This is a genomic window from Paracoccus maritimus, assembly GCF_025195095.1.
GTDB classification, from domain to species: domain Bacteria; phylum Pseudomonadota; class Alphaproteobacteria; order Rhodobacterales; family Rhodobacteraceae; genus Paracoccus; species Paracoccus maritimus.
The window spans coordinates 281,426-392,731 of the sequence record NZ_JANAVZ010000004.1 but is presented as its reverse complement, the minus strand read 5'-3'; the positions used below and the strand labels follow the sequence as shown (position 1 = coordinate 392,731).

The 111,306-nt window shown below is 64.1% G+C and carries 119 protein-coding genes, 1 tRNA gene and 1 riboswitch (1 of these 121 running past the window's edge); of the genes, 75 read left to right on the top strand and 45 right to left on the bottom strand.

All coding sequences use genetic code 11. The features are described from left to right. The 20 genes from rplC to MU516_RS09555 form a co-directional block, all read left to right on the top strand. Positions 1-608, top strand: partial view of a 50S ribosomal protein L3 gene (rplC, locus tag MU516_RS09650; protein WP_209055628.1) — the 3' portion only. The gene continues 259 nt to the left of window position 1, outside the view; only the last 608 of its 867 coding nucleotides appear in the window; its start codon lies beyond the left edge, outside the window; it ends in the stop codon at positions 606-608. Then, positions 605-1,225: a 50S ribosomal protein L4 gene (gene rplD / locus MU516_RS09645; RefSeq protein ID WP_209055627.1), complete on the top strand. Its 621-nt coding sequence runs from the start codon at positions 605-607 to the stop codon at positions 1,223-1,225. Before rplC ends, rplD begins: the two co-directional genes overlap by 4 nt. Beyond that, positions 1,222-1,518, top strand: coding sequence for a 50S ribosomal protein L23 (locus MU516_RS09640; RefSeq protein ID WP_209055626.1), 297 nt, complete (start codon positions 1,222-1,224; stop codon positions 1,516-1,518). The genes rplD and MU516_RS09640 overlap by 4 nt, the downstream gene beginning before the upstream one ends. Before the next feature lie 98 nt (positions 1,519-1,616). Beyond that, on the top strand, positions 1,617-2,453 hold the full coding sequence (rplB, locus tag MU516_RS09635; protein ID WP_260276999.1) for a 50S ribosomal protein L2: 837 nt from the start codon (positions 1,617-1,619) through the stop codon (positions 2,451-2,453). 3 nt (positions 2,454-2,456) lie between these two features. After that, positions 2,457-2,735: a 30S ribosomal protein S19 gene (rpsS, locus tag MU516_RS09630; RefSeq protein ID WP_147095517.1), complete on the top strand. Its 279-nt coding sequence runs from the start codon at positions 2,457-2,459 to the stop codon at positions 2,733-2,735. Between the two features lie 5 nt (positions 2,736-2,740). Further along, complete coding sequence (gene rplV, locus MU516_RS09625; protein WP_209055624.1) at positions 2,741-3,121, top strand: 50S ribosomal protein L22; 381 nt, start codon at positions 2,741-2,743, stop codon at positions 3,119-3,121. After that, on the top strand, positions 3,121-3,831 hold the full coding sequence (rpsC, locus tag MU516_RS09620; RefSeq protein ID WP_209055623.1) for a 30S ribosomal protein S3: 711 nt from the start codon (positions 3,121-3,123) through the stop codon (positions 3,829-3,831). The genes rplV and rpsC overlap by 1 nt, the downstream gene beginning before the upstream one ends. Before the next feature lie 12 nt (positions 3,832-3,843). Beyond that, positions 3,844-4,257 (top strand): 50S ribosomal protein L16, encoded by a 414-nt coding sequence (rplP, locus tag MU516_RS09615; protein ID WP_209055622.1) that lies wholly within the window; start codon positions 3,844-3,846, stop codon positions 4,255-4,257. A 202-nt stretch (positions 4,258-4,459) separates the two neighbouring features. Next, positions 4,460-4,666 carry a 50S ribosomal protein L29 gene (rpmC, locus tag MU516_RS09610; RefSeq protein ID WP_209055621.1) on the top strand — a complete coding sequence of 69 codons (207 nt, stop codon included), beginning with the start codon at positions 4,460-4,462 and terminating at the stop codon, positions 4,664-4,666. Between the two features lie 12 nt (positions 4,667-4,678). Then, positions 4,679-4,924, top strand: a complete 246-nt coding sequence (gene rpsQ, locus MU516_RS09605; RefSeq protein WP_209055620.1) for a 30S ribosomal protein S17 — start codon at positions 4,679-4,681, stop codon at positions 4,922-4,924. 88 nt (positions 4,925-5,012) lie between these two features. Then, a complete protein-coding gene (gene rplN / locus MU516_RS09600) occupies positions 5,013-5,381 on the top strand; it encodes a 50S ribosomal protein L14 (RefSeq protein ID WP_010400243.1) in 369 nt (122 codons plus the stop codon). Beyond that, positions 5,381-5,686: a 50S ribosomal protein L24 gene (gene rplX, locus MU516_RS09595; RefSeq protein ID WP_260276998.1), complete on the top strand. Its 306-nt coding sequence runs from the start codon at positions 5,381-5,383 to the stop codon at positions 5,684-5,686. The genes rplN and rplX overlap by 1 nt, the downstream gene beginning before the upstream one ends. Continuing rightward, positions 5,686-6,246, top strand: coding sequence for a 50S ribosomal protein L5 (gene rplE / locus MU516_RS09590; protein ID WP_209055618.1), 561 nt, complete (start codon positions 5,686-5,688; stop codon positions 6,244-6,246). Before rplX ends, rplE begins: the two co-directional genes overlap by 1 nt. A gap of 19 nt (positions 6,247-6,265) precedes the next feature. Beyond that, entirely contained in the window at positions 6,266-6,571 is a 306-nt protein-coding gene (rpsN, locus tag MU516_RS09585; protein ID WP_209055617.1) for a 30S ribosomal protein S14, read from the top strand. Positions 6,572-6,586: 15 nt separating this feature from the next. Next, positions 6,587-6,979, top strand: coding sequence for a 30S ribosomal protein S8 (gene rpsH, locus MU516_RS09580; protein WP_209055660.1), 393 nt, complete (start codon positions 6,587-6,589; stop codon positions 6,977-6,979). 12 nt (positions 6,980-6,991) lie between these two features. Next, on the top strand, positions 6,992-7,525 hold the full coding sequence (rplF, locus tag MU516_RS09575; protein WP_260276996.1) for a 50S ribosomal protein L6: 534 nt from the start codon (positions 6,992-6,994) through the stop codon (positions 7,523-7,525). 12 nt (positions 7,526-7,537) lie between these two features. After that, positions 7,538-7,897, top strand: coding sequence for a 50S ribosomal protein L18 (rplR, locus tag MU516_RS09570; protein ID WP_209055615.1), 360 nt, complete (start codon positions 7,538-7,540; stop codon positions 7,895-7,897). Between the two features lie 131 nt (positions 7,898-8,028). Beyond that, complete coding sequence (gene rpsE, locus MU516_RS09565; RefSeq protein ID WP_209055614.1) at positions 8,029-8,625, top strand: 30S ribosomal protein S5; 597 nt, start codon at positions 8,029-8,031, stop codon at positions 8,623-8,625. 10 nt (positions 8,626-8,635) lie between these two features. Continuing rightward, positions 8,636-8,824 (top strand): 50S ribosomal protein L30, encoded by a 189-nt coding sequence (rpmD, locus tag MU516_RS09560; protein WP_209055613.1) that lies wholly within the window; start codon positions 8,636-8,638, stop codon positions 8,822-8,824. A gap of 154 nt (positions 8,825-8,978) precedes the next feature. Then, on the top strand, positions 8,979-9,737 hold the full coding sequence (locus MU516_RS09555) for a hypothetical protein (RefSeq protein WP_260276995.1): 759 nt from the start codon (positions 8,979-8,981) through the stop codon (positions 9,735-9,737). A gap of 59 nt (positions 9,738-9,796) precedes the next feature. On the opposite strand, the gene MU516_RS09550 is transcribed toward MU516_RS09555, so the two are convergent. Continuing rightward, positions 9,797-10,924 carry an aminotransferase class V-fold PLP-dependent enzyme gene (locus MU516_RS09550; RefSeq protein ID WP_260276994.1) on the bottom strand — a complete coding sequence of 376 codons (1,128 nt, stop codon included), beginning with the start codon at positions 10,922-10,924 and terminating at the stop codon, positions 9,797-9,799. Positions 10,925-11,062: 138 nt separating this feature from the next. Here MU516_RS09550 and MU516_RS09545 point away from each other — a divergent pair, with 138 nt between their 5' ends. Genes MU516_RS09545 through MU516_RS09535 form a run of 3 tightly spaced genes read left to right on the top strand, consistent with a single transcriptional unit; the run spans position 11,063 to position 14,423 of the window. Next, a complete protein-coding gene (locus MU516_RS09545) occupies positions 11,063-11,761 on the top strand; it encodes a type 1 glutamine amidotransferase (RefSeq protein ID WP_260276993.1) in 699 nt (232 codons plus the stop codon). After that, positions 11,758-13,116 (top strand): glutamine synthetase family protein, encoded by a 1,359-nt coding sequence (locus tag MU516_RS09540; RefSeq protein ID WP_260276992.1) that lies wholly within the window; start codon positions 11,758-11,760, stop codon positions 13,114-13,116. The genes MU516_RS09545 and MU516_RS09540 overlap by 4 nt, the downstream gene beginning before the upstream one ends. Next, a complete protein-coding gene (locus MU516_RS09535; RefSeq protein ID WP_260276990.1) occupies positions 13,113-14,423 on the top strand; it encodes an NAD(P)/FAD-dependent oxidoreductase in 1,311 nt (436 codons plus the stop codon). Before MU516_RS09540 ends, MU516_RS09535 begins: the two co-directional genes overlap by 4 nt. A gap of 5 nt (positions 14,424-14,428) precedes the next feature. Here the strand turns inward: MU516_RS09535 and MU516_RS09530 are convergent, their stop codons facing one another. The 8 genes from MU516_RS09530 to cobD all read right to left on the bottom strand — a co-directional run bounded on the left by MU516_RS09530 (position 14,429) and on the right by cobD (position 25,169). Then, positions 14,429-14,890 (bottom strand): tellurite resistance TerB family protein, encoded by a 462-nt coding sequence (locus MU516_RS09530; RefSeq protein WP_260276989.1) that lies wholly within the window; start codon positions 14,888-14,890, stop codon positions 14,429-14,431. Positions 14,891-14,968: 78 nt separating this feature from the next. Continuing rightward, positions 14,969-15,850 (bottom strand): PhzF family phenazine biosynthesis protein, encoded by an 882-nt coding sequence (locus tag MU516_RS09525; RefSeq protein ID WP_260276988.1) that lies wholly within the window; start codon positions 15,848-15,850, stop codon positions 14,969-14,971. A gap of 24 nt (positions 15,851-15,874) precedes the next feature. After that, positions 15,875-16,780, bottom strand: coding sequence for a polyphosphate kinase 2 (ppk2, locus tag MU516_RS09520; RefSeq protein WP_260276987.1), 906 nt, complete (start codon positions 16,778-16,780; stop codon positions 15,875-15,877). 70 nt (positions 16,781-16,850) lie between these two features. Continuing rightward, positions 16,851-17,330 carry a hypothetical protein gene (locus MU516_RS09515; RefSeq protein WP_260276986.1) on the bottom strand — a complete coding sequence of 160 codons (480 nt, stop codon included), beginning with the start codon at positions 17,328-17,330 and terminating at the stop codon, positions 16,851-16,853. Positions 17,331-17,411: 81 nt separating this feature from the next. Then, positions 17,412-18,293 (bottom strand): transglutaminase family protein, encoded by an 882-nt coding sequence (locus MU516_RS09510; protein WP_260276985.1) that lies wholly within the window; start codon positions 18,291-18,293, stop codon positions 17,412-17,414. Beyond that, positions 18,293-20,692 carry a circularly permuted type 2 ATP-grasp protein gene (locus MU516_RS09505; RefSeq protein ID WP_260276984.1) on the bottom strand — a complete coding sequence of 800 codons (2,400 nt, stop codon included), beginning with the start codon at positions 20,690-20,692 and terminating at the stop codon, positions 18,293-18,295. Before MU516_RS09505 ends, MU516_RS09510 begins: the two co-directional genes overlap by 1 nt. A 6-nt stretch (positions 20,693-20,698) precedes the next feature. After that, entirely contained in the window at positions 20,699-24,037 is a 3,339-nt protein-coding gene (locus MU516_RS09500; protein WP_260276983.1) for a transglutaminase family protein, read from the bottom strand. Between the two features lie 154 nt (positions 24,038-24,191). Then, positions 24,192-25,169 (bottom strand): threonine-phosphate decarboxylase CobD, encoded by a 978-nt coding sequence (cobD, locus tag MU516_RS09495; RefSeq protein WP_260276982.1) that lies wholly within the window; start codon positions 25,167-25,169, stop codon positions 24,192-24,194. Positions 25,170-25,364: 195 nt separating this feature from the next. Here cobD and MU516_RS09490 point away from each other — a divergent pair, with 195 nt between their 5' ends. The 7 genes from MU516_RS09490 to MU516_RS09460 all read left to right on the top strand — a co-directional run bounded on the left by MU516_RS09490 (position 25,365) and on the right by MU516_RS09460 (position 29,961). After that, positions 25,365-25,868, top strand: coding sequence for a type III secretion system chaperone family protein (locus tag MU516_RS09490; RefSeq protein WP_260276981.1), 504 nt, complete (start codon positions 25,365-25,367; stop codon positions 25,866-25,868). 43 nt (positions 25,869-25,911) lie between these two features. Continuing rightward, a complete protein-coding gene (gene proC / locus MU516_RS09485; protein ID WP_260276980.1) occupies positions 25,912-26,727 on the top strand; it encodes a pyrroline-5-carboxylate reductase in 816 nt (271 codons plus the stop codon). Then, positions 26,724-27,056, top strand: a complete 333-nt coding sequence (locus MU516_RS09480) for a tRNA-binding protein (RefSeq protein WP_260276979.1) — start codon at positions 26,724-26,726, stop codon at positions 27,054-27,056. Before proC ends, MU516_RS09480 begins: the two co-directional genes overlap by 4 nt. Beyond that, a complete protein-coding gene (locus MU516_RS09475) occupies positions 27,056-28,006 on the top strand; it encodes a 2-hydroxyacid dehydrogenase (RefSeq protein WP_260276978.1) in 951 nt (316 codons plus the stop codon). The genes MU516_RS09480 and MU516_RS09475 overlap by 1 nt, the downstream gene beginning before the upstream one ends. A gap of 79 nt (positions 28,007-28,085) precedes the next feature. Continuing rightward, positions 28,086-28,286, top strand: coding sequence for a CsbD family protein (locus MU516_RS09470; protein WP_260276977.1), 201 nt, complete (start codon positions 28,086-28,088; stop codon positions 28,284-28,286). A 172-nt stretch (positions 28,287-28,458) separates the two neighbouring features. Next, positions 28,459-29,442, top strand: coding sequence for a magnesium transporter CorA family protein (locus tag MU516_RS09465; RefSeq protein ID WP_260276976.1), 984 nt, complete (start codon positions 28,459-28,461; stop codon positions 29,440-29,442). A gap of 66 nt (positions 29,443-29,508) precedes the next feature. Next, entirely contained in the window at positions 29,509-29,961 is a 453-nt protein-coding gene (locus MU516_RS09460; RefSeq protein WP_260276975.1) for an acyl-CoA thioesterase, read from the top strand. On the opposite strand, the gene MU516_RS09455 is transcribed toward MU516_RS09460, so the two are convergent. Continuing rightward, positions 29,952-30,272, bottom strand: a complete 321-nt coding sequence (locus tag MU516_RS09455; protein ID WP_209055592.1) for a TM2 domain-containing protein — start codon at positions 30,270-30,272, stop codon at positions 29,952-29,954. The two genes, MU516_RS09460 and MU516_RS09455, sit on opposite strands and share 10 nt — an antisense overlap. 222 nt (positions 30,273-30,494) lie before the next feature. On the opposite strand from MU516_RS09455, the gene pheT reads away from it, so the two are divergent. The 5 genes from pheT to MU516_RS09430 all read left to right on the top strand — a co-directional run bounded on the left by pheT (position 30,495) and on the right by MU516_RS09430 (position 36,580). Continuing rightward, complete coding sequence (gene pheT, locus MU516_RS09450) at positions 30,495-32,882, top strand: phenylalanine--tRNA ligase subunit beta (protein WP_260276974.1); 2,388 nt, start codon at positions 30,495-30,497, stop codon at positions 32,880-32,882. A gap of 141 nt (positions 32,883-33,023) precedes the next feature. Further along, complete coding sequence (locus tag MU516_RS09445) at positions 33,024-33,923, top strand: siderophore ABC transporter substrate-binding protein (RefSeq protein WP_260276973.1); 900 nt, start codon at positions 33,024-33,026, stop codon at positions 33,921-33,923. A gap of 1 nt (position 33,924) precedes the next feature. After that, on the top strand, positions 33,925-34,881 hold the full coding sequence (locus MU516_RS09440; protein ID WP_260276972.1) for an iron chelate uptake ABC transporter family permease subunit: 957 nt from the start codon (positions 33,925-33,927) through the stop codon (positions 34,879-34,881). Further along, positions 34,878-35,822 carry an iron chelate uptake ABC transporter family permease subunit gene (locus MU516_RS09435; RefSeq protein ID WP_260277026.1) on the top strand — a complete coding sequence of 315 codons (945 nt, stop codon included), beginning with the start codon at positions 34,878-34,880 and terminating at the stop codon, positions 35,820-35,822. The genes MU516_RS09440 and MU516_RS09435 overlap by 4 nt, the downstream gene beginning before the upstream one ends. Then, a complete protein-coding gene (locus MU516_RS09430) occupies positions 35,819-36,580 on the top strand; it encodes an ATP-binding cassette domain-containing protein (RefSeq protein WP_260276971.1) in 762 nt (253 codons plus the stop codon). The genes MU516_RS09435 and MU516_RS09430 overlap by 4 nt, the downstream gene beginning before the upstream one ends. A gap of 114 nt (positions 36,581-36,694) precedes the next feature. Here MU516_RS09430 and ftsH read toward each other — a convergent pair whose 3' ends face one another. The 13 genes from ftsH to MU516_RS09365 form a co-directional block, all read right to left on the bottom strand. Further along, a complete protein-coding gene (ftsH, locus tag MU516_RS09425; RefSeq protein WP_260276970.1) occupies positions 36,695-38,587 on the bottom strand; it encodes an ATP-dependent zinc metalloprotease FtsH in 1,893 nt (630 codons plus the stop codon). A gap of 57 nt (positions 38,588-38,644) precedes the next feature. Continuing rightward, positions 38,645-39,880 carry a tRNA lysidine(34) synthetase TilS gene (gene tilS / locus MU516_RS09420; protein ID WP_260276969.1) on the bottom strand — a complete coding sequence of 412 codons (1,236 nt, stop codon included), beginning with the start codon at positions 39,878-39,880 and terminating at the stop codon, positions 38,645-38,647. Positions 39,881-39,890: 10 nt separating this feature from the next. Beyond that, on the bottom strand, positions 39,891-40,835 hold the full coding sequence (locus MU516_RS09415; protein WP_260276968.1) for a tetratricopeptide repeat protein: 945 nt from the start codon (positions 40,833-40,835) through the stop codon (positions 39,891-39,893). Continuing rightward, positions 40,832-41,365 (bottom strand): peptidoglycan-associated lipoprotein Pal, encoded by a 534-nt coding sequence (gene pal / locus MU516_RS09410; RefSeq protein WP_260276967.1) that lies wholly within the window; start codon positions 41,363-41,365, stop codon positions 40,832-40,834. Before pal ends, MU516_RS09415 begins: the two co-directional genes overlap by 4 nt. A 40-nt stretch (positions 41,366-41,405) precedes the next feature. Further along, positions 41,406-42,725: a Tol-Pal system beta propeller repeat protein TolB gene (gene tolB, locus MU516_RS09405; RefSeq protein ID WP_260276966.1), complete on the bottom strand. Its 1,320-nt coding sequence runs from the start codon at positions 42,723-42,725 to the stop codon at positions 41,406-41,408. Positions 42,726-42,785: 60 nt separating this feature from the next. Next, entirely contained in the window at positions 42,786-44,582 is a 1,797-nt protein-coding gene (locus tag MU516_RS09400; RefSeq protein ID WP_260276965.1) for a protein TolA, read from the bottom strand. 3 nt (positions 44,583-44,585) lie between these two features. Next, entirely contained in the window at positions 44,586-45,038 is a 453-nt protein-coding gene (locus MU516_RS09395) for an ExbD/TolR family protein (RefSeq protein WP_260276964.1), read from the bottom strand. Between the two features lie 4 nt (positions 45,039-45,042). Beyond that, positions 45,043-45,738 (bottom strand): protein TolQ, encoded by a 696-nt coding sequence (gene tolQ / locus MU516_RS09390; RefSeq protein ID WP_209055581.1) that lies wholly within the window; start codon positions 45,736-45,738, stop codon positions 45,043-45,045. 113 nt (positions 45,739-45,851) lie between these two features. Continuing rightward, positions 45,852-46,583 (bottom strand): sulfotransferase-like domain-containing protein, encoded by a 732-nt coding sequence (locus tag MU516_RS09385; protein WP_260276963.1) that lies wholly within the window; start codon positions 46,581-46,583, stop codon positions 45,852-45,854. Then, positions 46,580-46,981, bottom strand: coding sequence for a tol-pal system-associated acyl-CoA thioesterase (ybgC, locus tag MU516_RS09380; protein ID WP_260277025.1), 402 nt, complete (start codon positions 46,979-46,981; stop codon positions 46,580-46,582). The genes MU516_RS09385 and ybgC overlap by 4 nt, the downstream gene beginning before the upstream one ends. 159 nt (positions 46,982-47,140) lie before the next feature. After that, on the bottom strand, positions 47,141-47,716 hold the full coding sequence (locus MU516_RS09375; RefSeq protein WP_311319101.1) for a hypothetical protein: 576 nt from the start codon (positions 47,714-47,716) through the stop codon (positions 47,141-47,143). Between the two features lie 111 nt (positions 47,717-47,827). Beyond that, entirely contained in the window at positions 47,828-48,469 is a 642-nt protein-coding gene (locus MU516_RS09370; RefSeq protein WP_209055577.1) for a CoA transferase subunit B, read from the bottom strand. 1 nt (position 48,470) lies between these two features. Continuing rightward, the gene (locus MU516_RS09365) at positions 48,471-49,175 is read right to left on the bottom strand and encodes a CoA transferase subunit A (protein ID WP_260276961.1); all 705 of its coding nucleotides are present in this window, start codon (positions 49,173-49,175) and stop codon (positions 48,471-48,473) included. A gap of 265 nt (positions 49,176-49,440) precedes the next feature. Between MU516_RS09365 and MU516_RS09360 the strand changes: the two genes are divergently transcribed. Continuing rightward, positions 49,441-50,166, top strand: a complete 726-nt coding sequence (locus tag MU516_RS09360; protein ID WP_260276960.1) for a prephenate dehydrogenase — start codon at positions 49,441-49,443, stop codon at positions 50,164-50,166. Positions 50,167-50,178: 12 nt separating this feature from the next. Here MU516_RS09360 and topA read toward each other — a convergent pair whose 3' ends face one another. From topA to tldD, 3 genes are all read right to left on the bottom strand, one after another. After that, the gene (topA, locus tag MU516_RS09355) at positions 50,179-52,854 is read right to left on the bottom strand and encodes a type I DNA topoisomerase (protein WP_260277024.1); all 2,676 of its coding nucleotides are present in this window, start codon (positions 52,852-52,854) and stop codon (positions 50,179-50,181) included. An 82-nt stretch (positions 52,855-52,936) separates the two neighbouring features. Then, the gene (gene dprA, locus MU516_RS09350) at positions 52,937-54,115 is read right to left on the bottom strand and encodes a DNA-processing protein DprA (RefSeq protein ID WP_260276959.1); all 1,179 of its coding nucleotides are present in this window, start codon (positions 54,113-54,115) and stop codon (positions 52,937-52,939) included. Positions 54,116-54,188: 73 nt separating this feature from the next. Next, a complete protein-coding gene (tldD, locus tag MU516_RS09345; RefSeq protein ID WP_260276958.1) occupies positions 54,189-55,610 on the bottom strand; it encodes a metalloprotease TldD in 1,422 nt (473 codons plus the stop codon). Positions 55,611-55,822: 212 nt separating this feature from the next. Between tldD and coxB the strand changes: the two genes are divergently transcribed. From coxB to MU516_RS09290, 11 genes are all read left to right on the top strand, one after another. After that, complete coding sequence (coxB, locus tag MU516_RS09340; protein WP_425606840.1) at positions 55,823-56,713, top strand: cytochrome c oxidase subunit II; 891 nt, start codon at positions 55,823-55,825, stop codon at positions 56,711-56,713. Positions 56,714-56,740: 27 nt separating this feature from the next. Further along, complete coding sequence (gene cyoE, locus MU516_RS09335) at positions 56,741-57,661, top strand: heme o synthase (protein ID WP_260276955.1); 921 nt, start codon at positions 56,741-56,743, stop codon at positions 57,659-57,661. 5 nt (positions 57,662-57,666) lie between these two features. Next, complete coding sequence (locus MU516_RS09330; protein WP_260276954.1) at positions 57,667-57,894, top strand: hypothetical protein; 228 nt, start codon at positions 57,667-57,669, stop codon at positions 57,892-57,894. After that, complete coding sequence (locus tag MU516_RS09325; protein WP_260276953.1) at positions 57,891-58,454, top strand: cytochrome c oxidase assembly protein; 564 nt, start codon at positions 57,891-57,893, stop codon at positions 58,452-58,454. The genes MU516_RS09330 and MU516_RS09325 overlap by 4 nt, the downstream gene beginning before the upstream one ends. Positions 58,455-58,491: 37 nt before the next feature. Continuing rightward, positions 58,492-59,322, top strand: coding sequence for a cytochrome c oxidase subunit 3 (locus MU516_RS09320; RefSeq protein WP_260276952.1), 831 nt, complete (start codon positions 58,492-58,494; stop codon positions 59,320-59,322). Between the two features lie 72 nt (positions 59,323-59,394). Then, complete coding sequence (locus MU516_RS09315; protein ID WP_260276951.1) at positions 59,395-60,066, top strand: SURF1 family protein; 672 nt, start codon at positions 59,395-59,397, stop codon at positions 60,064-60,066. A gap of 10 nt (positions 60,067-60,076) precedes the next feature. Further along, positions 60,077-61,453 carry a threonine synthase gene (gene thrC, locus MU516_RS09310; RefSeq protein WP_260276950.1) on the top strand — a complete coding sequence of 459 codons (1,377 nt, stop codon included), beginning with the start codon at positions 60,077-60,079 and terminating at the stop codon, positions 61,451-61,453. Continuing rightward, positions 61,450-62,727, top strand: a complete 1,278-nt coding sequence (locus MU516_RS09305; protein ID WP_260276949.1) for a M16 family metallopeptidase — start codon at positions 61,450-61,452, stop codon at positions 62,725-62,727. Before thrC ends, MU516_RS09305 begins: the two co-directional genes overlap by 4 nt. Beyond that, positions 62,727-63,308, top strand: a complete 582-nt coding sequence (locus MU516_RS09300) for a GNAT family N-acetyltransferase (RefSeq protein WP_260276948.1) — start codon at positions 62,727-62,729, stop codon at positions 63,306-63,308. The genes MU516_RS09305 and MU516_RS09300 overlap by 1 nt, the downstream gene beginning before the upstream one ends. A 66-nt stretch (positions 63,309-63,374) precedes the next feature. Further along, entirely contained in the window at positions 63,375-64,784 is a 1,410-nt protein-coding gene (locus tag MU516_RS09295) for an FAD-binding oxidoreductase (protein WP_260276947.1), read from the top strand. A gap of 72 nt (positions 64,785-64,856) precedes the next feature. Then, on the top strand, positions 64,857-66,497 hold the full coding sequence (locus MU516_RS09290; RefSeq protein WP_260276946.1) for an FMN-binding glutamate synthase family protein: 1,641 nt from the start codon (positions 64,857-64,859) through the stop codon (positions 66,495-66,497). Between the two features lie 17 nt (positions 66,498-66,514). On the opposite strand, the gene MU516_RS09285 is transcribed toward MU516_RS09290, so the two are convergent. The 10 genes from MU516_RS09285 to iolG form a co-directional block, all read right to left on the bottom strand. After that, positions 66,515-67,294, bottom strand: coding sequence for a TIM barrel protein (locus MU516_RS09285; protein WP_260276945.1), 780 nt, complete (start codon positions 67,292-67,294; stop codon positions 66,515-66,517). Positions 67,295-67,328: 34 nt separating this feature from the next. Then, a complete protein-coding gene (gene iolB, locus MU516_RS09280; RefSeq protein WP_260276944.1) occupies positions 67,329-68,123 on the bottom strand; it encodes a 5-deoxy-glucuronate isomerase in 795 nt (264 codons plus the stop codon). A gap of 11 nt (positions 68,124-68,134) precedes the next feature. Continuing rightward, positions 68,135-69,031, bottom strand: coding sequence for a myo-inosose-2 dehydratase (gene iolE / locus MU516_RS09275; RefSeq protein ID WP_260276943.1), 897 nt, complete (start codon positions 69,029-69,031; stop codon positions 68,135-68,137). Positions 69,032-69,038: 7 nt separating this feature from the next. Next, a complete protein-coding gene (iolD, locus tag MU516_RS09270; RefSeq protein ID WP_260276942.1) occupies positions 69,039-70,877 on the bottom strand; it encodes a 3D-(3,5/4)-trihydroxycyclohexane-1,2-dione acylhydrolase (decyclizing) in 1,839 nt (612 codons plus the stop codon). Positions 70,878-70,933: 56 nt separating this feature from the next. Next, the gene (locus tag MU516_RS09265) at positions 70,934-72,853 is read right to left on the bottom strand and encodes a bifunctional 5-dehydro-2-deoxygluconokinase/5-dehydro-2-deoxyphosphogluconate aldolase (protein WP_260276941.1); all 1,920 of its coding nucleotides are present in this window, start codon (positions 72,851-72,853) and stop codon (positions 70,934-70,936) included. Further along, a complete protein-coding gene (locus tag MU516_RS09260; RefSeq protein WP_260276940.1) occupies positions 72,840-73,970 on the bottom strand; it encodes a Gfo/Idh/MocA family protein in 1,131 nt (376 codons plus the stop codon). Before MU516_RS09260 ends, MU516_RS09265 begins: the two co-directional genes overlap by 14 nt. A gap of 68 nt (positions 73,971-74,038) precedes the next feature. Next, positions 74,039-74,818: an ATP-binding cassette domain-containing protein gene (locus MU516_RS09255; protein WP_209055557.1), complete on the bottom strand. Its 780-nt coding sequence runs from the start codon at positions 74,816-74,818 to the stop codon at positions 74,039-74,041. A gap of 1 nt (position 74,819) precedes the next feature. Then, entirely contained in the window at positions 74,820-75,926 is a 1,107-nt protein-coding gene (locus tag MU516_RS09250) for an ABC transporter permease (protein ID WP_260276939.1), read from the bottom strand. A gap of 58 nt (positions 75,927-75,984) precedes the next feature. Beyond that, positions 75,985-76,905 (bottom strand): sugar ABC transporter substrate-binding protein, encoded by a 921-nt coding sequence (locus tag MU516_RS09245; RefSeq protein ID WP_425606839.1) that lies wholly within the window; start codon positions 76,903-76,905, stop codon positions 75,985-75,987. Positions 76,906-77,037: 132 nt separating this feature from the next. Beyond that, a complete protein-coding gene (iolG, locus tag MU516_RS09240; RefSeq protein WP_260276938.1) occupies positions 77,038-78,030 on the bottom strand; it encodes an inositol 2-dehydrogenase in 993 nt (330 codons plus the stop codon). A 181-nt stretch (positions 78,031-78,211) separates the two neighbouring features. Here iolG and MU516_RS09235 point away from each other — a divergent pair, with 181 nt between their 5' ends. The 9 genes from MU516_RS09235 (at position 78,212) to MU516_RS09195 (ending at position 89,492) form a co-directional block, all read left to right on the top strand. Then, entirely contained in the window at positions 78,212-79,225 is a 1,014-nt protein-coding gene (locus tag MU516_RS09235; RefSeq protein WP_260276937.1) for a LacI family DNA-binding transcriptional regulator, read from the top strand. Positions 79,226-79,539: 314 nt separating this feature from the next. Further along, on the top strand, positions 79,540-80,643 hold the full coding sequence (locus MU516_RS09230; protein WP_425606838.1) for an ABC transporter ATP-binding protein: 1,104 nt from the start codon (positions 79,540-79,542) through the stop codon (positions 80,641-80,643). 18 nt (positions 80,644-80,661) lie between these two features. Then, entirely contained in the window at positions 80,662-81,735 is a 1,074-nt protein-coding gene (locus MU516_RS09225) for an ABC transporter substrate-binding protein (RefSeq protein ID WP_260276936.1), read from the top strand. Positions 81,736-81,830: 95 nt separating this feature from the next. Continuing rightward, on the top strand, positions 81,831-82,901 hold the full coding sequence (locus tag MU516_RS09220; protein WP_260276935.1) for an ABC transporter substrate-binding protein: 1,071 nt from the start codon (positions 81,831-81,833) through the stop codon (positions 82,899-82,901). Between the two features lie 96 nt (positions 82,902-82,997). Next, positions 82,998-84,080: an ABC transporter substrate-binding protein gene (locus MU516_RS09215; RefSeq protein WP_260276934.1), complete on the top strand. Its 1,083-nt coding sequence runs from the start codon at positions 82,998-83,000 to the stop codon at positions 84,078-84,080. A 56-nt stretch (positions 84,081-84,136) separates the two neighbouring features. Then, positions 84,137-85,435 carry an ABC transporter permease gene (locus MU516_RS09210; protein ID WP_260276933.1) on the top strand — a complete coding sequence of 433 codons (1,299 nt, stop codon included), beginning with the start codon at positions 84,137-84,139 and terminating at the stop codon, positions 85,433-85,435. A 6-nt stretch (positions 85,436-85,441) separates the two neighbouring features. Further along, complete coding sequence (locus MU516_RS09205; RefSeq protein ID WP_260276931.1) at positions 85,442-86,395, top strand: ABC transporter permease; 954 nt, start codon at positions 85,442-85,444, stop codon at positions 86,393-86,395. An 85-nt stretch (positions 86,396-86,480) separates the two neighbouring features. Further along, a complete protein-coding gene (locus tag MU516_RS09200) occupies positions 86,481-87,962 on the top strand; it encodes a phospholipase D-like domain-containing protein (protein ID WP_260276930.1) in 1,482 nt (493 codons plus the stop codon). Positions 87,963-88,070: 108 nt separating this feature from the next. After that, complete coding sequence (locus tag MU516_RS09195; RefSeq protein ID WP_260276929.1) at positions 88,071-89,492, top strand: alkaline phosphatase D family protein; 1,422 nt, start codon at positions 88,071-88,073, stop codon at positions 89,490-89,492. An 84-nt stretch (positions 89,493-89,576) separates the two neighbouring features. On the opposite strand, the gene MU516_RS09190 is transcribed toward MU516_RS09195, so the two are convergent. The 8 genes from MU516_RS09190 to MU516_RS09155 all read right to left on the bottom strand — a co-directional run bounded on the left by MU516_RS09190 (position 89,577) and on the right by MU516_RS09155 (position 95,225). Continuing rightward, entirely contained in the window at positions 89,577-90,533 is a 957-nt protein-coding gene (locus tag MU516_RS09190; protein ID WP_260276928.1) for a HesA/MoeB/ThiF family protein, read from the bottom strand. Continuing rightward, entirely contained in the window at positions 90,530-91,126 is a 597-nt protein-coding gene (locus tag MU516_RS09185) for a thiamine phosphate synthase (RefSeq protein WP_260276926.1), read from the bottom strand. Before MU516_RS09185 ends, MU516_RS09190 begins: the two co-directional genes overlap by 4 nt. After that, a complete protein-coding gene (locus MU516_RS09180) occupies positions 91,123-91,893 on the bottom strand; it encodes a thiazole synthase (protein ID WP_260276924.1) in 771 nt (256 codons plus the stop codon). The genes MU516_RS09185 and MU516_RS09180 overlap by 4 nt, the downstream gene beginning before the upstream one ends. A gap of 1 nt (position 91,894) precedes the next feature. Beyond that, positions 91,895-92,092, bottom strand: coding sequence for a sulfur carrier protein ThiS (gene thiS, locus MU516_RS09175; protein ID WP_260276923.1), 198 nt, complete (start codon positions 92,090-92,092; stop codon positions 91,895-91,897). Then, entirely contained in the window at positions 92,061-93,053 is a 993-nt protein-coding gene (locus MU516_RS09170; protein ID WP_260276922.1) for an FAD-dependent oxidoreductase, read from the bottom strand. Before MU516_RS09170 ends, thiS begins: the two co-directional genes overlap by 32 nt. After that, positions 93,050-93,853 (bottom strand): bifunctional hydroxymethylpyrimidine kinase/phosphomethylpyrimidine kinase, encoded by an 804-nt coding sequence (gene thiD / locus MU516_RS09165; protein WP_260276921.1) that lies wholly within the window; start codon positions 93,851-93,853, stop codon positions 93,050-93,052. The genes MU516_RS09170 and thiD overlap by 4 nt, the downstream gene beginning before the upstream one ends. A 47-nt stretch (positions 93,854-93,900) precedes the next feature. Continuing rightward, positions 93,901-94,005: riboswitch (TPP riboswitch) on the bottom strand. 33 nt (positions 94,006-94,038) lie between these two features. Then, positions 94,039-94,608 (bottom strand): retropepsin-like aspartic protease family protein, encoded by a 570-nt coding sequence (locus tag MU516_RS09160; RefSeq protein ID WP_260276920.1) that lies wholly within the window; start codon positions 94,606-94,608, stop codon positions 94,039-94,041. Beyond that, positions 94,608-95,225, bottom strand: coding sequence for a MarC family protein (locus tag MU516_RS09155; protein WP_260276919.1), 618 nt, complete (start codon positions 95,223-95,225; stop codon positions 94,608-94,610). Before MU516_RS09155 ends, MU516_RS09160 begins: the two co-directional genes overlap by 1 nt. Before the next feature lie 157 nt (positions 95,226-95,382). Between MU516_RS09155 and MU516_RS09150 the strand changes: the two genes are divergently transcribed. The 14 genes from MU516_RS09150 (at position 95,383) to MU516_RS09085 (ending at position 106,397) form a co-directional block, all read left to right on the top strand. Then, entirely contained in the window at positions 95,383-95,622 is a 240-nt protein-coding gene (locus MU516_RS09150) for a twin-arginine translocase TatA/TatE family subunit (protein ID WP_209055538.1), read from the top strand. A 22-nt stretch (positions 95,623-95,644) separates the two neighbouring features. After that, complete coding sequence (gene tatB, locus MU516_RS09145) at positions 95,645-96,160, top strand: Sec-independent protein translocase protein TatB (protein ID WP_260276918.1); 516 nt, start codon at positions 95,645-95,647, stop codon at positions 96,158-96,160. Position 96,161: 1 nt separating this feature from the next. Then, positions 96,162-97,049, top strand: coding sequence for a twin-arginine translocase subunit TatC (gene tatC / locus MU516_RS09140; RefSeq protein ID WP_260276917.1), 888 nt, complete (start codon positions 96,162-96,164; stop codon positions 97,047-97,049). Then, complete coding sequence (locus MU516_RS09135) at positions 97,046-97,903, top strand: ATP-binding protein (protein ID WP_260276916.1); 858 nt, start codon at positions 97,046-97,048, stop codon at positions 97,901-97,903. The genes tatC and MU516_RS09135 overlap by 4 nt, the downstream gene beginning before the upstream one ends. 163 nt (positions 97,904-98,066) lie before the next feature. Continuing rightward, a complete protein-coding gene (locus MU516_RS09130; protein WP_260276915.1) occupies positions 98,067-99,341 on the top strand; it encodes a short-chain fatty acyl-CoA regulator family protein in 1,275 nt (424 codons plus the stop codon). Positions 99,342-99,442: 101 nt separating this feature from the next. Further along, complete coding sequence (locus MU516_RS09125; RefSeq protein WP_260277021.1) at positions 99,443-99,802, top strand: response regulator transcription factor; 360 nt, start codon at positions 99,443-99,445, stop codon at positions 99,800-99,802. 31 nt (positions 99,803-99,833) lie between these two features. Next, positions 99,834-100,157 carry a hypothetical protein gene (locus MU516_RS09120; protein WP_260276914.1) on the top strand — a complete coding sequence of 108 codons (324 nt, stop codon included), beginning with the start codon at positions 99,834-99,836 and terminating at the stop codon, positions 100,155-100,157. Continuing rightward, positions 100,147-102,819, top strand: a complete 2,673-nt coding sequence (locus tag MU516_RS09115; protein ID WP_260276913.1) for an ATP-binding protein — start codon at positions 100,147-100,149, stop codon at positions 102,817-102,819. Before MU516_RS09120 ends, MU516_RS09115 begins: the two co-directional genes overlap by 11 nt. Before the next feature lie 84 nt (positions 102,820-102,903). Continuing rightward, a complete protein-coding gene (locus MU516_RS09110; protein ID WP_260276912.1) occupies positions 102,904-104,082 on the top strand; it encodes a FliM/FliN family flagellar motor switch protein in 1,179 nt (392 codons plus the stop codon). An 88-nt stretch (positions 104,083-104,170) separates the two neighbouring features. Beyond that, on the top strand, positions 104,171-104,389 hold the full coding sequence (infA, locus tag MU516_RS09105; RefSeq protein WP_010397442.1) for a translation initiation factor IF-1: 219 nt from the start codon (positions 104,171-104,173) through the stop codon (positions 104,387-104,389). A gap of 31 nt (positions 104,390-104,420) precedes the next feature. Continuing rightward, positions 104,421-105,023, top strand: a complete 603-nt coding sequence (locus tag MU516_RS09100; protein ID WP_260276911.1) for a Maf family protein — start codon at positions 104,421-104,423, stop codon at positions 105,021-105,023. Next, the gene (locus tag MU516_RS09095) at positions 105,020-106,072 is read left to right on the top strand and encodes a ribonuclease E/G (protein ID WP_260276910.1); all 1,053 of its coding nucleotides are present in this window, start codon (positions 105,020-105,022) and stop codon (positions 106,070-106,072) included. The genes MU516_RS09100 and MU516_RS09095 overlap by 4 nt, the downstream gene beginning before the upstream one ends. Beyond that, positions 106,069-106,236, top strand: a complete 168-nt coding sequence (locus MU516_RS09090; RefSeq protein WP_260276909.1) for a DNA gyrase inhibitor YacG — start codon at positions 106,069-106,071, stop codon at positions 106,234-106,236. The genes MU516_RS09095 and MU516_RS09090 overlap by 4 nt, the downstream gene beginning before the upstream one ends. Before the next feature lie 85 nt (positions 106,237-106,321). Then, positions 106,322-106,397, top strand: a tRNA-Phe gene (locus tag MU516_RS09085). A 168-nt stretch (positions 106,398-106,565) separates the two neighbouring features. Here MU516_RS09085 and MU516_RS09080 read toward each other — a convergent pair. Next, a complete protein-coding gene (locus MU516_RS09080; protein WP_260276908.1) occupies positions 106,566-107,084 on the bottom strand; it encodes an Lrp/AsnC family transcriptional regulator in 519 nt (172 codons plus the stop codon). A gap of 100 nt (positions 107,085-107,184) precedes the next feature. Here MU516_RS09080 and MU516_RS09075 point away from each other — a divergent pair, with 100 nt between their 5' ends. From MU516_RS09075 to MU516_RS09055, 5 genes are read left to right on the top strand one after another with little or no spacing between them, the layout of a single operon-like run. Next, positions 107,185-107,514: a DUF2849 domain-containing protein gene (locus tag MU516_RS09075; protein WP_260276907.1), complete on the top strand. Its 330-nt coding sequence runs from the start codon at positions 107,185-107,187 to the stop codon at positions 107,512-107,514. After that, positions 107,507-109,165, top strand: a complete 1,659-nt coding sequence (locus tag MU516_RS09070) for a nitrite/sulfite reductase (RefSeq protein WP_260276906.1) — start codon at positions 107,507-107,509, stop codon at positions 109,163-109,165. The genes MU516_RS09075 and MU516_RS09070 overlap by 8 nt, the downstream gene beginning before the upstream one ends. Next, positions 109,158-109,889, top strand: coding sequence for a phosphoadenylyl-sulfate reductase (locus MU516_RS09065; protein WP_260276905.1), 732 nt, complete (start codon positions 109,158-109,160; stop codon positions 109,887-109,889). The genes MU516_RS09070 and MU516_RS09065 overlap by 8 nt, the downstream gene beginning before the upstream one ends. Further along, positions 109,886-110,272 carry a DUF934 domain-containing protein gene (locus tag MU516_RS09060; protein ID WP_260276904.1) on the top strand — a complete coding sequence of 129 codons (387 nt, stop codon included), beginning with the start codon at positions 109,886-109,888 and terminating at the stop codon, positions 110,270-110,272. Before MU516_RS09065 ends, MU516_RS09060 begins: the two co-directional genes overlap by 4 nt. 52 nt (positions 110,273-110,324) lie before the next feature. Continuing rightward, entirely contained in the window at positions 110,325-111,167 is an 843-nt protein-coding gene (locus MU516_RS09055; protein ID WP_260276903.1) for a ferredoxin--NADP reductase, read from the top strand. The last annotated feature ends 139 nt before the right edge of the window (positions 111,168-111,306 follow it).

Here is a 111,306-nt window from a genome sequence, read left to right as displayed (position 1 = left end):
CCGCAGAGAACCTGATCAATGTCGGGGAAGAGATCACGGCTGACCACTACTTCGCCGGTCAGTTCGTCGACATCGCCGGCACCTCGATCGGTAAAGGTTTTGCGGGCGCGATGAAGCGTCACAATTTCGGTGGTCTTCGCGCCTCGCACGGCGTGTCGATCAGCCACCGTTCGCATGGTTCGACCGGTCAGTGTCAGGACCCCGGCAAGGTGTTCAAGGGCAAGAAGATGGCCGGTCACCTGGGTGCCGTGCGTATCACGACCCAGAACCTGCAGGTCGTCCGCACCGACGCCGAACGTGGTCTGATCATGGTCAAGGGCTCGGTTCCCGGCTCGAAGGGCGGTTGGGTCACCATCAAGGACGCCGTCAAGAAGGCGACGCCCGAGAACGTGATCTATCCGGCTGCGCTGAAATCGGCTGCCGAAGAGGCAAAGCGTGCCGCCGAGGAAGCCGCGGCCCAGGCCGCTGCCGAGGAAGAAGCCGCCCGCAAGGCCGCCGAGGCCGAGGCTGCTGCTGCCGAAGAAGCCGCGCTGAAGGAAGCCGAAGCCTCGATCCAGTCCGACAAGGCTGACGACGGCGATGCTGCGCCTGAAGGAGACAAGGAATGAAACTCGACGTGATCAAGCTGGACGCCGGCAAGGCCGGGTCCATCGAGCTGGCCGACGAGGTGTTCGGCCTGTCCCCGCGCGGCGATCTGTTGCAGCGTGTCGTGCGCTGGCAGCGTGCCAAGGCACAGGCGGGCACCCACTCGGTCCTGGGCAAGTCGGATGTCAGCTATTCGACCAAGAAGATCTATCGCCAAAAGGGCACCGGCGGCGCACGCCACGGTTCCAAGAAGGCGCCGATCTTCCGTCACGGCGGCGTCTACAAGGGCCCGACCCCGCGTTCGCACGCCTTCGATCTGCCGAAGAAGGTGCGCGCACTGGGTCTGAAGCATGCCCTGTCCGCGAAGGCGAATGCCGGTGAACTGGTCGTGGTCGAGGATCTGAACCTCGCCGACGCCAAGACCGCTGCCGTCGCCAAGGCCGTCAAGGAAAACGGCTGGAAGCGCGTGCTGGTGATCGACGGTGCCGAAGTCAACGAGGGCTTCGCCCGCGCCGCCCGCAACATCGAAGGCGTGGATATCCTGCCGTCGATGGGCGCAAACGTCTATGACATCCTGAAGCGCGACACGCTGGTGATCACGCGGGCGGGTGTCGAAGCCCTGGAGGCTCGTCTGAAATGAGCGCGAAAGCTGAACATTACGACGTGATCGTCAAGCCGGTCATCACCGAAAAGGCCACGCTGACCTCGGAGAACAACGGCGTTGTCTTCCAGGTCGCGAACGATGCGACGAAACCGCAGATCAAGGAAGCGGTCGAGGCGCTGTTCGGTGTGAAGGTGAAGGCGGTCAACACCACCATCACCAAGGGCAAGCAGAAACGCTTCCGTGGCCAGCTTGGCCGCCGCAGCGATGTGAAGAAGGCCTATGTGACCCTGGAAGAGGGCAACACTATCGACGTCTCGACGGGACTCTGATAGACGGCTGCGAATCTGCGGCCCCGGCGATCGTCCGGGGCCGCTGATCTTTTGGACGAAACGGACCACCTCGGTCCAAAGCAACGGAAGACAGAAAGATGGCATTGAAGTCGTATAAACCGACGACGCCTGGCCAGCGCGGGCTGGTTCTGATCGACCGTTCGGAGCTTTGGAAAGGTCGCCCGGTCAAAACCCTTACTGAGGGTCTGACCAAGAAAGGCGGCCGGAACAACACCGGACGGATCACCATGCGCCGCAAGGGCGGCGGGGCGAAGCGCCTGTATCGCATCGTCGATTTCAAGCGCAACAAGTTCGATGTGGCCGCGGTGGTCGAACGGATCGAATACGATCCCAACCGCACCGCCTTTATCGCGCTGATCAGCTATGAAGATGGCGAGCGCGCCTATATCCTGGCACCGCAGCGTCTGGCAGTGGGCGACAAGATCGTCGCCGGCACCAAGGTTGACGTGAAGCCGGGCAACGCCATGCCCTTCAGCGGCATGCCGATCGGCACGATCGTGCACAACGTCGAACTGAAGCCCGGCAAGGGCGGCCAGATCGCACGTTCCGCTGGCACCTATGCCCAGTTCGTGGGTCGTGACGGCGGCTACGCCCAGATCCGCCTCAGCTCGGGCGAGCTGCGGATGGTCCGTCAGGAATGCATGGCCACCATCGGTGCCGTGTCGAACGCCGACCATTCGAACCAGAACCTGGGCAAGGCCGGCCGGAACCGCCACAAGGGCATCCGTCCGTCCGTGCGCGGTGTCGCGATGAACCCGATCGATCACCCGCATGGCGGTGGTGAGGGTCGTACCTCGGGTGGCCGTACGCCGGTGACGCCCTGGGGCAAGGACACCAAGGGCAAGAAAACCCGGACCAACAAGGCGACCGACAAGTATATCCTGCGGTCGCGTCACCAGAAGAAGGGGCGTTAATCCATGGCACGTTCTGTTTGGAAGGGCCCCTTTGTTGACGCCTATGTGCTCAAGAAAGCGGAAAAGGCCCGCGAGTCGGGGAAATCCGACGTCATCAAGATCTGGTCGCGTCGTTCGACCATCCTGCCGCAATTCGTCGGTCTTACCTTTGGCGTCTATAATGGCCAGAAGCACATCCCGGTGAACGTGTCCGAGGACATGATCGGTCAGAAATTCGGTGAATACTCGCCCACGCGGACCTATTACGGTCACGCGGCGGACAAGAAAGCCAAGAGGAAGTAATCGTCATGGGTAAGGAAAACAATCCGCGCCGCGTGGCGGAGAACGAGGCTTTCGCAAAGACGAAAATGCTTCGCACCTCGCCGCAGAAGCTGAACCTCGTGGCTCAGCTGATCCGGGGCAAGAAAGTCGATCGCGCGCTGGCCGATCTGACCTTTTCGCACAAGCGCATCGCCGGCGACGTGAAGAAATGCCTTCAGTCCGCCATCGCGAACGCCGAGAACAACCACGGACTCGACGTCGATAACCTGATCGTCGCAGAAGCCTGGGTCGGCAAGAACCTGGTGATGAAGCGTGGCCGTCCGCGGGCGCGTGGCCGCTATGGCAAGATCATGAAGCCGTTTTCGGAAATCACCATCAAGGTGCGCCAAGTCGAGGAGCAAGCGTAATGGGTCAGAAGGTCAACCCCATCGGGATGCGCCTCCAGGTGAACCGCACCTGGGACAGCCGCTGGTACGCAGATGACAAGGAATATGGCGATCTTCTGCTTGAAGACCTGAAAATTCGGGACTTCATCAAGAAGGAAGCCAAGCAGGCCGGCATCAGCCGCGTCATCATCGAGCGTCCGCACAAGAAATGCCGCGTCACGATCCATGCCGCTCGGCCTGGTGTGATCATCGGCAAGAAGGGTGCCGACATCGAGGTGCTTCGCAAGAAGTTGTCGAACTTCACCAAAAGCGATGTGAACCTGAACATCGTCGAAGTCCGCAAGCCCGAAGTCGATGCAGCCCTGGTCGCCGAATCGATCGCGCAGCAGCTTGAGCGTCGTGTTTCGTTCCGCCGCGCCATGAAGCGTTCGGTTCAGAACGCCATGCGCATGGGTGCACTGGGCATCCGCGTGAACGTCGCCGGCCGTCTGGGCGGAGCCGAGATCGCGCGGACCGAATGGTATCGCGAAGGCCGTGTGCCGCTGCACACGCTGCGTGCCGACATCGACTATGCGCTGGCCGAAGCCATGACCCCGTACGGGATCATCGGTGTGAAGGTCTGGATCTTCAAGGGCGAGATCATGGAGCATGACCCGCAGGCTCGCGACCGCAAGGCCGCCGAGGCGCAGGAAGGTCCGGCTCCTCGTGGTCCGCGCCGCGACGCCCGGTAAGGAGAACGACAAATGCTGCAACCAAAACGGACCAAGTTCCGCAAACAGCACAAGGGCCGGATCCACGGCAACGCGAAGGGCGGGTTCGACCTGAACTTTGGCTCGTTCGCGCTGAAGGCCACCGAACCCGAGCGTGTCACCGCCCGTCAGATCGAAGCGGCCCGCCGCGCGATCACCCGTCACATGAAACGTCAGGGCCGGGTCTGGATCCGGATCTTCCCGGATGTTCCGGTTTCCTCGAAGCCGACCGAAGTTCGGATGGGTAAGGGCAAGGGCTCGATCGATTTCTGGGCAGCCCGTGTCCACCCGGGCCGGATCATGTTCGAGATCGACGGCGTCAACGACGTGATCGCCCGCGAGGCCCTGCGCCTGGGCGCGATGAAGCTGCCGGTCCAGACTCGCATCGTCGCGCGCGAAGACTGGTAAGAACGCTGCGCTGATGCGCAAGCCATGACAAAGGCCCCGCCGGACACGGCGGGGTTTGCCTTTTCCCGGCCGCGCCGGGGAAAGGGGTTGCAAAATTCCGGGTCCGCCTGTATGGGCAGGCCTTCATCACGAAACTCCACCGGAATCAGGGTGGCCCGGACAATCCGGGGCTCTCCGGTGATGTGGGAAAGGACGACGCGTAATGGACGCGCAAGAACTGAAATCGAAGACGCCCGACCAGCTGAAGGAACAGCTTGTCGCGCTGAAGAAAGAGGCCTTCAACCTGCGTTTCCAGCAGGCCACCGGTCAGCTTGAGAACACCGCCCGCATGCGCACCGTGCGCCGCGACGTGGCGCGTGTGAAGACCATTCTGAACCAGAAAGCGGCCGATGCCGCTGCAGCGAACTGAGGAGGCTGACCCATGCCCAAACGCATCCTGCAAGGCAAGGTCGTCTCGGACAAGAACGAGCAGACCGTGACCGTTCTGGTCGAGCGCCGCTTCAAGCATCCGCTGCTGCACAAGACCGTGCGTCTGTCGAAGAAGTTCCGCGCCCATGACGCGGAAAACCAGTTCAAGGTCGGGGACACCGTTCGCATCGCCGAATGTGCGCCGATCTCGAAGACGAAACGCTGGACTGTCCTGACGGACGAAGCCGCTTCGGCATAAGTCCTTCATCACAGATCAGAAATGATCGAAACCCTGGGGCCGGACGCGAAACATTCCGGATCGGTCCCCAAAGGTCGGGAGAAACCAAATGATCCAGATGCAGACCAATCTGGATGTCGCTGACAACTCCGGCGCTCGCCGGGTTCAGTGCATCAAGGTCCTGGGTGGTTCGCACCGTCGCTATGCGTCGGTGGGCGACATCATCGTGGTGTCCGTCAAGGAAGCCATCCCGCGGGGCCGGGTCAAGAAGGGCGACGTCCGCAAGGCCGTGGTCGTTCGGACCGCCAAGGAAGTGAAGCGCGAGGACGGAACATCGATCCGCTTCGACCGTAACGCCGCCGTCATCCTGAACAACCAGGGCGAACCGGTCGGCACCCGTATTTTCGGGCCGGTCGTGCGCGAACTGCGCGCCAAGAACTTCATGAAGATCATCTCGCTTGCGCCGGAGGTGCTGTGATGGCTGCCAAGCTGAAAAAGGGCGACAAGGTCGTCGTGCTGGCCGGCAAGGACAAGGGCAAGCAGGGCGAAATCACCGCCGTCATGCCCAAGGACAACAAGGCCGTGGTTGACGGTGTGAACGTCGCCATCCGCCATACCCGCCAGTCGCAGAACAGCCAGGGTGGACGTGTGCCGAAGGCGATGCCGATCGACCTGTCGAACCTGGCCCTCATGGACAAGAATGGCAAAGCGACCCGCGTCGGCTTCCGCGAGGAAGACGGCAAGAAGGTCCGTTTCGCCAAGACCACGGGAGACGTGATCTGATGTTGGACAAGACCAATTACACGCCCCGCCTGAAAGCGCAGTTCCGCGAGACCATCAAGGCGGCGCTGAAGGAAGAGTTCGGCTACAAGAACGACATGCAGATCCCGCGTCTGGACAAGATCGTCCTGAACATGGGCATCGGCGAGGCCGTCAAGGACACCAAGAAGGTGAAGCAGGGCGCTGAAGAGCTGTCGCTGATCGCCGGCCAGAAGGCTGTCATCACCAAGGCCAAGAACTCGATCGCCGGGTTCCGCGTCCGTGAGGAAATGCCGCTGGGTGCCAAGGTGACGCTGCGTGGCGATCGGATGTACGAATTCCTGGATCGCCTGATCAATATCGCGCTGCCCCGCGTCCGCGACTTCCGCGGCGTGAAGGGCACCTCTTTCGATGGCCGTGGCAACTATGCCATGGGCCTGAAAGAGCACATCGTGTTCCCGGAAATCAACTTCGACCAGGTCGACGAAGTTCTGGGGATGGACATCATCATCTGCACCACCGCGAGGACCGACGCGGAAGCGAAGTCGCTGTTGAAGCATTTCAACATGCCGTTCAACAGCTGAGTCGCGGAGGGAAAGAGATATGGCAAAGAAATCGATGGTAGAGCGCGAGAAGAAGCGCGAGCGCCTGGTGGCTCAGTACGCCGAAAAGCGTGCGGCCCTGAAAGAGGTCATCAACGACCAGTCCCGTCCGATGGAAGAGCGGTTCAAGGCTTCGCTGAAGCTGGCCGAACTGCCGCGCAATTCGTCGGCGACGCGTCTGCACAACCGGTGCCAACTGACCGGTCGTCCTCACGCGTATTACCGCAAACTGAAACTGTCGCGGATCATGCTGCGCGAGCTTGGCTCGCAGGGGCAGATCCCCGGCCTGGTCAAGTCCAGCTGGTAAGGGGAACTGAGCATGATGAACGATCCTCTCGGTGATATGCTGACCCGCATCCGCAATGCGCAGATGCGTGGCAAATCCACCGTTCGCACCCCGGCCAGCAAGCTGCGCGCCTGGGTTCTGGATGTCCTTCAATCCGAGGGCTACATCCGCGGGTATGAAGAAGTCACCACCGATGCCGGCCACAAAGAGCTGGAAATCGGCCTGAAATATCACGATGGCACCCCGGTTATCCGGGAATTGTCGCGCGTGTCGAAGCCGGGTCGCCGCGTCTATGCAGGCGCACAGGCTCTGCCGCAGGTCCGTCAGGGCCTTGGCGTTTCGATCGTGTCGACCCCCAAGGGTGTCATGTCTGATGCAGCGGCTCGGACTGCCAATGTCGGCGGCGAAGTCCTCTGCACCGTATTCTAAGGAGGGCAGCAGATGTCTCGGATTGGTAAGAAACCGGTCGAACTGCCCAAGGGCGTGACGGCCGAAGTGAAGGGCCAGACGATCGAGGTAAAGGGTCCCAAGGGCACCCGCAGCTTCACCGCAACGGATGACGTCGATCTGATGATCGAAGAGGGCACGGTCCTCGTCAAGCCGCGCGGTCTGTCGAAGCGTGCTCGGCAGCAGTGGGGCATGACCCGCTCGATGGTCGAGAACCTGACGGTCGGGGTGTCGGACGGCTTCAAGAAAGAGCTGGAGATCCAGGGCGTGGGTTACCGCGCGCAGATGCAGGGCAAGACCCTGAAACTGTCCCTGGGCTACAGCCACGAGGTGAATTTCGAGACCCCGGAAGGTGTCACGATCACCGCGCCGAAGCAGACCGAGATCGTCGTCGAAGGCGTCGATCAGCAGCTGGTCGGCCAGGTTGCAGCCAACATTCGCGAGTGGCGTCAGCCCGAGCCCTACAAGGGCAAAGGCATTCGCTACAAGGGCGAATATATCTTCCGCAAGGAAGGCAAGAAGAAGTAAGGGGCGCATGAAATGGCACTGAAAAAGCAAGAGCTGTTCCAGAAGCGCCGCCTGCGCGTTCGGAACAAATTGCGGGCGATGTCGAACGGCCGTCCGCGTCTGTCGGTCCACCGTTCGTCGAAGAACCTTTCGGTTCAGATCATCGATGATCTGAAGGGCGTGACCCTGGCCTCGGCCAGCACGCTGGAGAAGGACTTCGGCGTGATCGGCAAGAACAACGTCGAGGCTGCGGCCAAGATCGGTTCCGCGATCGCGGAACGTGCGAAGAAAGCCGGCGTGGAAGAAGTTGTCTTCGACCGCGGCGGATTCATCTTTCACGGCAAGATCAAGGCACTGGCCGATGCGGCGCGCGAAGGCGGGCTGAAATTCTGATGCTGCGGGCGGCGCCCACCGCAAGGTCGGCGCCGCCCCGATGATCCGGGGGCGTGGGGATCCTTTCTCACACCCACTTGGATTGACCATAACGGCGCGCGCTGGTTGCGCCACGATGAAAGGATTGCCTGATGGCAGAACGTGATAACCGCCGGGGCCGTCGCGACGACCGTGACGAGAACCCGGAATTTCAGGATCGTCTGGTTGCGATCAACCGTGTGTCGAAGACCGTCAAGGGCGGCAAGCGCTTTGGCTTCGCGGCCCTGGTGGTCGTGGGCGATCAGCGTGGTCGTGTTGGCTTTGGCAAGGGCAAGGCCAAAGAGGTTCCCGAAGCGATCCGCAAGGCGACCGAACAGGCCAAGCGCGGCATGATGCGTGTGCCGCTGCGCGACGGTCGCACCTTGCACCATGACATCGAAGGTCGTCATGGCGCCGGCAAGGTGATCATGCGCACCGCCGTTCCGGGGACCGGCATCATCGCCGGCGGTCCGATGCGCGCCGTGTTCGAGATGCTGGGCGTTCAGGACGTCGTCGCCAAGTCGCAGGGGTCTCAGAACCCCTACAACATGATCCGCGCCACGCTGGACGGTCTGCGCAAGGAATCGAGCCCTCGTTCGGTCGCGCAGCGCCGTGGCAAGAAGGTCGCCGACATCCTGCCGTCGCAGGAGAAGGCTCCGGAAGCGACGGTTGGCACCGATGCCACCGTGACCTCGGCAGCGCAGGCGTAAGGAGTAGGACATGGCCAAAACCATCGTCGTCAAGCAGATCGGCAGCCCGATCCGCCGCCCCGCCATCCAGCGCGAGACGCTGAAGGGCCTGGGCCTGAACAAGATGAACCGCACGCGCGAACTGGAAGACACTCCGTCGGTGCGCGGCATGGTCGCCAAGATCCCGCATCTGGTGACCATCATCGAAGAAAAGAACTGACTTGAAAGGCCGGGGAAACCCGGCCTTTTCCATTCTGGACCCCGATATGGGGTCGCGATGTCACGACCCGTGCCGGTGGGGTGACACAGCGCATCTGCTCCGTCCGACCGCCAGGATCTTCCGCCAAGTAATATATCTGGCAAAGGGCAGATCGTTGAGATATCGCTTAAGCAACCAGTGGTTGCATTCGGCGACAATGACAGCGGCGCGCCTTCCTTTCATCTGTTTCTTCGCCGCGATCGCAGTCACGCCGGCATCGGCCAGCCCGTGGCCGCGCCAGACGGGCAGCACCTTCACATCGCTTTCGACCGAGATTGATCGGGACGGCAACAGCTATTCTTCGATTTACGCCGAATACGGGCTTGCGCCGCGAAACACGCTTGGCCTTGAAGCCGGTCGAAGCGACGCGGGCGAAACAAGGGCCTTGATCTGGCTGCAGCGTGCGCTGGACGACGGGACTGGCAACAACAGGTTCAGCGCGGCGATGGGGCTGGGCGTGATTCGGCGCGACGGTCTGTTCTATCCGACGGGCCAGATTTCCGGTGGTTGGGGGCGCGGCGTCGAGACCAGCCTGGGCGATGGCTGGCTGACCATCGAAGCCAAGCTGGAAATGTCCGGCGGGATGGATCTGCAAACCATGATGTCACGCGAGGCAACCGCGCAAGACACTTATCTGACGCCCGAGTATCTGGCCAAGGCGGAACTGACGTTCGGAGTTCGTCCGGATCGGGACTGGATGGTGATCAACCAGCTGCGCATCGAGGATCGCAGCGATGACGAGCTTTCGTTGAAATATGCCGGGTCTCTTGTCCGCGAGGTGATCGGCCCCATGAAGCTGGAACTGGGCGGGATCCTGCCGTTGCGGGGGCCGGGGCAGCCCGCCGTCAAGATCGGAACCTGGCTGGAATTCTAGCTTGTGCAAGCCCCGCCGCCGACCCTATGCCGTTCAGCATCCGGGTCGGGGGCGAAAGATCAGTCTTTGCCGGGCAGGATGCGGTCCAGAACGGCCCGCAGACGTTCGACGGTGCCTTCGACATCCTTCAGCTTGTCCAGCCCGAACAGACCAAGCCTGAAGGTCGAAAACCCGTCACCTTCGCCGACGGCAAGAGGCACACCGGCCGCGATCTGCAACCCCTCGGCTGCGAATTTGCGGCCTGATTTCACATCCGGATCATTTGTATAGGACACCACGACGCCCGGCGCGCCGAAGCCCGGCGCCGCGACCGAACGCAGCCCGCGGGCGGCCAGCATCTCGCGCACGGCGTCGCCCAGACGCCATTGCGCCTTGCAGGCGGCTTCAAAGCCCATCTCGCGGGTTTCCTGCATGGCGTCGCGCAGTCCGGTCAGCGCGTCGGTCGGCATCGTGGCGTGGTAGGCGTGTCCGCCATCTTCATAAGCGGCCATGATCGCGCGCCATTTCTTAAGATCCAGTGCAAAGCTGTCGCTTTCCGTCTCGGCCATCCGGGCGGCCGCGCGGTCGGACAACATGACCAGCCCCGCCGATGGCGAGGCCGACCACCCCTTTTGCGGGGCCGAGATCAGCACGTCGACACCGGTCGCCCGCATATCCACCCAGACCGCGCCCGAGGCGATGCAATCCAGCACCATCAGCGCGCCGACCTCGTGCGCGGCTGCGGCTAGCGCAGAGATATACTCATCGGGCAGGATCAGCCCGGCGGATGTCTCGACATGCGGGGCAAACACCGCGTCGGGGCGGACGTCGCGGATCTTGGCCGTAACCTCGTCGATGGGCGGAGGCGCATAGGCCGATTGCGCGTCGTTGCCCGCAGGGCGCGCCATTGCGATGGTCGTTTCCCGTGCAAAGCCGCCCGCCTCGAAGATCTGGCTCCAGCGATAGCTGAACCAGCCGTTCCGCACGATCAGGGCATGCGCATCGCGCCCGAACTGACGGGCGACCGATTCCATCGCATAGGTGCCGCCCCCCGGCACGATCGCCACCTGATCCGCGCCATAGACCTCGCGCAGGGACGCGGACAGTTCGCGCATCACGGACTGAAACTTCTGCGACATGTGATTCAACGAACGATCGGTGAAAACGACCGAGAATTCTTGCAAGCCGTCCGGATCGACACGGGACATGGCAGCCTCCTGATGTGTTGCTGGGCGCAGGCTAGACCGGGGCGGCGGCGGGCACCAGACCGCCAAACGGTGCAACCCCTTGCGGCCCCCCCGTACAGAGGACTACGTTGGGCACATCGGCAACATCGCAGGTTTTTCATGCGTATCGGCATACTTCAATGCGGCCAGTCGCCCGCGCAGTTGAAGGACGATCTGGGCGATTATCCGGACATGTTCGTCCGGCTTCTGGACGGGCGGGGGTTCGACTTCCGCGTCTGGCACGTCGAGGCAATGGAGTTTCCCGGCAGCATCGACGATGCGGATGGCTGGCTTTTGACAGGTTCGCGACACGGCGCGTATGAAGATCACGACTTCATCCCGCCGCTGGAGGATTTCATCCGTAGTGCATATGCCCAAGGGGTTCCGCTGGTGGGGATCTGTTTTGGCCACCAGATCATCGCGCAGGCGCTTGGCGGCAAGGTCATCAAGCATCCCGATGGATGGGCAGTGGGTGCGCAGGATTATGATTTCGACGGGCAGCCGGTGACGCTGAATGCCTGGCATCAGGATCAGGTCGTGTCGCTGCCCGAGGATGCCGAAGTCGCGGGCCGCAACGCGTTCTGCCAGAACGCCGCGCTGATCTATGGCGACCGCGCCTATACGGTTCAGGCCCATCCCGAATTCGACGACGCTTTCGTGCAGGGTCTGATGGACACCCGCGCCAAGGGTGTCGTGCCGCAGGATCTGCTGGATGCCGCATCACGGCGGATGGGAGACAGCAAGGGCGCGTCGCTGCTGGCCGAAAAGATCGAAGCGTTCTTCAAGCAACCGCGTAAACTGGCAAAGGGGGCAGCATGAGCGGCACATGGATCGAACGTGTGCCCGCCGCGGCGCGCGAATACTTGTCCGGCCGCAGGCTGGACGAAGTCGAGTGCATCGTCGCCGATATTGCAGGCGTGGCGCGTGGAAAGGCCATGCCCGCGTCTAAATTCGCGCATCAGGACAAGTTCTACCTGCCAAATTCGATCTTCCTGCAGACCATTACGGGGGAATGGGCCGAAAATCCGTCCGGTGCCTTCACCGAACCCGACATGATCCTGACCCCGGACTACAGCACTGCCTCGGCGGCGCCATGGACGGCGGACTGGACCATGCAGGTCATCCACGACGCCCATGACCAGCAGGGCAACCCCGTGCCGATCGCACCACGAAACGTCCTGAAAAGGCTGGTCCGGCTATACGAGGAAAAGGGCTGGAAGCCCGTCGTGGCGCCCGAGATGGAGTTCTTTCTGGTCGCGCGCAACGTGGACCCCAACCAGCCAATCATCCCGCCCATGGGCCGCACCGGCAGGCGCGCTGCCGCCAAGCAGGCCTATTCGATGTCGGCGGTGGATGAATACGGCAAGGTGATCGACGATATCTATGATTTCGCCGAGGCACAGGGATTCGAGATCGACGGCATTCTTCAGGAAGGCGGCGCCGGACAGGTCGAGATCAACCTCAACCACGGCGATCCCGTGGCGCTGGCCGACGAGATCTTCTTTTTCAAGCGCCTGATCCGCGAGGCCGCACTGCGCCACGACTGTTTCGCGACCTTCATGGCAAAGCCGATCGAGGGCGAGCCGGGCAGCGCGATGCATATTCACCACTCGATCGTCGATCTGAAGACCGGCAAGAACATCTTCTCGGATGATCGCGGGCGCGAGACCGACGCGTTCCTGCATTTCATCGGTGGCATGCAGCGGCACCTGCCGGCAGCGGTCGCGCTGCTGGCGCCCTATGTCAACAGCTATCGCCGCTATGTCCCTGATTTCGCGGCGCCGATCAATCTTGAATGGGGGCGCGACAACCGCACGACCGGATTGCGCGTGCCGATTTCGGGGCCCGAGGCGCGGCGGATAGAGAACCGGCTGGCCGGGATGGATTGCAACCCGTATCTGGGAATCGCGGCCAGCCTTGCCTGCGGCTATCTGGGCCTTCTGGAACAAGAGGGGCCGCGTGCCGAATGTCTTGGCGATGCCTATATGTCCCGCGACGAACTGCCCTATAACCTTGGTGACGCGCTGGACATCATGTCCGAGAGCCTGCCCATGCGCGAGGTGCTGGGCGACGAGTTCGTGGATGTCTACGAGGCAGTGAAACGCAACGAATACAAAGAGTTTCTGCAGGTCATCAGCCCGTGGGAACGGGAACATCTGCTGTTGAACGTATGAACCTGCTCTATGCGAACGACCGGCAGGGCGAATATCCGCCCAGCCTGTATGCCCAGACGAAAACGCCGCTGGATCAGTTTCCCCGACAAAAGGGTGAGTCACGCTGTGACGTTGCGGTTGTGGGTGGCGGCTATGCAGGGCTGTCGGCAGCTCTGCATCTGGCGCGGGGTGGCCATGACGTGACCCTGCTGGAGGCACATCGCGTCGGTTTCGGGGCGTCGGGGCGCAACGGCGGGCAGGTCGGGTCCGGGCAGCGGCAAGAGGTCGACTGGCTTGAGAAGCATCTGGGCCGCGAGACCGCGCGCCGTCTGTGGGATCTGGCCGAGGATGCAAAGGCGCTGGTGCGGGATCTGGCGCACGAAGCCGGTGTGCCGATCCGTGACGGTATCGCCCATGCGTGCCGCAGCGAATCCGAGGTGGATCATGCGCGCCGGATGGCGGATCATCTGGCCTCTCGCTATGGCTACGACAAGGTCGAGTTTCAGGATCGCGATGCGCTGGCCGGGTTGCTGGGCAGCGATGCCTATGTGGGCGGCGATGTCGATTGGGGGGCGGCCCATCTGCACCCGCTGAACCTGGCGCTTGGCATCGCGCGGCTGGCCGACGCGGCCGGGGCGCGCATCCGCGAAAACAGCCATGTCCACAGAATCACCCATGCACGCAAGCCCGGTGAGAAGACTGTTGTTCATTGCGATACGGGCCGGGTGATCTGCGATCAGGTCATTCTGGCCGGCAACGGCTATCTGGGCGATATCGCGCCCAAGGTCGCTGCGCGGGTCATGCCGATCAACAACTATATCGTCGCGACCGAGCCGCTGGGTGATCGCTTTGCCGAGATCCTGCCGCGCAACACCGCCGTCGCCGACACTAAATTCGTGGTCAATTACTGGCGGATGGATGATGATCGCAGGCTGATTTTCGGCGGCGGCGAAACGGTCACCTATCGCTTTCCCCAGGATATCGCCAGCGTCGTTCAGCCGCATCTGCTGGCCGTCTATCCGCAACTGCAGGGAATGCGCCTGACGCATGCGTGGGGCGGCACACTGGCGATCACCATGAACCGGATGCCGTGTTTCGCGCGGCCCGCGCCGAATTGCCTGTCGGCCAGCGGATTTTCTGGTCATGGTGTCGCGATGGCGACACTTGCGGGGCGGTTGATGGCTGACGCTGTGGCCGGGCAGGCTGCAGGGTTTGACGCGATGGCCGCAGTGCCGACGCGCCCCTTCCCGGGGGGACGGGCGCTGCGCGGGCCGCTGCTGGTCGCGGGAATGTCGTGGTTCGCGCTGCGCGACAGGCTTGGATTCTGACTGGATCAGTCGCTGGCCAGACCCATGTCTGAAAGAACCTTTTGCCTGATCAGGGCGGAATCCCGGTCCGTAACCCCCAACAAACCGGCCACAAGCCGGATCATCGATTCCTCGTCCATGTCCCGCCGTTGATCCGCATAGGCGATTTCCCACATGGCGGCCAGCACGCCGGTCCGGTCTTCCAGCGCGATCCGGTCCTTGATCAACCGGGTAAAGCGCACGGTGTCCGGGGCCTCGGCCTCGATCATTTCCGCGGCCGCGCGGCGTTCGGCCGCTTGATCCGGGGTCAGGCCGCGCCTGCGCGCCAGAACCCGGTCGATGCGCTGGCGTTCAGACAGTTCATAATGATCATCTGCACGCGCCACGCGCACCAACAGCGCGGCGATTGCGACCTCGGCATCCTGCGCGGCCAGGGGCTGTGGCGCGGGATCGTCGGCAAAGAGGCGGGACAGCAGATTGCGAAACATGCCGTTGAGCATACTGGATATTTCAGCCGCGACAAGCGGCCAGAACATAACCTTTGCTTGCCGTAAGGTCGGCCGAGATCAGGATTTTGTCACCTGGGCAACGGGGATGCGAATTTTCCCCTGCGCAACCGGCACGGCACACCCGGCAACGCGTATCTGCCGCAGTTCGCCCGCTTCGACCACCGCCGTCATGTCGATCCGCGACGCGCGCCCCATCTCGATTCCCTGTTCCAGAGGGATCCGGTTTTCCCCCTCGGCCAGCGCATGGCTGGCCAGCAGTTGCCCGGCAAGAATGGCCGATGCCGATCCTGTGGCGGGATCTTCAGGTATGCCCGCGGTGGGTGAGAACATCCGTGCCCGGTAACCGGATTTCACCGGGGTATAAAGATAGGCACTGTCCACCCCCGCGGCCTGCATCGCCTGCGACCAGAAGGGCTGGATCGGACGCGCGGCGGCCAGCGCGTCGAGATCGCGGACCGGAACATAAAGAAACGCCGGACCACCCTGCCAGATCGCCGGCTGGTGACCCGGCAGACCGATCGCATCGGCGGGCAGGTCCGTCGCGCGTGCGATCAGGTCCGGATCTGCCTGCCCGGGTTGCGCCACAGGCAGCTTCGGCGCGGTGAATTCCGCCTGTCCGTTCCGGATTTCGACCGGGACAAGCCCGGCCTCTTCCTCAAGCAGGATCCTGACATCGGCGCCCCCCGACAGATGCAGCGCGCAGCCGATGGTCGGATGACCCGCGAACGGGATTTCGGCGGTCGGAAAAAAGATCCGGACCCGTGCGGTATTGGCCGCGTCGCGCGGTGCCATCACGAAGATCGTCTCTGACAGGTTGAACTGCTGCGCGATGATCTGCATCTGCGCGGTGGTCAGACCGTCTGCACCTGTCACGATTGCCAGCGGGTTGCCGCTGAAAGCCCGGTCGGTGAAGACGTCCCAGATGTGAAATTCAAGCATGCGCGATCCGTTGGCAAGGCAGCCTCAGTATTTCTGCGGCACATAAAGGTCGCGCGGCAAGACCTCTCGTTCGTAGTCCGGATTGAAGACCCGCTCGGGCAGCGTGATCTGCTCATGAGGCACGTCGGTATATGGGATCATGCTCAGCAGATGGCTGATGCAATTCAGCCGCGCGCGCTTCTTGTCGTTGCCTGGGACGATGTACCAAGGTGCCTCGGGGATGTTCGTGCGCTCGAACATGTCTTCCTTGGCCTTGGTATAGGCCTCCCACCGGACCCGGGATTGCAGGTCCATCGGCGAAAGTTTCCACTGTTTCAGCGGATCGTGGATCCGCATCAGGAATCGCATCTGCTGTTCTTCGTCGGTGACCGAGAACCAGTATTTGACCAGTCGGATTCCCGACCGGACCAGCATCCGCTCGAACTCGGGAACGTCCTGGAAGAACTGTTCAACCTGGTCTTCATCGGCGAAGCCCATGACGCGCTCGACCCCGGCGCGGTTATACCAGCTGCGGTCGAACAGGACCACCTCTCCGCCGGCGGGCAGGTGGGGAACATAGCGCTGGAAATACCACTGGGTCTTTTCGCGGTCCGAGGGTGCGGGCAGGGCCACGACGCGGGCGACGCGGGGGTTGAGCCGCTGTGTGATCCGCTTGATCGCGCCGCCCTTGCCCGCCGAGTCGCGACCCTCGAACAGGACGACGATCTTTTCCTTGTGATAGCTTGCCCAGTCCTGCAGCTTGATAAGCTCGGACTGCAGGCGCAGCAATTCCTGGAAATACAGCTTGCGATCCATCTGGTCGGGGTGGTGGCCGCGATAGATCCGCCGGATCTCGGCGGACAGGACCGCGTCCTCCAGCTCGATTTCGTAATCCTCGTCCAGCGTGTCCTGCAACTCGGCGTCAAGCCAGTCCTTGGAAAATTCGGTCATGGTTCTCTCCGGTTCTTCGGGTCCGGTCTAGGCCGGAAATGTAACGGAATTAAGGCCGTCCCGCCAAAGCCTATGACCCGAAGCGGCGGGCGCAGGAGGACGTGACCGCAAGCACGAAACCCTGCCCCGTGCCGGCATCGACGGTCCCGCACCATTGGCCGTCGGTGGTGAACAGACTGCGCGTGCCCTTGGCGGGACGGTAGGCGACCCGTCTGCCGTTCACGTCGAACAGGTTCAGCACGCCGCCCGCATTGGTCGCATAATAGCCCAGCACGCTGCCATCGGATGTGATGATCAGCCGCTTTTCATTTGCCGGGTTGGTCGGGCGGTTCTGCCATGTCGAGGTGGAATTGGCGGTGTTTCCAGCCGAATTCCATGGCGCGTTGGGTGAATTCGAGGCCTTGGCCGGATTGTTGGCGGGATGGCCGGGCCCCAGGTCGAACGGCAACCGGCTGCGATCCAGCACGATCAGCGGCGCGTCCGCTGCGGCGCACGTCGCCCAGAAGGCACAGATCAGCATGCCAATCGCTGTGCGGGAAAGGGCGTGCATCTGGGCTCCGGTCGCTGCTGATCGGTTCCATCACTGACACGCATCAAGGGATGCGGCAAGGGCCGGGACAATTCCGGCGGATCAGCCCGGTTCTTCGACCAGATCGACGCTGTGGGCGCCCGATTGCGCGCCGTGCAGACGCATCGCGCCGGTGACCGGCGCGGCGTCGGAATAGTCGCGCCCATAGCCGATCGTCACATGATCGGTACCGACGAAGCAGGCATTCGTGGGATCGTATTCGGTCCAGCCGGCTTCGATCCCGGTCCATGCCCTGACCCAGGCATGCATCGCGTCCGCGCCCTCCAGCCTTGGCCGTCCGGGTGGGGGAAGGGTGCGCAGAAATCCCGAGGCATAGGCCGCGGGTATGCCGATACTGCGCAGCCCGGCGATCATGATCTGCGAAAAATCCTGACAGACGCCGTGACGACCCGCAAAGGCATCCGCGATCGGGGTGTCCACCTCGGTCGCCTTGGGGTCAAAGCGCAGATGCGCGTTCAGGGCACGGCCCAGGCTTTCCACCGCCGCGTGCGTCGTGGGCGCGCCGGCACAGGCGCGGGCGGCGAACTGGGCGATCTGCGGCACGTCGGGAATGCGCGGCGAGGCCTTCAGGAAATGATGGGGCGAATCCGGTCCAAGATCGGTGATCTCGGTCAGTTCGGTTGCCAGTCGCGACAATGGCGCGGACAGGTCGAACGCGCCTTCCGCGGCAAATCGGTGGACCCGCGCCGTCATGTCGATGCACAATTTCGAGACGCCTGGCGGCAGCACAAGCTGTATCACCTGGGAGCCGAAGAAGTCGCCGAAAACGTCACGCTCCAGCGGGGATGGGGTAATCGTGACATCGCAGTCCGAGGCGTGCTGAACATCCGGCAATTCGCGCGGGCAGACGCGCAGCAGCTGCCGTCCGGCGCTGATCGGACGCCCGAAATCATAGCGAATGGACAGGCGCAGGCGATAGCGCATCAGGGAAAATACGCCTTTGTCAGCAGTTCCGACAATGTGCCGATCCGGCTGCGCTGTGACCACAATTCTGCGCTGGTCAGCGTGGCAGGGTCCGCAGTTGCAAGCTCCGCGTGCAGAAGCAGCACCTCGCGGGCAAGGGGCGACAGCGCGCCATGGTCATTGGCGGCGGGCAGCATGTCGATCTGGTCGCGCAGCCCGTCTATCTGATGTCGCAGCGCGCGCGGGTTCAGCGGATCCAGCGCGAGCAGATCGATGACAGTATCGCGTGACGCAGTGACCGAGAACCGCCTGCGATGGGTCAGCACGCTGTCGCCGATCTCGATGGCCAGATCCAGCGCACCTTCGGGCGCCTCGGGATCAGCCAACACGGCAAGTGCAGCCGAAATTCCCATTGCGCGTTCGTGCAGCCGGCCAATGGTCAGGAAGCGCCAGCCGACAAAGCGATACATGTTCTCGTGTACCAGCCCCGAGATGCCGGCAAGCTTGCGCAGCAGCGCGCTGAGCGCGCGGGCAGCGTCATCGCCCGCCGTCACCCGGCTGGACATCCGGCGTGCGCTGCGGTCGATATCGTCCAGCGCAGACCACGCATCGGGTGAGAACCGGTCACGCACCCGGCCCGCGCTGCCAATGGCGGCGGACAGGTTTTCCAGCAAAGCCTTGGGCACGCCGGTTCTCGGATCTACACCCACCTGGTCGAACAGCGGCTTCATCGCGGCCAGCAATGGCGCGCTGGCCGGACCAGCCTCGGCCAGCCGCGTGTGATAGGCACGCAACAGCCGGACGATACCCTCGCTGCGTTCGACATAGCGGCCCAGCCAGAACAGGTTGTCGGCGGCACGGGCAGGCAGTCCGCTGGCCGACCGGCGACGCAGGGGGGGCGGGGTGCCGGTGATTATGCTGTCGGGCACGACGGACCGGGGGCTGACCACCCAGACATCGGCGGCGCTACCGCCATGCTGCATGGCGATCGCCGCAGGGTCTGGTGTGGCGCCAATCCTGGCAAAGCCGCCCGGCATCACCGACCAGCCGCCGCTGTTGCGGGACAGAAAGACGCGAATGGTCATCGGGCGCGGCGCCAGCCGCCCTTGCAGCAACGTCGGGGTGGTGGATAGCGTCACGGCCTCTTGCGCGACAAGGCCCGTGCCACGGGATTGCAGGCGACGCGCCAGATCGGCGGTTTCCAGATCGCCTGCGCGGGTCGCATCGCCGCGCTGATCGGCGGGCATGCCGGTCGCCAAGGCATCGCCCAGGATCATACGGTCGGGCGCGGACAGCACCGCACTGCGGGCGGCGGCATCGCCGCACCACCATGTCGCGACATTGGGCATCGCCAGTTTCTCGCCCAGCAGATGTGGCGCCAGCTTGGGCAGGAACGCCATCAGCGCGCGTGTTTCAAGAATGCCCGATCCCAGCGAGTTGATCATCGTCAACCCGCCCGCCCGCAGCGCCGCGACCATGCCGGGCGTGCCGATGCGGGATGACGGATCCAGTTCCAGGGGGTCGGCGTATTCGGCGTCCAGCCGCCGCCAAAGCACCTCGATCGGGCGCAGGCCGGCGACGGTGCGGACCATCAACTGGCCGTCGCGAACGTCCAGATCCTCGCCCTGCACCAAGGTGAATCCCAGATATCGTGCGATATAGGCGTGTTCGTAATAGGTCTCGTTCAGCGGTCCGGGTGTCAGGATCGCCACCCGGCTGTCGCGGTCTTGGCGACGGTTCAGCAGTGCGTCGCGGAAATCCCGGAAAAACCCGGCAAGGCGCTGAACATTCTCTTGCGCATAAAGATCCGAGAATGCACGGGCCGTCGCGACACGGTTTTCCAACGCGTAACCCGCGCCAGAGGGGGCCTGCGCGCGGTCTGCCAGAACCCACCATTTGCCGTCCGGGCCGCGGCCCAGTTCGAACGCCAGAAAATGCAGATAATGCCCGGATCGTGGGCGAATGCCGACCATCGGGCGCAGCCACGCGGGATTACCCGCGACCAGCCCGGCGGGAAGGCGGCCCGATGAGACAAGGTGGTTCGGGCCGTAAAGATCGGCCATCACCGATTCCAGAAGGTCGGCGCGCTGGATCAGGGCGCTGGCGATCTGCGACCAATCGTCCTCGTCCAGCAACACCGGAATATGGCTGAACGGCCAGGCGCGGTCCGCGGTCGCGGCCTGGGCCGAGCCGTATTGACGATAAAAGACGCCGCTGTCGCGCAGATAACGGTCCGCGCGCGCCATCTGGATCGCCAGATCGGCCGGTGCCAGCCCGCCCAGATGCGCGGCCATGCGTGACCAGATCGGGCGGATCTGACCATCCGCGCCCAGCATCTCATCAGCCACGCCAAGCAGGGGGCGATAGGCGCCAAGCCCCGCTCCGCCGGCAGTGATCTGTCCTGCGCGTTCCCCCGTCATGGGGTTTTAGAGCCCGACGGGACGCCTCAGGTCAAGCGTCAGCGGGAATTCGCGCGAAGGACGTTCGGTCGCGATCGTGCGATCATGGCCGGGGCGGTGACCGTAAGGCTGGAACCGCGCCAGCCGCCGCGCTTCGGCTTCGTTGCCATTCACCGGGAAAGTCTCGTAGTTGCGCCCGCCGGGATGGGCGACGTGATAGACGCAGCCGCCAAGCGCGCGACCGGACCATGTGTCGAAAATGTCAAAGGTCAGCGGCGCATCGACCGGCAGCACCGGATGCAGCGCCGAGGCCGGTTGCCACGCCTTGAAGCGCACACCTGCCACCGTCTGACCCGCGCCGGCATCGGTCAGGGGCAGGGCGCGGCCATTGCACAGCACCTGATAGCGACCCGGATCAGCGGCCGACAGCTTGACCTGCAGCCGTTCGGTCGAACTGTCGGTATAGCGTACCGTGCCGCCAAGCGCGCCGGTTTCGCCCAGAACGTGCCACGGCTCCAGCGCCTGACGCAGTTCAAGATGCACGCCCTCGATTTCGGTTTCGCCGCAAAACGGAAAGCGGAATTCGGCCTGTGCCTTGAACCAGTCCTGCTGCATCGCAAAGCCGTGGGCCGTCAGATCGTCCAGAACGTCGCACAAATCCTGCCAGACGAAATGCGGCAGCATGAAACGATCGTGCAGCGCCGTTCCCCAGCGAGTCAGCCTGCCGGTCGCGGGTGCGGTCCAGAACCGCGCGACCAGCGCGCGCAACAGTAGCTGCTGGGCAAGACTCATCCGCGCATCGGGTGGCATCTCGAAGCCGCGAAACTCGACCAGTCCGAGCCGCCCGGTTGGGCCGTCGGGCGAATAAAGCTTGTCGATACAGATCTCGGCCCGGTGGGTGTTGCCGGTCACATCGGTCAGGATGTTACGCAGCAACCTATCGGTCAGCCATGGCATCGGCGCCGCACCGCGATCCGGCGCCGGGATCTGGGCCAGCGCGATTTCCAGTTCATAGAGCGAATCGTGACGCGCCTCGTCGATCCGCGGAGCCTGGCTGGTCGGGCCGATGAACAGCCCCGAGAACAGGTAGGACAGCGAAGGGTGTCGGTTCCAATGCAGGATCAGGCTTGCCAGAAGGTCGGGACGCCGCAGAAACGGACTGTCATTGGTGGTCGCGCCGCCGATCACGACATGATTGCCGCCGCCAGTACCGGTATGCTTGCCGTCGATCATGAATTTTTCCGCCCCAAGGCGTGACTGGCGGGCCTCGTCATAGACACCTTGGGTGATCTGGACGCAGTCTTCCCAGCTTTCCGCAGGGTGGATATTCACTTCGATCACGCCGGGGTCGGGAGCCACGCGGATCACGTTCAGGCGCGGATCCTGTGGCGGGGCATAGCCCTCGACATGGACCTTGAGATCAAGACGCAGGGCGGCGGCTTCGACTGCGCGCAGCAGGTCCAGATATTCCTCAAGCGTCGCCACGGGCGGCATGAAGACGCAAAGGCGCCCGTTCTTGGGCTCGACCGACAGGGCGGTGCGGACAAGCCCCTGCAATTCGGCCTCGCCGGGTGCAAGCGGCTGGCCCTGTTCGACCATGTCCTGCACAGGACCGGATTGCACGAAGCTGGCCATCGGTTGCGACCTACGCACCGGATCGATGGGCGCGGGGCCGGCCAAAGCCGGACGGTCGACGGTCGGGTCGGTGGGGTTGATGTAGGGATAGTCCGATTCCGGCAAATGCGGCAGCGCCGTCAGCGGCAGGCGATACCCGACCGCGCTGTCGCCGGGCACCAGAAAGACATGCCCGCGCCGCAGTCGCCATTTTTCCGAATACCAGCGCAATTGGGCCTGCGACTGCCAGCTTTGGACCGGCAACACAAAGCCCGAAGGCGTTGTCAGGCCGCGGTCGAAAACCGTCGCGATGCGATGCCGCGCCTCGGGGTCGTCAAGCTTGGAATTCTCGGGCGTCACATTCGGGGGCAGGTTCGCCTCGCGCACCAGCCACTCGGCAGGATCTTCATAGGCGGGCATCACGTGTTCGTCGCTGACGCCCAGTTCATGCGCCATCTCGCGCAGCAATTCCTGTGCCTGCAGGGGGGTGACCTGCGCGTCGTCGGCCTCGCGGGCGATCAGGTCCGGGTTCTGCCAGACAGGCTGGCCGTCCCGCCGCCAATAGAGCGAGAAGGTCCAGCGGGGCAGCGTCTCGCCTGGATACCACTTGCCCTGACCGTAGTGCAGGAAACCGTTGGGCGCGAAGCGGGTGCGCAACCGGCGGATCAGCCGGTCGGCCAGCACCCGCTTGGTGGGACCGACAGCAGCGGTATTCCACTCGGCGCTTTCGAAATCGTCGATCGACACGAAGGTCGGCTCGCCCCCCATGGTCAGGCGCACATCGCCCGCTTGCAGGGCGCTGTCGACCTGATGGCCCAGCCTGTTCAGATCGGCCCAGGCCTGGTCGCTGAACGGTTTGGTGATGCGCGGATGTTCGGCCACCCGGCGCACCTGCATGTCGAAGTTGAAATCGACCTCGGCAAAGCTGGCGGCTCCGCTGATCGGCGCGCAGGAACGGTAATGCGGCGCGGCGGCCAGCGGTATATGGCTTTCGCCGGTCAGCAGCCCCGAGGTCGGGTCCAGCCCGATCCAGCCTGCGCCGGGCAGATAGACCTCGACCCATGCATGCAGGTCGGTGAAGTCAACCTCGGTTCCCGACGGACCGTCCAGCGCCTTCAGATCAGGTTTCAGCTGGATCAGATAGCCCGACACGAAGCGCGCGGCAAAGCCCAGGTGGCGCAACGCATTGACCAGCAGCCAGCTTGAATCGCGGCACGATCCGCTGGCCAGCGACAGCGTTTCTTCGGGGGTCTGCACACCGGGTTCCATGCGGATCGTGTAACCGGTCATGTTCGCGATCCGCGCGTTCAGGTTCACGATGAAATCGACGGTGCGGGTCTTGTCGCGTGGCACGCTGGCAAGGAAACGCGACAGAAGCGGGCCGGGCGCTTCGGCCTGCCGATAGGGCACCAGTTCCTCGGCCAGTTCGGGGGCATAGGTGAAGGGCCAGGTCTCGGCGCTGTCCTCGACGAAGAAATCGAACGGGTTATAGACGGTCATGTCGGCAACCAGATCGACCTCGATCTTCAGCTCTCGCACCGGCTCGGGAAACACGAAGCGCGCCAGCCAGTTACCAAACGGATCCTGCTGATGGTTCACAAAATGGCCTGACGGCGACACTTTCAGCGAGTGCGAAATGACGCGGGTGCGGGAATGTGGCGCGGGGCGCAGCCGTATGATCTGTGGACCAAGGCTGACCGGCCGATCATATCTGTAATGCGTCAGATGGTAGATGCTGGCCTTGATCGACATGATGTCCGTCCTGCCTGTTGTTTGGTCGCAGCTTGGGCAGCGGCGCGCTGGAAGGAAAGCCGTCCTTTGGGAAAGCTGCACGCATTCCGGATGTGTGCCTGATTATTGGGCAATTCCTTGAGGCGGGTGGCGCCCCGGCGCGAGGCGAGACGGGTCAGGGCAGGCGCAGCGCGTCGGCCAGCCGGTCCCATTCGTGGCGCGCGCCGGGAATGCCAAGTCGCAGCCAGGTGTCGGAATAGGGAAAGCGGCGCGTCCAGATATGGGCGCGTGCCAACTGGTCCTGTGCCGCCCGGGCGTCTGGCGTCTCGTAAAGACGGAACAGATGGGTGCCGCCCGCCGGTCGCCAGCCTGCGCGCAGCGTCATGCGGTCCAGACGCAGCCCTGCCTCGGCGTGATAGACCACGGCATCGTCGGCCCAGGCGCGGTCGGACATCGCCGCCGCCGCGATCTCAAGCGCCGGACCGTTCACCGACCACGGCCCGGCGGCGTCGGCGATTCGCGACAGCAGGTCCGGGTCGGCGATCACGAATCCCAGCCTCAATCCGGCCAGCCCCCAGAATTTGCCGAAGCTGCGCAAGACGATCGTGTTGACGGGTGCGGCGGTGGCGATCGACAGGTCGGGGCGAGGATCGGCAAAGCTTTCGTCGACGATCAGATGGCCGACGCGGCTGGCCAGATCAACCAGCGTGGCGGGATGCCATTCGCGGCCGTCGGGGTTGTTCGGGTTGACCACCACGGCCAGTTCGGCGCCCGCCATGTCGCTGATGCCGGACGCGTCCTCGACCTGCCATTCTGCGGCGCGCAAGCTGGCGGCGTGTTCGTTATAGCTGGGCGACAGGACGGCGGCGCGGCCGCGCGGCAGCAGGCGCGGGATCAGCTGGATCGCCGCCGAGGCGCCCGCAACAGGCAAGACGCGGCGCGGATCGCAGCCGAACCAGTCGGCCGCCACGCGGGTCAGCCTTTCGGTCGCTGCGCCGGTCGGCAATGCCTGCAAGGCAGGATCCGTAAGCGCCGTGACCGGCCACGGCCTGCGGTTGATGCCGGTTGAAAGGTCGATCCAAGCGCCCGTGCCGTATCGCGTTGCGGCTGTGTCGATATCGCCGCCATGGTCGCGGTGCATCTTGTGTCCCATGATCCTTGCCTATCCCGCATCTGGTAGGACAGCCACGGGTTTCACGCAACGCGTTAACGAAATTTCACTTTACAGCCATCGGATTCACGCCCACGATATGTGGTAGGAACATTTGGGCACCCACGCCCAGTGTTGTGAGGCCACCAAGGGTTAGCGGCGTCAGAATCGCTCCCGCAGATAGGCAGGAAGCAGGCTATGGCACAGACGGATCACTTCATCCCAAGCGACGAGATCCACCCCATCGACATCGTCGAGGCGGTGGCTGCCCATCACGAATGGGATTTCGACCGTCTGGCCGACGATCAGATCGCCATGGTGGTCGAAGGCCAGTGGCGCAGCTATTCGCTGACGCTGGCCTGGTCGCCGCGCGAAGAGGTGCTGCGGCTGATCTGCAGCTTCGACATGGATCCGCCCGCCGATCGGCTGCCGTTGATCTACGAGACGCTGAATCTTGCCAACGATCAGGTCTGGGACGGTGGCTTCACATTCTGGGCGCAGCAGCGGCTGATGGTCTGGCGCTATGGTCTGGTGCTGGCCGGAGAGGCCGTCGCCTCGGCCGAGCAGATCGACCAGATGATCGGCAACGCCCTGATCGGCTGCGAGCGGTTCTACCCATCGTTCCAGCTGGTCGGCTGGGGCGACACCGATCCGCCCGCCGCGCTGGACATCGCGCTGGGTGAGGCCTACGGACGGGCGTGATGGGGGCCACCCGCGTCCCCGCATGACCGACAGGGGGAAGCGGATGAGCGATTTCGACGATATCAATGCGCGCGGTCTGGTGCTGGTCGGCTGCGGCAGGATGGGCGGCGCGATGCTGAAGGGTTGGCTGGCGCGCGGCCTGGAACCCGGCGCGGTCACCGTGATCGATCCGAAACTGGCGCCGGAATGGCAGGACAGGGGATTGCGGGTCAACGCGGATCTGCCCGAAAACCCCGCCGTGCTGGTGCTGGCCGTCAAGCCGCAGATGATGAAGGACGCGCTGGGCGAAGTGCCGCGGCTAGACGAGACGCTTGTCGTCTCTGTCGCCGCGGGGACCACCATCGCAACCTACGAATCCGCATTCCCCGATGCGCCGGTGATACGGGTGATGCCGAACACGCCGGCCGCCATCGGCAAGGGTATCTCGGCGATGATCGGCAATGTGCGCGCGACCGACGCCCATCTGGATCTGGCCGAAACGCTGATGCGCGCGGTCGGCCGCGTCGTTCGGCTGGAAAGCGAAGATCAGATGAACGCCGTCACCGGCCTGTCCGGAAGCGGACCGGCCTACGTGTTCCACATGATCGAGGCGATGGCCAAAGCCGGTGAGGCACAGGGATTGTCGCCTGATCTGGCGCTGGAGCTGGCGCGGATGACGGTCGCCGGGGCAGGCGCGCTGGCCATCGACGCCGACGAGGATCCGGGCATCCTGCGCGAGAATGTCACCTCGCCCGGCGGCACCACCGCCGCGGGGCTGAATGTGCTGATGGACCCTGACACGGGTCTGCCGCCGCTGATGGCGCGCACCGTTGCCGCTGCGACCGAACGGGGGCGCGAACTTGGGAATGATTCAAAATGACGATCAGTTTTGATGATTTCCTGAAGGTGGATGTCAGGGTCGCCACGATCACCCGGGCTGAACCGTTTCCCGAGGCGCGAAAACCCGCGATCAAGCTGTGGCTGGATCTGGGCGAACTGGGTGAACGCAAATCCTCGGCGCAGATCACCCGGCACTATGATCCGGATCTTCTGGTGGGCAAGCAGGTGCTGTGCGTGGTCAATTTTCCGCCGCGCCAGATCGGCAGGTTCATGTCCGAGGTTCTGGTGCTGGGCGTGCCCGACGAGCAAGGTGAGGTGGTCCTGATCCGGCCGGATCTGGATGTGCCGAATGGGGGGAGACTATACTGATGAAACTGCTGGTGACACGCAAGATGACCGAACGGGCGACCAAGTCGATCGCCTCGCGTTTCGATGCCGAGTTTCGCGATGACGCGCCGCTGAGCGTCGAGGACGCAGCACAGGTGTTGCGCGACTTTGATGCGGTCATGCCGACGCTGGGCGACGATTTTTCCGCCCGCGCCTTCGAGGGGGACGATCTGCGCTGCAAGATCCTAGCGAATTTCGGGGCGGGCTTTAACCATATCGACGTGGCGGCGGCCAGGGCTGCCGGGATGGCCGTGACCAACACGCCCGACGTGGTGACGGATGCGACCGCCGATCTTGCGCTGACACTGATCCTGATGACGATGCGGCGGGCCAGCGAGGGCGAGCGCATCCTGCGCGCAGGAGACTGGACAGGCTGGAAGCCGACGCAGTTCCTGGGCGGCCATGTTACCGGGGCGACGGTCGGGATCATCGGGATGGGCCGGATCGGCAAGGCCATCGCGCAACGCTGCCATCTTGGCTTCGGGATGCGGGTGGTGTTTCACAATCGCTCGGCCGTGTCGTCGCTGGATATTCCCGCGCGCCAGATGCCGGGGCTTCATGAAACGCTGCAATCCTGCGACATCGCGGTCGTTTCGGTTCCCGGTGGCGCCGGAACGCGCCACATGATCGGGCCGGACGAATTGCAGGCTCTGGGACCCGACGGCTATCTGATCAACATCGCCCGCGGCGATGTCGTCGATGAGACGGCGCTGATCGCCGCGCTGCAATCTGGCGCGATCGCCGGCGCGGGTCTGGATGTCTATGAAAAGGAACCGCATGTTCCACAGGCGCTGATCGATGCCCCCAACACGACGCTGCTGCCACATCTGGGGACCGCGGCTGACGAGGTGCGTACCGACATGGCGATGCGTGCCTTGGCAAACCTGATTGCCTTCGACCAGGGCCAGCCACTTGGCGATCTCGTGAACTAACATTTGCTGCCCGGTGGAACCTCGGTCGCGCGCGGTTCGTTGTCCTCGCATATGAAACATGTATCCGATGGAGGACGACATGAACTGGGATATTATCCAAGGTAAGTGGAAGCAGATGACCGGCACGATCCAGGAAAAATGGGGCGAGCTGACCAACGACGATCTGGACCAGATCAACGGCAACAAGGATCAGCTTGCTGGCAAGCTGCAAGAGAAATACGGCTATTCCAAAGAAGAAGCTGATCGCGAAATCGACAGCTATTTCAGCGACAAGTCGTAACATCCAAAAATTTATTTGATCAAGGGCGCCCCAGTGGCGCCCTTTTCCATAGGTGCCATCGCGTCGGTACCGAACGCGGGTCTTTTCTTTTCCGTGGTGTGGTTTAACCATGCCAACCGGCCTTACGGGCGGGTGGCAGACGAGCCGCCGCGCATCCTGACCGGAGAGACGAATGCTTTATGCCTACGCCACACGAAATGGACGCATCGTCCGGCTGGACCGTGATGCTGATCTGAACCAAGCCGAATGGATCGATCTGATAAAGCCAGACGATGAAGAGATCGCATTGCTGCGGACCATGGGCGTGGATGTTCCGACCTTGGCCGATATGGAAGAGATCGAGATCTCGAACCGGCTGTATCGTGAAAACGGCATGGACTACATGACCGCCGTTCTGCCCGGAGAGCGCGCCGACGGGGTTCGCGCCGCCATGCCGGTCAGCTTCATTCTGTCAAATCAGAGATTGGTAACAGTTCGCCACCACTCTCCCAGACCGTTCCTGACATTTCCCGAACGTGCCGAACGCTCGACCCTTGGCTGCGGGACTGCTGACCGGCTGTTTCTGGGGCTGATCGAGGAAATCATCGCCCGGCTGGCGGATATTCTGGAAGGATCGGGCAGGGTGCTGGATGAAACAAGCGCGGGTGTCTTCGAGGCCCGCACATCCGGCGGTAACGGCAAAACAGGTCGCGGCAGCGCGGATCAGTTGCGCCAGGCCCTCAGCATCGTGGGCCGCGAGGCCGAGCTGATGGCCCGTGTCCGGTTGGGGTTGCTGACGGTCGAGCGGATCCTGGCATTCTACATCTCGGTCATCGACGAACGAAGCGAAAGCGGCAAGCTGCGACCAGTCATCAAAGGGCAATTGCGCGATGTTCAGGCTTTGGAGGTGCACGCGGATTTCCTGTCGTCGCGTGTCAGCCTGACCGTGGACACGACGCTGGGCATGATCAACCTGGAACAGAACAACACGGTCCGGCTCCTGTCGGTGGTCGCAGCCTTGTTCCTGCCGCCGACGCTGATCGCCAGCATCTATGGAATGAACTTTACCAACATGCCGGAACTGGACAAGCCATGGGGCTATCCCTTGGCGCTGGGCATGATGCTGGGCACAGCGGTCGGCATCTGGCTGTTTCTGCGATGGAAGAACTGGCTATAGGCGGGATTGCTTGCGCGGACTTCGAAATGCGCGATGATTGAATGACGCCGCCTAAAGGAAGCCATGATGCCACCCGACGACCTGGACGATGAGTCTGTGCAGCAGGACCGACCGCCGCGCCGCAGCCCGACGATCCGCACCATCGCGATGCCCGCCGACACCAATCCCGCGGGCGATATCTTCGGCGGTTGGCTGATGAGCCAGATGGACCTTGCCGCAGGCACTGTGGCGGCCCTGACCGCGCGCGGCCGCAGCGCGACGATTGCCGTCGAGGGGATGAAGTTCCTGCGCCCGGTCAAGGTCGGAGACGAGGTTTCCCTGTTCGCGGACCTGGTCCGGGTCGGCCGCAGTTCGATGCATATCCGTGTTCAGGCTTGGCGCCGGCAGCGGGAACAGGAAGCCAGCGAGAAGGTGACACAGGCCACCTTCACCTTTGTTGCGCTGGATGACGACGGGCGGGCGCGTCCGATCGACCAGTCAGGTCTTGCGGACAACCGGGATCAGAACGCTCAGCGATAGCCGGCAGCTTCGGCGGACAGGCGCTGGCGCAGCACGGCCTGATCCTCGCGGATCATGCCCGGGATCAGGAAAAGGTCAATCAGCGCCCAGATGCTGACGAAGGCTATGGGCACCCAGCCGATCAGGATTGGCGCGGTAAGCCATCCGACGCCCCACAGCAGCAGCATCAGAAAGCCGCTCATATAGCGGCCCAGATAGAATCTGTGCGCGCCGAAACCCCAAAGAAGGATCGCCAGCAGGTAAGCCACGAAGGGCGATTTCGCCTCGTTCGTGACGCGCTGCTCGATCAACAGTTGCTGGCCCGTGTTCATCGGTCTTCAATCCTCACATCCTGCGGGGCCGATGTTGCGCCCCTTCACATTAGATAGTGCGCAAAGGGCGATCCGCAAGCCGCGCGGTCTGATGGTGTTTCCTGATGAATGCCGCTTGGATGCTTGGGGCCAAATCGCGGCGCGCCCTACCATTCCGCCGCGCCATGCGCTAGGGAACCGGGCAAAGGTTGACGGGCGCGGACCCGAACGAACGGTTGCGACATGAAATTCACGCTTTCCTGGCTCAAAGAGCATCTCGACACCAACGCGACCCTGGGTGAGATCACCGAGGCGCTGACCGATCTGGGCCTCGAGGTCGAAGAGGTGGCCGATCCGGCCGCCAGGCTGAAGACCTTCACGCTGGCCAAAGTGCTGGACGCAAGCCAGCATCCCGCTGCCGACCGGCTGCAGGTCTGCCGTGTGCTGACCGACGAGGGAGAGAAGCAGATCGTGTGCGGCGCACCGAACGCGCGCGCAGGGATCACGGTCGTTCTGGCCAAACCCGGCGATTATGTGCCCGGCATCGACGTGACACTTGGCGTGGGCAAGATTCGCGGCGTGGAAAGCCATGGCATGATGGCGTCCGAACGCGAACTTGAACTGTCCGATGAACATGACGGCATCATCGAACTGCCCTCGGGCGAGGTCGGGCAGCGATTTGTCGATTGGCTGGCCCGCAATGCGCCCGAGAAGATCGACCCGATGATCTATGTGAAGATCACGCCCAACCGGCCCGATGCGCTTGGCGTCCATGGCATCGCGCGTGATCTGGCCGCGCGCGGCCTTGGAACGCTGAAGCCCGTGCCCGAAGCCAAGGTCACGCCGGGCTTCCCATGTCCGATCGACGTGAAGATCGAGCCGGAAGTCGCTGACAAGGCACCTTTCTTCAGTGGCCGAGTGGTGCGGGGTGTCAGCAACGGCGCAAGCCCGGAATGGCTGCAAAAACGGCTTCGGGCCATCGGGCTGCGGCCGATCAACGTGCTGGTCGATATCACCAATTTCTTCACCTACGATCTGAACCGGCCGCTGCATGTGTTCGACGCGGCCAAGGTCAAGGGTAACCTGACCCTGCGCCCTGCGCGCGAGGGCGAACGCATCGTGGCGCTGGACGAAAAGACCTATGATCTGCCTGCCCATGCCGTCGTGATCTGCGACGAGACTGGCCCCGAAAGTATCGCCGGAATCATGGGTGGGGCTGCGTCCGGTGCCGAGAATGACACCACGGATGTGTTCATCGAGGCCGCCTATTTCGACCCGATCAGCACCGCTGCAACGGGCCGCGCGCTGAAGATCAATTCTGACGCGCGGTATCGTTTCGAACGCGGAATTGACCCTAACTTCACGTTGCATGGACTTGATCTTGCAACGCAAATGGTGATCGATCTTTGCGGCGGAGAGGCGTCCGAGATCGTGACCGCCGGAGAGATTCCGGTCACGGACCGGGCCTACCGCCTGGACCCGGCCAGAACCACCAGCCTGGTCGGCCTGGAGATTTCCCCCGAGACCCAGCGTGCCACGCTGCAGGCACTTGGCTTCCGGCTAGAGGGCGACATGGCGCATGTCCCGTCTTGGCGCCCCGACGTGCTGGGCGAGGCCGATCTGGTCGAGGAAATCGCCCGCATCGCAAGCTTGACCAAGCTGGAGGGCAAACCGCTGCCCCGTCCGCAACCGGGGGTGCCGAAGCCGATCCTGACGCCCCTGCAGGTCCGCGAGAAGGCGGCGCGCCGGCAGGCCGCCGCGCTGGGGTACAACGAATGCGTGACCTACAGCTTCATCGACGAGGCTGGGGCGGCCCTGTTCGGCGGGGGCGGCGATGCCGTACGAGTCGAGAACCCGATCAGCAGCGAGATGACCCATCTGCGGCCCGATCTTCTGCCGGGCCTGCTGGCCGCGGCGGCGCGCAACCAGGCGCGCGGCTTCACCGATCTGGCGCTGTTCGAGATCGGTCCGGTCTTCGCAGGCGGCGAGCCAGGCGAACAGACGACGCAGTTGACCGGCCTGCTGGTCGGATCGAACGCGCCACGTGATCCGTTCGGAAGCCGTCGAAAGGTGGATCTGTACGACGCCAAGGCGGACGCGGAATCCGTGCTGTCCACGCTTGGCGCGCCGGCCAAGGCACAGATCAACCGCAAGCTGGATGGTTGGTGGCATCCGGGCCGCGCGGGCAATGTCGCGCTGGGTCCGAACCTGCTGGCCAGTTTTGGCGAGATCCATCCCAAGGTACTGCGCCAGATGGACGTGAAGGGTCCTGCTGTGGCCTTCACCATCCGGATCGCGAATATTCCGTTCCCGAAAGCCAAGACAGCCTCGCGCCCGGCGTTGGAAATCTCGGAACTGCAGGCCGTCGAGCGCGATTTCGCCTTCGTCGTCGATCCCGGCGTCGAGGCGCTGTCGCTGGTCAATGCAGCCCAGGGGGCCGACAAGGCGCTGATCCAAAGCGTGACTGTTTTCGACCAGTTTACCGGGCTTGAGGACGGTCGCAAATCCGTCGCGATCACCGCGCGACTGCAGCCGCGTGACAAGACCCTGACCGATTCCGAGATCGACGCGATCAGCCAGAAGATCATCGACAAGGTTCAGAAGGCCACGGGCGGCGTCCTGCGAACCTGATCGGCATGTGGATCAGGATACCGGCCCTGCGTGGGGCCGGTATCGTGACGACAGGCCTTGCATTCTGCTTGTTTCCGAGTTTTTTAGTCGGCATTCCGGCGGCCTCATCCGTGCGGATCCGACTCAGCAAGGAGACGAAGGATGAAGGCGATAGCCTGTATGCTTGCGCTGGCGATGCCGTTTTCCGTCGTGGCGGAACAGGTCACGATCCCGAGCGCGGCCGGTGAGGTCAGCGCCCCGGTGCAGCCCAAGCCTGTCGTCGTTCTGGATCTGGCCGCGATCGACACACTGGCCGCGCTGGACGTGACGGTTGACGGCGTTCCCAACATCAAGCCGCCCGCCTATCTGGCGCAGGCGATGACGGCCCCGACGGTGGGAAGTTTGTTCGAACCAGATTTCGAATCCATCGCGGCGATGGCCCCGCAACTGATCGTGGCCGGTGGCCGTTCGCAGGGGCAGGTCAAGGCGTTGTCAGCCATCGCGCCGACGCTGGACATGACGATCCCGGGCGAGGATCTGGTGGCCGAGGCGGAGTCTCGGCTGGCTGCATATGGCGCGATATTTGGCAGACAGGAACGTGCCAAGGCGCTGCAGAAGCAGCTTGAGCAGCGGTTAGAGGCGGCCACAAACGCTGTTGCCGGAAAGGGCGATGCCCTGATCCTGATGACGAATGGCGGCAAGATTTCGGCCTATGGTGGCCATTCCCGCTTTGGCTGGCTGCATCAGCGGCTGGGTCTGCCCGAAGCTCGTCCTGGCATGACCGCGGCCAATCACGGCGAGGCCGTCTCGTTCGAGTTTGTCGCGGATGTCGATCCCGACTGGCTGCTGGTGATCGACCGAGGCGCGGCGATCGGCCAAAGCGGCGAGGCTGCGGCGGCGACGCTGGACAATCCACTTATCGCGGGCACCACTGCCGCGCAGAAGGGTCAGATCGTCTATCTGGACAGTGCCGCGATGTATCTGTCCGGCGGCGGCTATCAGGCGACCATGATGACACTGGACCAGATGATCGAGGTGTTTTCGGCCACCGCGGACAGTTGAGATGCGTTTGGCCATCTTCATGGGCTTGATGTTGTTGATCGGGCTCAGCCTTGGCATCGGCGCGGCTGATCTGGGCGGCGATGCGGATACCGGGCTGGTCGTCGCGGTCAGCAGGGTGCCGCGCACCGCCGCGGCCTTGCTGGCCGGGGCGGGGCTGGCGCTGAGCGGGGCAGTGGTCCAGCTTGCCGTGCAGAACCGTCTGGTCGAACCCGGTCTGACCGGCACGCCCGAAGCGGCGATGCTGGGCCTGTTGGCGATCACGCTGATCCTGCCGGGCGCGTCGATCATGGCCAAGATGGCTGCAGCCTCGGTTGCCGCGATGGCGGGAATGGCGGTGTTCCTGCTGCTGGCCCGGCACGTGCCCCGGCAGGATCCGATGCTGTTGCCACTGGTCGGTCTGATTTATGGCGGCGTGTTCGGGATGGGCGGCATCCTGGGGTCGACTGCGACCTGGTTCGCTTGGAACGCGGATCTGATGCAATATCTGGGTGTCTGGCAGACCGGCGAATTTTCGGGTGTGCTGCGCGGGCGATACGAGCTTCTCTGGCTGATCGCGGGGCTTGCCGGGGTGCTGTATATCTTTGCCGACCGGATCACGCTGCTGGGCATGGGCGAGGATCACGCGACAAGCCTTGGCCTGAACGCCCGACAGACGATGTTGGTGGCGCTTTGCATCGTGGCTGCGACCATCGCGGCGGTGGTGGTGACGGTTGGATCGATGCCGTTCGTGGGGCTGGTCGTGCCCAATATCGTCTCGCGCTGGCGTGGCGACAATCTGCGCGCGAATCTGCCGCTGATCGCGCTTGCAGGGGGCGGGCTGCTGCTGGCCGCGGACATTCTGGGACGGGTGATCCGCTGGCCCTATGAAATCCCGGCCTCGACGATCGTCGCGGTTGCCGGGGCCGGATTGTTCCTGTGGCTGATCCACGCGGCGCCGCGACCCGCCGGATCGCGATGATGCGTTGGCGGTTGGCCCTGCTTGTCCTGCTGCTGCTGGCGGCGGTGGCGCTGTTCCTGCTGTGGGGGCTGCGTGCGCCATACGGTTTCATCCTGTCGCTGCGCGGAACCAAGCTGCTTTCGCTTGCGCTGGTCGGCGCGTCGGTCGGCGCGGCGACCGTCATGTTCCAGACCGTTGCCGCAAACCGGCTGCTGACACCGGGAATCGTCGGGTTCGATTCGCTGTTCATCCTGTTGCAGACGACACTTGTTCTGACGCTGGGGGGAACGGGTTATGCCGGCTTGGCAGCGGTGCCGAAATTTCTGATCGAGGCGTTCTGCCTGGTCGCCGCCTCAATGGCATTGTTCGGCTGGGTCCTGCGCCGTGGGGCCGACGACATGATGCGACTGATCCTGACCGGGGTCATCCTTGGCGTATTGATGCGCGGTCTTGCAGGCTTCATGCAGCGCATCCTTGATCCGTCCGAATTCGCGATCCTGCAGCAGGCCAGCTTTGCCACATTCGGCGCGGTCGAGCCGACGAAGCTGGCCATCGCCGCGCCTCTGTTCGTCGGTGTGCTGGCGCTGTCGATGCGACTGGCACCGGCGCTGGATGTCGCCTTGCTTGGACGGACCGGCGCGCTGGGTCTGGGGGTCGATCACGACAGGCTGGTGCTGGTGACGCTTGGCCTGATCTCGGTTCTGGTGGCCGTGGCGACGGCGCTGGCCGGTCCGGTGACGTTTCTGGGCCTTTTGGCCGCGGCATTGGCCGGTGCGGTGATGCGCCGCCACGAGCATCGTTATCTGATTCCCGCCTCTGCCCTGATCGGCGCGCTGATCCTTGTCGCGGGACAGTTCGTCTATGAACGACTGCTGGGGCTGCAATCCACGTTGTCCGTCGCGGTCGAGTTCGCGGGCGGCCTTCTGTTTCTTGTACTTGTCCTGAAAAGGCGCCCGACATGATCCATCTGGAAGACTTGTGCATCGAACGCGATGGCCGCAGCGTCCTGCGCGGGCTGCAGGCGCGAATTCCCCGCACCGGTCTAACCGCCCTGATCGGGCCGAACGGGGCCGGGAAATCGACGTTGCTTCACGCCATGGCTGGGCTGCTGCCACCCGCGCAGGGGCGGGTGATGGTTGGCGATACCGATATCGCCGCCGCCCGACCGCAGCATCGGGCGCATCTTGCCGCGCTGCTGACGCAAAGCCCGATGATCGTGCCGCGACTGACTGTCAGCGATCTGGTCGGTTTTGGTCGCTGGCCGCATCATCGCGGCCGTCCCGACCCGCATGACAGGGATCTGGTCCAAGCGGCACTGACCGAGTTCGACCTGCAGGAACTGGCAGGGCGCAGCATCGACAGCCTGTCGGGCGGGCAGCGTCAGCGTGCCTATGTCGCCATGGCCTACGCCCAGGCGACGCCGTGGATGCTGCTGGATGAGCCGCTTTCCGCGCTGGATCCGCGCTATGCGCGCGACATCATGGACCGGCTGTGGTCGCTGTCCCGGCCCGGCCCCGATGCGCGAGGCGTGGTCATCGTGCTGCATGATCTGGGGATGGCAGCAAGATACGCTGATTGGGTTCTGAGCCTGCGCGACGGCCTGCTTGTCAGCAGCGGACCACGGGCCGAGGTGATGACCAGCCGGGATCTGAGCGATCTGTTCGACACAAGCCTCGCCGTCGAGGAATGCCGGGGCCACCCGGTGGTTGTTGCTGTCTGAAAGGCGGCAATGCCTTGTTCATGCCGGGAACAGTGGACATAAACGCGAAACGCGGAGGCGACCTGTCGATCTGCCTCCGCGTCCATTTCAGTCCATGATGGTGCCCGGATACCGTCAGGCAGGGGCGGGATCGCCACCCGGCGCGGCCGGTTTACCCGCCTTGGGGATGGCCGTCACCGAGGGAATGCCGCTGCCGGGCGTATCGTCGTCGCCCCCCAGCGCCTCGCCGCGGATGATCTTGCCGATTTCCTCGCCGGTCAGCGTCTCGAACTCCAAAAGGCCCTGCGCCAGACGTTCGAATTCCTCGTTCTTTTCCAGCAGGACGCGCCGGGCCTCGACATAGCCTTCCTCGATCAGGTCGCGGACTTCCTGTTCGATCAGTTCTTTCGTCGCGGCCGAGACCGAGAAGCCGCCGGTATTGCCGGAATAGCCCTCATGCGCCTCGGCGTAGTCGATATTGCCGACCTTGTCGGACATGCCCCAGCGCATGACCATTGCCCGCGCCAGCTGGCTGGCCTGCTGGATGTCGCCCGCAGGGCCGTTGCTGACGCCTTCCTCACCATATTTGATGATTTCGGCGGCCTTGCCGGCCATGGTCATCGCCAGCTTCTGCTTGGCCTCGTCCTTGTGGAAATTCAGCCGATCCATTTCGGGCAACGATACGACCATCCCCAGCGCGCCGCCGCGCGGAATGATCGTCGCCTTGTAGACCGGATCGCATTTGGGCATCGACAGACCGACAATGGCGTGACCGGCTTCGTGATAGGCGGTCTTTTCCTTCTGCTCGGGGGTCAGGACCATGCTGCGGCGTTCGACGCCCAGCATCACCTTGTCCTTGGCGTTCTCGAAATCCTCCATGCTGACGAAACGCCGGCCGATCCGGGCGGCCATCAGCGCTGCCTCGTTCACCAGGTTCATCAGGTCGGCACCCGAAAAGCCCGGCGTGCCGCGCGCGATGATGCGCAGATCGACATCGGGGCCGACCGGCACCTTGCGGGAATGCACCGACAGGATCTTTTCGCGGCCCTTGATGTCGGGATTGGGAACATGGATCTGACGGTCAAATCGGCCGGGGCGCAGCAGGGCAGGATCCAGCACATCCTTGCGGTTGGTTGCTGCGATGATGATGATGCCTTCATTCGCCTCGAAGCCGTCCATCTCGACCAGCAGCTGGTTCAGCGTCTGTTCGCGTTCGTCATTGCCGCCGCCGATGCCGACGCCGCGCGACCGGCCCACGGCGTCGATCTCGTCGATGAAGACGATGCAGGGGGCGCTTTTCTTGGCTTGTTCAAACATGTCGCGGACGCGCGAGGCACCGACGCCGACGAACATCTCGACGAAGTCCGAGCCCGAAATCGTGAAGAAGGGGACGCCCGCCTCGCCAGCAATGGCGCGGGCCAGCAGGGTTTTACCCGTGCCCGGAGGACCGACCAGCAACGCGCCTTTCGGGATCTTGCCGCCCAGGCGGCTGAATTTCTGCGGGTTGCGCAGGAATTCGACGATTTCTTCAAGTTCCTCCTTGGCCTCGTCGATGCCCGCCACGTCGTCAAAGGTGACGCGACCGTGCTTTTCGGTCAGCAGCTTGGCGCGCGACTTGCCAAAGCCCATCGCGCCGCCTTTCCCACCGCCCTGCATGCGGTTCATGAAGAAGATCCAGACGCCGATCAGCAGGATGAAGGGCAGCCAGACACCCAGCAGGGACATGAAGCCCGATTGCTGCTGCTTGACGACCTTCACCTCGACATTCTTGGCGATCAGCTTGTCGGCGATTTCCTCGCCCTGCGGCCGGACAGAGACATATTGCTGACCGTCACTGCCGGTGATCTGAAGATCCTCGCCATCGATGGTCACCGCCGTGATCTGATCGTTGTCCACGCGCTCGATGAAGTCGGAATAGCTGATCTGGCGGCTGTTCATCGTCGCGGTTCCGTCGCTGAACAGGTTGAACAGCGCCAGAATCATCAGGAACAGGACGACCCAGAAGGCCAGGTTGCGTGCGTTGCCCAAAATGGGTCCTCCGGCGGAAATCGGTTTGGGATGAAAATAGGGATTATCGCCGCAGGTTCAATGCGCCATCAGCAGACTGCGAAAATCCGCCGCGTCGCGGACCGGTCGGATCCGGATATTTGCGGCGGGCCGCAGCAGCGGCGCGGCGATCAGCCGGCCGTCTTGACGGATCGCGGGGCTTGCGGCGGCGTCGTCACGGGACAGGCCGCGCCCACGCCAGGCGATCTCGCGCAGGGGCGGGAATCCCAGCGCGGAAACCGTCTGACCCGGGATCATACCGTCGATCCTCCAGCGATTGTCCCAGACGGGGCCGAAACCGTCGCCGGCGCGGATCGCCGCTGCGGGCTCGCGCCCGATCCGGATCCGGTCGCCCGCCGGTTCGATCAGCGCGCCGTCGAGTGTGACCCGGCTGCCGGATGCCAGCGCCTGCAAGGCATGCAGCAGGGTGGCGCGGCGCGGGGGATAGTCGGCGCCGGTGATCCAGCGGCAGGCCGCGACCAGCAGTCGGCGGCGAATTTCCGTCGGGGCGTCGCGAAGCGGTCGTCGGGGCAAGAGGATTCGACCGTTTTCGATCACGGCCTCTGATGCGGCTTCGGCGGCGTAATGGGCCAACGCATCACGCGCCGCACCGATATGTTGGGCCGCCCGCGCCAGCGCAACTGTATCAAGATCGATCGACGCGATCGCCTTGCGGATTCGGATGCGGTCGAAATCGTCATTGTCGTTGCTTGGATCGTCGATCCAGCCGATCCCGCGTCTGCGCAGCCAGTCACGCAATTCCTCCCGGCCCACATCCAGCATTGGACGCAGCCAGCGCATCCCGAAGGCGTCGCGCCAGTCCGCCATTCCCGCCAGCCCGTCGATGCCAGATCCGCGTTCCAGCCGCATCATCAGCGTTTCGGCCTGATCGTCGCGCGTGTGGCCCAGAACGACAGCAGGAAGGTCGTTGCGTTGCGCCCAACCCGACAGCAGCCGAAGCCGTGCGTCGCGGGCGCTGGCCATCAGGTTGCCTGTGGTCGTGTCGCGCTGCCACAGAAGGGTGGCGTGCTGCAGACCCAAGGCCAGCGCCGCGCGGTGCACCTGATGCGCCTCAGCCGCGCTGGCTTCGCGCAGGCCGTGATCAACGGTGGCGATCATCACCCGGCGTCCGCACGCCCAGTCTGCGACGATATGCATCAACGCGATCGAATCGCCGCCGCCCGAGACCGCCACACCCAGCGCCGGCATGTCGCCGGCCAGCCGGTCCAGCGCGTCGCGGATGCGCGCGGATGGATCGGCGGCGCGCGTCGTCATGATGCAGGGATCACTCGTACTCGGCCAGATCGGCTGCAGCCTCGGGGTCCAGATCCCCGAAATCGACGGCGCCGTCCGGCAGGGTGGGATCTGCGCCCGACAGGCCAAGATCCAGATTGCCGCAGTTCAGTACCGTCATCCTGCGTTCCGCCTCGGCCGCGTGTTCGCTGCCGGGAAAACGCGCCGGGATCTCGGCCAGATACAGGCAGGCGGCCATCGGGTCGCCGTCAGCGGCAATCACCCGCGCGATACCCAAAAGGCTTTGCGCCGCGCGTGGCCCGTCGGGCGACGCTGCAAATCCTTCCAGCCATGCGGCCGCGGCGGCCTTGGGTTCGCCGCCGCTGTCCAGGGCTGCGCCGCGCAAGAACAGTGCTTCTGCCGTCAGGGGGCCGCCGGCGTGCTTGTCCGCGACCTCGCCGAACAGCTGCGCCGCGCGCTGAAAATCACCGCTTTTCAGCGCCTCGTTGGCCATGTCGAAATCGGCCTGTTCCGCCGCGGTCGTCGCCTTTTCCGTGCCGTCCGGCATGACATCTGCTGGCTGCGACGGTGCCACCTGGATTGCCGACGCCCCGCCCGAGGCCAGACCGCCCAGTTCTGGCGTGGTCAGCGCGCCCAGGTCGCAGGTTTCGTCCATCTCGCACAGCCGGAATTCGATATCGCCGATCCGGCGTGTGCCGTCTTCGACGATCCGGTTGATTCGGTTCTGCAGCTGTTCGGTCTGGCCGGTCAGTCGGGCGATCTGCTGTTCCATCCAATTCATGCGGTCGATGGCGGTCTCGCCGCCAGCGGCCTGAAAACCGGACGCACCCGAGGCCACAAGTTCGGCGCGGAGGGATTGAAGATCGCTGCGCAGTGACGACAACTGGCCGCGCAGATCGGCCAGCGTCGGTTCCTGTGCCGCGACCGGCAGGGCCAGCGGCACCAGGATCAACAGTGCGGCCAGTCCGCGAATCACGATCCGGCCCCGGTTTCGCTGACAACCGTCACGACCCGGCGATTCTTGGCATAGCACGCCTCGTCCGAACAGGTCTCGGCCGGACGTTCCTTGCCGAAGCTGAGGGTGCGGATCCGGTCTGACCCGACCCCTTGGGCGATCAGGTATTCCTGCACGGCACTGGCGCGGCGGGCACCCAGCGCAAGGTTGTATTCGCGTGTGCCGGTCTCTTCGGCATGGCCTTGGAGGACCGCCGAGAAGTTGCCGTGCTTGTTCAGCCATTCGGCCTGTCGCGTCAGCACGGCGCGCGCATCCGGCGTCAACGCGGTCTGACCCGAGGGGAACAGGACGGTATCACCGACCTGCTGGCCGAAATACTGCGCCGATGCCTCGGCACCCAGCGTGCCCCCGGCCAGGTCGCCCTGATACAGGGCGCCGGAACCGGAATTGGCGTAGGGATCGTAGACCTGCTGCGCCGGCGGCGCGGGTTGCGCGCAGGCGGCAAGGATCAGCAGGCAGGCGGCAGAGGCGGGCTTCATCCAGGGGGTCATCAGGTCATCCTTCGGGCGATTCTCGCGTCGGTCGGCTTGTTCACGGCATCAGCGGACCCCAAGACGGGTCCGAGGCAGCAAAGTCAAGATCAAGCGGCCGCATGTTCCGGCCGGTGATGTCCACCGAATGCAACCGGGGCTGACCGTTGCCGCCCGGCGTCACGCGCGTAAACATCACGACGCGACCATTGGGCGCCCAGGTCGGACCCTCGTCAAGGAAAGATTCCGTCAGGTTTTTCTCGTCCGAGCCATCGGTCCGCATGACGCCGATATGGAACTTCTCGCCGACCTGATGGGTATAGGCGATCATGTCGCCCTTGGGCGACCACGCGGGCGAGCCATAGCGCCCATCGCCAAAGCTGATCCGCGTGGGTTCGCCACCCTCAAGGCCGACGATATACAGTTGCGGCGTGCCGGAACGGTCGGATTCGAACACGATCCGCTTGCCGTCAGGGCTGAAGCTGGGCGATGTCTCGATCGAGGGCGCGTCGGTCAGGGCGCGTTGCGCCCCGGTCGCGGCGTCCATCAGGTAGATGTCGGTGTTTCCCCCGTTTTCCAGCGAATACACCACCCAGCGCCCATCCGGGGAATAACGCGGCGCAAAGGCCATGCTGTCGCCGCTTTGGGTCAGTGGCCGCGAGGACACACTGGCCACGTCCATCACCCGGATCTGGGGAAAGCCGCTGTCATAGCTGACATACAGCAAGGACCTGCCGTCGGGCGAGAATTGAGGAGCCAGGACCAGAGACGAGCTGTCAGTCATCCACAGCGTGTTGGCGCCGTCGTAGTCCATCACGCCGATCCGTTTGATCCGGGCGTTCTTGGGCCCGGTCTCCTGCACAAAGGCCACGCGGCTGTCGAAATACGGTGCCTCGCCGGTCAGGCGCGAATAGATCTGATCGGCGATCTTGTGGGCGGCACGACGCCAGTCACCGGCGCGGGCGTCGAACTGCATTCCGTCACCCTGCGGCTGGCCCGCGAACACGTCGAACAGCCGGAACTTGACGCTGATATCCTCGCCGGACTGGGTCACTTCGGCGGTCACCAGCGCCTGCGCGTTGATCGCGCGCCAGTCCTCGTAGGCGATCGCATCGGAAAAACTGTCGGGCCTTGCGATCTGCGCGTCGGCGGGGATCTCGCGGAAAAGCCCGGTCCCGGTCAAATCCGAGGCGACCACATCGCGGACCTTCCGGGCCACTTCGTCATCGCCGAAGAACGCGGGGATCGCGATCGGCATCGGTTCCACCACTCCATCGGTGATCTCGATGCGCAAGGGGCCGTCCTGCGCCAGGGCGGGCAGGGCGGTGAACGGGGCGGTGGTCAGGCCAAGGGCCAGGGCAAATGTCAGGGTCCGGAGCATGTCGTCCTCTCTAGTCGTATCGGCGGCGGCGCGAAACCCGGCTATCGTGCCTATGCGCCATCATTCGAATCCGATGCCGTCGGGGCGAAAATCAACGATCACTTCGCGCCAGCGGCCGTATTTCCCGGGCGGAAGCTCATAGCCGCTGCGCCCGCACATGATGATCGCGCGCCGCGCGACCTCGAAAGCGTTCTGGGCAGCGGTTTGTGATCCGCCGCGTTGATCGACCATCCGCAGGCTGGCGGGGTCGGGCCGTCCATCCGGTGTCATCCTGAACTCGACCGAGACATCCATCCGCGCGGCCTCCAGCGACAACGCGCCGACGTTCCAGCATTGCTGGATCGCGGTTCTGAAACCGTCGCGCTCGGAAATCGAAAGGGGCTGGCCAAGCGGCGCAGCCCCCCCGGTTCCGGTCTCGGCCTCGGACCGCTGATCCGGGTCGGGCAGGGGCGTCGGCGTGATCGGCACCGGGTTCAGTTGCAGCGGATCTGGCTGAGGCTGAGCCGCGGCGTCCGGCGTGTCGCCGCTGTCCTGCGATGTGCTGCTCGACAGCGCGCCCGACAGCGCAGCCGCCAGCGGATCCTGTGCCGCCGACGCACCGTCGCCGCCTTCGATGCGCTGCCGGTTGCCGCCGACCGTGTCGCCGGTCGACGCCGTGTCCTGCCCCTCGGCGCCCGCATCGCCATCCTGGGCCTCGCGAAGCGCATCTTCCAGCGCCTGCCGGTCGGCGGCCTCGCGTTCTGCCGCCTCGCGTTCCGCAGCGGCGCGTCGTTCCTCGGCCTCCTGCGCTGCGCGCTCGGCGGCCTGCCGTCTTTCTTCAGCCTCTGCAGCCTCTTGGGCGGCACGGCGTTCCTCTTCTTCGCGCGCGGCTTCCTCGGCTTGCCGGCGTTCCTCTTCGGCGCGGCGCTCTTCGGCTTCGCGCGCGGCCGCCTCGGCCGCTTGGCGCTCTTCCTCGCGGCGGGCTTCTTCGGCCCTGCGTTCCTCCTCCGCCTGCGCCTCGGCGGCCTGGCGTTGCCGTTCCTCGCGCGCCGCTTCCTGGGCCTGACGCTCTGCCTCGGCTTCCGCCTGTCTTTGGGCTTCGGCCTGCGCGGCGGCTTCGGCTTGTTGGCGTTCACGCTCGGCTGCGGCCTGTCTTTCGGCCTCCTGACGCGCGGCTTCCTGCGCCGCCTGCCGTTCTGCTTCGGCCTGCGCCTCGGCTTCGGCAGCTGCGGCAGCTGCCTGCCGGGCGGCTTCCTGCTGCGCAGCGATGCGTGCCTGATACGCCTCGACGAGGTCCTCGGGCCGCTCATTCGGGCGGGGAGAGTCGTCCAGCGCCAACGCCGAACGGGGCGGAACCGGAGCGACGGCTTCGTCTTGTGCAGGTGCCGACGGCGGGGCAGGCGGAAGCGCCGCCGAGGGCGCGACCGTCGCGACCGGCGTGTCGGGCGTGGTTTCCTGTGGCTCGGGGGCGGGCGGCGGCTCGGGCAGGTCGCTGGCCACGTCGATCGGGTCGCGATCCTGGAAGTCGCTCAGATCCGGCTGCGCGTCAGAACTGTCGTCCGGTTGCGCAAGTTCCTGCGCCGCATCTTCGGCATCGGGTGCGCTGGCGTCTGCGGGTGCCTCGCCGGCCGTCTCTTCGGTTTCGGGTTCAGGCATCGTCGCGACGGCCGTCGCCTCGCTGGAGACCGGCCCGGCCCCACGAGAGGCGGCGGCGTATTCCTCGAACTCCGCGCCGCTCATGGTGGCGACCTCGCTGGTTCGGACCGGCATCGAGGGCTGCGGCCTGAACAACGCACCGCCCAGAATCGCCCAAAGGATCAGCGCAAGATGCGCGATCCCCGAAACCCAGTATCCGATGCGGCCATCGCGTTCCTCCATGGATCAGCCATCCATGCGCGGGCCGCCGGTATCGGTGACCAGTACGATATTGGTGTATCCGGCGGCGTTCAGCGCGCCCATGACCTGGACCACGCGGGCGTAGGGGATGGTGCCGTCGGCGCGCAGGAAGATCTTGTCGCTCTGACGTTCCTCCAGCACGGCGCGCAGTCTGCCGACGACCTCGTCATCACCGACCGGCTCGTTCATCAGCGTGATCGCGCCCTCTGCGGGGATCGAGATGACCAGCGGCTCCTCGGGCTCCGAGGGCACGGCTGTTGCCGCGGTCTTGGGCAGGTTCAGGGGCACGCCAGAGGTCATGAGGGGGGCCGCCACCATGAAGATCACCAGCAGCACCAGCATCACATCCACGAAAGGCGTGACGTTGATCTCGGACATGGGGGCGTTGCGCCGCCGCCCGCGACCCTTCCGGCTGACCCGTTTGACGACGTCGGCCATCGGATCAGGCCTCGCCGTCAAGCTGCCGCGACAGCAGGGTCGAGAATTCGTCTGCGAAGGCTTCCCAGTTGCCGACCACACGTTCGGCGTCACCCGACAGCTTGTTGTAGAAGATCACGGCGGGGATCGCCGCCAGAAGCCCAAGCGCGGTTGCCAGCAGCGCCTCGGCAATGCCGGGGGCCACGACGGCAAGGCTGGTGTTCTGCGACATCGCGATGCCTTCGAACGCGGTCTTGATACCCCAGACGGTGCCGAACAGCCCGATGAAGGGCGCCGTGGACCCTACAGTGGCCAGGAATGACAGTCCCCGGAACAGGCGGGATTCCTCGCGCTGGATAGAAACGTTCATGGCCCGGTCGATCCGCTGAACGCCACCGGGGATCAGTGCGCCGTCATCGCGGTGGCTGCGCCGCCATTCCGTCATGCCGGCCGCGAAGATACGTTCCGAGGCGCCCTTGGGGCGTTCGCCAAGCCGATCATACAGATCGTCCAGCGGCTCGCCCGACCAGAAGGCGCGGTCGAAGCGGGCGGCCTCGCGTCGCGATGCCGCGAAGGCCAGGAATTTCTGGATGATGATCGCCCAGCTCCAGAAAGAGGCGACGATCAGCAGGATCATCACGATCTTGACCGTCAGAGAGGCGCGCGCGAACAGCGCCACCAGCGAAAAATCGAGGGCCTGCGCGGCCTGAATGGGTTCCATCGTCACTGCCTCATCTTCACGAGCGCCGTTTTGCCGGGCCTTCTAGCCCTTCTCTAGCAGCGGTTTCACCCCCTGCTGCAACACAATGCCGTCAATTCGCCGCCCGCGGGCGATCAGTCAAGACGCAGCCTGTGGGCAGCGATCGCCTCATAGTCGGGACGCAGCGCCGCAGCCAGGCTGGCAAGTTCACCTTCAAGCCGCGGCAACGGCCCCTCGGCCCCTGCAAACCCGGTCGAGGCGTTGACGGCATCGTACCAGACCTTGCCCCAGACGCCATCCTCGGGCCTGGACCCGGCGGGCCATGTCAGCATCCGGTCGGTCCATGCGATGTCGATGGCGTTGCACAGCGCCCGCAGCGCACGGGCCGGGTCGCCGCGGATATCGGCACTGTCGATCACGACAGGTGCGGGGCCGCGCTTTGCCATTTGGCGATACATCTGCCATTGCCGCGAAAAGCCAAGCTCTGCTGCGTCGGGCAGTCCGCGCTTGGCCGCGAAAGACGCCGCGACCCGTTCGGGTTCGCGGATCAGGAAGACGTTCGTGACCTGATCGGTCCAGTCCAGATCCATGCCAGGCAGCATATGCTGAACCATGTGCTTCTGGTACTGGACGTCTGCCTTCGCCGGCTCGGTCGTTAGTGCGGGCAGGACGTCCCGCCAATCGGCGGGCTGGCTGGCGATCACCTGGTCGCGCATCGGGTGGGGCAGGCCGGTCTTCAGCAGATAATGGGCGTAAAAGGGCTCGTCCACGCAGGCGCAGTCGCCGCGTGAGCCGAAGCTGCGCATCATCGCCGTCGACAGGTTGCGCGGACCGGACCACATGGCGATGCGGCGCGGACCGTTCATGTTTGGACCTGTCGCAGCCGTGACCCAACCGCCGGCGGCAACCGGACGGGGCGACCGGTCCTGTCCAGGCAGGCGATCGTCACGCGCGCAGTGAAAAGCGTGTCACCGTCGCAGCGCACCGCCTGATCCACCACCACTCGCGCGGCGGTCAGCTGATGCAGGCTGGTGACGACCTGTAGCACGTCGTCAAACCGCGCGGGGCGCAGGTAGTCGGCCTCGATCCGTCGCACTGCGAAGACACGTCCCTCGGTTTCTTTCATGTCGACCTGATCGACGCCCAGGTCACGCAGCCACTCAGAGCGTCCTCGCTCGATGAACTTCAGGTAATTGGCGTAATAGACGATCCCCGCCAGGTCGGTGTCTTCATAATAGACGCGCAGGTTCAGGGAATGGCTCATGTCGGCCATCCTAGGCCGGCATCAGGCCGCCCGCAATTGCCCGACGCCAGGATCATCAGCCGGGCTTGTTGCAAGGGGGCCGGGATGGGCGTGGCCCATCCCGGCCGCTGCCGCTGGGCCGAAGGCGCGCTTCGCGCGCGGCGGGCGACATGATTCGTCTCAGCGTGGGGCCATGCGCGCGGCAAGGCGCAACGCGTGGCTGTGGTCGTTCGCGGTGACGGGCAGCACGGGATCATAGGCCGCGCGGATGAGCGCCGCCAGTTCGGAGGACGGCGTCACGTCGCGCGCGAAGGTCAGTGCGCTGCGCATCACAAGCGCCTCGGCCAGTCGGGCAGGGTGCGAATCGGCCAAGGCGCCGGACATCCGGACGAAGATCAGGCAGGCACGGATGCCGCCATCCGGGTCAAAGCGAAAAAGCCTGTACTGATCTGCCGGGGATCCGATCAGACGTGATGGCAGACCGGCCATCCCGGTCAGGCGATCCAGGTCCGGGATACCTTCAAGCTCGGTCCAGTCGCGCATGAAGAACAGCATCAGGTTGCTGCCCATTTCCGGATCGGTGTCTGTCACCGGGTGGCCCGCATGGGCAAACCCCGCCCGGATCGCACTGCGAAAGATGTCCAGCGTTTCCTCGGACAGTCCGAAGATCACCGGCGCGACCGGCCGGTTCCACCTTGCGCAGAAGAACGTGCCATCGTCGCGCGTGAAAAGCGCGCTGATCTGATCGGGTGTCATCATCGGCCTCGGCGGATTCTTCTTTGAGCAAGTATTCGGGGGGAGGGGGGCGCCGGAATCGGCGACGGGGGGCAACGCCCCCCGCCATCGGTGTCGCACGGCGATGCGATCTCAGGCGACGATCGTCGCCTCGGTCGCGGCGCGGATATCGTCTTCCGTCACGCCGTCGGCTGTCTCGACGATCTTCAACCCGCCCTCGACCACGTCCAGCACACCCAGATTGGTGATGATCCGGTTCACGACACCCTTGCCGGTCAGCGGCAGCGTGCATTCCTTCAACAGCTTGGAGTCGCCGGCCTTGTTGGTGTGATCCATCACGACGATCACCCGCTTGACGCCGGCGACCAGATCCATCGCGCCGCCCATTCCCTTGACCAGCTTGCCGGGGATCATCCAGTTGGCCAGGTCGCCGTTCTCGGCCACTTCCATCGCGCCCAGCACGGCGGCCGCGATCTTGCCGCCGCGGATCATGCCGAAGCTTGTCGCACTGTCGAAATACGAGGTGCGGCTGAGTTCCGTGATGGTCTGCTTGCCGGCATTGATCAGGTCGGGATCTTCCTCGCCCTCGAACGGGAAGGGCCCCATCCCCAGCATGCCGTTTTCCGACTGCAGCGTGATGTCCTTGTCGCCGACATAGTTGGCCACCAGGGTCGGAATGCCGATGCCCAGGTTCACATACATGCCGTCTTCCAGTTCCTCGGCCGCGCGGGCGGCCATCTGGTCACGATCCCAGCCTTTCAGTTCACTGGCCATGTCAGACCTCCTCACGCTTGCGGGTGGTGATCTTCTCGATCCGCTTCTCGTGCTGGCCCTGAATCAGGCGATGCACATAGATGCCGGGCAGGTGGATGTGGTCGGGGTCCAGGGAACCGCGCGGCACGATCTCCTCGACCTCGGCGACGCAGATCTTGCCCGACATGGCGGCGGGCGGGTTGAAGTTGCGGGCGGTCTTGCGGAACACAAGATTGCCGGTGTCGTCGGCCTTCCACGCCTTCACGATCGACAGATCCGCGACAATGCCGCGTTCCAGGATGTATTCCTCGCCGTCGAAGATCTTCACTTCCTTGCCCTCGGCGATCCGGGTGCCCACGCCGGTCTTGGTGTAGAAGCCCGGAATGCCGCTGCCGCCGGCGCGCATCCGTTCGGCCAGCGTGCCTTGGGGATTGAACTCCAGCTCAAGCTCGCCCGACAGATACTGGCGCATGAATTCGGCATTCTCGCCGACATAAGAGCTGAGCATCTTCTTGATCTGCTTGGTATCCAGCAGCTTGCCCAGGCCGAAGCCGTCGATCCCGCAATTGTTGCTGGCGATGGTCAGTTCCTTGACGCCGCTGTCCACGATCGCGTCGATCAGCAATTCGGGGATGCCGCAAAGGCCGAACCCCCCGGCCGAGATGAACATCCCGTCATGCAAGAGACCGTCCAGGGCCTCGGTTGCATTGGCATAGACCTTTTTCATCGGTCCTCCCCTCATGGATACAGGTTCGGCAGAAGTCATGGCCCGCCGACCAACCGGTGTCAATCGGACCGCCCGCTGTTAGCGGCAGGACTTGACATCATGCCACCCGCTGGCCCATCTGAGTGGCATGAACCGCAGAAATGCCATCTTTTCCCTGTATCGCCGCCCGCAATCATAGCGGGGGCACAATCATGTCAACCGCGCGGGCCGTGCGGTTGATCGGAAAAGAACATCACGACCTTGCGCCTTGTCGAAAGGTCCTGCCGTGTTTCACCACCCGGAAATTCCGCGCCTTGCCGTCATCGGCTTCGGTGCGTTCGGTCAACTGATCGCGCGCCATCTGCGCCATCACATACCGGTTTGCGTCTGCGACCCGGTGATGCGTGCCAATGATCTGCCGCAGGTCGATCTGGAGGACGCCGCGCGCTGCCATATCGTCGTTCTGGCGGTGCCGCTGTCGCGGATGGAGGATGTGCTGCACCAGATCGCGCCGCATCTTTCGCCCGGCGCGATGGTCGTTGATGTCGCATCGGTGAAGATCCGCCCGGCGCAGATGATGCAGAACATCCTGCCAGGTCATGTTCAGATCGTCGCCAGCCATCCGCTGTTCGGCCCGGAAAGCGCACGCGACGGGCTGGACGGGCATCGTATCGCCTGGTGTCCGCTGCGCGGGTCGGGACACAGGCGTGCCGCGGCGCTGCTGCGACGCATGGGACTGCGGGTCCTGCGCACGACGCCCGATCAGCATGACCGCGAGATGGCGGTAGTGCAGGGGCTGACGCATCTGGTCGCGCGCGGGATTTCGCAGCTTGGGCCAATGCCCGACCGCCTGACCACCGCCAGCTTCCGTCATCTGGTCCAGGCCGCAGGGATGGTCGGGGCGGACTCGCCGGAACTACTGCGCACCATCCTGCGCGAAAACCCGCATGCCGCGCCGGTGCGAGAGCGTTTTCTGGATGCGGCCGCACAGATCGCCGAGGATCTGCGCTGACCACTGTCCGGGCTATTCAGAGGTCTTCTTGGCGGGTTTCTTCGCTGCCGGCTTCTTTGCAGCAGGCTTCTTCGCCGTCGCTTTCTTCGCGGCGGGTTTCCTGGCTGCCTTCTTGGGTGATTTAGCAGCCTTGGCCGCGATCAGTTCAAGCGCCTCTTCCTTGGTGATCTCATCGGGAGAGACGTCGCGTGGCAGGGTCGCGTTGATCTTTTCCCACTTTACGTAGGGGCCATAGCGGCCGTTCATCACCTGAATCGCACCGCCATCAGGATGATCTCCAAGCTCTTTCAGCGGGGCAGCGGCTGCGGCGCGGCCGCGCGTCTGCTTGGCCGCCAGAACCTCGACCGCGCGGTTCATGCCGATGGTGAACACTTCGTCCACATCCGGCAGGTTCGCGTATTTCCGGTCATGCTTCACATAGGGGCCATAGCGCCCGATTCCCGCCTCGATCAGCACTCCGTCGTCGGGATGCGGACCAATAGAGCGCGGCAGCGACAGCAGTTGCAGCGCCTTGTCCAGATCCAAGGCCGCCGCATCCCAGCCTTTCGGGATCGACGCGCGCGGCGGCTTCGGCGTGTCTTCCGTGGCCTCGCCGCGCTGAACATAGGGGCCGAAGCGTCCGGTCTTCAGGCTGATCTGGTCACCGTCGTCCTCTCCCAGAATGCGGTCGCCCACGGGCTCTTCCCCGTCGGGTGCCGACAATGGCCGGGTAAAGCGGCATTCGGGATAGTTCGAACAGCCGATGAAGGCGCCACCCGATCGTGCGGTCTTCAGGTTCAGGCGGCCCTTGCCGCACAGCGGACATTCGCGCGGATCGCCGCCATCGGCGCGTGGTGGGTAAAGATGCGGGGCCAGCGCGTCGTCGATCGCATCCAGAACCTCGGAGATCCGCAAGTCTGACGTGCCTTCAAGCGCCTTCGAGAAATCCTTCCAGAAGCGCCCCAGGACGTCGCGCCAGATCAGGTCGCCGGCGCTGATCTCGTCCAGTTCGTTCTCAAGATCGGCGGTGAAGTCATAGCTGACATAGCGCGGGAAATATTTCACAAGGAAAGTCGTGACCAACCGGCCCTTGTCCTCGGCGATCAGGCGGTTCTTGTCCTTGCGGACATATTCGCGGTCCTGGATCGTGGTCACGATGCTGGCATAGGTCGAGGGGCGGCCGATGCCCAGTTCTTCCATGCGCTTGACCAGTGTTGCCTCGGTATAGCGGGGCGGGGGTTGTGTGAAATGCTGGCGGGCGGCGGTCGAAGCCGCGTCGTTCATCAGCAATCCCGGTGCCGCGCGCTGCCCTGATGGTGCGTCCGGTGCGTCGCCCCCCTTGTCGCGGGCCTTGGTGAATTCAGGCTCGAACGCCTTGGTGACCAGTTTCGCTTCCTCGCCTTCGGTGATGGCGGGAAGGCGCGCGCTGTCTTCGCCCTCGTCATCGTCGCGGCCCTGATCATAGACGCGCAGGAACCCGTCGAACAGCATCACCTGACCCGTCGCGCGCAGGCCGACCTGCCGATCCGGGCTTTCGATATCCACGGTGGTGCGTTCCATCCGCGCCGCTTCCATCTGGCTGGCGATGCTGCGCTTCCAGATCAGATCATACAGCTTGCGCTGATCCTCGGCGCTGACCTTCAGCTTGTCGGGCGACAGCATCATGTCGGTGGGCCGGATGCATTCGTGGGCTTCCTGCGCGTTCTTGGCCTTGTTCTTGTACATGCGCGGCGATTTGGGCAGGTAATTCTCGCCGAACTTGGCCTTGATCGCGTCGCGGGCGGCCATCACCGCCTCGGGCGCCATGTCGATGCCGTCGGTTCGCATATAGGTGATCAGCCCTGCCTCATACAGGCGCTGCGCCGCCGACATGCAGGCCTTGGCGCCCATGCCCATCTTGCGGCTGGCCTCTTGCTGCAGGGTCGAGGTCATGAAGGGCGGCCAGGGATTGCGGCTGGCGGGCTTGGCCACCACGCCCGAGACCTTCAGATCCCGAGACGACAGCGCGCTGACCGCCATCGCGGCCTTTTCGGCTTCGGGCAGATCGAAGCGGTCCAGCTTGGACCCGGCCAGCGAGACCAGCTGCGCGTCGTATTCGTTTCCGCCGGGTGTCGCCAGCCTTGCATGAACGGACCAGTATTCGCGGGGCTTGAACGCCTCGATCTCCATCTCGCGGTCAACGATCAGCCGCAGGCAGACCGACTGCACGCGTCCGGCCGACTTCGCGCCCGGCAGCTTGCGCCACAGCACGGGCGACAGATTGAACCCTACCAGATAGTCCAGGGCGCGCCGCGCCAGATAGGCATCGACCAGCGCCTGGTCGATCTGGCGCGGATTCTTCATCGCCTCGCTGACGGCGGTCTTGGTGATCGCGTTGAAGGTGACGCGGTTGACCTCGCTGCCCTTCTTCAGTGCCGGGGCAAGGGCCTCCAGCAGGTGCCAGCTGATCGCCTCTCCCTCGCGGTCGGGGTCGGTGGCCAGGATCAGGCTCTGATCATCCTTCAGCGCGTCGCGGATGGCCTTCAAGTGTTTCTTGCTGTCGCTGGCGACTTCCCATTTCATCGCGAAATCGGCATCCGGATCGACACTGCCATCCTTGGGCGGCAGGTCTCGGACATGGCCGAAACTCGCCAGAACACGATAGTCGCCGCCGAGATATTTCTCGATGGTTTTGGCCTTGGCCGGGGACTCGACGACGACGACGGGCATTTGCACCTCAGGGACCGTTCAATGGGGCGGCAACATGGGTGCGGGGCCGGGGACTGTCAACGGTCGGCGAATTCGAGGCCGTTCAACTGAGCGCCAGACGACCGCCCGCAAGCCGCGTCAGACGTCCCTGCAGCTCAAGCGACAGGATCGCGGCGCTGGCGCTTGAGGCGGGGACGCCAAGATCGCGGATCAGGTCGTTTTCCTCCGTCGGGCTTGGGGTCAGGCGCGACAGGATCCGGGCTTCCAGTTGAGCGGGGCCGCCGGCATCCCGGTTGACCGTAGTCCTGATCGCGTCGTTGGCGCGCGGCGCGGTGCCAGGCCGGTTGCGCGGCGCCGGATCATCGGATCGCGTCACGGGCGCCTCGCCGCGCTCGGCCAGTGCCGCGACCACGTCGCCGGCGCTGCGGACCAGCAATGCACCGTCGCGGATCAGCAGGTTGCACCCTGCCGCGCGGGCATCCATCGGATGTCCGGGCACCGCCATCACCTCGCGCCCCTGATCCAGCGCGTTCCTGGCGGTAATCAGCGTGCCCGAGCGATGTGCAGCCTCGATCACCACCACCGCGCGCGACAGGCCCGAGATGATGCGGTTGCGGGTTGGGAAATGTCGTGCGGCGGGTTCCGTTCCCGGCGGCTGTTCGGAAACAAGGACGCCTTTTTCCGCGATCTGGGCTGCCAGCACGACGTTTTCGGCGGGGTAGATGACATCGACTCCGCCTGCCATCACGGCGACGGTTCCGGTGGGTAGGCTGGCGTTGTGCGCCGCGGTATCCACCCCGCGCGCCAGTCCGGCGACGACCGTGCAGCCGCATTCGCCCAGACCGGCCGCCATGCCGCGGGCCATGCGCAGCCCCAGCGACGACGCGTTGCGCGCGCCGATCACCGCGACAGGATCGCGCGACAGCCAATGCGGATCACCGCGGACCCACAGCACCGGAGGCGCGCCGTCGATCTGGCGCAGCGCGTCGGGATACAGCGGCGAATCGCAGCGGACCAGGCGTGCACCGGCCTTGCGGCCCGCCGCCAACTCCGCCGCCGCGACGCCTTCGGGGCAGGCCTGATAGTCCTTGACCCCGGCTGCCGCCGCGATGGCGGGCAACGCCTCAAGCGCGGCAGCGGCGCTGCCGTGTTCGGCAAGCAGTCGATGAAACGTCGCGGGGCCGACGCGCCGGGAACGGATGAGACGAAGAATGCCTAGATCGTCGTCCTTCGCGGCAAGTGGGGTGCCGGGGGTGCCGAAGGGAATATGACCGGTATCCATGCTGCCTCCGCCTCATCTCGTGACAAGGCATAGCGCAACAGTGGTTAATACAAGGTTACCGACTGGGCCGGTCTCAGGCTGCCGAACCGCCGACCGTCAATCCGCCGATCATCAGTGTCGGTTGACCGACACCGACGGGCACCCATTGGCCCTGCTTGCCGCAATTGCCGATGCCGGGGTCCAGCGCCATGTCGTTTCCGACGGCCCGGATCTGTTGCAGTGCGGTCGCGCCGTCGCCGATCAGCGTGGCGCCGCGAATCGGGTCGCCCACGATGCCGTCCTTCACGCGATAGGCTTCGGTGCAGGAAAAGACGAATTTGCCATTGGTGATGTCCACTTGGCCGCCGCCGAAGCCGACGGCGTAGATGCCGTCCTTCAGGTCGGCAAGGATCGCGGCAGGATCGGTGTCGCCGCCCGGCATGTAGGTGTTCGTCATCCGCGGCATGGGCGCATGGGCGAAACTTTCCCGGCGGCCATTGCCGGTGGGGGCGACCCCCATCAGCCGGGCGTTCTGACGGTCCTGCATGTAGCCGACAAGGATCCCGTCCTCGATCAGCACATTGCGGGCGGGGGGTGTTCCCTCGTCGTCGACGCTGATCGATCCGCGTCGATCGGGGATGGTGCCGTCATCTACGACGGTGACGCCGGGCGCCGCCACCTTTTGACCCATCAGACCGGCAAAGGCCGAGGCCTTCTTGCGGTTGAAATCGCCTTCCAGCCCGTGGCCGACGGCCTCGTGCAGCAGGATGCCGGGCCAGCCGGGCCCAAGAACGACATCCATCACCCCCGCCGGGGCGGGAACGGACCTGAGATTGACCAGCGCGATCCGTAGCGCTTCGTCCACTGCGTTCCGCCAGTGGGCCGGATCCATCAGACCTTCCAGCGAAACCCGCCCGCCACCGCCGTGGCTTCCGGATTCGCGGCGGTCGTTGTTCTCGACGATGACTGCGACATTGAGTCGCGCCATCGGGCGGGTATCGGTGACAAGCCCGCCCTCGGGGCGCAGGATCGCGATCTCTTGCAACGACGAGGCGATCGAGGCTGTGACCTGCACGACTCGCGGATCCAGACGACGCGCATAATCGTCGATCTGGCGCAGCAACTCGATCCGCCGGGCGACCGGGATCCCCTCGGCCGGGTCCGCCGCACCGTAAAGAGGTGTCGCACGCATCGGCGCGGCGTCGGCCATCTGTCCGCCTCCGGAACCCACGGCCAGCCGCGCCGTCTCGGCCGCACGTCGCAGGGATTGCTCGGAAATCTCGGTCGAGTGGGCGTATCCCGTTACCTCACCTCGCACCGCACGCAGACCGAAACCCTGTTCGGCGGTATAGCCTGAGTTGCGCAGCCTGCCGTCATCGAAGACCAGTGTCTCGGCCACGGAACGCTCCAAAAACAGCTCTCCGTCATCCGCGCCGGTCACCGCGTCGCGCAAGATGCGCAGCGCCCGGTCGCGATCCAGAAACTGGCTGAACGGGTCGAAGCGGTCGCGGCTCATCTGTGGGGACTCCTTGGTTGCGGGCCGGAATTTTGGTCTGCGCGACGCGAACGGCGTCTGAATTTCGTGCCTATTTCCTAGGTATCACTTGCCCGTAAGTCTGTAATATGGTCATAGAACGAGCCATGTGAAAGGGAAAGGGGCGGCCCAGAGCGGCCCCCTCGGCCATTGCGGCCGGGCCAACGCAACGGGATGGAATGATGGCAAAAGCGATGATTCGCCGTGCAGTCGCGGCAGCTTCGGGGCTGGCGACCGCGGGAATGGTAGCCAGCGGCGCTGTGGCGCAGGATGTACTGGGCGATCTGCCGACGATCGGCAAACCTCACGCCAAGGGTCTGGGGTTCCAGCCCGCCGCGACCGAACTGGCGCATGACCAACAGTGGCTGGATCACTTCGTGCTGATCATCATCACGGTCGTGACGGTGTTCGTGTGCGCTCTGCTGTTGATCGTGATCTTCCGCTACAACAGCCGCGCCAATCCCGTGCCCGCAAAATTTACGCACAACACTCCGCTTGAGGTTGCCTGGACCCTGGTTCCGGTGCTGATCCTTGTTGCCATCGGGGCCTTCTCGCTGCCGGCGCTGTTCCGCAGCCAGGAAATGCCGCCCAACCCGGATATCGTCATCAAGGCGATCGGCAACCAGTGGTACTGGTCCTACGAATATCCCGACAACGACCTCAGCTTCGATTCGATCATGCTGACCAAGGAAGAGCTTGCCGATTACGGATACAGCGAAGACGAATATCTTCTGGCGACCGATACGGCCGTGGTTGTGCCGGTCGGCCAAACCGTTCTGCTGCAGGTCACGGCCAATGACGTGATCCACAGCTGGACCATCCCCGCCTTTGCCATCAAGCAGGACGCGGTGCCCGGCCGAATCGCGCAGGCCTGGTTCAACGTCGACCAGGAAGGCGTCTATTTCGGCCAGTGCAGCGAACTGTGCGGGATCAACCACGCCTATATGCCGATCGTGGTCAAGGCCGTCAGCCCCGAGGTCTATGCCGCATGGGTGGCCGAACAGGGCGGCACCATGCCCGAACAGCAGCAGGCCGCGCTTGGCCTGCCCGAGGACGCGCGGCTGCAGCTGGCCAAGGCCGACTGATCCGCCAACCGGATAAACGAACGCGCAATGACCGATATCAACGCATACGAGGGTGCCCCCGAGGCTGAATTCGGCGATTATGTGGCGCTGCTGAAGCCGCGTGTCATGTCGCTGGTGGTGTTCACCGCCTTTGTCGGCCTGTCGGTCGCGCCGATCGACGTGCACCCGTTCATTGCGTTCTGTGCGGTGCTGTTCATCGCGCTTGGCGGTGGCGCGTCCGGCGCGCTGAACATGTGGTATGATGCCGATATTGATGCGGTGATGCGGCGCACCCAGTCGCGCCCGATCCCGTCGGGACGCGTCACCGGCGGCGAGGCGCTGGGGTTGGGTCTGGCGCTGTCCGGCATCTCGGTGATGATGCTGGGTCTGGTCGCCAACTGGTTCGCAGCCGCCTTCCTTGCCTTCACGATCTTCTTCTATGCCGTCATCTACACGATGTGGCTGAAGCGCTGGACGCCGCAGAACATCGTCATCGGTGGTGCGGCCGGGGCATTCCCTCCGATGATCGGATGGGCCTGCGCGACGGGTGGCGTGGGCATCGAATCACTGCTGATGTTCGCGCTGATCTTTTTCTGGACGCCGCCGCATTTCTGGGCGCTCGCGCTTTTCATGAAGGAAGACTATCACAAGGCCGGCGTGCCGATGCTGACCGTCACGCATGGTCGCACGGTGACGCGGCGCCATATCTTTGCCTACACGCTGGTGCTGGCACCGTTCGCGATCTGGCTGGGTCTGACATCGGTCGGCGGTCCGCTTTACATGGCGGTCGCGGCGGTGCTGAACATCCTGTTCATTCTGGGCGGCTGGCGGGTGATGCGCCGCGACGAGGATGCGGCGATGGCCGACAATTATACAGTGGAACGGCGGTTCTTCCGGCTTTCGCTGTATTACACATTCCTGCATTTCCTGGCGCTGCTGGTTCAGCACTGGGTAGGCATCGGATGGTAATGGCGATGGCACGAAGCGCCGAACACGAACTGCACCGGCGTCGTCGGTCGCGCAATGTCGGGCTGGGACTTGTGCTGGCCGGTTTCGTTGCTCTGGTCTTTGCCCTGACGGTGGTCAAGGTCCGCCAGGGCGACCTGATGGAGGCTTATGACCATCAGCCGCGCGTTTCGGTGCTGCCGGAAGAGGGGCAGGACGGCGGAACCGGGACGACGACGAAAGAGGTGCAGCAATGAACCGCAATTCGAAAACTGTCGTGGCGCTGGTCGGGGTTGTGCTGACCATGGGGGCGTTGGCATGGGCGGCCGTACCCTTCTACAACTGGTTTTGCAGCGTGACGGGGTTCGGCGGCACGACCCAGGTTTCGACTCAAGCGCCCGACGAGGTGCTGGACGAAGTCGTGCGGGTGCGATTTGACGCGAATGTCGACAAGAATCTGGACTGGACGTTCCGCCCCATGCAGACCCGCATGGATGTGCGCATCGGCCAGAACGCCATGGCCTATTACGAGGCGGTGAACAATTCGGACCAAACGATCACCGGCACCGCCAGCTATAATGTCGCGCCCGATGTGTCGGGATATTATTTCGACAAGATCCAGTGCTTCTGCTTCACCGAGCAGACGCTGAAGCCCGGCGAACGGGTCGAGATGCCGGTCAGCTTCTTCGTCGATCCCGAACTGGTGAACGACCGCGACGCAAGCTGGGTCAGGGACATCACCCTGTCCTATACCTTCCACCGGACCGAGCCGAAGCAGGCGGCGCTTGACGCTGCCCCGGCCGATAACGTCAACTAAGCATAAGCTAGCACGAGGAGCCGACGGGGATCTGACCATGGCGCACGCTAAGAACCACGACTATCATATTCTTCCGCCGTCCATCTGGCCCTTTATCGGCGCGATCTCGGCCTTCCTGATGCTGTATGGTGCCGTCGGCTGGATGCATGCAGAAGAGGTGCATCTGTTCTGGATTCCGGTCTCGGGTCCGTGGCTGTTCCTGATCGGTTTCGTCGGCGTGCTGTACACGATGTATAGCTGGTGGGCCGATGTGATCCATGAAGGCGAGGAAGGCGACCACACCCCGGTCGTGCGGATCGGCCTGCAATACGGGTTCATCCTGTTCATCATCTCCGAGGTGATGTTCTTCGTCGCGTGGTTCTGGAACTGGTTCAAGAACGCACTGTATCCGATGGGGCCGGAAAGCCCGATCAGGGACGGGGTCTGGCCGCCCGAAGGCATCGTGACCTTCGATCCTTGGCACCTGCCGCTGATCAACACGCTGATCCTGCTTCTGTCAGGCGTCGCGGTCACCTGGGCACACCACGCGCTGGTGCATGAAAACGACCGCAAGACCACCATCAACGGGTTGATCGTGGCGATCATCCTTGGCGTCTGCTTCTCGGTTCTGCAGGCTTACGAATACAGCCATGCGGCCTTCGGCCTGGCCGACACCTCGTATGCCAGCGCGTTCTATCTGGCGACCGGGTTCCACGGCCTTCACGTCATCATCGGCACGATCTTCCTGGCGGTGTGCCTGTTCCGCTTTACCCGCGGACAGATGAGCCAGGAACAGCATGTCGGCTTCGAAGCCGCCGCCTGGTACTGGCACTTCGTCGATGTCGTCTGGCTGTTCCTGTTCGGTGCCGTCTATATCTGGGGCAGCTAGATCCCAGCCGGCTTTCATTCTGGCGCGCGGGGCTGGCCCCGCGCGTTTTCTTTTGGCAGGCATTCCCGTTCCATGCGTCGCTATCTGTTTCCCCTCTTACTCGGCATCGTCGGATGCGCCATCCTGATCCAGTTGGGGACGTGGCAGCTGCGCAGGTTGGAATGGAAGGAAGGCATGCTGAGCCAGATCCAGACCCGCATCGACGCGGAGCCGGTTCCCTTGCCGGACACGGTCGATCCGTCGATGAAATACATGCCCGTCACCGTCAGCGGGACCACGACGGGGGACGAGATCGACGTTTTGTCCGGCACCAAGGAACAGGGCGGGGGATATCAGATCGTGTCGCGTTTCGTGACCGATGACGGGCGCGCGATCATGGTCGATCGCGGTTTCGTGCCGCAGCAGGCGCGGCACGCGCAGCGCGGCCCGACGCGCCTGACCATTCGCGGCAACCTGCACTGGCCCGACGAAAAGGCCAGCGCCACGCCAGAGCCCAATCTGGACGAGAATATCTGGTTTGCCCGCGATGTGCCTGCCATGGCGCGGCAACTTGAGACCCAGCCGATCCTGGTTGTCGCAAGTCTTGTCGAAGGCGACGCGCAGGGGGTCGAACCGATCCCCGTCGCCATTGAGGGCATCCCCAACAATCACCTGTCCTACGCCGTGCAGTGGTTCATGATCGCAGCGGTCTGGGCAGGGATGACAGTCGCCCTGATCTGGCGTATCAGGCGGCGGACCTACTGAAGGAATGACGATGCGCTACGTCTCGACGCGGGGGCAGGCCCCGGTGCTGAATTTCGAACAGGCCATGCTGTCGGGACTGGCCCGCGACGGTGGTTTGTATCTGCCCGAAACCGTTCCCGGTTTCGACGCGATCACGGAACTTGACGGCCTGCCATACGAAGAGATCGCATTCCGCGTCATCCGTCCGTTCACCGGAGACAGCTTCTCTGACGCCGAACTGCGTGGTGCCATCGACCGTGCCTATGGCCGCATCGAACACGCCGCCAAGGCACCTTTGCATCAGCTTGCGCCCGGCCATCATCTGCTGGAACTGTTCCATGGGCCGACGCTGGCGTTCAAGGATTTCGCGATGCAGTTGATCGCGCAGCTGTTCCAGATCGCGCTGAAACGGTCCGGACAGAAGATCACCATCGTCGGGGCGACCTCGGGCGATACCGGCAGCGCCGCGATCGAGGCGTTCAAGGGCATCGACAACGTGGACGTGTTCATCATGTTCCCGCATGGCCGCGTCAGCGAGGTGCAGCGCCGGCAGATGACGACCCCTGATGCCGCCAATGTCCACGCGCTGGCGCTGGACGGGCATTTCGACGATTGTCAGGCGCGGCTGAAGGATCTGTTCAACGATCACGATTTCCGTGACGGGGTCGGGCTGGCGGGTGTCAACAGCATCAACTGGGCGCGTGTGGTGGCGCAGATCGTGTACTACTTCACCGCCGCTGCCAGCCTGGGCATGCGGCCGATGGATTTCTGCGTGCCCACCGGGAATTTCGGCGACATCTTCGCGGGCAGCATCGCGCGGGCGATGGGCGTGCCGATCCGCCGGTTGATCGTGGCGACGAACCAGAACGACATCCTGCACCGAGCCCTGACGACCGGCGAATATCGTGTGGGTGAGGTGCATCCCTCGATCAGCCCGTCCATGGATATCCAGGTCAGTTCGAATTTCGAACGGGCGCTGTATCTGGCTTATGGTGGCGACGCCTCTGCCGTGTCGCAGTTGATGGCCGAATTGAAGCAGGGCGGCTTCACGATCAGCCAGGGCGCCCTGCAATCCCTGCGCGAGCAGTATCTGTCGGGCCGCGTCAGCGAGGAAGACACGCTGGCGATGATCCGCACCATTCGCGACGAAACCGGACAGATCCTGTGTCCGCACAGCGCCGTGGGCGTGGCCGTCGCGCGCCAGCATGTCGAACCCGGCATTCCGATGGTGACGCTGGCCACCGCGCATCCTGCAAAATTCCCCGATGCGGTCGAAAGGGCCGTAGGCGCTCGCCCGGAACTGCCGCCGCACATGGCGGGTCTATTCGATCTGCCTGAGCGCGTCAGCCGGGTCGAAAACGACGTGGACGCCTTGAAAGCCTTGATCCTTGAACGGAGAACGAATTGACGACGACCGATCCCCATCTGCAGCTGACAACCCTTCCGAACGGATTGCGCGTCGCGACGCGCGTCATGCCCGGCCTGCATTCGGCGGCGCTTGGCATCTGGGTGAACGCGGGCGGGCGGAACGAACGGGCCGATCAGAACGGCATCGCGCATTTCCTGGAACACATGGCGTTCAAGGGTACCAGCACACGCAGCGCCCTGCAGATCGCGGAAGCGATCGAGGATGTCGGGGGCTTCATCAACGCCTATACCTCGCGCGATGCCACGGCCTATTACGTCCGTGTTCTGGAACAGGACGTCGATCTTGCCTTTGACGTGATCTCCGACATCGTGCTGAACCCGATTTTCGACGAACGCGAGATCGAGGTCGAACGCGGCGTGATCCTGCAAGAGATCGGACAGGCGCTGGATACGCCCGACGACATCATCTTCGACTGGCTGCAAGAGGCGGCTTATCCCGATCAGGCCATCGGCCGCCCGATCCTTGGTCCGGCCGAGCGCGTCAGCAGCTTTGGCCGCGAGGATCTGGCCGGATTCGTAGCCGAGAATTATGGCCCCGGTCAGATGATCGTCGCGGCATCGGGCGCCGTCGATCACGACCGGATCGTGCGGCTGGCCGAGGCGGCGTTCGGGCACCTGGCCCCGATCCTGCAGAAACCGCGCGAGGGCGCGATCTGGCAGGGGCAGGAACTGCGTCGGGTGAAGAAGCTGGAACAGGCGCATTTCGCCCTGGCGCTTGAGGGGCCGGGCTATCTGTCGCCTGATTTCTACGCCGCCCAGATCTTCTCGGCGGCGCTGGGGGGGGGCATGTCCTCGCGACTGTTCCAGAAGATCCGCGAGGAACGGGGCCTGTGCTATACGATCTTCGCGCAATCCGGCTTTCACGATGATACCGGCATGATGACGATCTATGCCGGGACCGGCGGCAAGGACGTCGCCGATCTGGCCAATCTGACCATCGACGAAATAAAGCGCGCCGCAGGAGACCTGACTGAGGCCGAGCTTGCGCGTGCCAAGGCGCAACTGCGCGCCGGTCTGCTGATGGGGCTGGAAAGCCCGTCGGCGCAGGCCGAGCGCGTAGCACGGGTGCTGGCGATCTGGGGGCGGGTTCTGGACCCCGCGGAAGTGGCAGAACGGATCTCGTCGGTCACGCTGTCGGACGTGCGCACCCATGCAGAACGGCTGATCGGTCAGGCGCGTCCCGCGCTGGCGCTGTACGGGCCGGTCAAGTCCGCGCCATCGCGCGAGGCACTGGCCGAGCGGCTTGCCGCCTGATGTTTTCGCGCCGACGCCCCGTCCGGCTGGAAACCGAGCGGATCGTCCTGCGTTTGCCTGCGCATTCGGATTTCAATGCGTGGACCGCCCTGCGGATCGAAAGCCGAGAGTTCCTGACCCCGTGGGAGCCGGTCTGGTCGCCCGACCACCTGTCCCGGAAAAGCTTTACCAATCGGGTTTACTGGGCCGCGCGGGCCAGTCGCGGTGGCACCGCGCTGCCGCTGTTTCTGCTGCGCCGCGACGGTGTGCTGCTGGGGGCGATCACGCTGGACAACATCAGGCGCGGGCCGGCGCAATCGGGCACCATCGGTTACTGGATCGGCAAGCCGTTCGCGCGGCAGGGCTATATGCGCGAGGCGATCGGGGCTTTGGTTCACCATGCCTTCAGCACGCTTGATCTGTCCCGCGTCGAAGCCGCATGCCTGCCTGAAAACGCCGCCTCGCGCGGGGTTCTGGAACGGGCGGGCTTCAAGTATGAAGGCGTCGCGCAAAGCTATCTGCAGATCAACGGTCGGTGGCGAAACCATGTACTCTATGCCAATCTGCGCGGCGATCGCAGGGGGCGCACCGAGGCGCGATAGGGCCTTGCGCAACCCTGCTGACCCAGGATCCGGTCCTTGGCCGGCAAACATCTTCGGAACGCGACGATGACATCTGATCTGAACCCGGCGGACGAACGACTTGCGGCGAAACTGCCTCAGGGCGTGATCCGCGATATCGCACCCGCATACCTGGAAGAGCCGCGCGGGCGGTTCAGCGGGCATGCAGGATTGATCGCTGCGCCGCGCGACGCCGAGGAAACGGCGGCGATCATTCGCGCCTGCGCCGCCGCGCGGGTGGCGGTCGTGCCGCGAGGGGGCGGGACGGGACTGGTCGGTGGACAGGTCATGCCCGACGGTCCGCCGCCGCTGATCCTGTCGCTGGAACGGATGTCGGCGATCCGCGACGTTCATGCCGACGAGGGTGTGATGGTCGCCGAGGCGGGCGTGACCCTGCAGGCGGCGCGGGACGCAGCAGCCGAGGCGGGGCGGCAATTTCCATTGTCGCTGGCATCGCAGGGGTCCGCGCAGATCGGTGGGGTGCTGGCCACGAATGCGGGCGGCGTCAACGTGCTGCGCCATGGCAACGCCCGCGCGCTGTGTCTTGGGGTCGAGGCGGTGCTGCCATCTGGCCAGATCATGCACGACCTGAAGCGTCTGCGGAAGGACAACACCGGCTACGACATTCGGGATCTGCTGATCGGGGCCGAAGGCTCGCTTGGGATCATCACGGCCGCGTCGCTGGTCATGGCCCCCGTGCCAGCCGAAACAGGGGTCGCGCTGCTGGTGGTTCAGGATCCTGCATCCGCGCTGCGATTGCTGGCCATGGCGCAGTCCCGGATGGCGGGTGGCGTGACCGCGTTCGAACTGCTGTCGGGGCAGGGGCTGCAGTTCCTGGCCGAACATTTCCCGCAGATGCGGCAACCGTTTTCGCCGATTCCGGCCTGGCTTGCGCTGGTCGAGGTCGGCTTGCCCGAGGGGCTGAAGGCCGACGATGCGCTTGAAGGGATGTTCGTCGATGGCGCCGAAGCCGGGCTTGTGACCGACGGCGTGATCGCCCGATCGGGCCAGCAGGCGGCCGATCTGTGGGCGCTGCGCGAGCATATTCCGCTGGCCAACAGGGCGGTCGGCGCGATCGCCAGCCATGACATCAGCCTGCCTTTGTCCGAGGTTGCAGGGTTCATTGCCGAGGCGGGCCGGATGCTGGACGGCGAAGGCGACATGCGGGTGAACTGTTTCGGACATCTTGGCGACGGCAACCTGCATTTCAACCTGTTCCCGGCAAGCGGGCGGGCGCGTGATGAATATGACGATGTCCGCAAGGCCCTGTCCCGGCGCATCCATGAAATGGTGATGGCGCGCGGTGGTTCCTTTTCCGCCGAACACGGGGTGGGTCGTCTGAAGACTGGCGATCTTGCGCGCTGGGGTGATCCCGCCAGGCTGACCGCGATGCGCGCGATCAAACAGGCCCTCGACCCGCTGGGGATCATGAATCCGGGCGCCGTGCTGTCGCAATAGGCATCTTCGCCGCTGTTTCCGTTACAATTTCCGTGCTAGTTGATGACTGTCTTCGAGCGGAGGGAGGAGACGATGCGCCTGCGTTATACGCGCCTGTCCGAACGTGTTCGCTATTACGAACGCTATATCCCCTTTGCGATCGCCATCTGCATGATGCCGCTGGGGCTTGCATTGGTAGGGTCTGCACCGATCCTGGGTGTTTTGATCGCACTGTTGGGTCTGGTCGGCACGCTGATCGGGATCAGCGATCTGTTTCAGACAAGCCACGCGCTGATGCGGAACTATCCGCTGTCGTCGCGGATGCGTTATCTTCTTGAACATTTCCGCCCCGAGATCCGCCAGTATTTCGTCGAGGATGATCACGCCGAAACGCCGTTCTCTCGTGAGCAGCGGGCCGTCGTGTATCGCCGCGCCAAGGGGATCGAGGGGGTTCGACCCTTCGGGACGCTTCGGAACGTCTACAGCGATGGTTACGAGTGGCTGAACCATTCCATGGCCACTCCGCATCTGGATGGACAGGATTTCCGAATCAGGATCGGGGGGCCGGATTGTCGCAAGCCCTATGACAGCTCGGTGGTCAATATCTCGGGCATGTCCTACGGTGCGCTGTCCCCGAACGCGATCGAGGCGCTGAACCGCGCGGCGCTGGCCGGCGGGTTCGCACATACGACCGGGGAAGGCTCGATCTCGCGATATCACCGGATGGGCGGCGATCTGGTTTGGCAAATCGGTTCGGGCTATTTCGGGTGCCGCGATCATGACGGCGGGTTTTCCCCCGACCTGTTCCAGAAGGTCGCCGCCGACGATGCGGTGAAGATGATCGAGATCAAGCTGAGCCAGGGGGCCAAACCGGGCCATGGCGGTATCTTGCCCGGCCCCAAGGTGACCGAAGCGATTGCCGAGGCGCGCGGCGTGCCGGTGGGCGTCGCCTGCGTCAGCCCGTCATCACATTCTGCCTTTTCGACGCCACGGGGGCTGTGCGATTTCATCAAGCTGCTGCGAGACCTGTCCGGCGGCAAGCCTGTGGGCATCAAGCTGTGCGTCGGCCACCCGTGGGAGTGGTTTGCCATGGCCAAGGCGTTTCATCAGACCGGAACCGCGCCCGATTTCATTGTTGTGGATGGCGGCGAGGGTGGAACGGGCGCCGCACCCGTCGAATTCGCGGATCACAAGGGCGCGCCGCTGCGCGATGGGTTGATGCTGGTCCACAACACCCTGGTGGGTCTTGGTATCCGGGATAGGATCAAGCTGATCGCGTCGGCCAAGATCATCACTGCCTTCGACATCTGCCGGATCTCGGCATTGGGTGCGGACGGGGTGAACATGGCGCGCGGCTTCATGTTCGCGATCGGCTGCATCCAGGCGCAGGCCTGCCACACCGGCAAATGTCCGACCGGCATCACGACCCAGGATCGCGACCGGTATCGCGCGCTGGTCGTACCAGACAAGGCGCAGCGCGCGGCGAATTTCCATCGCGCGACCATGTATGCGCTGAAAGAGGCTTGTGAGAGTTCAGGGCTGACCCATCCGGACGAATTCACACCTCATCACCTGATGATCCGCACCGGCCCGCGCGAGGTTCGATCGGCTGCCAGTCTTTACGACTGGATCCAGCCGGGCGCGCTGTTGGCGGGCAAGGTGGTCCATCCGGCCTTCGCGAAATACTGGGACCGGGCCGGGATCGACGACTGGAAGATGCTGCCCGCAAGTTGAGTTCTCTGACGTGGCGTCTAGAGGGTAAAGGCATCGATGAAGGCCGATACGGCCGTGTCGCTGTCGCCTGCCGCGAAGGCCTCCATGCCGACGGTACCGCGATAGCCCATCGCGGCCAGTGCAGCGGCAATCTTGGGATAGTTGATCTCGCCCGTGCCCGGTTCAAACCGGCCGGGATTATCTGCGACCTGAATTTCGCCGATCCAGGGCAGGCATCTCTGGCACCAGCGGATCAGATCACCCTCGCCGATCTGGGTGTGATACAGGTCCAGATTGATGCGCAGCTGCGGCCGGTCGATCGCGGACACCAGCGCCAGCACATCGGCGGTCGAGCCAAAAGGGCAGCCCGGATGATCCATCTGGTTCAGGTTTTCCAGGGCGAACACCACGCCTTCTTCCTCGGCCAGATCGCAGATCCGGTGCAATGTGTCCCGCGCCTTCAGCCACATCGCGCCGCTGATCTGTTCATGCTGCCGGATCGGGATGCCGCCGTCGCCCAGGCCGGTGCCGTGCAGGTTCAACCGCGCAACGCCCAGTCGTTTGCCGACCCGCGCGGTTTCGCGCGCCGAGGCCAGCAGGATTTCGGCCCCCTCATCATCGGCCAGCCGCCCCTGAAGATACCCGTTCATGATGGTGTAGGTTGCGCCGACTGCCTGCAGCTTGGACAGATCGTGATCGGGCCAGTTCCACAGGCCGACGCCCAGCCCCATCTCGGTCAGGCGTGCGGCGCGCCATTCGATCGGACGGTCGCGCCACAGCATTTCCGCGCAGGCGGCAAGTTGAAAGGGTTGGGTCACTGGCTGGTCTCCGGCAAACGGGGGCAGGGCGGCGCTACATCAGATGTTCGACTTCGGGCGCGGGGACGAAGCGCCAGTTCCGGCGCGGACCCGCCATCACGTTCAGGTAATACATCTCGAACCCGTGGGGGGCGCCGCAGGGATGGTGGCCACGCGGGACGCAGACGACGTCGCCGTCATGGACTGCCATGGTTTCGTTCAGCGACAGATCGTCGGTATAGACGCGCTGGATACCAAAGCCATCGGCCGGGTTCAGGCGGTGGTAATAGGTTTCCTCAAGATATGTGATGCGGGGGAAATCATCCTCGTCATGGCGGTGGCTGGGATAGGATGACCAGTTGCCTGCCGGGGTGAACACCTCGGTCACCAGCAGGCTGTCGCAGAAATCCTCGGCCTCCATCGCGATATTGTTGATGAAGCGCGCATTCGTGCCTTCGCCCCGCTGGATCAAGGTAATCCCATGCGGCCCGATCCGCCGCGCCTGATGACCGCCGCGTCCCGGCGCCTTGCAGATCGCGATGGTCGCGTCGGTGGTGGTTTCCAGCGACCAGTCCTGGCCGTTGGGAACATACAGGCAATGCGGCGGCGTCTTTTCAAAGACATTCATCCGCTGGCCCAGTTCACCCCAGTCCCGACCAGCGGCGGTGACCCTGGCGCGACCCTCGACAATGACCATGATGATTTCGCATCCGCCCGTGGGTTCGGACCAGCTTTCGCCCGCGCGCAGGCGGATCAGGTCGAACCCGACGTAGCGCCAGCCCGCGCTTTCCGGGGTTATCTGATGAACCTTGCCATGGGTGCCGAAGGGGCGTTTCAGAAGATCGGGCATCGGCTTTCCTTTCAGATCAGTCCGGTTTCGCGGGCGATCCGCTTCAGCGTGTGCAGGCCAAGCGTCTGATACAGCAACGGGTTGCGCTGATCGGGGTCCTGTTCGGCCTCGATCACGATCCAGCCGTCATAGCCATGGCCCTTCAGGATGCTCAGCAGCGGTTCGAAATCGATCCCGCCTTCCTGGTCGCCGGGCACGGTGAAGACGCCCGCGCGCACGCCGTCCATGAAGGACAGGCCCTCGGCCTCGACCCGTGCGCGGATCGCGGGGCGCACATTCTTGGCGTGGAAATGCGCGACGCGGGCGACGTGACGGGCCAGAATTTCGGCCGGATCGCCGCCGCCGAAATAGCAATGCCCGGCATCGAACAGCAGCTTGGTCGCCGGTCCGGTCGCGTCCATGAAGGCATCGATATCATCGGGCGACTGCACGACCGTGCCCATGTGGTGGTGATAGACCAGCGCGATGCCCTGATCTTCGCAGTATCGCGCGATTTCTTCGACCTTGGCGCCGAAATCCTTCATGCCCTGAACGTCGAGCACTGGGCGTGCGCTCAGCGGCAGGTTCTGGCCCTGGATGCTGTTCGAGGTCTCGCAGGCGATGCACACCTTGCAGCCATTGTGCTTCAGCTTGTCCAGATGCGTCTGGATCGCCTGCTTCTCATCCTCGACCGAATGCGCCAAAAGATGCATCGAATGCCAGCCGGACACGAAGGTCAGGCCATACCTGGCCAGCAGTTCCTTCAGCGCCTGCGGATCATCCTGCGGCCAGCGATGACCATTCTCGATCCCGTCAAAGCCGATCAGATGGCCAGCCTCTTCAAGGATACTCTGGGTCGGGATATCGGCGCCGATCGTCTGGTCGTCGTCGTTGGCCCAGGCAATCGGGTTGGTGCCAAACTGGATCATTCCTGCCTCAATTCACGGTCACCTGGCGCGCGATCTGCTGCAGATAGCGCGCATAGGTTTGTTTCAGTTTTTCGGTGCCACCTTCGGCGGGAACGGCGACATCCCAGAAATGGCCTGCACCCTTCAACCCGTCGCCCGGACCGGTCGCGGCGGTGGTGTCGATCACGATCACGGTCGGGATCTCGCGGTCGCGTGCGGCGGCGATCTGTGTTTCGAGATCCGCGATGCCACTGGCCTTGACCGCATGCGCACCCATGCTGGTAGCGTGGGCGACAAAGTCGATCTGCGGTTGCACCTCGACATTGCAATCCTTGTAAAGATTGTTGAACTGCTCGCCTCCGCAGCCTTGTTGCAGACGGTTGATGCAGCCGAAGCCGCGATTATCGGTCAGCACGACGGTAAAGGGCACGCGCCGCATGACTGCGGTGGCCAACTCGCTGTTGGCCATCATGTAGCTGCCATCGCCGACAAAGCAGATCACCTCGCGGTCGGGCCGCGCAAGCTTCAGCCCCATCGCGCCTGCGATCTCGTAGCCCATGCAGCTGAACCCGTATTCCATGTGATAGCCGCCCTGGCTGGGTTGCCACAGCAGTTTCAACGCGCCGGGCATGGTGCCGGCGGCGCACATGGCGATCGCGTCCTCGCCGGTGGCGCGCTGAACGGCCCCGATCACCTGCGCGTCGGTAGGCAACTCGTTGCCTTCGGGCGGTGCCGCGCAATGGGCATCGACCGCCTCCAGCCACGAGGTGCGTGCATTGGCATCGGCGTTTTCCGCGCGATAGCCGCCAAGCTTTTCTGACAGTTTTTCCAGCGCCACGCGCGCATCGGCCACAAGGCTTGCCGCGCCGTGCTTGGCCGCGTCATAGGGCTGTACATTGATCGCCGCGATCCGGGCATCGCCGAACAGCGTGCGCGAACCGGTGGTGAAATCCTGCAGGCGTGTGCCAAGCGCAATCACCAGATCGGCCGCACTGGCGGCGGCATTGGCAGCGGCTGAACCATCCACGCCCGCAGCCCCGAAATTCATCGGATGAGCCTGTGCCAAAGCCGACTTGCCCGCCTGCGTCTCGATGACTGGGACGTTGTGGCGGGTCGCGAAGTCGGCCAGGGCCTGTTCGGCACCCGAGTAGACGACACCACCGCCTGCGACGATCACCGGCGCGCTTGCGGCACGTATCAGCTCCGTAACCTCGGCCAGTTCCTGTGCGTCGGGTTCGGGCCGGCGGATGCGCCAGACGCGCCGCTGGAAGAACGCGTCGGGCCAATCATGGGTCTCGGCCTGCACATCCTGGCAGAAGGACAGGCAAACCGGGCCGCAATTCGCCGGATCGGTCATCACCCGCATCGCGCGCGGCAGGGCGGTCAGCAGATGTTCTGGGCGGGTGATACGGTCGAAATACCGGACGACCGGGCGAAAGCAGTCATTCGCGGACAGCGTGCCGTCGTCGAAATCCTCGATCTGCTGCAGCACCGGATCGGGCCGGCGATTGGCAAAGACGTCGCCAGCTATGATCAGCAGGGGCAGCCGGTTCACATGCGCCAGCGCCGCCGCCGTAACCGCATTGGTGGCACCCGGTCCGATCGATGTGGTGATCGCCTGCGCCCGGCGTCGCGCATGCCCCTTGGCAAAGGCAATGGCTGCATGCGCCATGGTCTGTTCGTTCTGGCCGCGCCAGGTCGGAAGGGCGTCACCGACCCCTTGCAGCGCCTCGCCCAGCCCGGCCACATTGCCGTGACCGAAAATGGCCCAGACGCCCTCGATGAACCGCTGATCATCCTCGGCCATCTGCACCGACAGCCAGCGCACCATCGCCTGCGCCGCGGTCAACCTGATCGTTTCACCCATCGCTCGGCCTCATCTTCCTTATTCCAACACCCCGGCTGCTGCCGCCGGCAGGTTCTTCAGCTCGTCGCATGCGCGGCCTTCCTTGCCTTGTCCCAGATCTCGCACAGGCGCGCATAGCGGCGGGCCATCTGGTCCACGGCATCATCATCAGCGATCCGGCCCTGCATCCAGTCACGCGCCACGGAACCGAAGATCGTGCGGCCCACGGCGAAGCCACGAACCAGATCGAAACCTGCTGCGATTTCGAAGCTGGCCTGTAATTCGGTTTCGGGGGCGTCCAGACCCAGCACCACGATCCCGCGCGTGTGGCGGTCATGTTCCTCGATCGCGGCGATGGCGTCGGACCAGCCGGCGCGGGTCGTCATCGGTTCCAGCTTCCACCAGTCGGGCCAGATCCCCGCTGCATAGAACTGTCGGATCAGCGTGGCGGTGGTCGTGTCGTCAACCGGTCCAACCTTCGAGGGGATCACCTCGAGCAGGAATTCCAGACCGTTGCGGCGCGCGGCAGTGAACAACTGCTTCACCTTCCATTCCTGATGCACGCGCATGCCATCGTCGTCGTCCGGATGGCAAAAGCACAGAACCTTGACCACGTTCTCTCGCGCCCAGGATTGCAGTCCGCCGCAATCCGTCCCGAGATCGGGTTCCAGATCCAGCGGGCGCGAACCTGGCCATTCGCAGGGCCGTCCGATCCACAGGCCCGAGCCGCTTGCGCGATGCAGTGCCGTTCGTCCGATGCGATCATCGCACAGAATGCCGTAACCGGTGCGCCCATCCGCGACACGCAGCGCAGCATTCAGGCACAATTCCTTGAAGGCGCTGCCCTTTGCCTTGTTGTAGCCGGGCATTTCCTCCAACTGGATGCGGTGGTCGAAAGCAAAGACCCGCATTTCGGACCAGTCGCCGGTGTTCCGGCTGTGGCGATTGGTGGCCCAGTGGATCTGTTCCAGTTCCGCATCGTTGCGCAGATCGGGGCGCACCACACCGCGATCCATAAAGAACCGCAGTTCTGCAAGGCTTGGATAGGCGGGCGTGCAGCCGTGGCGGCTGACTGCGAAGGCTCCGCAGGCATTGGCGTATGTCAGCGCGGTGGGCCAGTCCTCGCCGTCCAGCCAGCCCTTCAGCAGGCCCGACATGAAGCCGTCGCCCGCGCCCAGAACGTTGAACACCTCTATCGGGAACCCGGGTCCGGATTCGCCAGCGTCCAAGCTGTCCGGGATGGTGCCACTGAATGCAACCGCGCCCATCGGGCCACGCTTGCAGACAAGCACCGCGTCCGAGACCGCGCGCACCGCGCGCAAGGCTGCGATGGTGTCGGTGCTGCCGCCGGCGATGTGAAACTCTTCTTCCGTGCCCACGATCAGGTCGAAGTAATGCAGGCTTTCCTGAAGTTTCGACGTTACCTTCGCGCTTTCGACAAAGCGGCTTTCGCCGTCGCCATGCCCGGCCACGCCCCACAGATTGGGGCGGTAATCGATGTCCAGCGCGGTTTGCACGCCCTTGTCGCGGGCAATTCGCAGCGCTTTCAGCACGGCGGCCTCGGTGCGCGGATGGCTGAGGTGGGTCCCCGTCGCCACCACGCTGCGAGATCGGCCGATATAGTCCGGGTCTATGTCGTCCTCGCACAGGGCCATGTCGGCGCAATTCTCGCGATAGAAGATCAGCGGAAAGCTGTCTTCGTCCCGGATACCCAGGATCACCAGTGCTGTCAGCCGGTCGGGATCGGTGGCGACTCCGGTCACGTCCACGCCATGACGGATCAGTTCCTCGCGGATGAAGCGGCCCATATGCTCGTCGCCCACCCGCGTGATCAGCCCCGACCGCAATCCTAGCCGCGCCGTGCCGCAAGCCATGTTGGTCGGAGACCCGCCGATATATTTCGAGAAGGATCCCATATCCTCAAGCCGCCCGCCGACCTGATCCCCATAGAGATCGACACCCGCACGGCCGATGGTGATCACGTCAAGCGGCTGCATGGCTTTCCTCCTCGATCCGAATGGCGCGTCCGTTCGATTGCGCCATTGCGTGGATAATGCGTTCGATCTGCAAGCCTTGCGCGAAGTCCGGTGTCGCGGGCCGGCCTTCGCGGATGGCGCGGATCAGGTCGCGGCATTCGATGACCTTCTGTTCGTTGAACCCGAACCCGTGTCCCGGTGCAGGGCAGAACTGGGCGAAATCGGGCTGCTGCGGCCCGCTGACATGGCGGACGAAGCCTGCTTCACCGCTGCAGTGCACCCATAATTCGTTCATGTGTTCCTGATCGAAAACAATCGTGCCATCGCTGCCGTGAATTTCCCATTGCAGGCGACATTTCCGCCCGCGTGCCACGCGTGAGGTGGCGAAGGATCCCTGCGCCCCGCTGGCAAATCGGATCAGTGCCAAGGCGCTGTCCTCGTTCTCGACCGGGCGTGGCCCCTCGGCTGACGGCCGCGCGGGGATGGAGATCTGGGTCATTGCCGTGACCTCTGCCACGGGCCCCATCAGCGCGGTCATCACGCTGACCAAATGGCAGCCCAGATCGCCAAGCGCGCCCAGTCCGCCATCCTTGTGCGTCATGCGCCAAGACCATGGCAGATCCGGGTCGGCGCAGTAATCCTCGTCATAGACACCGCGGAAGGCCAGCAGCCGGCCGATCGCGCCCGCCCGGATCATCTGCTGCGCGGCCTGAAAGGCCGGGTTGCGCAGGTAGTTGTAGCCCAGAAGCGTCACCTGTTCGGGATGCGCGGCAGCCAGATCCGCCATCGACCGCGCATCGCCCAAGGTCAGCGCCATCGGTTTTTCCAGCCATACATGCTTACCCGCTCGCAGCGCCGCCTCGGCCATCTGACGGTGCAGGCCGTTGGGCGTAGTGATCGACACGACATCGACGGCGTCGTCCGTGACGGCGGCCTGCCAATCATCGGTGGCGCGGGCAAATCCGAATTGCCAGGCCAGCTTCTGCGCGCGGTCGGGCATGTCGACCAGCAATTCCAGCGTCGGAGGCACGCCGCCAAAGACAGTCGCCACATTCCGCCATGCCATAGCGTGGCACTTGCCCATGAACCCCGTTCCGATCAGGGCCACGCCAAGCGATTTGTCAGTTCCGTGAACCATGTTCCCGTGCCTTCGGATGTCGTGATCAAACAGGGCAGGCGGCCAGCAAGGCCGCTTGCCCGCAAGTCCTAGACCGTGCCGCCAAGCGAGCCTTCCAACTGGGCCATCTCCTGACCTCCGGCCATCAGATCCTGCAGTTCGGACGACGTGATCTCGCCCCTGACCGCCGTGCCCAGGGTCTGGCCCCGGTTCAGCACGGTAAACCGGTCACCCACGGCCAGCGCGTGTCGGACATTGTGGCTGATGAACACAACGCCCACGCCCTGTTCGCGCACCCTCGCGATGGTCGACAGCACGTTCGAGGTCTGGCGCACGCCAAGCGCGCTTGTCGGTTCGTCAAGGATCAGCACCTTGGCCCCGAAATGGACCGCGCGGGCGATGGCGACTGTCTGGCGTTCACCGCCCGACAGCGTGCCTACGGCCTGATCGGGCGCGCGAAGATTGATGCCCATCTTGCGCATCTCTTCCATCGTGATCTGATTGGCGCGTTCGATATCCAGGCGCTTGGTCAGGCCGCGGCCCTTGGTCGGTTCGCGACCCATGAAGAAGTTGCGCGTCACCGACATCAGCGGGATCATCGCCAGATCCTGGAAGACGGTGGCGATGCCGGCCTCCATCGCCTCGCGCGGGCTGGCAAAGGACAGGGGCTTGCCTTCGAAGAAGATCTCGCCCGAGGTCGGCTTGTGCACGCCCGACATGGTCTTGATGAAGGTCGATTTCCCGGCGCCGTTGTCGCCCAGAAGGCAGTGGCATTCGCCGGGGGTCACGTCGAAGGTCACCCCGTTCAGCGCGATGACGTTGCCAAAGTGCTTGGTGATGTTTTCCATGTGGATGATCGGTTGGGTCATCTTACCGTTCTCCCGTCACGCGCTTGCGGATGACGTTGTTGAACACGACCGCCAGCAGCAGCATCCCGCCCAGGAAGATCTGGAACCAGTCCTGATCGAAATTCGTGTAGGTCAGCCCGATCGTGACCATGCCGAAGATGATCGCGCCGAAGAATGCGCCGATGGCCGAGCCGTATCCGCCGGTCAGCAGACAGCCTCCGATCACGGCGGTGATGATTGCCTCGAATTCCTTCATGAAACCGCGCCGGGCATCAGTAGAACCCGCATCGATCACGGTGATGATCGCCACCATCGACGCGGCGCAGGCCGTCAGCATGAACAACGAGATCTTGACGCTGCGAACGGGCACACCCGAATTCTTGGCCGCATTGGTGTCGCCACCCGTTGCGAAGATCCAGTTGCCGACCGGCGTGCGGACCAGGACATAGGTTGCGACCAGGGCGAAGACGACAAACCATATGATCTCCACCGGGATGCCCGGCACTTTGGGCATGCCGGAATCGAAGCTGTCGATCACGCCGATACCGGCTAGCCATCCGAACAGCCCGGTAAAGGCATCGCCCGAAAAGATCGGAGCAAGCCAGTCGCCCTCGACCGCGTCGCGAATGCCGCGCAACTGCGTGGAACCGCCCGTGAACAGCTTCAATCCCACCAGCGCCGCGCCGCGCAGGATGAATAGCCCCGCAAGCGTGACGATGAAGGACGGCAACCCTGTGCGCAGCACGATGGCGCCGTTCAGCGCGCCGATGCATGCGGCGAAGGACATCGTCAGCGGGATCGCGAAGATCAGCGGCAGTCCCAGATTGACGGTCAGCACGCCAAAGATCATGCCCGCGAAGGCCACCATCGAGCCGATCGACAGGTCGAACTCTCCGCCGATCATCAGCATTGCGGCCGCAATGCCCAGTATTCCCAACTGTGCGGCTGGCGTCATGAAGTTCATGATGCCCGACAGCGTGAACATCGCTCCGTCCGCCGTGGACAGAAAGAACAACGTCACCAGCACCACGCCGCCGATCGCGCCCAGTTCGGGCTTCTTCATCAGTTTGGTCGCAAGGGACTCCGCGCGCACGCGCTCATCCTGCTGCAAGAGATTATCTGCAGACATGATCACCTCCGGTTCGGACGGGGGCCGCGCGGAAGCGCGCGACCCTGCTATTCAGGTGTCAGCGAATGCCTTGCGCCGACAGGTCGATGACCTGCGCCGCAGCATCTTGGGTGACCAGGTTCGGGCCTGACGGCACGTCACCGCCAGGCACCAGCCCGTATTCGGCATTCAGTGCCAGGAAGGTGACCGGCAGATAGCCCTGCAGGAACTGCTGCTGGTCGATGGCGAAGGCCGCATCGCCATCGGCGACGGCTTGCAGGAAACCTGCCGACAGATCGAAGGTGGCGATAAGGACGTCATCGCGGCCAAGGGCCTTCACGGCAGCCACGGCAGGTTCGCCCACCAGCGGTGCGGAAAGGCCCAGAACGGTATCGACATCGGGATCGGATTCCAGCGCCGCCCGAACCTTGGACTGCACTTCGGTCGGGTCGTTCATGGTCGGAACCACATCGACCTCGTTGCCGAAGCCTTCGGCGAAACCTGCGCAACGCTGATCCAGCGAGACGTTGCCGACCTCCTGATTGACGCAGATGCCCTTGGAGCCACCCATTTCGGCCAGCTTCTCTCCGGCGGCCTTGCCGGCGTCGTATTCGGACTGGCCGACATGCAGCAATGCGCCCAGATCCCTGGCCACATCGCCGCCCGAGTTCATCGAAATGACCGGGATGCCCGCATCGACCGCGCGCTGGATCGAGGGACCAAGCGCGTCTGCGTCTGGGATCGATACCACCAGTCCGTCGGGTTCCTGGTTCACCGCGGCGTCGATCAACTGGCTCATCTGAACCATGTCGAAGGTTTCGGGCGAACGGAATTCGACATTCGCGCCGGTGTGCTCGCCCGCTTTCTGGACGCCGTTCTTGACGACCGACCAGAACGGATCATTCGCCTGTCCGTGGGCCACGACAATGATGTCGGCGGCCGCGACAGGCATTGCTGCCAATGTCGTCGCGGTGGCAATCGAGGCTAGAACTGTCTTCATGATTTCCCCTCCCTTTGGGTTGTTTGCGCAGCGAACATGATTGTCGCTGCTGGTCTTCCGGCATGGCAGCCAGCCGAATGCCGTGAAGGTCGACGCACCCGCTCCTCCGGGGCGGCGACATCTCGGTCGCGGCTATTCCTCCATCGCGACAGCCTGGCCGGTTCTGGCCGATTCCGTTGCGGCTTCGGCCAGAGCAAGTGCCGTGATTCCGTCCTGCAGCGTCACCGGGATATCTGACCCGTCCAGCGTTGCGGCCAGGAATGCGTCCCACTCGGCGGCATAGGCGGGCATGTAGCGTTCAAGGAAGAAATAGGTGGGCTTGCCCGAGACGACGCCATCCGCCGTCGATCTGATGACGGTGTTTTCAAGCATGTTTCCGGCCTGCAGCAGCCCGTCCGATCCCAGTACTTCGACCCGCTGGTCATATCCGTAAACGGCGCGACGGCTGTTCTTGATGACCGCAATCCGGCCATCGGCGTATGTCAGCGTGACGACAGCCGTATCGACATCGCCGGCGGCGCCGATTTCCGGGTTCACAACACTGCTGCCCACGGCGCGCACCGCAATCGGCGTTTCCCCCATCAGAAAGTTGGCCATGTCGAAATCGTGGATCATCATGTCGCGGAACAAGCCGCCCGACACCTTGATATAGGCCAGCGGCGGCGGGGCAGGGTCGAACGAGGTCAGGGACAAGAGTTCCGGGTTGCCGATCTCGCCCCGCGACATGGAGGCTTTCAGGGTCGCGAAGTTCGGATCGAAACGGCGATTGAACCCGATCATGATCGGCACGCCGGTGTCTGCGACGCTGCTCAGGCATTGCCGGGCGCGTTCCAGCGACAGATCCACGGGCTTCTCGCACAGCACAGCCTTGCCCGCGCGGGCGGCGGCTTCGATCAGGCCGGAATGCGTGTCCGTTGACGTCGCAATCAGCACGGCGTCGATATCCCGATCCGCCAGGATCTGTTCGGAACTGCGCGCCTCTGCCGAATGGGTTGAGGCCAGTCTGCTGGCGGCGTTCTGGTCGACATCCGACACCGCGACCAGTGACGAACGGGCGTTTCCGGCGATGTTCACTGCATGAACCTGACCGATCCTGCCCGCGCCCAGCAATCCTACCCTCAGCATCTTCACCTCCCGAATCTGCGGCGCTGTTTCCTGCGCTTGCGACGATAGGGATACATGATTTGCACGCGCGTGCAAACAGTTTTTGCACGCGCGTGCATTAGGGGTGCATTCGGCCGCTTGCGCAGCTATGCTGACCGAGACCGGCTTGAATGGGCCGCCAATCGTGAACAGGATGTGCGCCGTGCCGAAACCAGACAGCTTCGACAATGTCACCGCCGATGATGTTGCCGTGGCAGCCGGGGTTTCGCGCTGGACCGTCAATCGGGCGTTCAAGAAAGATGCTTCGATCTCGCCCAAGACGCGGGCCAGGGTCATCACGGCGGCGCAGTCACTGGGCTATGTGCCCGATCTCAGTGCGGCGGCCCTGGCCTCCACGCGATCGAACCTTGTCGCGCTGCTGGTCGATGACTTCGCCAATCCCCACAAGCTGGTGATGTTGGAACGTCTGACCCGTGCGCTGCGCAGTCGGGGGTGGGATACGCTGCTGGTCAACACTCTGGACCGCGAGGACACGGCGCCGGCGTTGATGAATGCCAGCCAGCGCCGCGTGGACGCGACGATCCTGATCGGGATTCAGTTCGACGACGAAGTTCTGGCGACGGCACTTGGCGCCCGCCGCTTCAAGAAGCTGATCATTTTTGCCCGTACTTCGCAGAACCCCAACACCATTTCGATCGCCGTCGACGATGAGGCCGCCACACGCGAGATCGCGCATTATGTGATCCAGAAGGGCTATCGCCGCCCGCTATACGTGGCGGGGCCAGAGACGGTTTCCGCGCACCTGCTGCGCAAGGAAACATTCGCGACGATCTGGCAGGACCGTTTCGGTGTGGTGCCGGACAGCGTTTCGGTTGCCAGATACGATGCGATGCTTGCCGAGAAAGTGGCGCTTGAGGCGTTGCAGGGGCGTGACGCCGCCAGTCTGCCGGATGTCATCGTGTGCGAGAACGACGCACTTGCGCTTGGGGTCGTCGATACGATCCGGCACCGGCTTGGCTTGCGTGTTCCGGAAGATATCGCCGTGATCGGGTTCGACGACGTGCCCCAGGCCGAAAGTCCGAACTATCGTCTGACAACCTATCGTCAGCCGCTTACCCAGATGTCCAACTATCTGGTCGATGTGCTCGAAAGCCCCGACACGACCAATCTGGATCGCAAGTTTCTCGGTTCGATGGTGGTTAGAGATAGCGCCTGAATCAGCAATTGCCGGCAGATCACAGGCGGATTCGGTGCTTTGCGCCGTCAACATGGAATCAAGGACGCAGGATCGTCCGACCCTTCCCCAACCGGCGCCACGCGTTCCTGACGGGTTGAATTGCCCTTGCAGCAGGATTTCTCGCAACCTTGGCATGTTCCGGCTGGGGGCTTCGCAGCCACGGCGTGATGTCCATGTAATCAGTCGACGCATCCTGCGAAAGAAATGTCGCAAATTGTGTTGCCAGCGCGCCGATCGCGCGCGTAACCTCGGCCTCGCGCTGAATAACCATATCAAAACAGGGAGAGCGCTCATTGCTGGATCAAGGCACTGGCGACGCTTACGTCGCCTTTGAGCATGTGCAAAAAAGTTATGACGGCCAGACACTTGTCGTCAAAGACCTGAACCTTGCGATCGGCAAGGGCGAATTCCTGACCATGCTGGGGCCCTCGGGGTCGGGCAAGACGACCTGCCTGATGATGCTGGCAGGTTTCGAGACCGCGACCCATGGCGAAATCCGCCTGGCGGGCAAGCCGATCAACCAGGTTCCCCCCCACAAGCGCGGCATCGGCATGGTGTTTCAGAACTATGCGCTGTTCCCGCACATGACGGTGGGCGAAAACCTGTCCTTCCCGCTGGAAGTGCGGGGGATGGACAAGGACGAACGCGAAACCCGTGTCAAACGCGCGCTGGACATGGTTCAGATGGGCAGCTTCGCAAGTCGCCGTCCCGCGCAGCTGTCGGGTGGCCAGCAACAGCGGATTGCGCTGGCGCGTGCGCTGGTTTTCGATCCGCAGCTTGTGCTGATGGACGAACCGCTTGGGGCGCTGGACAAGCAGCTGCGCGAACACATGCAGTTCGAGATCAAGCACCTGCACGAAAGACTGGGCATCACGGTCGTCTATGTGACCCACGATCAGGGCGAAGCCCTGACCATGTCGGACCGGGTTGCGGTGTTCAACGACGGCCGCATCCAGCAGCTTGCCGCACCGGCCGATCTGTATGAACGTCCTGAAAACAGCTTCGTGGCGCAGTTCATCGGTGAAAACAACAAGCTGCCGGGAACCATCGAGCAGTTGAGCGGCGAGAACGCCCTTGTGCGCCTGTCATCGGGCGAACTGATCGACGCGACCCCGGTGAACGTTACGGAAAAGGGGCAACAGACGCTGGTGTCGATCCGGCCCGAGCGGGTCGAGTTCAAACCTGAAATGATGCCGCCGAACGCGCACATGATCGACGCGACCGTCGTCGAGGTCATCTATATGGGCGACATCCTTCGCGCCCGCCTGAACGTGGCGGGGGCGGATGATTTCGTCATGAAGATGCGTAACACCCAGGGCCAGACGCATCTTGAGCCGGGCCAGAAGATCAAGGTCGGCTGGCATCCGGCGGATGCACGCGCCCTGGACCCGATCTGAACAGGAAGAGGTAAGCCAATGAAAAGAACCATACTGATCTGCACCGCTCTCGTCTCGCCGTCCTGGGCGATGGCCGAGGGCACGGTCGAAGTCATGTCTTGGGGTGGGGCTTACTCTCAGTCTCAGATCGATGCCTACAACAAGCCATTCGAAGCCGAGACGGGCATCAAGGTCAACATGACCGATGTCGACAATCCGGCAACGCCGGTGAAGGCGCAGGTGCAGGCAGGCAATGTCAGCACCGATGTGGCCAGCATCGGCTATTCCGATGCGACCCGTTTGTGCGACGAAGGGATGTTGCAGGAAATCGACCCCGCCGATCTGCTGCCTGCCGCCGACGGAACCTCGGCCGAGGAAGATTTTCTGGAAGGCGGGCTGTCGGATTGCTTTGTCGCAACGGATGTTTATGCGACGATCGTCGCCTATGACGAAAGCCGTTTTCCTGACAATCCGCCCTCCAGCATCGCTGATTTCTTCGATGTCGAGGCCTATCCCGGCAAGCGCGGAGTACTGAAGGAGCCGCGCTTCAACATGGAAATGGCGCTGATGGCCGACGGTGTTCCCGCGGATGAGGTGTACGAGGTTCTCTCGACGCCCGAGGGACTGGATCGCGCTTTCGCCAAGTTGGACACGATCAAGCCACACGCGATTTTCTGGGATGCGGGCGCCCAGCCTCCGCAATTGCTGGCCGATGGCGAGGTGGTGATGACGCAGGCCTATAACGGCCGCATCTTCAACGCCGCCGTGGACGAGGGCAAGCCCTTCAAGATCATCTGGGACGGCCAGATCTACGAGATGGAAGGCTGGGTCATGCCGATCGACGGCCCGAACCCCGAGAATGCGATGGAATATCTCAAGTTCTCGACCAGCGCGGAATCGCTGGCGCGCGCGTCCATGCAGATCAGCTATGGCCCGCCGCGCAAGAGTTCGGCGCCCCTGGTCGGGAACTACAAGGACACCGATATTCCGATGCCGCCGAACCTGCCAACCTCGCCCGAGAACATGGGCAACGCGCTGGCGTTCGACAACGATTTCTGGGTCGACAACATGTCGCAGCTGAATGAACGCTTTGCGGCCTGGCTGGCCTCCTGATTTCTTCGCCGGGCCTTCGGGTTCGGCGACGCTTGCCCGCAAGGGCCAAGAATGACGGCCAAGGCGCCGCGAGAATCGTGCAGTTGGAGAAAGCGATGACCCGAACCCTGATACTGACCACCGCGCTTGGCCTTGTGGCGTCGCCGGTACTTGCCGATGTCAACCTGCTGTCCTGGGGCGGTGCCTATGGCAACAGCCACCTGGAAGCCTATGCCAAGCCGTTCGAGGCCGAAACCGGCATCAAGGTGAACATGGCGGACGCCGACAATCCCGCCACGCCGATCAAGGCGATGGTCGAAGCGGGCAATGTCACGGCTGACGTGGCCTCGGTCGAATATGCCGACGCGGTGCGGCTGTGCGATGAGGGGCTGGTCGAGATGATCGATGTGTCGATGCTGGAACCGGCACCCGATGGAACCCCTGCTGAAGAGGATTTCATCGATGGCGCGATCACCGACTGTTTCGTCGGCACCGATGTCTATTCGATGGTGCTGGCCTATGATGATACCAGGTTCACCGATGCAAAGCCCGCCGGACCTGCGGATTTCTTCGATCTGGAGAAGTTCCCCGGCAAACGCACCATGCGCAAGGGCGCCAAGTTCAATCTGGAACTGGCACTGATGGCCGACGGCGTGCCCGCCGATCAGGTTTATGAGGTGCTGGAAACGGCTGAAGGCGTCGATCAGGCCTTTGCGAAGCTGGACGAGATCAAGGACAGCGTGATCTGGTGGGAGGCCGGTGCCCAGCCACCGCAACTGCTGGCAGATGGAGAAGTGTCCATGGCCTATGCGTTCAACGGCCGGATCTTCAACGCGGCGCATGGCGAGGGCAAGCCCTTCAAGATCATCTGGGATGGTCAGATCTACGAGATGGAAGGATGGGTGATGCCCAAGGGCGCGCCAAATCTTGAGGAAGCGAAAAAATTCGTCGCCTTCTCGACGGCATCGAAGCAGCAGGCGCGTGCCGCCGAATTCATCAGCTATGGTCCGCCGCGTCGTTCGGCAGCCGCACTGGTCGGCAATATCGAAGGAACCGATCAGCCGATGGGGCCGAACCTGCCCACGACCGAGGCGAACATGACCAACGCGCTTGGATCAAATCTGGATTTCTGGGTCGATCGCGATGCCGAGTTGAATGAGCGTTTCAACAGCTGGCTTGCCGGCTGAGGAAAGCGGCGGGCGCGGCGAGGGTCGCGTCCGCCGGCCCGAACACGGGCAAGCAACGAGACGGCCGAAAGCCGCAATATCCAACGGGAGAAAATCTTGAAAAAGACCCTTATTCTGACCACCGCGATCGCGGGTCTTGCGTCGGCAGCAGTTGCCGCCGAAGGCGAGGTCAATGTCGTGTCCTGGGGGGGCGCGTATGAACGTTCGCAGGTCGAGGCGTATAATGCGCCCTTCACGGAACAGACCGGCATCAAGGTGAATATGATCGCCGCCGACAACCCCGCCACGCCATTGAAGGCGCAGGTCGAGGCCAGGAACATCAGCGGCGACGTGTTCGATGTCGAAGTGTCCGACGCCATCCGTCTTTGCGACGAAGGCGCGCTGGTCGAGATCGATCCGGCGGTCCTGCCGGCCGCCCCGGACGGCACCCCGGCCGAGGAAGATTTCCTTGACGGCGCCTTGCTGGACTGCGCCGTTGCGAACATCTTCTGGGGCACGGTCATCGCCTTCGACGAGACCAAGTTCGCGGACAATCCGCCATCGACCGCCGCCGACTTCTTCGATCTCGAGGCGTTCCCCGGCAAGCGCGGCCTGCCCAAGAACCCCAAGCGCACCCTGTATCTGGCGCTGATCGCCGACGGCGTGCCCGCGGACGAGATCTATGACAAGCTGGGCTCGGATGAGGGCGTCGATCAGGCCTTTGCGAAACTGGACACGATCAAGGACGAGGTTGTCTGGTGGGAAGCAGGTGCGCAACCCGTGCAGCTGCTGGCCGATGGTGAGGTCACGATGGCGACCGGGTATAACGGTCGGTTCTTCGACGCGATGGTGGCCGAGGGCAAGCCCTTCAAGATCATCTGGGACGGCCAGTACATGGATCTGGACATGTTCGTGATCCCGAAGGATTCGCCCAACCCCGAGGCGGCGATGGAGTACCTGAAATTCGCCACCGATACCCAGCGTCTTGCTGATCAGGCGAAATATATCGCCTATGGACCGGCGCGCAAATCCTCGGCCGCGCTGGTTGGCATGTATCAGGACGGCGAGACCGAGATGGCGCCGCACATGCCCACCAACCCGGATCACATGACCTCTGCGGTGATGGACGACCCGGAATTCTGGGCCGACCACGACGCCGAGCTGACCGAACGCTTCAACAGCTGGCTGGCCGGTTCGTGATCTGATCCTGCCGCCTCCGCAGGCGCGGGGGCGGCGACCTAACTGCCGAGGACATCATGGCGAACGCTCTTGATCCACATGCCGCCATCGTGACCACCGCCTCGGGCGAGACGGATGGCACGCTGACCACCGCCGACGGCAAGCCGCTGTCGCGCGCCCTTGCGCGCAGCCAGCGCAGGGCCAAACGCCGTGCCTTTCTTCTTGTGTTGCCGCTTCTGGCCTTCATCCTGATCACCTTCGTGGTGCCGATCGGGCAGATGCTGCAGCGGTCGTTCTACAATGACGGTTTCTCGGCCAACATGCCGCAGATCTCGCAATGGTTTGCCGAAAACCCGCGCGGCACCGATCCGGACGAGGCCGCATGGACCGCGCTTGCGAATGATCTGCAGGTATCTGCCGAGGCGCGCACGATCGGGGTCGTCGGCACCAGGATCAACTATGACGTGCCGGGCACAAGGTCGCTGTTCACCTCGACCGGCCGCAAGGTCCGGCGCGGGATCGAGCCGCCCTATGATCAGGCGCTGCTTGAGATGGACGAGGACTGGGGCAGTTCCACCCTGTGGGCCGCGATGCGCGACGCATCGACACCCTATACCGGCAATTTCTACCTTGCCTCGCTGGACCGGACCCGTGCCGATGACGGCAGCATCCAGCAGGTCGAGGAACGCCAGCGCGTCTATGTGATGCTGTTCATGCGCACCTTCTGGCTGTCGCTGCTGATCACCGGACTGACATTCTTGCTGGGCTTTCCGGTCGCGCATCTTCTGGCGACGCTGCCGATGCGCAAGTCGAACCTTCTGATGATCCTGGTGCTGCTGCCATTCTGGACCTCTCTTCTGGTCCGCACCACATCCTGGATGGTGCTGCTGCAGCAGCAGGGCGTGATCAACGACATCCTCGTCTGGCTGGGCGTTATCGGCGGCAGCGGACGGTTGCAGATGATCTACAACCAGACCGGCACGATCATCGCGATGACCCATATCCTGCTGCCGTTCATGATCCTGCCGCTGTATTCGGTGATGCGGACGATCAACCCATCCTATGTCCGCGCCGCGCGCAGCCTGGGCGCGACAAGCTGGACCGCCTTCCGCCGCATCTATTTCCCGCAGACGCTGCCGGGGCTGGGGGCAGGGGCGCTGCTGGTGTTCATTCTGGCTGTTGGCTACTACATCACGCCCGCGCTGGTCGGCGGTTCCTCGGGTCAGCTGATCTCGAACATGATCGCCATGCACATGACCGACACGCTGAACTGGTCCATGGCGGCGGCGCTGGCGGCCTTGTTGTTGGCTTCGGTCCTGATCCTCTACTGGCTCTACGACCGCATGGTCGGCATCGACAATCTTAAGCTGGGGTAATCGCGAATGGCAGTCCCGACCTATGCAACCCCGCTGGAGCGCAGCTGGCACTATGCCTATCTGGTGATCTGCGGGTTGATCTTCTTCTTCCTGATCGCGCCGATCGTGGTCATCATCCCGCTGTCGTTCAACGCCGAACCCTATTTCACCTTTACCGACCGGATGCTGGAATTCGACCCGGAAGGGTATTCGATGCGCTGGTATGACAGCCTGCTGACCTTCGGGATGCTCAGCCCAGATGCGCCGCGCGATGCATCGTGGTGGGCGGATGCCTGGGCAAACGCCAAATGGGTGAATGCCGCCAAGAACTCGATCATCATCGGTTTCTTCTCGACGGTGCTGGCCACCGTGCTGGGCACGCTTGCAGCGCTTGGCCTGTCGCGCCCGGAAATGCCCTTCCGCCGGGCGATCATGGCGACGCTGATCTCGCCGATGATCGTGCCGCTGATCATCACGGCGACGGGCATGTTCTTCTTCTATTCGAATCCCTGCGAATTGCTGACGCTGTTCGGGCTGGATCCGCAATGCGGCCGCCTTGCGGGGACCTATCTGGGCGTCGTCTTGGCGCACGCAACGCTTGGCATTCCGTTCGTGATCATCACCGTCACCGCGACGCTGGTGGGCTTCGATCAGTCGCTGAACCGTGCCGCGGCCAGCCTTGGCGCCAATCCCCGCACGACCTTCTTCAGGATCACCATGCCGCTGATCCTGCCGGGTGTCATTTCAGGTGCGTTATTCGCCTTCGTCACGTCGTTCGACGAGGTGGTGGCGGTGCTGTTCATCGCCGGCCCGGATCAGCAGACCATCCCGCGGCAGATGTGGAACGGCATCCGTGAACAGATCAGTCCGGCGATCCTGGCCGTCGCGACGCTGCTGGTGATCTTTTCGATTGCGCTGCTGACCACCGTTGAACTGCTGCGCCGCCGGTCAGAGCGGATCCGGGGCATCACCCCGCACTGATGCTGCCCGGGTCGCGGCGGCAGGGCAGGGAACCTGTGGCCGCCTGAAGGGTTTGATCCGCGTGGGACACACAAGCAGGGACTTCATGGCTGCGGATAGCGGAAAACTTTTGCAGCCGGGCAGCAATTGCTGGCGCATCGAATCCTCGAACCGATTTACCTTTATCGTCGATGCCGACGCCTATTTTGCGGCGGCCCGTCAGGCCATGCTGCAGGCCCGGCACAGCATCCTGATGATCGGGTGGGATTTCGACCCCAGAATCGACATCGGCAAGGCCGATGAAGGGCCGGCGCGTCTGGGTGAATTCCTGACCTGGCTGGCCAACCGCACCCCCTCGCTGGAAATTCGTCTTCTGCGCTGGGATACGGGTGCGTTCAAGGCCATGTTCCGGGGCAATACCCTGCTGACGGTGCTGCGCTGGAAGGCACATCCGCGCATCACGCTCAGCCTTGACGCCCATCATCCGATTGCAAGCTCGCATCACCAGAAGATCGTGGTGATCGACGACAGCATCGCATTCTGTGGCGGCATCGACATGACCGAGGGGCGTTGGGACCGCCGCGCACATCTGGATGACGACCCGCAGCGGCGCGGTCCAGACGGCTCGCCGCATCCACCTTGGCACGATGCGACCAGCGCCTTCGACGGCGCGGCGGCACAGGCCATGGGCGATCTGGCGCGCCAGCGCTGGAAGATCGCGACCGGTCAGGAATTGCAGCCCGCGACCTGTCACGACGGCTGTTGGCCCGACGCGCTGACCCCGTCGTTCCGTGACGTGCGTCTTGCCATTGCCCGGACGCGTCCCGAAATGGACGATGTGACCCCGATCCACGAGATCGAGGCGATGTATCTGGATCTGATCGGTCGCGCCCGCCAGACGATCTATGCCGAAAGCCAGTATTTCGCTTCGCGTCGGGTGGCGCGCGCCATCGCACAGCGTCTGACCCAACCCGATTGCCCCGAAATCGTGATCGTCAATCCGGTCAGCGCAGAGGGCTGGCTGCGCAGCAAGGCGATGGATTCCGCGCGTGCACGGCTGATCGAGGCGCTGCGCCGTCTTGACCGTCACGGCCGGCTGCGTGTCCTGCATGCCCTGACCGATGGCGGGGCCGAGATCTACATTCATGCCAAGGTGATGATCGTCGATGATCACTGGCTGCGCGTCGGGTCGTCGAACTTCAACAACCGGTCGATGCGTCTGGACACAGAATGCGATGTGGTGCTGGCGGCGGACGAGCCGGGAAACGAGGGCGTGAGAGAACGAATCGCCGCGATTCGCAACGACCTGATCGCCGAACATCTGGGCGTCTCATCCGATCAGGTTGCCGATATGCTGGACCAGACGGGATCGCTGATCCAGACAATCGACAGGCTGCGCGTGGACGAGGGGCAGGGGCGGACGCTGCGCGACTATCGTCTGCCCGATCTGAACGGGGCCGAGGAATGGCTGGCCGACAACGAGATCCTGGACCCCGAGGGCCCTGACATGATCTTCGAACAGGTCGAGAAGCGTGGCCTGTTCCGGGGCTGGAAACGCCTGCGGAGCCGGTTTCGCCGGCACAGGTGAACCGGCGGCTTTCCGCAATCGGATCTGCGCTGTGAACCATGGCGGTGCAATTCTCGCGCGCGGCACCTATCTGGACAGTTCTGGCAGGAAAAGGCGACCGAGGCATATATGAAAGATGCTGAACACCAGGCAGGCCCGATCCTGCATTTTCGCGGACAGGATCACGACGGTGTTCGGCTTGCGGCGATCAACATATGGCCTTCGGATGTCGGACCGCCGCCAACCGTGCGAACCGCGCAGAACGAAATCGCGCCTTGCCGTATTGCCACGGTTGGTGAGATGTCGGTCTGGCGCCACGACTTTCGCCTGGCGCAGCGCGAGGGCGGCTATGGGTTCGGAGCACAGTTTCATCCTGTCGTGACCGATCTGACGGACGACCTGCGGATCGCCTTCGTGTCGTGCAATGGCGAAGAACACGGCGATCTGGATCGCGACGGCCCGGAACGCAACCTGATGTGGTCGCGGCTGGCGGATGAACATGCGCGGGCACCGTTTGCGCTGCTGCTGCAGGGCGGTGATCAGATCTATGCCGATGAGGCCACGCACGGGCACCCTCTCAGCAACGAGTGGCCGGATCGGGTCGTCGCCGATCCCGATGCGGCGGCCCTGGCGGGCCTTGAGGATCATCTGCGCGCAGGTTTCCTGCAAAGATACCTGTCGGTCCTTGCCGCGCCGGACTGCACCGGGCTGTTTGCCTCGGTCCCCACGCTGTCGATCTGGGACGACCATGATATCTGCGATGGTTGGGGGTCGTTGCCCGAGGCCGCGACCGATTCGCATGTCGGACGGGTTCTGTTTCGCGTTGCGCGGCAGATGTATCTGCTGTTTCAGCATGGCGCGACCGAGGCGGATATTCCTGATCTGTTTTTCGATCCTTCGGGCCGGAACCTCGGGTGGCGGCGCGACCTGCCGGGGCTGACGATCTTTGCGCCCGATCTGCGATCCGAACGGCGCCGCAGGCGTGTGATGGACGAGGCTGGCTGGCAAGGTGTCGAGAGCATCCGACCCGAGGCGGGGGCGCACACGCTGATGGTGTCCAGCGTGCCGTTATTGGGGCCACGCCTGTCGCTGCTGGAAAGCGTGATGGGGCTGATTCCCCGGATGCAGCACTATGAGGACGATCTGCGCGATCAGTGGCAAAGCCACGCGCATCGCGAGGAGTGGCGGCGGATGCTGCGCCAGGTGCTGAGGATGCGCGAGGCTGGGCCGGTCACCGTTCTATCGGGCGAGATCCATCTGGCAACCCGAGCCGAGATGGGGCCGCAGGACAGCTTGATTCACCAGCTTGTGGCGTCTGGCATTTCGCATCGCGCCCCGCCGTCGCTGTATGCACGCGCGCTGGGATGGCTGGCCGGGCTGGCCGAGGCGCCGTTGTCCGGGCATCCGATCAGTGTCCGCCCTCTTCCTGGCCATAGACAGCGATATATCGCGGAACGAAACTTCCTGACGCTGGATCGTCGCGGCAGACGTTGGCAGGCGGTCTGGCATCTGGAACATTCCGGTCAGACACAGCCCCTGCCGCTGGACTGATCGCCGCGCGTCAGCGCGGCTTGCGGCCTGGCGGCAGAGACCGGGCCGGGCTTTGCTCGGCCCGCGCCCCTTCGGTGGAGTCTTTCATCCGGTGGCCAGCAAGACAAGCGTTCCGGCGCGGGTGTCCGCCAGTTTCTCTGCCGCGCGCCATGCGCGGAGGCCCGATCTGCAGCACAACACGGTTCGGCCTCCCGGCCCGGGCTGCGGCAGATCAGGGCCGATCCTGTCCGGGCCGCAGCGCAGCGTCGCCTCGCGGACCGGGGGGCCTTCTTCGGGTGCGCGCAGGTCGATCAGCAGGTCGGCCGGCCGCAGATCCACCGGCGCGATGAAGCGCAGCCGGCCCATCGGTTCTGGTGCATCGGCAAAGCCGAAGCCGCCGAACTGTTGGCGCCCGGCATCGAAACTGATGATCCGGCCAAGGGGCGACGGCGCCAGCCCCGCCAGCCAGTTCAGCGCCATGTCCGCCTGAAGGCTGCCGATCACGCCCACGACCGATCCGATGACGCCCTCGGTCGCGCAGCTTCCGGCGCGGTCCGGCAGGTCCGGAAACACCGCACGCAGGGACGGCGCACCACCGCAGAAACCGCCGGCATAACCTTGCCGTCCGATCACCGACCCCGAGATCAGCGGAACCCCGGATTGAAGCGCATGATCTGACAGCACATAGCTTGCGGCAAAACTGTCCGCGCAATCCAGGATCAGGTCGCAACCCTCTGCAAGTGTCGCGACATTGGCCGGGTCCAGTCGCTCCTCGATAGGCTCGACCTTGCAATTCGGGTTCAGCCCGTCCAGGCAGGCCGCCGCCGCCGCAACCTTTGCCTGTCCAAGATCGTCGATGCGAAACAGCGTCTGACGATGCAGGTTGGTGACCTCGACGATGTCGGGATCGACCAGTCGCAGTCGTCCCACACCGGCGCCTGCCAGATATTGCAGGACCGGTGCGGCCAGACCGCCCGCGCCGACGATCAGGACCCGCGCCCTGGCCAGCCGGTTCTGCGCGTCGGGGCCGATCACGGCCAGCTGTCTTGCATACCGTGTCATCTTGTCGCCCCGATCCATTCGCGGATGCGCCCCTCGGGGTCGCGGTGCAGCGTGATGTCGGTCACGGCTGACACGATGTCGGCCCCGGCTGCAAAGGCCGGTGCCGCGCGCGCGACCGACAAACCGCCGATGGCGACAAGCGGTACCCCGCCGACCAGATGTCGCCATTCGGTCAACCGCTCAAGCCCTTGTTCATGCCATCTCATCTTCTTCAGGATGGTCGGCCAGACCGGCCCCAGCGCCACATAGTCGGGTTGCAGGGCCAGTGCCCGATCCAGTTCCGCATGGTCATGCGTTGATATCCCCAGCCGCAGTCCTGCCCGGCGAATCGCGGCAAGGTCGGCGCCCTCCAGATCTTCTTGTCCCAGATGCAGCCAGTCGCAGCCAAGTTCGATGGCTGCCTGCCAGTGATCGTTGACCACCATCACCGCGCCCGCCCGGCGACACAGATCGCGACCCTCTTCCAGCAAGGCGCGGGTTTCGTCGGCAGGGCGGTCCTTGATGCGCAGTTGCACCAGCCTGACCCCCAGCGGCAGCGCACGGCGCAGCCAGTCGGGATGATCGAAGATCGGATAGAATCGATCCAGCGTCATGCCAACTCCGCCAGTCCGATCATCGGGGTCGAGGGCGCGGCCATGTCGCGCGGCTGCATCGGATCGGCCTCATAGGCCAGACGCCCCGCGTCAAGGCCGCGAGCGAAGCCCTCGGCCATCGCCGCCGGATCGCCTGCCTTGGCAACCGCCGTGTTCAGCAGCACGGCGTCAAACCCCATCTCCATGGCCGCCGCGGCGTGGCTGGGCAGGCCCAGACCTGCGTCGATCACCATCGGCACATCGGGATATTGTGCGCGCAGAGTGCGCAGTCCGTACAGGTTGTTCAGGCCTAACCCTGTTCCGATCGGTGCGCCCCACGGCATCAGGACCTCGCATCCAGCCTGCAAAAGCCGGTCGGCGACGATGCCGTCCTCGGTCGTGTAGGGGAAAACCCGGAATCCGTCCCTTGTCAGGATGCGCGCGGCCTCAACCAGCCCGAACGGGTCGGGTTGCAGCGTGTCGGGATGGCCGATCACCTCCAGCTTGATCCACTCGGTGTCGAAGACCTCGCGCGCCATGTGGGCGGTGGTGACCGCCTCGCGCACCGTGTGGCAGCCCGCCGTGTTGGGCAGGACCGGCAGGTTCAGGTCGCGGATCAGTTCCCGGAATGCGGCGCCGGCACCGCCTGTACCCTCGCGCCGCAGCGAAACCGTGGCGATGCCCGCGCCCGAGCGGCGAAACGCGCGGGCAAGGATCGCGGGCGAAGGATAGCCCGCCGTCCCCAGCATCAGCCGCGACGCGATTTCGGTGCCATAGAAAACCGGCATCTCAGCCCCCCTGCATCGGTGCAAGAATTTCCAGCCGGTCGCCGGGCTGCAGCGTCTGCGCGCCGCGCCGGGCCGCCGGGACAAAGCTTTGATTGACTGCCGTCGCCACGTGCTGAACGCCATAGCCCAGTTCGGCCAAGACGGCCTCCAGCGTCGCGGCGGTCACCTCATGCGGCGTGCCATTTACCGTGATCTTCATCCATCACCTCCGGTTTTCTTCCATCAAGGACCAGCCCGGCCACCATTCGTGCCAGCGCGGGCGCAAGCAGAAAGCCGTGTCGATACAGGCCGTTGACGATAATGCGGTCGTCTTGCCGGCGGATGCGCGGCAGGTTGTCGGGGAAGGCCGGGCGTGCGTCCGCGCCGGTTTCCAGCAGCTCGGCCTCGGCGAACGCCGGGTCCAGTGCATATGCGGCGTTCAGCAGCTCGACCACGGATCGCAGCGTGGCCGGTCCGCGATGATCGGTCTCGATCTGCGTCGCACCCAGCATATAGATGCCCTCGCCGCGCGGCACGATGTACAGCGGGTGACGCGGGTGCAGCAGGCGGACGGGCCGGGTCAGGATGACACCGGGCGCACGCAGCACGGCCATTTCGCCACGCACGCCACGAAGGTCCGGCAATCGGTCGCGCGCTGCCAGTCCGCGGCAGTCGATCACCGGGCCTTGCGGGGGGCCGTCCTCAATCGTGACGCCATGGTCAGCCAGCCCGGCGGCAAGGGTCGCCAGCGCCTGTCGCGGCGCGATATGGGCCTCGGTCGGGAAAAGCAAAGCGCGATCAAAGCGGTCAGCCAAGGTGGGCTCGGTCTCGCCAAGCGCGGTGCGATCCAGTGAAACGTGATTCGTGCTGCGTCGGGCGAACCGGTCCAGTTCGGCCCGGTCGCGTCCCAGCGCGACGACCAGCGATCCCTGGCGCGTGACCGGCACGCCGGCTGCCTGCCACCAATCGGCGGCCTCTTGCCCCAGCCGGGTGATGGGTTCTTCGGCGCTTTCGCCCTCGCAGAAGGGCGCCAGCATGCCACCCGCCCACCACGAACAGCCATGCGCGCCCGGCGCGCCGTGCGGATCGATCAGTCGAACCGGGGCATTGCGCCGCGTCAGTTCGGTCGCGACCGCCAGACCGGTCACGCCCGCGCCCAGAACGGTGATCCGATCCCTCATGCCCAGACCTCGTGGAAATGATGCACCGGCCCATGCCCGCCGCCGATATTCAGCCGGTCCGCCGCCAGGATTGCGCCGTGCAGCCAGTGATGCGCGCGCTGCGTTGCGTCGGGCAGCGATGCGCCCCTGGCCAGTTCGACCGCAATGGCCGATGACAGGGAACAGCCGGTGCCATGGGTGTTCGCCGTGTGGACGCGCGGGGCGGTATATGACCGGGATGATTGCCCGGTCACCAGCCAGTCGGTGCAGATATCACCGCGGGCGTGGCCGCCCTTGACCAGCACCGCACCCACACCTTGCGCAATCAGTGCGGCACCCTGCGCCCGCATGTCGTCCTGCTGCTTCGCGATGTCCCGGCCTGTCAGCCGCGCGGCCTCGGGCAGGTTGGGGGTCAGCAGCGCGGCCCGCGGCAGCAGATCGTCGCGCAGTGCCGCGATGGCGTCGTCGTCCAGCAGCGCGTCGCCCGATTTCGCGATCATCACCGGATCCAGGACAACCGGGCCACGATAGTCTCGCAGTGCATTGGCCACCGCCCGCACGATGCCGACCGACCCCAGCATTCCGATCTTGATGGCATCGGCGCCGATATCGTCCAGCACTGCGCGGATCTGCAAGGCGACCAGTTCGGGCGGCAGCAGTTCCACCCCGTGCACGCCGCGGGTGTTCTGCGCCGTGACCGCCGTGATCGCGGTTGTGCCATAGGCGCCGCGCGCCGACGCGGTTTTCAGATCGGCCTGAATGCCGGCGCCGCCGCCGCTGTCCGAGCCCGCGATGATCAGCAGTGTGGGAACCCCTGCCATGTCGTTCCTCCGATGGGTTGCGACATGAAGGGGGGAGGGGGCGCGTCCGGCCCCGAAACTCCGTTCCCTACGCCGGCATTGCCCGGATCAGGTTCGATGGGTTGGCACGCGGCCTCTCAGCCCCGGATCTCGGGGCACCCCAACGGAATGACGAAAGCCTAGACCCGGTGCGAGCGGGATTCAAGTCAGCGTTCGAGGATCAGAAGATCGTTTTCGAAACTGACGCGCGCGAAGGTGCGCAGATAGGACATGCCCAGAAGCGAGCCGTCCAGATCTCCGCCGATCACCCAGGCGCGCACATTGCGATCCACGATGTCGCCGATCGCGAATTCGTCGATCGTGACAGGCGCGGTCTGAACCTCGCCATTGGCGGTCATCGCCCGTCCGACATATGCCAGATCGTCGGGCTCGATGCCGATGCGGCGCGCGTCCTCGGGGCCCAGGGCGATGGTCGAGGCGCCGGTATCCACGATGAACCGCACGTCGACGCCATTCAGTTCGGCGGTCAGGTGAAAATGACCGTCGCGGCCGACCGGGATCTCGATCCGGCCGCCCTGCATGACCTGCTGCCGCGGGCCGCCGCCGTCCAGCCATAGATCGGCGGCGAAGATCGCGCCGGCGAAGATGACAACCCACAGCACAAGCTGACGCAACGCCTGACCGCCACGGCCCGACAACTCGAACAGCATCGCACCGCCGATCACCACCAGCAGGACGATATAGTAGGCAAGCTGCATCCCGTCTTCACCGGCCATCACAGCAGCCCCGAGCCCTTCAGGCCGTCGATGACGAACTGCACCGAAAGCGCCGCAAGAAGCATGCCCAGAAGACGGGTGACAACCATCGTGCCGGTCCGGCCCAGGGCGCGGGCCAGCGGTGTCGCCAGGTGGAACAGCATCATCGCGATCGCCAGCACCGCCAGCATGACCAGATGCACCAGCACGATATGACCCCAGCCGGGCTGCTGCCCGGCCAGCAGGATCATCGTCGCCAGCGCGCCCGGCCCGGCAAGCAGTGGCATGGCCAGCGGAAAGACCGAGGGATCGTGGTCGGACGGGTCGTCATGGCCCTGACCCTCCCGCCGCTCGGTCCGCCGCTCGAACAGCATGTCCAGCGCGGTCAGGAACAGCAGCAGCCCGCCGGCGATGCGGAAGGCCGAGATCGAGATGCCGATGCCCGACAGGATCGCCTCGCCGGCAAGGCCGAACATGGTCAGCAGCACCGCCGCGATGACCAGCGCGCGGAAACCGATCCGGCGGCGCTGTGCACTGTCCATGCCGGGCGTCAGCGCAATGAAGATCGGCGCCAGTCCGACCGGGTCGATGACCACGAACAGCGTGACGAAAGCCGTGATATAGGGCGACATATCCATCCGCCCCTTATCGCCCGCCCCGCCCGCGGTGCCAAGCGCAACGACGGCGCCCGGATCCAAACGCTTGCGTGATCCTGCATTCGGGCTTTGCAATCCGGGCGGCGAGGCCCTAAATCTGTCGCGCGGACGGTCGGCCCGTCCGGCAAGGGAGTTTCGCATGCTGAACAATATCGGCCTTCCCGGCCTTCTTCTGATCGCAGTCGTTGTGCTGGTCCTGTTCGGGCGCGGCAAGATCTCGTCCCTGATGGGCGAAGTCGGCAAGGGCATCACGGCCTTCAAGAGGGGCGTCAAGGACGGCTCGGAAGAGATCGAGAACGCCGCCACCGACGACGAGACACGTGATGTGCCCGGCGAAAAAGCGCGCGACGTGACGCCGCACACCACCGACCGCAGCTGATCGGGCAAGGGCGCGGCGCATCATGTTGGATATCGGTTGGACCGAACTGCTGCTGATCGGCGTCGTGGCGCTGATCGTCGTCGGTCCCAAGGATCTGCCGCACCTGTTTCACTCGCTGGGGCGGTTTACGGCGAAGGCGCGCAGCATGGCGCGCGAGTTTACCTCGGCGATGGAGGACGCGGCCAAGGGGTCGGGTCTGGACGAGGCATCGAACAGCATCCACGAGCTGAAATCCCTGACCTCGAAAAAGTCGTTGGGCTTGGATGCGCTGGATCGTGCTGCCGACCGTTTCGAGAAATGGGATCCCAAGGTGCCGGATTCGCGCGGCAAGGCGCAACGCGATCCTGGTGCGGATCCGAGTGCGACGCCGAAGCCGGCCGGCGACGGCGCGACCGCCGCAAGTGCGGCATCGGCGGCGACGTCGAAGACCGGGGCTGCAACCGGCGAAACCGAATCCGACGGACAATCGGCGACCACCCCGGGCACCGGGGCAAGGCGTTTGCACGCAGTGCGTCGCAGCGACATGAAAGACGACTGAATTGGCCAGCAAGACCCATCCGGACGACGAGCTTGACGACAGCTCGGCCCCGCTGATCGAACATCTTGCCGAGCTGCGCACCCGGATCATCTGGTCGCTCTTGGCGTTCATCGTGGCAATGGTGCTGTGCTATACGGTCTGGAATCCGATCTACAATTTCCTGACGCGGCCGATCTGCCACGCTCTGGAATTGCGCGGCCAGGAATGCGGCCTGATCCTGTTGAAATTGCAGGAAGGCTTCTTCGTCGCCATCCGCATCTCGTTGCTTGGCGGCTTTGCGCTGGCCTTTCCGATCATCGCCTATCAGATGTGGCGTTTCGTCGCGCCGGGCCTGTATCGCAACGAGAAAAGCGCTTTTCTGCCGTTCCTGATCGCCTCGCCTGTGATGTTCTTTTTGGGCGCGGCTTTCGCCTATTACATCATCCTGCCGATGGCTTACGATTTCTTCCTGGGCTTTCAGCAGGGGCCGCTTGCACTGCCCGATGACGGCTCGGGCGAGGCCGCGCAGGCCGTCGCTGACAATCCGATGGCGGCGATCGTCTTTCAGGGCTCGGTGGACGAATACCTGTCGCTGACGACCAAGTTCATCCTTTCCTTCGGGCTCAGCTTCCAGCTGCCCGTGCTTCTGACCCTGATGGGCAAGGCCGGGCTGGTCACGGCCGAAGGGCTTGGCTCGGTCCGCAAATACGCCGTCGTCGCCATTCTGATGCTGGCCGCCGTCGCCACGCCACCTGACGTCGTCAGCCAGGTGGTGCTGTTCACGGTGGTTTACGGCCTTTACGAAATTTCGATCCAGCTGGTTCGCCGGATCCAGAAGCGGCGCGAGGCCGAACTGCGGGCCCAGGGGCTGTGGGTCGATGACGACGAAGACGAAAAGGACGGCGCATGAGGGGAGAGGGCGACGAGACCTGCGCGCTGACCCGGATCGCCGAGGCCTTTGAACGTCTGGCCCCCCCACCCGCGCCGGTGCCCAGTTTCACCGAAGCCACCGCCTATGTCTGGCATCCCGATCCCGATCGTCTGGAACCGGTCGAGATCGTCAATCGCGTCGATCTGGTGCAGTTGATCGGGATTGACCGTTCCAAGGACACTCTGCTGGCCAACACGCTGCAATTCGCGCGCGGCTTCGGCGCCAACAACGCGCTGCTATGGGGCGCGCGCGGGATGGGCAAGTCGTCCCTGGTCAAGGCCGTTCACGCCGAAGCGGTGGCACAGGGGCTGCCGCTGGTGCTGGTCGAGATCGCACGAGAGGATCTGGGTTCGGTCGGGCGTCTGCTGGCGATCCTTGGCCATGCGCGCGACAGGCGCTTTCTGCTGTTCTCGGACGACCTGTCCTTCAGCCATGACGATACGCAGTACAAGTCACTCAAGGCGGTGCTGGATGGCGGCATCAACGGCCGGCCCGGGAATGTGATCCTGTACGCCACGTCGAACCGCCGGCACCTGATGCCCCGCGACATGATCGACAATGAACGTTCGACAGCGATCCATCCCGGAGAGGCGGTCGAGGAAAAAGTCTCATTGTCGGACCGGTTCGGGTTGTGGCTGGGGTTTCATCCTTGTTCGCAGGAGGAGTATCTGGCGATGGTTCAGGGCTATTGCGACGCCTATGACCTGCCGATCGAGCCCGAGCTTCTGCGGGCCGAAGCCGTCGAATGGCAGGCGACCCGCGGCGGCCGGTCGGGACGTGTTGCGTGGCAACTGTTCACGGATCTTGCGGGCAGGCACGGCATCCCGGTGTGATGCTGCCTTGGCGTGCTGCCGTCCGCGCGCCGCGTCAGCGGCGCGGTCCCGGCTGGGGCGGCAGCACGCCGACCGCAAGGTCGGCACCCCCTCGCGGTTCGTTTCGATCCATGCCGCCCGAACCGGCTTGCACTGATCTTCGCCGCGCGGTTTCATCGTTTCCATGACCCAGCGCGGCGCGCCCCATGTCCTGACCGGAACCCGCATTCGCGAACGACGCCTTGCGTTGTCGCGTCGGCAGGCCGATGTTGCCAGGGCGGCTGGAATTTCACCCGCCTATCTGAACCTCATCGAACATAACCGCAGGCCGGTCGGAGCCGACCTGGTCCAGCGGCTGGCCGAGGTGCTTCAGGTGCCTTCCGAGGATCTTGCGGAGGGACGGGAAGAGGCCCGGATCGCGGCGCTGCGGGACGCGGCATCCCGCGCGCCCGAGATCGTGTCGGGGTCGCCGCCGGAACTTGATCAAGCGCCGGAATTCCTTGCCCGGTTTCCGGGTTGGGCCGAGGCGCTGATGGCGACCGCGCGCCGGTCCGAGGCGCTTGAACGGCAACTGGTCAATCTATCCGACCGGATGCGGCAGGATCCATATCTGCTGACTACGCTGCACGAAATCCTCTCGGCGGTGACGTCGGTCCGCTCGACCGCGTCAATACTGGCCGATGAAGGCGAGATTCCTGACGACTGGCGTCACCGATTTCACGCAAATCTCGATCAGGACAGCCTGCGATTGTCCACCACGGCGCAGGCGTTGGTGGCGTATCTGGACAGTTTCGAGGCCGAAAGCCCGATCTTCACGCCGCAGGAAGAAGTCGAGGCATGGATGGCCGCAGGTGCGCCGCCGGTGGACGAGGCAGGCGACCTGGCCTCGGACGCCGCACGGCAACTGGCGCGGACGCATCTTGCCAGACTCGAGGAAGAGCGTGAACGGCTGCCCGATGCCGACCTGTCCGCGGCCTCGGTGGATCAGGCCGATGCCGTTTCGATCGCGGCGCGTCTGGGTGCGCCGCTGGACCTGGTCATGCGCCGGCTTGCGGCGTTGCGCCCGGAAGGTTTCGCCCGTGCCGGGCTGCTGGTGTGCGACGGCTCTGGGGCGTTGACGCTGCGCCGCCCGGCGCCGGGATTTCCATTGCCGCGTCCCGGCGATGCCTGCCCGCTTTGGCCTTTATATCAGGCGCTTGCAGCGCCCCAGACGGCGATGGCGCATCTGGTGGTGACGCCTGAAGGACGCAGGTTCACGACGCTCAGCTATGCGACGCGCAGCCAGCCGTCCGGGATCAGCGGGCCGGTGCTGGGACGTGCACAGATGCTTTTTCAACCCGCCCCCGCATCCGCGTCGGCACCGGCCCTGCCGGAAGTTCCCATCGGCCCGTCATGCCGCATCTGCCCGCGTGCCGATTGCGCCGCGCGACGCGAGCCGTCGATCCTGCTGGCCAGATAGGACCTTTGTGCCGGTTCCGAGATGGAATGGGGCTTTGACAGGTGCGGCGCTTCCGGCCCATGATCTGCTGCATCTGCATGGGGGGAGGCCGGGCAGAGCCGATGGTGCTGGATATCCTGATGATCGAGGATGAACCGAACATCGCCGAGGCGGTGCGTTTCATTCTGGACCGCGACGGCTGGCGGCTGGCGCTGCATGCCGACGGGCGTGGCGCGATCGAGGCGATTCGCGACTGCAGGCCGCGGCTGCTGATCCTTGATCTGATGCTGCCGAACCGCTCGGGTGCCGAGATTCTGGCCGATCTGCGCGCGGACTCCGATCCGGCGCTGGCCGCGACGCCTGTGCTGATGCTGACCGCGCGGGGCGATACGGTCAGCGCCGCCGCACAGTCGGATGCCGTGCTGCCCAAGCCTTTCGCCAACGATGAATTGCGCGCCATGGTGCGCCGGATGCTGGCATGACACCACACTGCCCCGCGAAAGGTGCGTGCTGATGCCGGACCGACCGCTGTTTCTGGAACGCGCCTCGTTCCGGCGTCGCCGTCTGGGCGATGCGGCCCGCGTGCTGCCCGTCATCGCTGTGCTGAGTGTCTTGGTGCCGGTCTGGTGGATGCCGCGCGAGGTCAGCTTTGCCTCGGGTGCTGTCTGGCTGTTCTGCTTGTGGGCGGCGATGATTCTTGCGGTCTGGTTGCTGCATCGCGCATTGCTGCGCGCTGAAGCCGCCACATTGCGTGCCGAGGCAGAGGTCGCCGATGCCGCAGGGGTGGCCAGGGCCACGCAGGAAGAACGGTCCGAAAGGAACGGCGATGCCCTTTGAGACGCTAGTCGCCGGTTGTCTGGCCTATGTCGTCCTGATGTTCGGGGTCGCATTCGCCGCCGACCGCGCGGCCGCGCGTGGTCGGGTGCGGTGGCTGGATCATCCGCTGATCTATACGCTGTCGCTGTCGGTCTATTGCTCGGCCTGGACGTTTTATGGGGCGGTCGGCTATGCCAGCCGATCGGGGTTGGAGTTCGCGACGATCTATCTGGGGCCGACGGTGGTCTTCGCGGGCGCCTGGTGGGGACTGCGCCGCCTTGTCCGCGTTGCGCGGATGCACCATGTCACCTCGATCGCGGATCTGATTTCGGCCCGTTTCGGGAAATCGAACCCGCTGGCCGCACTGATCACGCTGATCGCCGTGATCGCGGCGACGCCGTATATCGCGCTGCAATTGCAATCCGTGCGTCTGTCCTTCGAGGTGTTCGCGACCGATGACGCGCCGGATGCGGCACTGAACGGCGTCGCCGGGGGAACCGGATTGTGGGTTGCGGCCGGGCTGGCTCTGTTCACCATCCTGTTCGGCACCCGCAACCTGGCCGCGGACGAACGTCATCACGGCGTCGTCACGGCGATCGCACTGGAGGCGTTGGTCAAGCTGCTGGCCTTTCTGGCGCTGGGGATCTTCGTCGTGTGGGGGCTTGCAGACGGTCCCGCCGACATGCTGGCGCGGATCGCGCGCGCGACCGACGATCCTGTGATTGCCGAGGGATGGTTGCTGAAGCCAGATCGCTGGACCGCGCTGATCCTGGTTGCGGCGGCGGCGGTCGTGACCTTGCCACGCATGTTTCAGGTGATGGTCGTCGAGGCCGCCGACGAAGACCGGCTGCATGTCGCAGGATGGGCGTTCCCGGCCTATCTGTTCGCGATGTCGCTGTTCGTGCTGCCGATCGCCGTGATGGGCCGCGAACTGCTTCCAGCCGATGCCAATCCCGACCTGTTTGTCCTGACGCTGCCCGCCGCGTCCGGGCAGAATCTGCTGGCCTTTCTGGTCTTTTTGGGCGGTTTTTCGGCCGCGACCTCGATGGTGGTGGTATGCGCCATCGCCCTTGCAACGATGATCTCGAACCATTGGATCGTGCCATTCTGGCTGGGGCTGCGCCGGCGCCCGGCAGGCGAGGATACCGAGGATCTGCGCGGCTTCGTTCTGAACGCACGCCGGCTTGCCATTCTGGCCGTCGTCGGTGCCGGCTGGGTCTATCACGAAGCCTCGGGCGGGGCGGCGGCGCTGGCCGCGATGGGGCTGGTGGCCTTCACCGGCATGGCGCAGGTTCTGCCGGTGATGCTGGGTGGCTTGATGTGGCGAGGTGCCAACCGCCAAGGCGCCTATGCGGGGTTCGGGATCGGCTTTGCGCTATGGATGCTACTGATCTTTCTGCCATCGGTCGGGATCGGCAAGGTGCCGGAACTGCCGCAGGGGGTCGATCCGCTGGCCTTCAGCATCTTCGTGGCGCTGACGCTGAACACGGTGGCCTTCATCACAGTGTCGATCTTCGGTCTGCCCGACCCGGTCGAGCGGTTGCAGGGCCTGTCCTTTGTCAGCGCGGTCGAGCCGATCCGGCACAGCCGGATGATGCGCGGCGACGACAGGGCCGAGCCGTTGCTGGCGATGACGCGCCGCGTCTGGGGCGCCGACGCCGCCCTGCGGTTCTTTCAGGCCGAGGCGGCGGCGCAGGGAAAATCGGGCTATCTGCCGGACATGACTCCCAATTTCCTGACGCGGCTGGAACGCCGGCTGGCCGGATCTATCGGGGCGGCGACCGCACATGCGATGATCGATCGCGTGGCAGGGGGCGTGGCGCTGACCGTGTCGGACCTGCTGGAAGTCGCCGACGAGGCGCAGCGGGCGAAGGAAGAGACCCAGCGCCTGGAAAACGCGACCAGCGAACTGGCGCGCACGGCCACCCAGCTGCGCGAGGCGAATGACAAACTGACGGCGCTTTCCGTGCAGAAGGATGCCTTTCTGGGTCAGATCAGCCACGAGTTGCGGACGCCGATGACCTCGGTCCGGGCCTTCTCCGAGATCCTGATGACACCCGATCTGTCCGAGGAAGAGCGTGCGCGCTTTGCCGGGATCATCCATGCCGAGGCGGGACGCCTGACCCGGCTGCTTGACGACCTGCTGGATCTGTCGGTGCTGGAAAGCGGCGGCACGCAGTTGCAACTGGGCGTCGCAAATCTTCATGATCTGATCGACCGGGCGCTGGACGCCGCCTCTGCGACCCGCCCGGAACGTGTCTTCACCATCGACCGTGACCTGCCGTCCGAGCATGTGGCCGTCATCACCGATGCCGACCGTCTGTTGCAGGTGCTGATCAATGTCGTGTCCAACGCACGCAAATATTGCGATGCCGCGCGGCCGGTGCTGGGCATCCGCGTCCGTCGCCTGCATCCCGGCGGCGCGCAGATCGACATCTTCGACAACGGTGCGGGGATCGAGGCCGGACGTCAGGCGCTGATCTTCGAGAAATTCGCGCGTCTCAATGATCCGTCGCGCGCCGGGGGTGCCGGTCTGGGGCTTGCCATCTGTCGCGAGATCATGGCCGTTCTGGGCGGCGATATCGCCTATCTGCCGGGGCAGGGAGGCGCGGCGTTCCGGATCACTCTGCCCGCAAGACCGCCAGGCGGCACGCTGCGGGGGACCTTGCCGGGGCAGGAATAAACGCTTTCTCAACCTGTCTTTGCCAGATTGCCCTAAGAATAACGGTGATTCGGACGGCACATGTCACATGATGACGATACAGCGATGGCTTCTGGAAACCGGCTGGCGCATGGCGCTGTCTTGCGCCGATTGCTTCGCGCGCGTGAAACGGCCACGCCCGAGGCAGAGCGGCTGCCGCAACTGCCACGGTCCGCGCCGCCGACGCCGTCACGTTCGGCGGCGATCGCCGTCGGTCGGGCGGCGGACCGGCTGTATCGGCTTGGCGTGCAGCCGATCGCTGTGACGCCGGGCGCGCTGGCCTTGGCCGAACTGCCCGAGCTGTTGCCCGATCCGGCGCTGCTTGCGGTGCTGCAGGGGCCGGGTGACCTGATCGGGATGATGGCGCTGTGCCCGGAAACAGTCACCGCGCTGATCGAGGTTCAGACGCTGGGTCGCATCACGGCAAGGCCTGCCGAACGCCGTCGTCCGACCCGCAGCGATGCGATGATCTGCGCCGACTTCATCAACGCGCTGATGGCCGATCTGGCCTCCGAGATGGAAGGCGTTGACGGGTTCGCCGGGATCGCGGGGTATCGCTATGCCAGCTATCTGGACGATCCAAGGCCGTTGGCACTGATGCTGGAGGATCGGTCCTATCGCAGCCTGCGGTTCGAGCTGCGATTGGGCGCGGCCGAAACGCGCGTGGGGTCCATCTTTCTGGCGCTTCCCCTGGCCTTTGGCATCGACCAGAACCCAGGCGTTTCGAAGGCCTTGCCGCAACGGGTGGCCGCTTCCGACGCCGCGCCGACCGAACGCAACGCCGCCGAAACATGCGACGCCGCATCTTTGTCGGATGTGGTCAGGGGCGCACCGATCGAATTGACGGGCGTGCTGTGCCGCCGCCGGATGAGGTTGTGCGAGTTGCGTGGCCTGACCGCGGGCAAGCTGTTATCCCTTCCACGGGTCAGCCTGTCCGAGGCGCGGATCGAAACGGCAAGGGGGCAACTGGTCGCAATCGGCAAGTTCGGCGAGGCTGACGGCTGTCATGCGATCCGGCTGCGTGATCCCTTGCTGGCAGAAACCCGGTCCACGGTTCACGATGCCCCGGTACCGGATGCGGCGACGGCGGATACCGTGACCGGGCGTCCCGGCTTTGCGATCCCCGAGCCGCCGATCGATGACCTTCGGGCGGATGACGAATTCCGGCTTGCTTCGACCTCGAAGACGTCCCAGGATGTCGTCAGAAGCGTCCAGACCATACCGAAACCGGCAAGTAACCGTTAGGCGACGCGCTTTCCCCTTGAATTCCGCGCCACTTGGTCGCATCTAACCTCCGTCCCGAATCCTGCGGGACGCCTATTACGGAGTGACCATGGCCAAGGAAGAAATGCTCGAATTCCCCGGCGTCGTGAAGGAACTCCTGCCGAATGCGACGTTCAGGGTCGAGCTGGAAAACGGCCATGAGATCATCGCGCATATGGCAGGCAAGATGCGCAAGAACCGCATCCGTGTTCTGGCCGGCGACAAGGTGCAGGTCGAGATGAACACCTACGACCTGACCAAGGGGCGTATCAACTATCGCTTCAAGTGATCCGACGCGACCAATATCCGATACCGATCTGATGCGTTGCCGCAACAAACCGTCGCTGGTGCTGGGATCCGCCAGCCCAAGGCGGCTGGAATTGCTTTCCCAGATCGGGATCGTGCCCGATGCCCTGCGCGCAGCGGATATCGACGAGACTCCCAGGCGCGGAGAGACGCCACGCGATTATGTGCGGCGCATGGCGGTGGAAAAGGCCGAAGCGTTGCCCCCATCGCAGGATGAGGCCGTTCTGACCGCCGACACGACCGTAGCGGTGGGCGGCCGGATCCTGGGTAAGCCCGAGGATCGCGACGAAGCGGCCCGCTTCATGCGGCTGATGTCGGGGCGGCGCCATCAGGTGCTGACCTCGGTGGCACTGCACCATGACGGCAAGATCCGACAACGCCTGGTCCAGACGACCGTCCGCATGCGACCGCTGTCTGGCCGTGATCTTGAGCAATATCTTGAGATCGGGGATTGGCAGGGCAAGGCAGGCGGATACGCGATTCAAGGCGCCGCCGCCTCTTATATCCCCTGGATCCAGGGATCGTTTTCCGCGGTGGTCGGTCTTCCACTGTCCGAGACGGCCGCGATGCTTGCCGCGATAGGCATAACCGCTCAGCAGCAGGTGAAATCGACATGAAGGGACGTCAAGTCGTTCTGGGACATCTGGCCGGTGCGCGTGCGGCGGCCCTGATGATTGATGGACAGCTTCAGGATCTGATCGCCGATTCGCGCGCGCTTGCGCCGCTGGCGCGGGGCGCGATATGTCGGGGTGTGACCGAACGACTAATGAAGGGGCAGGGCGGCGTCTTCGTGCGTCTGCCCGAAGGGCAGCGTGGTTTCCTTCGCGACCGCTCGGGCCTTCGCGAAGGCCAGGCGATGCTGGTTCAGATCGCCGGTGTGGCGGAAGACGGCAAGGCTGTCCCATTGTCGCCGCGCCTTCTGTTCCGCGGGCGTCATGGGCTGGTCACGCCCGGTGCGCCGGGAGTGAACGTCTCGCGTCGGGTGCGGGACAGTGAAATGCGGGGGATGCTGGAGGCGACCGGCCTCGGCATCCTGGACGGCCGGACCCACGGACTTATCATGCGCAGTGTCGCCGCGCAGGCCGACACCGCCGAGATCATCGCCGAACTGAAACCGCTGGTGGAATTGGCCGATCGGATCCTGTCGGAGGCCGAGGGCCAACCCGAACTTCTGCTGGACGCGCCGGATCCTTGGGAACAGTCCTGGATGGACTGGGCGGACCCGGCGCCTGACGCTGTCGAGGACGGTCCCGACAGCTTTGATCGGTTTGGTGTGACCGATGCCGTCGATGCGTTGCTGCGCGCCCGGATCGACCTGCCGGCCGGCGCCAGCGCCTTCATCGAGCCGACCCGCGCCCTGGTGGCCGTCGATGTGAACACAGGCAGCGACACGTCGCCCGCCGCCGCGCTCAAGGCGAATATCGCACTTGCACGCGACCTGCCGCGCCAGCTTCGTCTTCGCGGGCTGGGGGGGCAGGTGGTCGTCGATTTTGCGCCGATGCCCAAGCGCGACCGCGCCACGCTGGATCAGGTGCTGCGATCCGTCTTCCGGGGCGAAGGCACCGAGACGACGTTGATCGGATGGACGGCGATGGGGCTGTATGAACTGAACCGCAAACGTGATCGGGTTTCCCTGTCGCGTCTGGCGGCGGGGGCGCGCGCATGACTGCCGTATGTCCGATCTGCGACAAGCCAAGTGTCCCATCCTACAGGCCCTTCTGTTCGAAACGCTGTGCGGATGTCGACCTGGCGCGATGGTTGCGCGGAGAATACCGGATCCCCGGCGAGCCACTTGATGAGGTTCCCGGAGATGACGACCAGACGCAGTGAAGAAATCCGCTTTTTGGGACTGGACACCCCCTTCAAGCATCCGTAAAACCCGCGTCACGCCCGGCGACGGAACGTCGCGCAAGGCGCCCGGATAGCTCAGTTGGTAGAGCAGCGGATTGAAAATCCGCGTGTCGGTGGTTCGAATCCGCCTCCGGGCACCATTTTTCATTTAGCAACAATAACTTACTTCAGTAGACGGCAGGTTGCGGCCAGTCTCAAATTCGCTTGGGTATCATTCAGCGCTGATGGCGGTTTTTCAGCCTTGAGGCTTGGAAATCCTCATGTCGTTGGTTCGATTCCGCCCCCGGGCACCATCTTCCCCGCATTCTCTAGTTTCGTCCGGCCTCGCCAATCGGCAGGGCCGATGTCGCCTTGATTTCCTCCATCGACAGCAGGGCGGTGACGTTGTGGATCCTGACCTGCGAAATCAGCGACTGGTAGAAGCGGTCATAGGCGCGGGCGTTTCGGACCTGCACCTTCAGGATATAGTCGATATCGCCCGCAAGCCGATGCGCCTCGATCACTTCGGGACGTTCGCGCAGGGCCTGCAGAAAGCGCGCTGCCCATTCCTTGTCGTGTTCGGCGGTGCGGATCAGCACGAAGAAACACGCCTCCAGCCCCAGCGCCTCGGGGTCCAGAATCGCCACCTGCCTGCGGATCACGCCCGCCTCGCGCAGCTTGCGGATGCGGTTCCAGACCGGAGTCTTGGATGCGCCGACACGCTCGGCGATCTGGTCCAGCGACAGGCTGGCATCCTGCTGCAGCAAGGACAGGATTTTCCGATCCACCTCGTCAAGGCGGACAGACGTTTGCGGGCTGGTGGCGTCGCGCGAAATCTGTTCCGTCATACTGCTCTCTACTGACTGATCGTCCTTATTTTGCTGACCCTATCGCGAAATGCCAGAACAAAATTCTATATTGATGGGACCAACGGAAAGGTCCGAACCCATGAGTAAAGCCTTCATCCCGACGCCCGCGAAGCCCGGCGTCATCACCGCGAACGATCTGCGCGAAGGCCATAACGTCTGGATGTGCGACGACGGCTGGACGGTTGATCCCGCGCAGGCGACGCTGTTCGAGGACGAGGCCATCGCTGAACTGGCGATGCTGAAGGCGATCGGGCAATCGGATCGGGTCGTGGGGCCCTATATCGTCGAGGCCCGGCGCGGCCCGAACGGCCCCGAGCCCGCCCATTTCCGCGAGGCCTTCCGCCAGAAAGGTCCGTCCAACTATTTCCACGGAATTCAGTCCGACAAAACGCAGGCCGCCAATGTTTGATGTCCGTCCCGTCGAAACCGACTATGTTCGCCACCGAGCGGCCCAGTTTCGCGCCCAGGTCGCCCGCCGCCTGGATGGTAGCCTTACGGAAGAGGAATTTCGTCCCCTGCGCCTGATGAACGGGGTCTATCTGCAGCTGCATGCCTACATGCTGCGGGTGGCAATTCCCTATGGCACGATCAGCCCCGATCAGATGCGCATGCTGGCCCATCTGGCCGCGACCTACGACAAGGGTTACGGCCATTGGACCACGCGCCAGAACATCCAGTTCAACTGGCCCCGGCTGGTGGACATCCCGGACATGCTGGACGAACTGGCCTCGGTCGGGATGCACGCGATCCAGACTTCGGGCAACACGATTCGCAACGTCACGACCGACGCCTTCGCCGGTGCCGCATCCGACGAGGTCGCCGATCCGCGCCCCTATGCCGAACTGCTGCGCAGCTGGTCCACGGACCACGCCGAATTCCAGTTCCTGCCGCGAAAGTTCAAGATCGCCATTTCCGGCGGTGCGCGCGACCGTGCGCTGGTCGCGGCCCACGATATCGGCCTGCGGCTGGTTGAAAAGGACGGAAAGACCGGGTTTGAGGTCTGGGTCGGGGGCGGTCTGGGCCGCACGCCGATGCTGGGTCAGGTGATCCGCGACTTTCTGCCGGAACAGGATCTGCTGCCTTATATCGAGGCGATCATCGCGACCTATAACCTGTCCGGCCGCCGCGACAACAAATACAAGGCGCGCATCAAGATCACCGTCTCGGAACGTGGCCTGGACGTGTTCAAGGCCGAGACCGAAGAGGAATTCCAGCACCGCCGCCGCGATTTCCACGGTGCGGACCGCGAGGCGCTGGCGATCTTCAAGGATCGTTTCACCGCACCGGCCTTCCGTAATGCGCCCTTCGCGGGCTATGAGGCGGAACGTCAGGCAAACCCGGCCTTCCGCAGCTGGACCGATACCAACCTGCACGCACACAGAGTTGACGGCTATGCCAGCGTCATCGTGACGTTCAAGGCGCCGGGCGCGACGCCGGGCGACGCAAGTGCCGATCAGATGCGTCTGCTGGCAGATCTGGCGGAAAGATACGGACACAACGACCTGCGCATCATGCATGACCAGAACGTGGCGCTGCCGCATGTGCACAAATCCGATCTGCCGTCGCTGTATCTGGCGCTGCGCGAAGCCGGGTTGGCGACTGCGAATGCCGGGTTGACCAGCGACATCATCGCCTGCCCGGGCATGGATTACTGCACGCTGGCGACCGCGCGGTCTATCCCGATCGCGCAAGAGATCGCCGAGCATTTCCGCGCGGTCGGCCTGGAAGACGAGATCGGCAATCTGAACATCCGCATCTCGGGCTGCATCAATGCCTGCGGGCATCACCATCTGGGCCATATCGGCATTCTTGGCCTGGATCGCGCCGGGGTCGAGAACTATCAGATCACGCTTGGCGGTGACGGCTACGACATCCCTGCCATCGGCCAGCGCGCCGGTGCGGGCTTCCCGGCCGAAGAGGTCGTGCCCGCCATCGACCGATTGCTGCGTGCCTATCTTGAGGTGCGCGAGGATGCATCCGAACGCTTCCTTGACGCCTATCGCAGGCTTGGCCCCGCGCCCTTCAAGGCCGCGCTGTATCCCGAGACGACCGATGCTTGATGGCAGCCTTGACACACGGGCGGGGCGGCTGAACGACCGCTACCGGCATCATGCCGCGACCGAGGTTCTGCGCCGCGCGGTCAGCGACGCGGATCTGGGTCGCGTCGCGCTTGTGTCGTCGTTCGGATCAGAATCGGTTGTCTTGCTGCATATGGTCAGCGTCGTGGCACCCGGCCTGCCGATCCTGTTCATCGACACCCAGATGCTGTTTCCCGAGACGCTGGCCTATCAGCGCGAGGTCGCGACGAAGCTGGGATTGACCGATGTGCGCGTGATCAGGGCCGACAAGGCCGAGGTCGCGCGCCATGACCCTGATGGCACGCTGCACAAGTTCAATCAGGATGCCTGCTGCGACCTGCGCAAGACGGTGCCGCTGGAACAGGCGCTGTCGGGGTTCGATGCATGGATCACCGGCCGCAAGCGGTTCCAGAACGGCCAGCGTGCCGCGCTGGAGTTCTTTGAGCCCGAGCCGCCCACGCGCCTGCGCGTCAATCCGTTGGCCCATTGGCGGCCCGAGGACGTGCAGGAATACATGGTCGAGAACAACCTGCCGCGCCATCCGCTGGTCGCGAAGGGGTATCCTTCGATCGGGTGCGCGCCCTGCACCTCGCCAGTGAAGCCCGGCGAGGATCCGCGCGCCGGTCGCTGGCGTGGCAGCGACAAGACCGAATGCGGTATTCATTTCATCGGCGGGCGCATGGTCCGCGGAAAGGTTTCGGCATGACCGATCAGTTGAACAGCCAGCGGATCGTTGTCCGCGATGACGGGTTTCATCCGCTGGACATCGAGGCGGAAATCACTCTTGCCCCGGATACGGCGCCCGAGGATCTGGCCGATCATCTGCACTGCACGCTGTTGGCGATTGATTTCCCGGCCTTCACGGACGGGCGTGGATTCAGCCTGGCCCGCCGCCTGCGTGAACTGGGATATCGGGGCCGCCTGCGTGCCACCGGCCGGCTGATCGCCGACCAGTATGCGATGGCCCGGCGCGTCGGGTTCGACGAGGTCGAGGTCGCTCCGGACATCGCCGCGCGCCAGCCGCAGGATCAATGGCTGGCGCGTGCCGACTGGCAGGCGTGGGACCATCGGTCGCGCCTTGCCGGCTGAGTGACCCTTTCACATCGCCCGCAGATCGCCTAAGACATTCAGGAATTAAGACATGACGCTGGACCTGACCGTGGCCGACGCCGCACCGAACACGACCAAGAAGACCATCCCCGACGCGCAGACCGTGACCTCGGTAACGCACTGGACGGACAAGCTGTTCTCGTTCCGGGTGACGCGGCCTGCCAGCCTGCGTTTCCGGTCGGGTGAGTTCGTGATGATCGGCCTGCCGGGCGAGAATGGAAAGCCGATCCTGCGGGCCTATTCGATTGCCTCGCCGAACTGGGACGACGAACTGGAGTTCTATTCGATCAAGGTTCAGGACGGTCCTTTGACCAGCCGCCTGCAGCATATCCAGCCGGGTGACCAGATCATCCTGCGGCCAAAGCCCGTCGGCACGCTGGTCCTTGATGCGCTGCTGCCCGGCAAGCGTCTGTGGTTTCTGGCCACCGGCACGGGCGTTGCACCCTTCGCCAGCCTGATGCGCGACCCCGAGACCTATGAGCGGTACGAGCAGGTCGTGATGATGCATACCTGCCGCAACGCAGACGAATTGACATATGGCCGGGAACTGGTCGAGAACCTGAAGCACGATCCGCTGTTGGGTGAACTGTATGGCGAGGATTTCGCGAAGCGGCTGCTGTATTACCCGACCACCACGCGCGAGCAATCGCCCTTCATGGGCCGGATCACCGATAATCTGACCTCGGGCAAGGTCTTCGAAGATCTGGGTCTGCCGCCGATCTCGCCAGAGACCGACCGTGCGATGATCTGCGGCAGCCTGGCCTTTAACGTCGATGTTAAGGCGGTGCTGGAGGGTTTCGGGCTGCGCGAGGGCGCCAATTCGGACCCCAAGGAATTTGTCGTCGAAAAGGCGTTTGTCGGAGACGGCGTTTGAGGTGAAGACCTCGTTCTGACCGATCGACCGGTCCCGGTAGGCAGAGGCAATCCGGATTGGGGCGTGGCCATTGGCCTCGCCCTTTTTTCGTTCGTCTGCCCGCGGGCTTCACGCAGTTGTTTGGAACCTACGCCAGACC

What these genes read in the sequence shown, in the direction of transcription:
- rplD (WP_209055627.1), top strand. Translation starts at nt 605, where the DNA reads ATGAAACTCGACGTGATCAAGCTGGACGCCGGCAAGGCCGGGTCCATC.
- MU516_RS09640 (WP_209055626.1), top strand. Translation starts at nt 1,222, where the DNA reads ATGAGCGCGAAAGCTGAACATTACGACGTGATCGTCAAGCCGGTCATC.
- rplB (WP_260276999.1), top strand. Translation starts at nt 1,617, where the DNA reads ATGGCATTGAAGTCGTATAAACCGACGACGCCTGGCCAGCGCGGGCTG.
- rpsS (WP_147095517.1), top strand. Translation starts at nt 2,457, where the DNA reads ATGGCACGTTCTGTTTGGAAGGGCCCCTTTGTTGACGCCTATGTGCTC.
- rplV (WP_209055624.1), top strand. Translation starts at nt 2,741, where the DNA reads ATGGGTAAGGAAAACAATCCGCGCCGCGTGGCGGAGAACGAGGCTTTC.
- rpsC (WP_209055623.1), top strand. Translation starts at nt 3,121, where the DNA reads ATGGGTCAGAAGGTCAACCCCATCGGGATGCGCCTCCAGGTGAACCGC.
- rplP (WP_209055622.1), top strand. Translation starts at nt 3,844, where the DNA reads ATGCTGCAACCAAAACGGACCAAGTTCCGCAAACAGCACAAGGGCCGG.
- rpmC (WP_209055621.1), top strand. Translation starts at nt 4,460, where the DNA reads ATGGACGCGCAAGAACTGAAATCGAAGACGCCCGACCAGCTGAAGGAA.
- rpsQ (WP_209055620.1), top strand. Translation starts at nt 4,679, where the DNA reads ATGCCCAAACGCATCCTGCAAGGCAAGGTCGTCTCGGACAAGAACGAG.
- rplN (WP_010400243.1), top strand. Translation starts at nt 5,013, where the DNA reads ATGATCCAGATGCAGACCAATCTGGATGTCGCTGACAACTCCGGCGCT.
- rplX (WP_260276998.1), top strand. Translation starts at nt 5,381, where the DNA reads ATGGCTGCCAAGCTGAAAAAGGGCGACAAGGTCGTCGTGCTGGCCGGC.
- rplE (WP_209055618.1), top strand. Translation starts at nt 5,686, where the DNA reads ATGTTGGACAAGACCAATTACACGCCCCGCCTGAAAGCGCAGTTCCGC.
- rpsN (WP_209055617.1), top strand. Translation starts at nt 6,266, where the DNA reads ATGGCAAAGAAATCGATGGTAGAGCGCGAGAAGAAGCGCGAGCGCCTG.
- rpsH (WP_209055660.1), top strand. Translation starts at nt 6,587, where the DNA reads ATGAACGATCCTCTCGGTGATATGCTGACCCGCATCCGCAATGCGCAG.
- rplF (WP_260276996.1), top strand. Translation starts at nt 6,992, where the DNA reads ATGTCTCGGATTGGTAAGAAACCGGTCGAACTGCCCAAGGGCGTGACG.
- rplR (WP_209055615.1), top strand. Translation starts at nt 7,538, where the DNA reads ATGGCACTGAAAAAGCAAGAGCTGTTCCAGAAGCGCCGCCTGCGCGTT.
- rpsE (WP_209055614.1), top strand. Translation starts at nt 8,029, where the DNA reads ATGGCAGAACGTGATAACCGCCGGGGCCGTCGCGACGACCGTGACGAG.
- rpmD (WP_209055613.1), top strand. Translation starts at nt 8,636, where the DNA reads ATGGCCAAAACCATCGTCGTCAAGCAGATCGGCAGCCCGATCCGCCGC.
- MU516_RS09550 (WP_260276994.1), bottom strand. Translation starts at nt 10,924, where the DNA reads ATGTCCCGTGTCGATCCGGACGGCTTGCAAGAATTCTCGGTCGTTTTC.
- MU516_RS09545 (WP_260276993.1), top strand. Translation starts at nt 11,063, where the DNA reads ATGCGTATCGGCATACTTCAATGCGGCCAGTCGCCCGCGCAGTTGAAG.
- MU516_RS09540 (WP_260276992.1), top strand. Translation starts at nt 11,758, where the DNA reads ATGAGCGGCACATGGATCGAACGTGTGCCCGCCGCGGCGCGCGAATAC.
- MU516_RS09535 (WP_260276990.1), top strand. Translation starts at nt 13,113, where the DNA reads ATGAACCTGCTCTATGCGAACGACCGGCAGGGCGAATATCCGCCCAGC.
- MU516_RS09530 (WP_260276989.1), bottom strand. Translation starts at nt 14,890, where the DNA reads ATGTTTCGCAATCTGCTGTCCCGCCTCTTTGCCGACGATCCCGCGCCA.
- MU516_RS09525 (WP_260276988.1), bottom strand. Translation starts at nt 15,850, where the DNA reads ATGCTTGAATTTCACATCTGGGACGTCTTCACCGACCGGGCTTTCAGC.
- ppk2 (WP_260276987.1), bottom strand. Translation starts at nt 16,780, where the DNA reads ATGACCGAATTTTCCAAGGACTGGCTTGACGCCGAGTTGCAGGACACG.
- MU516_RS09515 (WP_260276986.1), bottom strand. Translation starts at nt 17,330, where the DNA reads ATGCACGCCCTTTCCCGCACAGCGATTGGCATGCTGATCTGTGCCTTC.
- MU516_RS09510 (WP_260276985.1), bottom strand. Translation starts at nt 18,293, where the DNA reads ATGCGCTATCGCCTGCGCCTGTCCATTCGCTATGATTTCGGGCGTCCG.
- MU516_RS09505 (WP_260276984.1), bottom strand. Translation starts at nt 20,692, where the DNA reads ATGACGGGGGAACGCGCAGGACAGATCACTGCCGGCGGAGCGGGGCTT.
- MU516_RS09500 (WP_260276983.1), bottom strand. Translation starts at nt 24,037, where the DNA reads ATGTCGATCAAGGCCAGCATCTACCATCTGACGCATTACAGATATGAT.
- cobD (WP_260276982.1), bottom strand. Translation starts at nt 25,169, where the DNA reads ATGGGACACAAGATGCACCGCGACCATGGCGGCGATATCGACACAGCC.
- MU516_RS09490 (WP_260276981.1), top strand. Translation starts at nt 25,365, where the DNA reads ATGGCACAGACGGATCACTTCATCCCAAGCGACGAGATCCACCCCATC.
- proC (WP_260276980.1), top strand. Translation starts at nt 25,912, where the DNA reads ATGAGCGATTTCGACGATATCAATGCGCGCGGTCTGGTGCTGGTCGGC.
- MU516_RS09480 (WP_260276979.1), top strand. Translation starts at nt 26,724, where the DNA reads ATGACGATCAGTTTTGATGATTTCCTGAAGGTGGATGTCAGGGTCGCC.
- MU516_RS09475 (WP_260276978.1), top strand. Translation starts at nt 27,056, where the DNA reads ATGAAACTGCTGGTGACACGCAAGATGACCGAACGGGCGACCAAGTCG.
- MU516_RS09470 (WP_260276977.1), top strand. Translation starts at nt 28,086, where the DNA reads ATGAACTGGGATATTATCCAAGGTAAGTGGAAGCAGATGACCGGCACG.
- MU516_RS09465 (WP_260276976.1), top strand. Translation starts at nt 28,459, where the DNA reads ATGCTTTATGCCTACGCCACACGAAATGGACGCATCGTCCGGCTGGAC.
- MU516_RS09460 (WP_260276975.1), top strand. Translation starts at nt 29,509, where the DNA reads ATGCCACCCGACGACCTGGACGATGAGTCTGTGCAGCAGGACCGACCG.
- MU516_RS09455 (WP_209055592.1), bottom strand. Translation starts at nt 30,272, where the DNA reads ATGAACACGGGCCAGCAACTGTTGATCGAGCAGCGCGTCACGAACGAG.
- pheT (WP_260276974.1), top strand. Translation starts at nt 30,495, where the DNA reads ATGAAATTCACGCTTTCCTGGCTCAAAGAGCATCTCGACACCAACGCG.
- MU516_RS09445 (WP_260276973.1), top strand. Translation starts at nt 33,024, where the DNA reads ATGAAGGCGATAGCCTGTATGCTTGCGCTGGCGATGCCGTTTTCCGTC.
- MU516_RS09440 (WP_260276972.1), top strand. Translation starts at nt 33,925, where the DNA reads ATGCGTTTGGCCATCTTCATGGGCTTGATGTTGTTGATCGGGCTCAGC.
- MU516_RS09435 (WP_260277026.1), top strand. Translation starts at nt 34,878, where the DNA reads ATGATGCGTTGGCGGTTGGCCCTGCTTGTCCTGCTGCTGCTGGCGGCG.
- MU516_RS09430 (WP_260276971.1), top strand. Translation starts at nt 35,819, where the DNA reads ATGATCCATCTGGAAGACTTGTGCATCGAACGCGATGGCCGCAGCGTC.
- tilS (WP_260276969.1), bottom strand. Translation starts at nt 39,880, where the DNA reads ATGACGACGCGCGCCGCCGATCCATCCGCGCGCATCCGCGACGCGCTG.
- pal (WP_260276967.1), bottom strand. Translation starts at nt 41,365, where the DNA reads ATGACCCCCTGGATGAAGCCCGCCTCTGCCGCCTGCCTGCTGATCCTT.
- tolB (WP_260276966.1), bottom strand. Translation starts at nt 42,725, where the DNA reads ATGCTCCGGACCCTGACATTTGCCCTGGCCCTTGGCCTGACCACCGCC.
- MU516_RS09400 (WP_260276965.1), bottom strand. Translation starts at nt 44,582, where the DNA reads ATGGAGGAACGCGATGGCCGCATCGGATACTGGGTTTCGGGGATCGCG.
- MU516_RS09395 (WP_260276964.1), bottom strand. Translation starts at nt 45,038, where the DNA reads ATGGCCGACGTCGTCAAACGGGTCAGCCGGAAGGGTCGCGGGCGGCGG.
- tolQ (WP_209055581.1), bottom strand. Translation starts at nt 45,738, where the DNA reads ATGGAACCCATTCAGGCCGCGCAGGCCCTCGATTTTTCGCTGGTGGCG.
- MU516_RS09385 (WP_260276963.1), bottom strand. Translation starts at nt 46,583, where the DNA reads ATGAACGGTCCGCGCCGCATCGCCATGTGGTCCGGTCCGCGCAACCTG.
- ybgC (WP_260277025.1), bottom strand. Translation starts at nt 46,981, where the DNA reads ATGAGCCATTCCCTGAACCTGCGCGTCTATTATGAAGACACCGACCTG.
- MU516_RS09375 (WP_311319101.1), bottom strand. Translation starts at nt 47,716, where the DNA reads ATGACACCCGATCAGATCAGCGCGCTTTTCACGCGCGACGATGGCACG.
- MU516_RS09370 (WP_209055577.1), bottom strand. Translation starts at nt 48,469, where the DNA reads ATGGCCAGTGAACTGAAAGGCTGGGATCGTGACCAGATGGCCGCCCGC.
- MU516_RS09365 (WP_260276961.1), bottom strand. Translation starts at nt 49,175, where the DNA reads ATGAAAAAGGTCTATGCCAATGCAACCGAGGCCCTGGACGGTCTCTTG.
- topA (WP_260277024.1), bottom strand. Translation starts at nt 52,854, where the DNA reads ATGCCCGTCGTCGTCGTCGAGTCCCCGGCCAAGGCCAAAACCATCGAG.
- dprA (WP_260276959.1), bottom strand. Translation starts at nt 54,115, where the DNA reads ATGGATACCGGTCATATTCCCTTCGGCACCCCCGGCACCCCACTTGCC.
- tldD (WP_260276958.1), bottom strand. Translation starts at nt 55,610, where the DNA reads ATGAGCCGCGACCGCTTCGACCCGTTCAGCCAGTTTCTGGATCGCGAC.
- coxB (WP_425606840.1), top strand. Translation starts at nt 55,823, where the DNA reads ATGATTCGCCGTGCAGTCGCGGCAGCTTCGGGGCTGGCGACCGCGGGA.
- cyoE (WP_260276955.1), top strand. Translation starts at nt 56,741, where the DNA reads ATGACCGATATCAACGCATACGAGGGTGCCCCCGAGGCTGAATTCGGC.
- MU516_RS09330 (WP_260276954.1), top strand. Translation starts at nt 57,667, where the DNA reads ATGGCACGAAGCGCCGAACACGAACTGCACCGGCGTCGTCGGTCGCGC.
- MU516_RS09325 (WP_260276953.1), top strand. Translation starts at nt 57,891, where the DNA reads ATGAACCGCAATTCGAAAACTGTCGTGGCGCTGGTCGGGGTTGTGCTG.
- MU516_RS09320 (WP_260276952.1), top strand. Translation starts at nt 58,492, where the DNA reads ATGGCGCACGCTAAGAACCACGACTATCATATTCTTCCGCCGTCCATC.
- MU516_RS09315 (WP_260276951.1), top strand. Translation starts at nt 59,395, where the DNA reads ATGCGTCGCTATCTGTTTCCCCTCTTACTCGGCATCGTCGGATGCGCC.
- thrC (WP_260276950.1), top strand. Translation starts at nt 60,077, where the DNA reads ATGCGCTACGTCTCGACGCGGGGGCAGGCCCCGGTGCTGAATTTCGAA.
- MU516_RS09300 (WP_260276948.1), top strand. Translation starts at nt 62,727, where the DNA reads ATGTTTTCGCGCCGACGCCCCGTCCGGCTGGAAACCGAGCGGATCGTC.
- MU516_RS09295 (WP_260276947.1), top strand. Translation starts at nt 63,375, where the DNA reads ATGACATCTGATCTGAACCCGGCGGACGAACGACTTGCGGCGAAACTG.
- MU516_RS09290 (WP_260276946.1), top strand. Translation starts at nt 64,857, where the DNA reads ATGCGCCTGCGTTATACGCGCCTGTCCGAACGTGTTCGCTATTACGAA.
- iolB (WP_260276944.1), bottom strand. Translation starts at nt 68,123, where the DNA reads ATGCCCGATCTTCTGAAACGCCCCTTCGGCACCCATGGCAAGGTTCAT.
- iolE (WP_260276943.1), bottom strand. Translation starts at nt 69,031, where the DNA reads ATGATCCAGTTTGGCACCAACCCGATTGCCTGGGCCAACGACGACGAC.
- iolD (WP_260276942.1), bottom strand. Translation starts at nt 70,877, where the DNA reads ATGGGTGAAACGATCAGGTTGACCGCGGCGCAGGCGATGGTGCGCTGG.
- MU516_RS09265 (WP_260276941.1), bottom strand. Translation starts at nt 72,853, where the DNA reads ATGCAGCCGCTTGACGTGATCACCATCGGCCGTGCGGGTGTCGATCTC.
- MU516_RS09260 (WP_260276940.1), bottom strand. Translation starts at nt 73,970, where the DNA reads ATGGTTCACGGAACTGACAAATCGCTTGGCGTGGCCCTGATCGGAACG.
- MU516_RS09255 (WP_209055557.1), bottom strand. Translation starts at nt 74,818, where the DNA reads ATGACCCAACCGATCATCCACATGGAAAACATCACCAAGCACTTTGGC.
- MU516_RS09250 (WP_260276939.1), bottom strand. Translation starts at nt 75,926, where the DNA reads ATGTCTGCAGATAATCTCTTGCAGCAGGATGAGCGCGTGCGCGCGGAG.
- MU516_RS09245 (WP_425606839.1), bottom strand. Translation starts at nt 76,905, where the DNA reads ATGAAGACAGTTCTAGCCTCGATTGCCACCGCGACGACATTGGCAGCA.
- iolG (WP_260276938.1), bottom strand. Translation starts at nt 78,030, where the DNA reads ATGCTGAGGGTAGGATTGCTGGGCGCGGGCAGGATCGGTCAGGTTCAT.
- MU516_RS09225 (WP_260276936.1), top strand. Translation starts at nt 80,662, where the DNA reads ATGAAAAGAACCATACTGATCTGCACCGCTCTCGTCTCGCCGTCCTGG.
- MU516_RS09220 (WP_260276935.1), top strand. Translation starts at nt 81,831, where the DNA reads ATGACCCGAACCCTGATACTGACCACCGCGCTTGGCCTTGTGGCGTCG.
- MU516_RS09210 (WP_260276933.1), top strand. Translation starts at nt 84,137, where the DNA reads ATGGCGAACGCTCTTGATCCACATGCCGCCATCGTGACCACCGCCTCG.
- MU516_RS09205 (WP_260276931.1), top strand. Translation starts at nt 85,442, where the DNA reads ATGGCAGTCCCGACCTATGCAACCCCGCTGGAGCGCAGCTGGCACTAT.
- MU516_RS09200 (WP_260276930.1), top strand. Translation starts at nt 86,481, where the DNA reads ATGGCTGCGGATAGCGGAAAACTTTTGCAGCCGGGCAGCAATTGCTGG.
- MU516_RS09195 (WP_260276929.1), top strand. Translation starts at nt 88,071, where the DNA reads ATGAAAGATGCTGAACACCAGGCAGGCCCGATCCTGCATTTTCGCGGA.
- MU516_RS09190 (WP_260276928.1), bottom strand. Translation starts at nt 90,533, where the DNA reads ATGACACGGTATGCAAGACAGCTGGCCGTGATCGGCCCCGACGCGCAG.
- MU516_RS09185 (WP_260276926.1), bottom strand. Translation starts at nt 91,126, where the DNA reads ATGACGCTGGATCGATTCTATCCGATCTTCGATCATCCCGACTGGCTG.
- MU516_RS09180 (WP_260276924.1), bottom strand. Translation starts at nt 91,893, where the DNA reads ATGCCGGTTTTCTATGGCACCGAAATCGCGTCGCGGCTGATGCTGGGG.
- thiS (WP_260276923.1), bottom strand. Translation starts at nt 92,092, where the DNA reads ATGAAGATCACGGTAAATGGCACGCCGCATGAGGTGACCGCCGCGACG.
- MU516_RS09170 (WP_260276922.1), bottom strand. Translation starts at nt 93,053, where the DNA reads ATGAGGGATCGGATCACCGTTCTGGGCGCGGGCGTGACCGGTCTGGCG.
- thiD (WP_260276921.1), bottom strand. Translation starts at nt 93,853, where the DNA reads ATGGCAGGGGTTCCCACACTGCTGATCATCGCGGGCTCGGACAGCGGC.
- MU516_RS09160 (WP_260276920.1), bottom strand. Translation starts at nt 94,608, where the DNA reads ATGGCCGGTGAAGACGGGATGCAGCTTGCCTACTATATCGTCCTGCTG.
- MU516_RS09155 (WP_260276919.1), bottom strand. Translation starts at nt 95,225, where the DNA reads ATGGATATGTCGCCCTATATCACGGCTTTCGTCACGCTGTTCGTGGTC.
- MU516_RS09150 (WP_209055538.1), top strand. Translation starts at nt 95,383, where the DNA reads ATGCTGAACAATATCGGCCTTCCCGGCCTTCTTCTGATCGCAGTCGTT.
- tatB (WP_260276918.1), top strand. Translation starts at nt 95,645, where the DNA reads ATGTTGGATATCGGTTGGACCGAACTGCTGCTGATCGGCGTCGTGGCG.
- MU516_RS09135 (WP_260276916.1), top strand. Translation starts at nt 97,046, where the DNA reads ATGAGGGGAGAGGGCGACGAGACCTGCGCGCTGACCCGGATCGCCGAG.
- MU516_RS09130 (WP_260276915.1), top strand. Translation starts at nt 98,067, where the DNA reads ATGACCCAGCGCGGCGCGCCCCATGTCCTGACCGGAACCCGCATTCGC.
- MU516_RS09125 (WP_260277021.1), top strand. Translation starts at nt 99,443, where the DNA reads ATGGTGCTGGATATCCTGATGATCGAGGATGAACCGAACATCGCCGAG.
- MU516_RS09120 (WP_260276914.1), top strand. Translation starts at nt 99,834, where the DNA reads ATGCCGGACCGACCGCTGTTTCTGGAACGCGCCTCGTTCCGGCGTCGC.
- MU516_RS09115 (WP_260276913.1), top strand. Translation starts at nt 100,147, where the DNA reads ATGCCCTTTGAGACGCTAGTCGCCGGTTGTCTGGCCTATGTCGTCCTG.
- MU516_RS09110 (WP_260276912.1), top strand. Translation starts at nt 102,904, where the DNA reads ATGGCTTCTGGAAACCGGCTGGCGCATGGCGCTGTCTTGCGCCGATTG.
- infA (WP_010397442.1), top strand. Translation starts at nt 104,171, where the DNA reads ATGGCCAAGGAAGAAATGCTCGAATTCCCCGGCGTCGTGAAGGAACTC.
- MU516_RS09100 (WP_260276911.1), top strand. Translation starts at nt 104,421, where the DNA reads ATGCGTTGCCGCAACAAACCGTCGCTGGTGCTGGGATCCGCCAGCCCA.
- MU516_RS09095 (WP_260276910.1), top strand. Translation starts at nt 105,020, where the DNA reads ATGAAGGGACGTCAAGTCGTTCTGGGACATCTGGCCGGTGCGCGTGCG.
- MU516_RS09090 (WP_260276909.1), top strand. Translation starts at nt 106,069, where the DNA reads ATGACTGCCGTATGTCCGATCTGCGACAAGCCAAGTGTCCCATCCTAC.
- MU516_RS09080 (WP_260276908.1), bottom strand. Translation starts at nt 107,084, where the DNA reads ATGACGGAACAGATTTCGCGCGACGCCACCAGCCCGCAAACGTCTGTC.
- MU516_RS09075 (WP_260276907.1), top strand. Translation starts at nt 107,185, where the DNA reads ATGAGTAAAGCCTTCATCCCGACGCCCGCGAAGCCCGGCGTCATCACC.
- MU516_RS09070 (WP_260276906.1), top strand. Translation starts at nt 107,507, where the DNA reads ATGTTTGATGTCCGTCCCGTCGAAACCGACTATGTTCGCCACCGAGCG.
- MU516_RS09065 (WP_260276905.1), top strand. Translation starts at nt 109,158, where the DNA reads ATGCTTGATGGCAGCCTTGACACACGGGCGGGGCGGCTGAACGACCGC.
- MU516_RS09060 (WP_260276904.1), top strand. Translation starts at nt 109,886, where the DNA reads ATGACCGATCAGTTGAACAGCCAGCGGATCGTTGTCCGCGATGACGGG.
- MU516_RS09055 (WP_260276903.1), top strand. Translation starts at nt 110,325, where the DNA reads ATGACGCTGGACCTGACCGTGGCCGACGCCGCACCGAACACGACCAAG.